71 protein-coding genes, 2 tRNA genes and 1 pseudogene (1 of these 74 only partly in view) are annotated in these 94685 nt (G+C 69.0%); 26 read left to right on the forward strand and 48 right to left on the reverse strand.

The genetic code is table 11. The features are described 5' to 3' along the window. Both KY572_RS12640 and KY572_RS12645 read right to left on the reverse strand, forming a co-directional pair. Nucleotides 1–983, reverse strand: partial view of a hypothetical protein gene (locus KY572_RS12640; RefSeq protein WP_224242832.1) — the 5' portion only. 31 nt of this gene lie to the left of the window's left edge; the window shows 983 of its 1014 coding nt (coding positions 1–983); the start codon lies at nt 981–983; its stop codon lies beyond the left edge, outside the window. Next, entirely contained in the window at nt 980–1864 is an 885-nt protein-coding gene (locus KY572_RS12645; RefSeq protein WP_224242833.1) for a sodium:calcium antiporter, read from the reverse strand. The genes KY572_RS12640 and KY572_RS12645 overlap by 4 nt, the downstream gene beginning before the upstream one ends. A gap of 417 nt (nt 1865–2281) precedes the next feature. Here KY572_RS12645 and KY572_RS12650 point away from each other — a divergent pair. Beyond that, nucleotides 2282–2355 (forward strand) — tRNA-Ile (locus KY572_RS12650). Nucleotides 2356–2503: 148 nt separating this feature from the next. Here KY572_RS12650 and KY572_RS12655 read toward each other — a convergent pair. From KY572_RS12655 to KY572_RS12675, 5 genes are all read right to left on the reverse strand, one after another. Further along, on the reverse strand, nt 2504–3700 hold the full coding sequence (locus tag KY572_RS12655; protein ID WP_224242834.1) for a glycoside hydrolase family 16 protein: 1197 nt from the start codon (nt 3698–3700) through the stop codon (nt 2504–2506). A gap of 133 nt (nt 3701–3833) precedes the next feature. Continuing rightward, the gene (locus tag KY572_RS12660) at nt 3834–5189 is read right to left on the reverse strand and encodes a GH1 family beta-glucosidase (RefSeq protein ID WP_224242835.1); all 1356 of its coding nucleotides are present in this window, start codon (nt 5187–5189) and stop codon (nt 3834–3836) included. A 77-nt stretch (nt 5190–5266) separates the two neighbouring features. Then, the gene (locus KY572_RS12665; protein ID WP_224242836.1) at nt 5267–6286 is read right to left on the reverse strand and encodes a LacI family DNA-binding transcriptional regulator; all 1020 of its coding nucleotides are present in this window, start codon (nt 6284–6286) and stop codon (nt 5267–5269) included. Nucleotides 6287–6387: 101 nt separating this feature from the next. Then, nucleotides 6388–6858 carry an FBP domain-containing protein gene (locus KY572_RS12670; protein WP_224242837.1) on the reverse strand — a complete coding sequence of 157 codons (471 nt, stop codon included), beginning with the start codon at nt 6856–6858 and terminating at the stop codon, nt 6388–6390. A gap of 87 nt (nt 6859–6945) precedes the next feature. Then, the gene (locus KY572_RS12675; RefSeq protein WP_224242838.1) at nt 6946–8127 is read right to left on the reverse strand and encodes an SRPBCC family protein; all 1182 of its coding nucleotides are present in this window, start codon (nt 8125–8127) and stop codon (nt 6946–6948) included. Between the two features lie 213 nt (nt 8128–8340). On the opposite strand from KY572_RS12675, the gene KY572_RS12680 reads away from it, so the two are divergent. Together KY572_RS12680 and KY572_RS12685 are read left to right on the forward strand one after the other, a co-directional pair. Further along, nucleotides 8341–8583 (forward strand): ribbon-helix-helix domain-containing protein, encoded by a 243-nt coding sequence (locus KY572_RS12680; RefSeq protein WP_224242839.1) that lies wholly within the window; start codon nt 8341–8343, stop codon nt 8581–8583. Continuing rightward, nucleotides 8580–8744 (forward strand): hypothetical protein, encoded by a 165-nt coding sequence (locus tag KY572_RS12685; protein ID WP_224242840.1) that lies wholly within the window; start codon nt 8580–8582, stop codon nt 8742–8744. Before KY572_RS12680 ends, KY572_RS12685 begins: the two co-directional genes overlap by 4 nt. Nucleotides 8745–8771: 27 nt before the next feature. On the opposite strand, the gene KY572_RS12690 is transcribed toward KY572_RS12685, so the two are convergent. The 3 genes from KY572_RS12690 to KY572_RS12700 are packed head-to-tail and all read right to left on the reverse strand — an operon-like array spanning nt 8772 to nt 10779. Then, nucleotides 8772–9830, reverse strand: a complete 1059-nt coding sequence (locus KY572_RS12690) for a lysylphosphatidylglycerol synthase transmembrane domain-containing protein (RefSeq protein ID WP_224242841.1) — start codon at nt 9828–9830, stop codon at nt 8772–8774. Between the two features lie 17 nt (nt 9831–9847). Beyond that, complete coding sequence (locus KY572_RS12695) at nt 9848–10579, reverse strand: tyrosine-protein phosphatase (RefSeq protein WP_224242842.1); 732 nt, start codon at nt 10577–10579, stop codon at nt 9848–9850. Then, complete coding sequence (locus tag KY572_RS12700) at nt 10576–10779, reverse strand: DNA gyrase inhibitor YacG (protein WP_224242843.1); 204 nt, start codon at nt 10777–10779, stop codon at nt 10576–10578. The genes KY572_RS12695 and KY572_RS12700 overlap by 4 nt, the downstream gene beginning before the upstream one ends. Nucleotides 10780–10991: 212 nt before the next feature. On the opposite strand from KY572_RS12700, the gene KY572_RS12705 reads away from it, so the two are divergent. The 6 genes from KY572_RS12705 to KY572_RS12730 all read left to right on the forward strand — a co-directional run bounded on the left by KY572_RS12705 (nt 10992) and on the right by KY572_RS12730 (nt 19892). Then, a complete protein-coding gene (locus tag KY572_RS12705) occupies nt 10992–13205 on the forward strand; it encodes a hypothetical protein (RefSeq protein WP_224242844.1) in 2214 nt (737 codons plus the stop codon). 29 nt (nt 13206–13234) lie between these two features. After that, nucleotides 13235–14662, forward strand: a complete 1428-nt coding sequence (locus KY572_RS12710) for a hypothetical protein (RefSeq protein ID WP_224242845.1) — start codon at nt 13235–13237, stop codon at nt 14660–14662. Then, nucleotides 14659–15486: a carboxypeptidase regulatory-like domain-containing protein gene (locus tag KY572_RS12715; protein ID WP_224242846.1), complete on the forward strand. Its 828-nt coding sequence runs from the start codon at nt 14659–14661 to the stop codon at nt 15484–15486. Before KY572_RS12710 ends, KY572_RS12715 begins: the two co-directional genes overlap by 4 nt. 3 nt (nt 15487–15489) lie before the next feature. Then, entirely contained in the window at nt 15490–17430 is a 1941-nt protein-coding gene (locus KY572_RS12720) for a hypothetical protein (RefSeq protein WP_224242847.1), read from the forward strand. A gap of 23 nt (nt 17431–17453) precedes the next feature. After that, nucleotides 17454–19199, forward strand: coding sequence for a protein kinase domain-containing protein (locus tag KY572_RS12725; protein WP_224242848.1), 1746 nt, complete (start codon nt 17454–17456; stop codon nt 19197–19199). Nucleotides 19200–19325: 126 nt separating this feature from the next. Further along, complete coding sequence (locus KY572_RS12730; RefSeq protein WP_224242906.1) at nt 19326–19892, forward strand: acyltransferase; 567 nt, start codon at nt 19326–19328, stop codon at nt 19890–19892. A 63-nt stretch (nt 19893–19955) separates the two neighbouring features. Here the strand turns inward: KY572_RS12730 and KY572_RS12735 are convergent, their stop codons facing one another. Together KY572_RS12735 and KY572_RS12740 are read right to left on the reverse strand one after the other, a co-directional pair. After that, a complete protein-coding gene (locus KY572_RS12735; RefSeq protein WP_224242849.1) occupies nt 19956–21320 on the reverse strand; it encodes a hypothetical protein in 1365 nt (454 codons plus the stop codon). 292 nt (nt 21321–21612) lie between these two features. Further along, nucleotides 21613–21924 (reverse strand): hypothetical protein, encoded by a 312-nt coding sequence (locus KY572_RS12740; RefSeq protein WP_224242850.1) that lies wholly within the window; start codon nt 21922–21924, stop codon nt 21613–21615. 222 nt (nt 21925–22146) lie between these two features. Here KY572_RS12740 and KY572_RS12745 point away from each other — a divergent pair, with 222 nt between their 5' ends. Genes KY572_RS12745 through KY572_RS12755 form a run of 3 tightly spaced genes read left to right on the forward strand, consistent with a single transcriptional unit; the run spans nt 22147 to nt 25216 of the window. Continuing rightward, the gene (locus tag KY572_RS12745; RefSeq protein WP_224242851.1) at nt 22147–23091 is read left to right on the forward strand and encodes a fatty acid desaturase family protein; all 945 of its coding nucleotides are present in this window, start codon (nt 22147–22149) and stop codon (nt 23089–23091) included. After that, nucleotides 23076–24203, forward strand: coding sequence for an ATP-grasp domain-containing protein (locus KY572_RS12750; protein ID WP_224242852.1), 1128 nt, complete (start codon nt 23076–23078; stop codon nt 24201–24203). Before KY572_RS12745 ends, KY572_RS12750 begins: the two co-directional genes overlap by 16 nt. Before the next feature lie 23 nt (nt 24204–24226). Next, the gene (locus KY572_RS12755; RefSeq protein ID WP_224242853.1) at nt 24227–25216 is read left to right on the forward strand and encodes an NAD(P)H-quinone oxidoreductase; all 990 of its coding nucleotides are present in this window, start codon (nt 24227–24229) and stop codon (nt 25214–25216) included. 15 nt (nt 25217–25231) lie between these two features. Here the strand turns inward: KY572_RS12755 and KY572_RS12760 are convergent, their stop codons facing one another. Next, nucleotides 25232–25699 carry an allene oxide cyclase family protein gene (locus KY572_RS12760; protein ID WP_224242854.1) on the reverse strand — a complete coding sequence of 156 codons (468 nt, stop codon included), beginning with the start codon at nt 25697–25699 and terminating at the stop codon, nt 25232–25234. Between the two features lie 125 nt (nt 25700–25824). Here KY572_RS12760 and KY572_RS12765 point away from each other — a divergent pair, with 125 nt between their 5' ends. Continuing rightward, nucleotides 25825–26862, forward strand: a complete 1038-nt coding sequence (locus tag KY572_RS12765; protein WP_224242855.1) for an agmatinase family protein — start codon at nt 25825–25827, stop codon at nt 26860–26862. An 88-nt stretch (nt 26863–26950) separates the two neighbouring features. Here the strand turns inward: KY572_RS12765 and KY572_RS12770 are convergent, their stop codons facing one another. After that, nucleotides 26951–27277: a sensor histidine kinase gene (locus KY572_RS12770; protein ID WP_224242856.1), complete on the reverse strand. Its 327-nt coding sequence runs from the start codon at nt 27275–27277 to the stop codon at nt 26951–26953. Nucleotides 27278–27584: 307 nt separating this feature from the next. After that, nucleotides 27585–28607, reverse strand: a complete 1023-nt coding sequence (locus tag KY572_RS12775) for an ATP-binding response regulator (protein ID WP_224242857.1) — start codon at nt 28605–28607, stop codon at nt 27585–27587. 168 nt (nt 28608–28775) lie between these two features. Between KY572_RS12775 and KY572_RS12780 the strand changes: the two genes are divergently transcribed. Both KY572_RS12780 and KY572_RS12785 read left to right on the forward strand, forming a co-directional pair. Then, nucleotides 28776–30107: a trypsin-like peptidase domain-containing protein gene (locus tag KY572_RS12780; protein ID WP_224242858.1), complete on the forward strand. Its 1332-nt coding sequence runs from the start codon at nt 28776–28778 to the stop codon at nt 30105–30107. 12 nt (nt 30108–30119) lie between these two features. Beyond that, nucleotides 30120–32108, forward strand: a complete 1989-nt coding sequence (locus KY572_RS12785) for a protein kinase domain-containing protein (protein WP_224242859.1) — start codon at nt 30120–30122, stop codon at nt 32106–32108. A 4-nt stretch (nt 32109–32112) separates the two neighbouring features. Here KY572_RS12785 and KY572_RS12790 read toward each other — a convergent pair whose 3' ends face one another. Both KY572_RS12790 and KY572_RS12795 read right to left on the reverse strand, forming a co-directional pair. Then, nucleotides 32113–33963 carry a GspE/PulE/PilB domain-containing protein gene (locus KY572_RS12790; RefSeq protein ID WP_224242860.1) on the reverse strand — a complete coding sequence of 617 codons (1851 nt, stop codon included), beginning with the start codon at nt 33961–33963 and terminating at the stop codon, nt 32113–32115. A gap of 63 nt (nt 33964–34026) precedes the next feature. Next, nucleotides 34027–34413, reverse strand: a complete 387-nt coding sequence (locus KY572_RS12795; protein WP_224242861.1) for a VOC family protein — start codon at nt 34411–34413, stop codon at nt 34027–34029. Nucleotides 34414–34441: 28 nt separating this feature from the next. Here KY572_RS12795 and KY572_RS12800 point away from each other — a divergent pair, with 28 nt between their 5' ends. Beyond that, a complete protein-coding gene (locus KY572_RS12800; RefSeq protein WP_224242862.1) occupies nt 34442–35974 on the forward strand; it encodes a response regulator in 1533 nt (510 codons plus the stop codon). 21 nt (nt 35975–35995) lie between these two features. Here the strand turns inward: KY572_RS12800 and KY572_RS12805 are convergent, their stop codons facing one another. From KY572_RS12805 to KY572_RS12830, 6 genes are all read right to left on the reverse strand, one after another. Next, the gene (locus KY572_RS12805; RefSeq protein WP_224242863.1) at nt 35996–39043 is read right to left on the reverse strand and encodes an MYXO-CTERM sorting domain-containing protein; all 3048 of its coding nucleotides are present in this window, start codon (nt 39041–39043) and stop codon (nt 35996–35998) included. Nucleotides 39044–39071: 28 nt separating this feature from the next. Then, the gene (locus KY572_RS12810; RefSeq protein ID WP_224242907.1) at nt 39072–42743 is read right to left on the reverse strand and encodes a flagellar motor protein; all 3672 of its coding nucleotides are present in this window, start codon (nt 42741–42743) and stop codon (nt 39072–39074) included. Between the two features lie 5 nt (nt 42744–42748). Continuing rightward, nucleotides 42749–44563, reverse strand: a complete 1815-nt coding sequence (locus KY572_RS12815) for a hypothetical protein (RefSeq protein WP_224242864.1) — start codon at nt 44561–44563, stop codon at nt 42749–42751. 200 nt (nt 44564–44763) lie between these two features. Then, the gene (locus KY572_RS12820; RefSeq protein ID WP_224242865.1) at nt 44764–45753 is read right to left on the reverse strand and encodes a FecR family protein; all 990 of its coding nucleotides are present in this window, start codon (nt 45751–45753) and stop codon (nt 44764–44766) included. A gap of 37 nt (nt 45754–45790) precedes the next feature. Beyond that, the gene (locus KY572_RS12825) at nt 45791–47629 is read right to left on the reverse strand and encodes a sensor histidine kinase (protein WP_224242866.1); all 1839 of its coding nucleotides are present in this window, start codon (nt 47627–47629) and stop codon (nt 45791–45793) included. Then, nucleotides 47626–50964: a response regulator gene (locus tag KY572_RS12830; protein WP_224242867.1), complete on the reverse strand. Its 3339-nt coding sequence runs from the start codon at nt 50962–50964 to the stop codon at nt 47626–47628. The genes KY572_RS12825 and KY572_RS12830 overlap by 4 nt, the downstream gene beginning before the upstream one ends. Nucleotides 50965–51171: 207 nt before the next feature. Between KY572_RS12830 and lexA the strand changes: the two genes are divergently transcribed. Continuing rightward, complete coding sequence (gene lexA / locus KY572_RS12835) at nt 51172–51834, forward strand: transcriptional repressor LexA (RefSeq protein ID WP_224242868.1); 663 nt, start codon at nt 51172–51174, stop codon at nt 51832–51834. An 8-nt stretch (nt 51835–51842) separates the two neighbouring features. On the opposite strand, the gene KY572_RS12840 is transcribed toward lexA, so the two are convergent. From KY572_RS12840 to eno, 5 genes are all read right to left on the reverse strand, one after another. Then, the gene (locus KY572_RS12840; protein ID WP_224242869.1) at nt 51843–52982 is read right to left on the reverse strand and encodes a tetratricopeptide repeat protein; all 1140 of its coding nucleotides are present in this window, start codon (nt 52980–52982) and stop codon (nt 51843–51845) included. A gap of 17 nt (nt 52983–52999) precedes the next feature. Next, nucleotides 53000–54181, reverse strand: coding sequence for a hypothetical protein (locus KY572_RS12845; protein ID WP_224242870.1), 1182 nt, complete (start codon nt 54179–54181; stop codon nt 53000–53002). Nucleotides 54182–54238: 57 nt separating this feature from the next. Continuing rightward, on the reverse strand, nt 54239–55024 hold the full coding sequence (locus tag KY572_RS12850; protein ID WP_407659953.1) for a LysM peptidoglycan-binding domain-containing M23 family metallopeptidase: 786 nt from the start codon (nt 55022–55024) through the stop codon (nt 54239–54241). 179 nt (nt 55025–55203) lie between these two features. After that, nucleotides 55204–55992 carry a 5'/3'-nucleotidase SurE gene (gene surE / locus KY572_RS12855; protein WP_224242871.1) on the reverse strand — a complete coding sequence of 263 codons (789 nt, stop codon included), beginning with the start codon at nt 55990–55992 and terminating at the stop codon, nt 55204–55206. Between the two features lie 6 nt (nt 55993–55998). Then, the gene (eno, locus tag KY572_RS12860; protein ID WP_224242872.1) at nt 55999–57294 is read right to left on the reverse strand and encodes a phosphopyruvate hydratase; all 1296 of its coding nucleotides are present in this window, start codon (nt 57292–57294) and stop codon (nt 55999–56001) included. 101 nt (nt 57295–57395) lie between these two features. Between eno and KY572_RS12865 the strand changes: the two genes are divergently transcribed. Further along, nucleotides 57396–58559, forward strand: coding sequence for an ADP-ribosylglycohydrolase family protein (locus tag KY572_RS12865; protein ID WP_224242873.1), 1164 nt, complete (start codon nt 57396–57398; stop codon nt 58557–58559). 102 nt (nt 58560–58661) lie between these two features. Here KY572_RS12865 and KY572_RS12870 read toward each other — a convergent pair whose 3' ends face one another. The 4 genes from KY572_RS12870 to KY572_RS12885 form a co-directional block, all read right to left on the reverse strand. Continuing rightward, nucleotides 58662–58838, reverse strand: coding sequence for a hypothetical protein (locus KY572_RS12870; protein WP_224242874.1), 177 nt, complete (start codon nt 58836–58838; stop codon nt 58662–58664). A gap of 377 nt (nt 58839–59215) precedes the next feature. Continuing rightward, the gene (locus tag KY572_RS12875; RefSeq protein ID WP_224242875.1) at nt 59216–59641 is read right to left on the reverse strand and encodes a type II toxin-antitoxin system RatA family toxin; all 426 of its coding nucleotides are present in this window, start codon (nt 59639–59641) and stop codon (nt 59216–59218) included. A 39-nt stretch (nt 59642–59680) separates the two neighbouring features. Continuing rightward, the gene (gene glpX, locus KY572_RS12880; RefSeq protein ID WP_224242876.1) at nt 59681–60646 is read right to left on the reverse strand and encodes a class II fructose-bisphosphatase; all 966 of its coding nucleotides are present in this window, start codon (nt 60644–60646) and stop codon (nt 59681–59683) included. Nucleotides 60647–60677: 31 nt separating this feature from the next. Next, nucleotides 60678–61079, reverse strand: coding sequence for an acyl-CoA thioesterase (locus tag KY572_RS12885; protein ID WP_224242877.1), 402 nt, complete (start codon nt 61077–61079; stop codon nt 60678–60680). Nucleotides 61080–61176: 97 nt separating this feature from the next. On the opposite strand from KY572_RS12885, the gene KY572_RS12890 reads away from it, so the two are divergent. After that, the gene (locus KY572_RS12890; RefSeq protein ID WP_224242878.1) at nt 61177–62805 is read left to right on the forward strand and encodes an alkaline phosphatase family protein; all 1629 of its coding nucleotides are present in this window, start codon (nt 61177–61179) and stop codon (nt 62803–62805) included. Between the two features lie 44 nt (nt 62806–62849). Here KY572_RS12890 and nadC read toward each other — a convergent pair whose 3' ends face one another. The 4 genes from nadC to KY572_RS12910 form a co-directional block, all read right to left on the reverse strand. Then, nucleotides 62850–63695 (reverse strand): carboxylating nicotinate-nucleotide diphosphorylase, encoded by an 846-nt coding sequence (gene nadC / locus KY572_RS12895; protein WP_224242909.1) that lies wholly within the window; start codon nt 63693–63695, stop codon nt 62850–62852. A gap of 47 nt (nt 63696–63742) precedes the next feature. Then, nucleotides 63743–67213 (reverse strand): valine--tRNA ligase, encoded by a 3471-nt coding sequence (locus KY572_RS12900; protein ID WP_224242879.1) that lies wholly within the window; start codon nt 67211–67213, stop codon nt 63743–63745. A 52-nt stretch (nt 67214–67265) separates the two neighbouring features. Continuing rightward, the gene (locus tag KY572_RS12905; RefSeq protein WP_224242880.1) at nt 67266–68594 is read right to left on the reverse strand and encodes a response regulator; all 1329 of its coding nucleotides are present in this window, start codon (nt 68592–68594) and stop codon (nt 67266–67268) included. A gap of 115 nt (nt 68595–68709) precedes the next feature. Next, complete coding sequence (locus KY572_RS12910) at nt 68710–69525, reverse strand: chemotaxis protein CheW (protein ID WP_224242881.1); 816 nt, start codon at nt 69523–69525, stop codon at nt 68710–68712. A 49-nt stretch (nt 69526–69574) separates the two neighbouring features. On the opposite strand from KY572_RS12910, the gene KY572_RS12915 reads away from it, so the two are divergent. Continuing rightward, nucleotides 69575–70936 (forward strand): GGDEF domain-containing response regulator, encoded by a 1362-nt coding sequence (locus tag KY572_RS12915; RefSeq protein WP_224242882.1) that lies wholly within the window; start codon nt 69575–69577, stop codon nt 70934–70936. 15 nt (nt 70937–70951) lie between these two features. Here KY572_RS12915 and KY572_RS12920 read toward each other — a convergent pair whose 3' ends face one another. After that, nucleotides 70952–71347: a demethoxyubiquinone hydroxylase family protein gene (locus tag KY572_RS12920; RefSeq protein ID WP_224242883.1), complete on the reverse strand. Its 396-nt coding sequence runs from the start codon at nt 71345–71347 to the stop codon at nt 70952–70954. A 130-nt stretch (nt 71348–71477) separates the two neighbouring features. On the opposite strand from KY572_RS12920, the gene sinK reads away from it, so the two are divergent. Next, nucleotides 71478–72995 (forward strand): hybrid histidine protein kinase/response regulator SinK, encoded by a 1518-nt coding sequence (gene sinK / locus KY572_RS12925; RefSeq protein WP_224242884.1) that lies wholly within the window; start codon nt 71478–71480, stop codon nt 72993–72995. Between the two features lie 91 nt (nt 72996–73086). Here the strand turns inward: sinK and groL are convergent, their stop codons facing one another. Together groL and KY572_RS12935 are read right to left on the reverse strand one after the other, a co-directional pair. After that, entirely contained in the window at nt 73087–74736 is a 1650-nt protein-coding gene (gene groL / locus KY572_RS12930; RefSeq protein ID WP_224242885.1) for a chaperonin GroEL, read from the reverse strand. Between the two features lie 144 nt (nt 74737–74880). Next, nucleotides 74881–75237 carry a response regulator gene (locus KY572_RS12935; protein WP_224242886.1) on the reverse strand — a complete coding sequence of 119 codons (357 nt, stop codon included), beginning with the start codon at nt 75235–75237 and terminating at the stop codon, nt 74881–74883. Between the two features lie 101 nt (nt 75238–75338). Here KY572_RS12935 and KY572_RS12940 point away from each other — a divergent pair, with 101 nt between their 5' ends. Both KY572_RS12940 and KY572_RS12945 read left to right on the forward strand, forming a co-directional pair. Next, on the forward strand, nt 75339–76412 hold the full coding sequence (locus KY572_RS12940; protein WP_224242910.1) for a metallopeptidase family protein: 1074 nt from the start codon (nt 75339–75341) through the stop codon (nt 76410–76412). A gap of 61 nt (nt 76413–76473) precedes the next feature. Then, nucleotides 76474–76572, forward strand: a tRNA-Sec gene (locus KY572_RS12945). A gap of 237 nt (nt 76573–76809) precedes the next feature. Here KY572_RS12945 and KY572_RS12950 read toward each other — a convergent pair. The 8 genes and pseudogenes from KY572_RS12950 to KY572_RS12985 all read right to left on the reverse strand — a co-directional run. Next, nucleotides 76810–77031: pseudogene (locus tag KY572_RS12950) on the reverse strand (transposase); the annotation flags it as partial. Between the two features lie 564 nt (nt 77032–77595). Then, nucleotides 77596–78849, reverse strand: a complete 1254-nt coding sequence (locus tag KY572_RS47755; RefSeq protein WP_224242888.1) for a HEPN domain-containing protein — start codon at nt 78847–78849, stop codon at nt 77596–77598. A gap of 254 nt (nt 78850–79103) precedes the next feature. Next, the gene (locus tag KY572_RS12960; protein ID WP_224242889.1) at nt 79104–80717 is read right to left on the reverse strand and encodes a TIGR04141 family sporadically distributed protein; all 1614 of its coding nucleotides are present in this window, start codon (nt 80715–80717) and stop codon (nt 79104–79106) included. Between the two features lie 156 nt (nt 80718–80873). Further along, nucleotides 80874–82505 carry a tetratricopeptide repeat protein gene (locus KY572_RS12965; protein ID WP_224242890.1) on the reverse strand — a complete coding sequence of 544 codons (1632 nt, stop codon included), beginning with the start codon at nt 82503–82505 and terminating at the stop codon, nt 80874–80876. A 242-nt stretch (nt 82506–82747) separates the two neighbouring features. After that, nucleotides 82748–83824, reverse strand: a complete 1077-nt coding sequence (locus KY572_RS12970; RefSeq protein ID WP_224242891.1) for a hypothetical protein — start codon at nt 83822–83824, stop codon at nt 82748–82750. Next, nucleotides 83821–84714 carry a hypothetical protein gene (locus KY572_RS12975; RefSeq protein ID WP_224242892.1) on the reverse strand — a complete coding sequence of 298 codons (894 nt, stop codon included), beginning with the start codon at nt 84712–84714 and terminating at the stop codon, nt 83821–83823. Before KY572_RS12975 ends, KY572_RS12970 begins: the two co-directional genes overlap by 4 nt. Continuing rightward, nucleotides 84711–85307 carry a hypothetical protein gene (locus tag KY572_RS12980; protein WP_224242893.1) on the reverse strand — a complete coding sequence of 199 codons (597 nt, stop codon included), beginning with the start codon at nt 85305–85307 and terminating at the stop codon, nt 84711–84713. The genes KY572_RS12975 and KY572_RS12980 overlap by 4 nt, the downstream gene beginning before the upstream one ends. A gap of 631 nt (nt 85308–85938) precedes the next feature. Continuing rightward, on the reverse strand, nt 85939–86481 hold the full coding sequence (locus KY572_RS12985) for a hypothetical protein (protein WP_224242894.1): 543 nt from the start codon (nt 86479–86481) through the stop codon (nt 85939–85941). Nucleotides 86482–86763: 282 nt separating this feature from the next. On the opposite strand from KY572_RS12985, the gene KY572_RS12990 reads away from it, so the two are divergent. From KY572_RS12990 to KY572_RS13000, 3 genes are all read left to right on the forward strand, one after another. Next, nucleotides 86764–91860, forward strand: a complete 5097-nt coding sequence (locus tag KY572_RS12990) for an ATP-binding protein (RefSeq protein ID WP_224242895.1) — start codon at nt 86764–86766, stop codon at nt 91858–91860. Further along, on the forward strand, nt 91857–93458 hold the full coding sequence (locus tag KY572_RS12995; RefSeq protein WP_224242896.1) for an ATP-binding protein: 1602 nt from the start codon (nt 91857–91859) through the stop codon (nt 93456–93458). Before KY572_RS12990 ends, KY572_RS12995 begins: the two co-directional genes overlap by 4 nt. A gap of 238 nt (nt 93459–93696) precedes the next feature. After that, entirely contained in the window at nt 93697–94194 is a 498-nt protein-coding gene (locus KY572_RS13000; RefSeq protein ID WP_224242897.1) for a transposase, read from the forward strand. 10 nt (nt 94195–94204) lie between these two features. On the opposite strand, the gene KY572_RS13005 is transcribed toward KY572_RS13000, so the two are convergent. After that, nucleotides 94205–94627 carry a transposase gene (locus KY572_RS13005; RefSeq protein ID WP_224242898.1) on the reverse strand — a complete coding sequence of 141 codons (423 nt, stop codon included), beginning with the start codon at nt 94625–94627 and terminating at the stop codon, nt 94205–94207. Between the last annotated feature and the right edge of the window lie 58 nt (nt 94628–94685).

Genomic DNA, 94685 nt, shown 5'->3' on the forward strand with positions numbered 1-94685 from the left:
AAGGCATCCTGGGCGCTGGCATCGCGGCCCCAGAGCACGCGCTGGTACCCCACGAGGAGCTGCACCTGCTTGCCGGCAATGAGTTCCACGCCAGCACCGAGGCGCACTTCAATGGTGGAGCCGTCCCTCGTCTCCAGGCCGTCCAGACGCGGCGGTCCCTGGTAGAGGCCGCTCGTCTCCAGCATCAGCGCGAGCGCTCCGCGCCAAAGGGGCCACTCCCCAGCAAGGCTCCAGGCAATGGCGTCACCGGCGGAGAGGGAGACCCCGCCCACCTGGGCTGGTAGCGGGTGGGTATAGAGCACCTGCATGTGCACGAGAATGGGGCGTAGGCCCCGGGTCATGTCCACTCCCAGCGTCAAATCGGTGCTTCCCGTCCCGCGCACATCGGTCTCCAGCAACTCCTCGCCCGCGCTGACGGCCCGTCCGGTGGGGAGTTTCACCATGCCCAGAAGCGTCAGCTCGGGCTGCCCCCCCGCTTTCTCGTGGAGGAGCACGGCTCGCCCGAAGAGGTGGGTATCCGCCAGGCCGGAAGACTCCGCCTCGCCCGAGCCCTCGCGCCGCCGCTGGTAGCGCCACTCCAGCTCCGTCCCGGCGGAGAACCGCTTCGCCAGCCCATATTCCAGGAAGAGGAGCAGGGCCGCATGGGATTGTGCCTCCTCGCGCTTCAGCGGCTGGTAGCTCCCGGTCTCGTCATATTCGCCGCGGATGGAGGCGAGGCGCAGCAGGGGCTGAGCCGTCAGCTTTCCCGGCGGGGTGATGAGCGCGGTATAGGCGACGAGTGGGCCCGAGGTGGTGGGGCGATACACCTCCTCTCGTGCGTCCTCGGGCGCGGTCTCCGCGCCGGAGTTGACGGTGGATTCCGAGACGCCCCCCGCCTGGGCGGTGACGGCCCGTGGAGTGGCACACGCTGGCGCGGCCAGCAGCGGAGGCGCCACGAGCGGCAGGAGGAGAAGAAGGCGCAGGGGGGGCCTGTGGTGGCTCATGGTGGCAGAAACATCAGGAGGACTGAGGCCACATAGACGATGAGCAGCAGCACGGACTCGAAGCCGATGTTTCCGGGGCCCCGCCGCTGCCGGCGCAGCAACCCGGCGATGACGATGGCCGTCATGAAGATGCCAGTCACCGATAGCAGCAACTGGTCCGGCCGGGCTGCGTGGTAGAGCGAGCCCTGGCGGTAGGCCACATCTCCCACCGCCAGGTTGAGCACATCGAAGGCGTTGCCCCCCAGCACTCCCGCCATGGCCAACGTCAGCGCGCCCCGACGGACAGCCGCGACGCTCGTCACCGTCTCGGGCAGGGCATTGACGATGCCCATGATGAGCGCTCCCACCAGCGCATCCGGCAGGCGGGTGTGGACGACGATGGACTCGGCGGCCTGAGCAATGGCCCACCCGGAAACGGACACGAGCCCGCCCATGAGCCCGAACTCGAGCAGCAGGCGGGGGGTGCTCCGCTGGCGCCACTTGCCCTGCTCCTCCGGCACGTCCTCCCGAGTCTCACGGGTCTTCCGCGGCACCCAGGGCGGCAGAGAGCGCAGCTCCCGCGCCAGCTTCATCCCGTAGCCATAGGCCGCCACGAGCAGGAGCGAGCCGGGATGGATGCGCCAGAGGGTCACGTCCGGGCTGAAGCTCAGCGCGACCGCGAGGCTGAGCAGGCAGATGAGGAGTACCCCGAAGAAGATGTTGGGCAGCGAGGCCGCGGCGAACAGGAGGGCTCCCAGGAGCGCTTCCCCCCAGCCCAGCCGGTCCGCGAGCACATCTCCCAGTATCGCGAGCCGGATGGACGTGAGGAGCGTGAGCACGGCGCACCCGGCGCCGAGGAGCAAGCCGCCGGAGAGCGGCCAGACATCCATCTGCTCGGACATGGAGCCTCCACGCCAGACGGGTAGGATCCGGCAGCCCGCGCGCCGCGGCAACCCTGGTCTTCCGCGCCACGGCGCCGCTGTCCACAAGTCGTCGGTGCTGCAGACCTACCGCTGACTCATGCCCGCGAGGAGGCATGGCGTGGGAGGACGATGGAGAACGTCCCGCCGTATCGAGGCGTACCCCGGGCGTCGTGCTGCACGTGGTGGACAGGGCCAGGAACAAGGCCGCAACGACCAGACGACGAGGATGACGCCATGAGTCCCGACCTGGCTGGTTCGAAGCGGACGTTGGCAGGTCGGCTGCTGCCGAGGGCGGCGAGCGTACTCCCGGGAGTAGGACGGCTCCGGCCCCGTGTTGCGCCTTGTCGTACCTCTTGCAGAGGCCCCTCAGGCCCGGTATAGGGGGCTGCACTTCACGGCCAGGTAGCTCATCTGGTTAGAGCGGCGGTCTCATAATCCGCAGGTAGTCGGTTCAAGTCCGACCCTGGCCACAAGCCCCGTCCCCGGTTCTTCCTGGGACGGGGCTTTTTTCGTTCCCCCTGCCCCGCAAACGCCAAGGCCGGAGGCCACTGAGTTCCCTCAGCAGCTCCCGGCCTCGGTGCTTCCCTCAGGCCCTGCAAGGGCCCCTCGGGCTTCCGCCTACTGCTTCTGCCACACCCTCACGTAGTCCACGTACATGTACAGCGGGAAGTCGGCCTGGTTGGGCTGCGCGTACCCCGTGAACTGACCGCTCAGGGCCAGGTTCAGGATGATGTAGAACGGCCGGTGGAACTCCTCCTTGTTCGCCGCCGTGATGTCCACCGTGTGCACCGGCGTCGGGTGCGACTCACGGTCCACGTACCAGCGGATCTGCGTCGGCTCCCACTCGATCGTATACAGGTGGAACTGCGTGACGTTGCCCACGTTGATGTTGCTGGGCTGCTCGTTGTTCAGCCCGTTGCCCCACGGGAACAGCCCCGTGCGCGAATCCCAGAACAGGTTCTGGAACGTGTTCGTCTCCGTGTTCCGGTGCTCCATGATGTCGATCTCGCCGCAGCTCGACCAGTTGGTCGCCATCACGTCGTAGTAGGACGTCGGCGCCGCGTAGTTGCTCGTGTAGCCGTCATCGCACGCCGTCCCCATCATCCAGAACGCCGGCCAGGTGCCGATGGCATTGGGCATCGCGATCCGCGCCTCGATGCGCCCGTACTTCCACGACTTCTTCCCCTTCGTCGTGATGCGCGCCGAGCGCTGGTACCAGTTGCGCCCCGCCACCACCAACGGCGTGTTCGTGTAGTCCGCACGAATCACCAGGTTGCCGTTCTGCTGGTACGCGTTCTCCGGCCGGTACCACTCCCACTCCCCGTTGCCCCACCCCACGAAGCTGCCCTGGTTGTAGCCGTTGCCCACGTGGTAGTTCCAGTTGGCAGAGCTGGGCTGGCCCGACCCGCTGAACGTGTCCTCCCACACCACCGTCCAGTTCCCCGTCCCGCCTCCTCCGCCGCCACTGCCTGTCATCGTGAACTGCGCCCACGCCGTGTCGATCGCGCCGCCGCTCGAGTTACCAATCGTGAAGAAGTAGCGGACCGTGGCGCCGCTCGGAATTCCCGTCACGCTGTAGGTGTGGTTCGTGCCGCTGGCCACCATCCGGTAGTTGAGCTGGCCCCCACCGTTGATCGTGTAGTGCAGATCCGCCCACGGAGCCCCGTTGACGTAGAACTGCACGCTCGACGCCGACGTGACGTTGTAGCCCGACGTCTGCGCCCGGGCCTCCGTCGTGAACATCACCGCCAGCGCTACCGCCAGCACCTGCGCCGCGAGCACTCCCCTGAAGCCGATTGAAGGACTTCCTCGCATCTCGATCTCCTTGGTCGAAGGAATACTGGAACGCCGTGTAATTCCAGTTTCCCCAGGAGCCAAGGATTTTGTGAAAGCCCATTCACGATTTTCAGGCCCTACCCCTGTACACCTCGGGGCAGAGCTGTTCGGTTCATGACAGCGCTTGCGTCACCGCGGCGTGGGGGGCCGTCTGGGAGCGCTGCGACTCGATGAAGGCCCGGTACCAGTACGCGCTGTCCTTCAGCACGCGCCGCTGGGTGCCGTAGTCCACGTACACCAGGCCGAACCGCTTCTGGTATCCCGACGCCCACTCGAAGTTGTCGAGGAAGCTCCAGGCGAAGTAGCCGCGGACATCCACTCCCTGGCTGCGCGCGGCGTTCATCGCCGCGAGGTGCTGCTCCAGGTACGCCACGCGCTGCACGTCATGCACCGCGCCCCCCTCCAGCCGGTCGACGAACGCGGCGCCATTCTCGGCGATGTAGATGGGGGGCAGGCGGTAGTCGCGCGCCAGCCGCACCAGCAGATCCGTCAACCCTTGCGGATAGATCTCCCACCCCATGTCCGTGAACCCCAGCTCGCCCGGAGGCGTCGCCGCGGGGTCCTCGGCATGGATGAAGTTGCGCATGTAGTAGTTGATGCCCAGGAAATCGAGCGGCTGCCGGATCAACGCCAAGTCCCCCGGCTCCACGTCGGGCGCGTCCTCCCCCAGGTGCTCGAGCACGTCCCGCGGGTAGCTGCCCTGGAACAGCGGGTCCATGTACCAGCGCAGCCCCAGGCCATCCTCCAGGCGCGCCTTCGCCCGGTCCGCCGCCACGGGGCGAGCCGGATAGCTGGGCGACAGGTTCAGGACGATGCCCAGCGGCACCCTCGGCACCAGCGTGCGCAGCGCCTGCACCGCCAGGCCGTGCGCCACCAGCAGGTGGTGTGACACCTGCATCGCCAGCTGCCTGTCTCGGAGGCCGGGAGCGAAGATGCCCTTCTCGTGCCCCAGCGTGGCCACCACCCAGGGCTCGTTGAAGGTGCAGAGGCTCTCCAGGCGGTCGCCCAGGCGACGCGCCACCACCTCCGCGAAGTCCACGAAGCGCAGGGCCGTGTCCCGCTGCCCCCACCCTCCCTCGTCCTGCAGCGCCTGCGGCAGATCCCAGTGGTAGAGCGTCAGGTGAGGCCGCAGGCCGCGCGCCAGGATGCCGTCCAGCAGCCGATCGTAGAAGTCGAGCCCCCTGGCGTTCGTGGGACTGCGCCCCGTGGGCTGAATCCGCGGCCACGCCACCGAGAAGCGGTAGGCGTTGACCCCCAGCGCCACCAGCAGATCGAGGTCCTCCTCCCACCGGTGGTAGTGGTCGCACGCCACCTCCCCCGTGTCGCCGCGGGCGATGGTGCCCGGCACCTGGCTGAAGGTGTCCCAGATCGACGGGCCACGCCCATCCTCGGAGACCGCACCTTCAATCTGATAGGCGCTGGTAGCGACGCCCCACTGGAACTCGTCGGGAAGCAGGCTGGAAGGCATCGTGACTCCTCGGAGCCTCGAGGGCTCACCGGAAGGATGTCACGTCCGCCGCCAGAACTGAAAGCGCTTTCGAGACCTCAGGGGCCGCGCCGCCGCATGGTCGACTCGCGGACGATGACCTGCAGGGGGATGGTGGGGATGGCGTAGTCCTGGCCGTGGATCAGCCCCAGCATCGCGTCGCCGGCGATCTTCCCCAGGTCGTACGCGGGCTGGCGCACGGTGGTGAGTGGCGGCGTGGTGTAGAGCGAGGAGGGCAGATCATCGAAGCCGATGATCGACATGTCCTCCGGCACGCGGATGCCCTTGCGGTACAGCGCGAGCCTGGCGCCGTAGGCCATCTGATCGTTGGCGACGAACAGCGCCGTGAAGTTCAGCCGCGTCTCCAGCAGCTGGTTCACCGCCAGCAGGCCGCTGGACTCGTGGAAGTCCCCCGTGGCGATCAGGCGCTCATCCACCGGCAGGCCGTGCTCCCTCAGCGCCCGGCGGTAGCCCTCCAGACGCTGCTGGGCATCGACGTTCGCCTCGGGCCCGGCGATATGGGCGATGCGCGTGTGGCCGAGCTCGATCAGGTGGCAGGTGGCCTCGTAGCCCGCCTGCTCGTTGTTGGCCTGGATGCTGACGACATTGGGGCCGTGCAGGTTGCGGCCGGTGATGACCAGCGGCAGGCGCGCCGCGTACTCCATCAGCGAGGCGTCGTCGATCATGCCCGTCAGCACGATGACCCCATCCACGCGGCGGGCCACCAGCAGCGACATGCACTCGACTTCCTTCTCCTTCTTCCAGTGGCCGCTCACGAACAGCGGCGCGTAGCCCGCCTTGGCCAGGCTGTCCTCGATGCCCTTGAGGGCCTCGTTGAAGAAGGGGCTGGCGATGTCCTGGGTGATCACCCCCACCGACATCGAGCTGCCGCGCGCCAGGCCCTGGGCCATCACGTTGGGGCGGTAGTTGAGGTCGGCGATGGCACGCTCCACGGCCTGACGCTTGCTGTCCCTCACACGAGCAGTGCCGTTGAGGATGCGCGACACCGTGCTGGGTGACACTCCGGCTCGACGGGCTACTTCCTCCAGTGTCACAGGGGCGTTACCGCGGCCATCCATGGGAGGACTCCTTAACACATCCTCCGCATGAGAGCGCTCTCAAAGCGGGCCGGCCGCGTGCGGGCCTGTCCGAAGGGGCAGCTCCTGGCTGACTGCTCGCCCTACGCCGCCGGTTGCGCCTCGATGCCCAGCGCCTCGTGGGCGAAGCGGAACATGCGCTCGCGCAGCTGCTCGAGCGCCTGGCGCGGCAGCCGGCCGGAGCGGTCCGCCGCGTCCTCCAGCTTCTCCTTGCAGCGCAGGTCCATGCACAGGCACACCCCCACGCGGCGCTTGCTGTTCACGTCCGTCGTCAGCAGGCCCACCTCGCTCGACGAGCCGGTGCTGTGGCACCAGTCGCAGATGCGCGAGCCCAGCCCGCTGTCCGAAGTGTCGCGACGGAAGATGATTCCAATGGGCTTGCGGCTGCCCGGCGCGGCGAACACCAGGTACACCCGCGCCCCCGAGGTCTCCGTCCACGCCAGGTAGTCGCGGACGAAGAGCGGGAAGGTGACGCCCTCGGGCATCTCAATGACCCGGCGGTCAGGCGAGCGGAAGGACTCGATGAGCGCCCGGTCGGTTTCGAGTCGGAACACGGCTGCTCCTTGGGAGAGGGACTGTCCCTAACAGCCAGCCCCTCCCGAATCCACCTCGGCTGGCGGGCTACCGAGCCCCTGCCCGGCTCAGTACACCCACGCCTCCACGCCGCGCCCCGGCACCAGCTCGTCGCGCTTCACGTGCTCGTGGCCCGTGGCCTTGCCCAGCTCCAGCAGCGACTTCAGCCGCAGCAGGTCGTCGTCCATCTGCTTCTTGGGGTCCGCCCCCAGCAGCTTGGCGAACGCGTGGCCGATGATGCCCGCCGGCGGGTTGTACGACAGCCGGATGTCCAGCCGCGTCCGCCCTCTTCCCGCATCCTCGAAGCGGATGGTGCCCTCGTTCTCCACCATCGCGCCCTCCACGCTCCGCCACGACAGCAGCCGCCCCGGCTCAATGCGGGTGGTGATCGCTTCCCACTCGAAGATGATCCCCGCGGGCCCTCGCACCCTCCAGTGAGAGCGGCCGTCCTGGGACATCCACACGTCCTCCACGTGGCTCATGAAGCGCGGGAAGTTGTGCATCGCCTGCCAGAAGGCGAACACCTCGTTCACCGGCGCGTTCACCGTGATGTCCTTCTGGAACGACAGCGCCATCCGCCCCGCCCCCACCCCCGTCAGGTGCTTCAGATCGAGGTTGGTCAGGCTCCGCAGCCCCAGCAGCAGCCCCGCGCCCGCCAGCGCCGGCCTCAGCACGCCGCGCCGGGACAGCCCGTAGCCGATCATCCCCAGCCCCCCCAGGCTCGCCAGGAAGCGGGCCGTCGGGGACCAGTGGTGCTGCAGCAGCTCCGGACGCTCTCCGGGCCGGCTCACTCCGCCTTGCAGGTCCGGGTGGTTGCCCGCCTGCGTGTGCGGCTCCAGATCGTCATCGATCTCCCGCACGCCCCGCACGCTCCGCACCCGCGCGAGCACCCGCTTCACCTCGCTGGCCAGGATGGTGCCCTCGAGTTCCACCTGCCCGTGCCGGCAGGCCACCCGGATGGCCCCGGGATGCGAACAGACACGGCCGAGCGCGGACCGCACGCGCGCCTCGAGCGTCACGTCGTCCACCTGTTCCTCCTGCAGCCGCCCCTGGAGCTTGAAGTAGAGCCCGCGCGCGCGGTGCTCCATGTCCCGCGCCACCACCTCGAGCGCGTCCGCCGCTCCGTAGAGCATGTGCCGGGCCTTCTCCCGGACATGGGCTCGACGCCCGCCGCCGCTGCGCGGATCCGCCCAGTACATCAGCCCCGCTCCGAGCCCCACGCCACCGAGTGCCCACCCTGCCCTGGTCATCGCTGGCCTCCTTTGTGTTCGCCCCCTCAACGTGAAGGCGACATCGTCCCCGAGCAGCAGCCGAGCGAGGAACGCCTCCAACGTCCGCCTCTCTCTCGCCGCCCGGCCGTCTGCCCTCCAGCCAACTGTTTTTTTGACGGGACGCCGGGTCGACCTCCTAATGCCACCCACAGGCCAGTAGCGGCCTGTAGCAGCTCGCCCAGGAGGCCCCTGATGCAGGATGGCAACATGAGCCCGCTGAGCGCCGACACCTCGTCGGCCGCTCCGCTCGATACCGGTGACCGCCGCGCCAGCCCCGAGGCCGAGGTCGTCTCCACCCACGTGCTCGTCGGCGAGGAGCAGGTGCAGAAGCTGCGCGAGCTGTCCCGGCGCACCCGCATCGCGCAGAGCGAGTACCTGCGCGAGGCCGTGGAGGATCTGCTCGCCAAGTACGGCCGCAACGGAGGCGAGCCGTGACGACCGCCTCCCCCACGGACACCCGCCACGTCCGCGAGGTGCTGCCGCTGGGGCTCATGCGCGATCTGCCCGGCATGAGCGCCGCGCTGCCTGCGCCGCCCGCCGAGCCGCCCTCGTCCATCAAGGCGGCCATCGTCCGCTGGCTCAACGCGGAGCTGTAGTCCCCGCCGCGGCGACGCGGCTCCGGCTCACGCCACCGGAGCCGAGGCCTCGCCCTCCTTGTCCAGCTTCGTGGCGATGTCCTTGAAGGACATGTGCCCGATGGACAAGAGGATGAGGCCGAAGCCGATCTGCTGCACCGTCTGGCACAGCCACACCACGTTGGCGTAGGCCAGCCCGCTGTTGTTCACCACCGCCGCGGGCAGGAAGAGGCTCAGCCCCACCTTCGTCGCCGCCTGGAAGGTGCCCATCATCCCGGGCGCCGCCGGGATCATCAGCCCCACCACCAGCACCGTCATCACCACGTAGGCCTGGAACAGCGACAGGCTCATGGGCTGGCACGCCGCGTCCGCGCCCACGCAGCCGAAGGCCCGCGACAGCAGCGCCATGCCCGCGCCGTTCAGGCCCCAGTACACCAGCGTGAGCAGGAAGAAGAAGGTGAGCTGCCTCGCGCTCGGCAGCTGGCGCATCGCGCCCACGAAGCCGTCCACGATGTCCGCCATCTTGTGGGCCACGCCCGGCAGGAAGCGCCCCACCGTGATGCGCACCAGGTTCACCGCGCGGTCATGCTGCCAGCGCGCGAAGAGCAGGAAGGCCAGCCCGCCGCCGAACACGGCGAACATCAGCGTGGAGCCCAGCTTCACGTAGCGGATCTCCGCCGTCTCCCCCGGGATGAAGAAGAGCAGCACCCGCAGCAGCGTGGCCACCAGCAGGCCGTCGGTGATGCGCTCCAGCACCACGGACGTCATCGCCGCGCTGCGCCGGATGGAGCTGCGCTGGGCGATCAGGAAGGGACGGGCGAACTCGCCCAGCCGGAACGGCAGCACCAGCAGCATCATGAAGCCGATGCCGGAGGCCTCGTTGAGCGGCCGGAACGGCACCCGCTCCATGCCCGACAGCAGGCATCCCCAGCGCAGCGTCCGGCAGATGTGGATGAGGGTGAGGATGCCCAGATAGGGCAGCACGTAGGAGTAGTCCGCGGAGCGCAGGCTGGCCCACTGAGACTGGACGTCCGTGTCCCGGAACGCCCACCACGTGAACAGGAGGGTGACCAGCAGGCTGGCCACGAGCTTGAGGGCACGCTTCACAGCGGGCGGGTATACCGTCAGTCCCCCTCGGACTCCAGTGTCTCCCCCGCCAGCAGACGTGCTGGGTTGCCTCGCATGAGGCGAGCGAAGGCCTGCTCCCCTGCCCTGGAGCGCAGCTCCGCGAGCGCCCGCCCTACCCAGTCCCTCGCCCCCACCGGCGCGTGCAGATCCGTGGCGCCCAGCGCGTACAGCCCGTCCTCCAGGAAGGCGCGCGCCAGCTTCCTCGCCGTCCCTCCGTAGCGCCCGGTGAGCGCGCCCACGTCGAGTTGCAGCAGCGCCCCGGAGCGCACCGCCTCCGCCGCGCGCCCCTTGCGCTCGAACTCCAGGCAGCGCTCGGGGTGCGCGAGCACGGGCGTCACGCCCTTGGTGCGGATGCGGAAGAGGATGTCCAGCAGCGGCGGCACCGGCGTCGTGTACGGCAGCTCCACCAGCACGTACCGGCCCGCGCCCAGCATCCGCGCCGCGGGCGTGCCCAGGCCGCGCAGGAAGGCGTCATCCAGCACGTTCTCCGCGTTGCGCCCCAGCGTCAGGGGGATCCGCTCCCGCTCCAGCGCGGCGCGCAGCTCGACGAGCCGGGACTCGATGACCTCTGGCGGCGCGTACTCGGGGCGCGCATGCGGGCTGGGCGCCACCGCCGAGAAGCCCAGGTCGACCAGCGCCCGCGCCATCTCCAGGCTGTCCTCCAGGGTCTTCGCCCCGTCGTCCACGCCCGGCAGCAAGTGGCAGTGCAGGTCGACCCAGCCGCTCACGCGTCGCTCCGCCGATCGGGATGCTCCGGCGGCAGCTCGTCCTCTCGCTCATCCGTCAGCCGCTCGGGCACGCGGTACTCCTCTCCCAGCCAGCGGCCGAGATCCACCGCCCGACAGCGGCGGGAGCAGAACGGGTACGAGACATTCTCGGCGCGCGGCGCCACGGGCTTCTGGCAGATGGGGCAAACGGAGTGCGACATGGTATCTCCTGGACTCATAAGCCCTGTGGTCGCCACGTTCCAGGGAGCGCAGCGGGCAGAGGCCCTGGTTTCCCACCAGGGCGGCAGAGGGATCTGTCACACCCACACCGTAATATTGCAACAGCCATGCAGCTCTCCCTACGATGGCAGCAGACCGACCCAGCTGCCCCCGCGCTGTTCGGCGAGTCCCGGAGCGAACGATGAACCAGGCAATGAGCCGTCGTCTCCGCCCTTGCGGTCTGCTGCTGCTCGTCCCCGTGCTGATGGCGAGCACGTCCCCGAGCCTGGCGGTGACGGGTCCGCCGCATCACCTGGCCATCGTGGGGCTGCCCCCCGAGCTCCTGTTGAACGCCTGCATCCCGCTGTCCGTGGAGGTCCATGACAGCAACGGCGCGGAGGTCAAACCGCTGGCTCCCGTCCAGGTCACCCTGAGCAGCACCCTGCTCGGGGGCACCTTCCACGAATCGAGCTCCTGCACCAGTCCGCCGATCACCGCCGTGCTCATCCCGACGGACAACTCTGGCCGGCTGTTGTGGTTCCGGGCGTCCGTGCTCGGAGCGGTGGCGCTCTCCGCTTCCGATGGGATGGGGGGACTGGATGATGCCGGCTCCGGGGTGCGCTCCGTGGTGGCGTCCCTCACCAGCCGGCTCGAGCTCTCCGGGGTGCCGCCGCTCGTGCAGGCCGGAGTTCCGATCACCGTCACCGTGACGGCGAAGAACGCCAACGGCATCGCCTCTGGCTACGCGGGCACCATCCACTTCACCTCCACAGCGCCTCGCAAGGTGCTCCCGCAGGACTACACCTTCAATCCGGCGCTGGACGGAGGCTCGAAGTCGTTCTCCGTCACGTTCCAGTCCACCGGCGCATGGGAGCTGAAGGTCGAGGACCTCCATGACATGGTGCTCCAGCACCAGCTTCCCAGCATCCCGGTGGCACCGGGCCCTGCCTTGCGCTTCGAGGTGGTCGTGCCCCCGCTCGTCACGGCCGGAGAGCAGTTCGAGGTCCGGGTCATCCCCCGAGACGCGGAAGGGAACGAGGCGTCCTTCGCCGGCCAGGTGAAGTTCTCGACGACGGTGCCCAAGTTCAAGCTCCCGGAGGACACGAGCTCCCACTATCAGTTCCCCACGGAGTTCAACGCCACGCTCTACAGCGCCAGCCCGACGCAGCAGACCATCACGGTGACCGATCTGTCTTCCGGCCAGGGCATCACGGGCAGTGGCCAGACCGTGGTCCAGCATGGCCCGCTGGCGAGGATCGCGGTGAAGACGTCTCCCAACCCGGTGCCCGCCTGCGGGCATGTGAAGATCGAGCTGGAAGCGCTGGACGCCTGGGACAATGTGCTGGTGGACGAGCCCATCACCGGAGTGTCGATCTGCAAGCCCCAGAGCCGCTCCGCAACCTTCGTCAGCACCACCCTCCAGACCTCGATCCCCTCCAGCTACTGCATCAGCGGCGTGCTCATGGGACGGGCAGAGGCGCTCTGGAAGAACTCGGAGGGTGAAGACGTCGAGTTCTCCCTCTCCTACGGCTCCAGCGGGAGGACGTCCTTCACGGTCGTCTGGGAGGAGGGACTGCCCAACCCCGCCACCTCGACCCTGAAGTTCTCCGAGAGCTCCGAGCCCCTGCCCGCGCTGCGCACGTACACGGGACAGCTCACGCTGGAGCTCGACCTGCGCGATGGGTGCGGCAAGCCGGTGGAGCTGGACTCGGGCCAGACCCTCACCTTTGCCTCCGACACGGCGCTCACCCTCTCCCAGCCTCCCGTCCAGGTGCAGCCCGGTCGGTGGACGGTCACCGCTCGGCTGCCGGAGTGCCCGGAGAACCCGTCGCAGTCCCTGGCCATCTGGCCGCTCATCGACAACGAGCCGCTGTACAGATCGACCAGCCAGCGCTTCGAGCGGCGCGTGCTGCCGCACTGCATCCCCCCCGCCGTGCAGATCGAGGTGCTCACTCCCAGCGAGCCCGTGAGCACGGAGCCCGGCGCCATGGTGGAGTTCGAGGTGAAGGTGTCGAACTCGGAAGACCCGCCCATCACCGATGGCCTGCTGATGGTGTCCGCCAATGGGCTGACGGTGCTCTCGGCCAGCCTCGACAACCAACCCCTCGCGGCCAAGGGAGAGGGGTTCGTGCTCCCGGAGCTGCGCAAGGACGCGCCCCAGACGGTGAGGCTCACCGCCCAGGTCTCCGTGACGTCCTCGAAAGAGGTGAAGGCCCACGTGTGGTGCGCCCACTCGGATGGCACCCTGCTCACCGAGAAGAAGAGCGTGGTCTTCAATCCGGGGGAGGTCGGGGTGGACGTCGGCTGTGGCTGCCACGCCGCCACGCTGCCAGGCCAGGTGTGGCCCTGGCTCGCCCTGCTCCTGGCGGCATCGCGCCCCTGGGAGCGTTTGCGTAGACTGCGGCGCAGCGAAAGGAACCACCTCTAGGCGCCATGTCGGCAGCGACTCTCACTCTCTTGGTCCTGACTCTGACGGGTCAGGCTGTCGCGCTGCGCTCCGACAAGCCCTTCGTCACCTCCGAGGACAGCGCGCAGGTCGAGGTCAGCGTGCTCGATGACTCGGGCCGCCCGCTGCGAGACGCGCAGGTGTCGCTCACCGTCAACATCGGCTCCCTCACTGAGCCCGTCCCCTCCCAGGACGGCACGTTCACCGCCACCTACAAGCCGCCCTCCCAGGAGGGCCCCCAGGTCGCCCTGCTCCATGCGACGGTGCGGCAGGGAGCACGGAGCTCCGGGGCCTGGCTCGCCCTGCCCGTCCATGGGTCCCACCGCCTGCGAGTCCAGGCTCCGCCTCGAGCGCGCGTGCGGGTGTCGATCGGCGCTGCCTCCTATGGGCCCGTGACGGCCTCGGCCAGCGGCGAGGCCCTGCTCCCCGTGAAGCTTCCCCCCGGCGCAGAGAGCGCGCAGGTGACGATCACCGACCGCGCGGGAAAGAGCCGCACGCAGACGGTGCCCCTGCCCGCGCCCAGGTTCGCTCGCGTCCAGCTCGTGGCGCTGGAGCCTCCCGTCCAGGGCAGGACCGTCCGGCTGCAGGGGTTCGTCGTGGATGACAGCGGCAACCCGGCCGTGGCCCTCCCTGCGCTCACCGTGAGCGCGGAGCAGGGCTCGCTGGGCCCCATCGAGCCGAAGGAGGGCGGCGTCTTCGAGCTCCCCTACACCGCCTCCACGAGCAGCTCGGCGCCGGTGACGATCTCCGCCTCACCGCTCGAAGAGGCCGAGCGCTCGGCCTCGCTCCAGGTCGAGCCGCTCCCGGCCGCTGCCGGCACGGCGACGGATCCGCGAGCGACGACCCAGGATCCCGCGGTGGCCTCCTCGGGAGCGACTACACCTGAGTCGCAGCGGATGCCGTGGCAGCGCACGCTCGGCGCCTTCTTTTTCGCGCACACCAACACCGCCGCGGCGAACGGGTTCGGGCTCCAGGCGCAGGGCGCGCTCCGGCTCGGCACGCTGCCGCTGGAGGGCCTGGCGCTGCTCGAGCTTCGAGGCAATGGGGACGTGAGTGAGACCATCGGCCGGGACGGGCCCAATCCGGTGACCAAGACGTTCAGCCTCGACGGCCTGGGCCTCCGGCTCGGCGCGCGCTGGAGCCACCCGTTCCTGGCTCGGGGCGTGCTCTTCGCGGATGCGAGCCTGGGCTTCCTGGCCATGGGCGGAGAGGTGCTCCTGAAAGACCTCCAGGAGAACGAGCGGAGGGAGGATGTCCGCTCGGTGGGGCCCTCCGCCTCCGTGGGCGGCGGCCTCGCGTGGCCCCTGGGTCCAGGCAGCCTGTGCGGCCAGCTCCACTGGGCCTACGCACCGGGACGCGGGCTCGTGAGCGGAAACCTGGGTGGGTTGTCGTTCGGCGTGGGCTATCAGCTCTCCTTCGGTGGGAGGACACGTCCATGAGCCGGTGCGCGATGGCGCTCCTGGTCGCGCTCCTGGGCGGCGTCGCCGTGGCGGCTCCTCCCTCGCCCGAGGCTTCCGGGACGGTGTGGATCACCCTGCGGCCGCAGAGCTCCCTTCCCTTGAAGAGCCCGCGCGTCCAGGTCGGCGGCAAGGACGCCGTCGCCTCGGGCGGAGCGTTCCGCGTGGACGGGCTCGCCTCCGGTCCGGTGGTCCTCACCGCCTCGGCCGAGGGCTATCAGCCCGTGGAGCGCAAGGTGCTCGTTCCCGCGGGAGGCCAGGCCAGCGTCTTCCTGCCGCTCGAGCGCATCCCTGGCCCTGGCACCGTGAAGGGGCGCGTCCTCCAAGAGCAGGGCCGTGAGGGGACGAAGGTCCCGCTCGCCGACGTCGAGGTGCAGCTCGGCGGCAAGGTGGTGGCCCGGAGCGATGCGGAGGGCGTGTTCGTGGTAGCCGAGGCCGGCCCTGGTCCCGTCACGCTCAAGCTCGCCGGCGCCGGAGTCCGTCCCCAGGAGGAGGTGGTGGTCGTCCCCTCCCACGGCGAGGCCTCCGTCGAGGTCGTCCTGCAGAAGGGCGAGGAGATCCGCGCCTGGATGCGAGGACGCGTGCGCTCCACCCAGGGCCGCCCCGTCGTGGCCACCCTGCGGATCGCGGAGGCTCGCATCAAGGCCCGCACCCGCCCGTCGGGAGACTTCGAGTTCCGCCTGCCCGCGGGCCGCTACCACGTGACCTTCGAGGCGCGAGGCTATGTCCCGCAGACGAAGGTCGTCGACGTGGCCGCCGGAGATCAGGCGCTGTTCTACGTGGATCTGTCGCCCCTGGAGAACTGAGCCGTGCGTGCCCTGTCCCTCACGCTCCCGCTGTTCCTGCTCCTCTGGGGATGCGAGGGGTGTGACCCGAAGCAGCCCGCCACGCCCGACGCCTCCGCGGTCGCGCAGCTGGCGACGCTCACCCAGCTCCAGGGCCAGGTGACGGTGCTGCGAGACGCGGCCTCCCGCCCGGCTCGCGCGGACGAGCCGCTCTACCCTGGCGAGACCGTGCAGACCGGGCCTGGGAGCTCGGCGCGCGTGCGGTACGTCAACGGCGCGGAGGTGGAGGTGGCCGAGAACAGCCGCTTCCGCGTGAACGGCGCTCCCGGTGCGCTCTCCCTCGAGCTGGAGGAGGGGCGGATCATCTCGAGCTCCGCCCAGGCCACCGGGGGCAGCGGGCTCACCATCACGGGCCGCTTCGGCCGGGCGGAGATGGTGACCGCCGCGGAGATGGTGTTCGACCTGCGCGAGAAGGATCCCAAGCTGACGCTCCAGTACGGAGAGATCCGCGTGATCGGCCCGGACGGACAGGCAGTCCCCGTCGTGGCGGGCGAGGAGCTCTCACTCTCGCTCAGCAAGCCCTCGCAGCCCCCCACGTCCGCGCCCGTCGTTGTCGCCGAGGAGATCGTCTTCACCCTCAAGCCCCAGGGCGGCAAGGCCCGCGTGCGGGGCGCGCAGGATGCCGCCTTCACTGACGTCTCCCCGGACCAGAGCCGCGAGCTCGGCCGCGGCGCGGCGTTCGAGATCCCCGCGAATGCCAGCGCGCGCCTGTCCTCCAGCGCGCTGAAGGTGAGCCTCTCCGGAGACACCGCCGGGACGATCACCGAGGCCTCCCGCCAGGGCGACCAGAGCGCCTACGCCCTGCAGCTCAGCCGCGGCAGGGCGCGGCTCCAGTTCGCCGCCGGCAAGCACTCCCTGAAGCTGACCGACGGCCGAGGCGAGGTCGAGCTCAAGGTCTCCGAGCAGAGCACGGTCTCCGTGAGCAATCCCCAGGCGGGCGCCACCCTGACGGTCCTCACCGGGAAGGCGGAGCTGGTCGCCGACGGGAAGACCACGGTCCTCGGGGCGGGCGAGGCAGTGCAGCGCTCCTCCGCGTCACCCCAGGCCGCGCGAGACGCAGCCCCCGCGCTGGTGCTTCCGCCCGATGCGAAGGCGGCGCGGGTGTTCACCGACGGGCTGCCAGGCGCGGGCATCCAGGTCCCCTCCTCTTCCGGAAGCCCGCTGCGGGTGGAGGTGGCGGATGAGCCCTCCTTCCGCGAGCCCCTGCTCGCCGGCCGCGTGGGCGAGGACTGGGTGCGCGTCGATCCACCCACCCGGGGAGAGCTCCACTGGCGCTTCCTCGGCGAGGACGGGAGCGTGCGCACGCAGGGCTCGGCCCGCTTCCAGCCAGATCGCGGCCGCTCCTCGCTGGCCGGCCAGAGTCCCAAGGCCGAGGTGCTCGAGACGGGCCTCAAGGCCACGGTGTACTTCCAGAGCGCGGTGCCCTCGCTGCGCTTCAGCTTCGAGCCCCGCTCCGGCGCGCGCTCCTACCAGCTGCGCATCTACCGGGCCTCGGACGTGAAGAAGCCGCTCCTCCAGCGGGTGACGAAGGAGAACCAGTACAACCTGGAGCCCGGCGCGCTCGGAGAGGGCAGCTACCTCTGGTACGTGGCGGCCCTGGGCCCGGGCGGCGACGAGCTCGCCGGTGGCCGCATGAACAAGCTCGACCTGGTGTACGACAATGAGCGCAGGGGGCTGGCCCTCAGCCGTCCCCGTCCCGGCGAGCGCCTGGGGCGCGGCGACGTGCCCGTGGAGGGTGTGGTCCCTCTGGGCTCCCGGCTCTTCGTCAACGGGAAGGCCGTGACACTGGATGGCAAGGGGCGCTTCTCCCAGCGTGTGCCCGCCACCCCCGTCCTGGTGTTCCGTCTCGTCTCGGGTCAAGGCGAGGCATACTGGGTCCGTACGCTCCGGAGCGACCGGCCATGACGTCCTCACCCGCGGTGGTTTCCATGACCCGCTCCCTCACGACACCCCGCCGCTTCGGCAAGTACATCCTCATCCGCAAGCTCGCCGAGGGCGGCATGGCGGAGATCTACCTCGCCAAGCAGATCGGCGCGGAGGGCTTCGAGCGGGACGTGGTGATCAAGTGCATGCTCGATCACATCACCCAGTATCGGGAGTTCGTCTCGATGTTCCTGGATGAGGCGCGGCTCGCGGCGCGGCTGCACCATCCGAACATCGTCCAGATCACCGACCTGGGTGTGGCCGACGATCGGTACTTCATCTGCATGGAGTACCTGGCCGGCGAGGACCTGGACGCGGTGATCGCCGCCTCCCACTACAAGGGGCAGGCCGTCCCCATCCCGATCGCCGCCCGCATCATGCTCTCGACGCTCGAGGGCCTGGAGTTCGCCCACAAGTACGAGGAAGAGGGCCAGCCCACGGGGCTCGTCCACCGCGACATCTCCCCGTCGAACATCTTCGTCACCTACCAGGGCACGGTGAAGGTGCTCGACTTCGGCATCGCCAAGGCCTCGTCGCGGATGACGCAGACGCAGCCCGGGCTGCTCAAGGGCAAGTGGGGCTACATGTCCCCGGAGCAGGCCCGGGGCGAGCCCATCGATGCCCGCAGCGATCTGTTCTCGCTGGGCGTCACCTTCCACGAGCTGCTCACCGCCCGCCGCGTCTTCGAGCGCGACACCGAGATCGGCGTGCTGCTGGCGCTGATGGACCAGCCCATCCCTCCGCCGAGCGCCCACCGCCCGGAGATCCCCCCGGAGCTCGATCGGATCGTCATGCGGGCGCTGGAGCGGCGCCGGGATGATCGCTACGCGAGCGCCTCCGAGATGCGGGCCGAGCTGGAGGAAGTGCTCCGGGGCACCTCGTCGATCCCGGGCATGTCCCAGCTCGCCCAGTACATGCAGGGGCTGTTCGGTGCGGCGGACGTGGAGCGGAAGACGAAGATCCCTCCCCTCTCCCAGCTCGGAGTCCACACCCTGCTCCAGCGGCAGGAGGATCCCGTCGGCTTCGAGAAGACGATGGTGCGGCCCTCGGATCCCGGTGGGATCCCCGCCGTCGCTCAGCAGGGAACCGGCGTCGTCTCCGCGGTCGCACCGGCCGCCCTCCATCCCGTCCCGCAGGTGCCCGCCGCGCCCGTGCCCGCGAGCCCTCCGCCCGCGCGCAGCGCCGGCCTGTCCATGGCCATCGGAGCGCTGGGAGCCGTGGCGCTGCTGGCGCTGGGCGGAGGCGCGGTCTGGTACTTCATGCCTCGGACGGAGCAGCCCGCTCCCGTCGTCATGGCGCCCCAGCCCGTGGCCCCTCCAGCTCCCGTGGCGGCGACACCTCCCGCGCCCACTCCACCCGCTCCCGCTCCCGCGCCCGCGCCTCCCGAGCCTCCGGCGCCCGTGGCGAGCCCCGAGAAGCCCCCCGAGCCGACGACGAAGGTGGAGTCACCGCCTGCCCGTCCTTCCCGGCTGACGGCCAAGGAGATCGCCGCCACGCTGCGCAAGCACTCGAGCAAGATGCTCGAGTGTGGCCAGCAGTTCCGCGCCGATGTCCCCAAGGGCCGCCAGGTGAAGCTCATGATGACGGTGAAGAACTCGGGCGAGGTGCGGGACGTCAGGGTGTCAGAGCCCGCAAACATCGCGCCAGCGCTGGCGAAGTGCCTGGAGGGCCGACTGAAGCAGGTCCGCTTCCCTCGCAACAACCATCAGCCCGAGCTGGTCATCGAGCAGCCGCTGCGGTTCAACGACTGACATGCGTCCGGGTGGAGTCCAACACGGGAAGTCCCTGGCATGTCGGCTTTGAGCCGAGTAAGTCACGACGCCGTGGATGACCTCGACGCCCTCCGTCGCGAGCAGCACAAGCAGCGGCTCTCCTGGATGCCGTGGCTCTACTTCTCGCTGAAGGCCCACCACCGTGAGTGGGCCGAGGAGTGGCAGCGCGAGGTGCAGGCGCGCTTCATGGAGCTGGAGACCGTCCAGATCGCCGAGGGCTGCTTCGTCTCGCCCCAGGCCCGCCTGTTCGCCGAGCCCGGACGCACGCTCGTCATCGGTCCCGGCTCAAGCATCGCGTCCGACGCCTTCGTCCATGGACCGATCGTCCTGGGGCGGGACGTGAGCATCAACGCGCGAGCCAGCCTGGACGGAGGCGCCGCGGGCATCCACATCGGAGACGGCACGCGCATCGCGACGGGTGCCACGCTCTACGCGTTCAACCACGGCCTGAACCCGGACCGGGAGCTGCGCGATCAGCCCGTGACGTCACGAGGCATCCGCGTGGGCGAGGACGTGTGGATCGGCGCCAACGCGGGGGTGACGGACGGCGTCACCATCGGGGCCCACGCCGTCATCGCCATGGGCGCGGTCGTCACGAAGGACGTCCCCGAGTGGGGCATCGTCGCGGGAGTGCCCGCGAGGCTCATCGGCGACCGGCGCGAGCGGCGCTGAAGACAACGGGGGCATGCCCCCCCGCGGGACATGCCCCCTTCACTGCTCACCTCGGCGAGCCGCTCACCAGCGGGCCGTGCTCGTGCGGTCCGTGGGGCTGGGGTTGCGGCAGAGCGGCAGCCCGGTGACCGTGAACGGAGTCGTCGCCGCGCCCAGCGCGTTGGCCACGGAGGCCTGGATGGAGAGCTCCGTCCCCCGCGGCAGGCACCGGGGAGCCGTCCACAGCGCCTGGCTCGTGGAGTTGTTCTTCTCGATCTCCTCGATGGTCCCCACATTCGCGGTCCAGGAGTACGCCAGCAGGCCACCCATCGGATCCTGGGCGCTCACCGTGAAGGTGACCTTGCCGCCGGGAGCCACCGTGCCCGAGGACTGGGAGCTCTGGCTGATCTGCGGCAGCCCTTCCGAAGCCACCTCGGGGCCCACGCACATGGGGAACTTGCGGGTGGTGCTCTCACCGGAGCTGGCCGTGGCGACCAGGGTCACGTCGCAGCGCGTGCACGCGGCCATGGGGCCCTGAGGACCAGGGATGAACATCGCCGAGGACTTCTCCGGCTCGCGCCAGCTGCCCTTGCACTGCGCCGACCACTTGTAGACGAGCGTGCTCGGATCCTCGTCCGCCACGATGGCGGAGACCGGCAGGGGCTGCCCCAGCATGAGCGTGGGGGGCACGGGGGCGGCCGAGACCACCTGCGGCGCATGGTTGAAGGAGACCATCGCGGGCAGGCCGTGCGAGTGCTCGACGGCCAGGGTGAAGCTGGCGGAGGTGGTGAGGCCCTCCGCGCCCGTGGCCGTGAAGGAGAAGGTGACGGGGCCCGGCTGGGCGGGAGCCACCCACGTGGTGGAGGCGCTCGTCGAAGCGGTCAGGCTGCCGGCCGAGGCCGTCCACTCGAAGGTGAGCGGACTGCCAGGCGTTCCACTGGTGACCGACGCCTGGAGCGAGAGGGTACCGCCCGGCTTCACCGCGTCCGCGGAGGAGAGGATGGCCGCGAGGCGCGGGCTCCTTGCGACGGCCGTGGGCTGGATGCTGCTCTTCTGCATCGCGAGCGCCGCCAGCGTCCGCTGGGTGTTCGAGAAGCCCAGGTCCGTGGCCCCGGCGGTGAAGATCACGTTGCCCTCGGCATCGACGGCCTCGGCGGACAGGGTGTTCCCCTTGCCGACGGGGAGCCCTTGAATCACGCCCTGCCACTGAGTGCCCATGCGGGTCAGCGTCTCGGTGCGCGCCGCCAGCTCGGGGCCGGACAGGGTGACCTTGATCCCGGCGACCTCCGTCGGCGGCTCGGTCTGCAGCAGCGAGGCGAGGATCTGCACGGAGCCATCGAGCCTGGGAAGGCCCGCGGGCGCCGCGCTGGAGGACTTGCGAACCATCAGGATCGCGACGACTCCCACCACGATGCCCAACATCACTTTGATCAGGATCGGCTTGCTCATAAGCGGCCCCCACGAGAGAGGGACGTGTCCCTGGAAGGGAGAGGCCGCCCGATGGGGCGCCTCATCACGTCCGAGCAGGGCCACTGCAACGTGGGGGCCAGCCTGGCGCCGCTCTCATCCCCAGGCACGAGGGGCTCGTCTGGTAGCTGGCGAGCGCAAACTCTGCGGCACGATGAGGCGATGCGGTCAGGACTTGCGTGTCGTCATGGGCGGGCCGCGCTGAGCATCAAAAAACACGGGCGCCGCTCCCCCCGCGGGAACGGCGCCCGGAACCGCCGTGGACTTCAGCGGCTCAGCAGTTGTCGGCGATCAGATCCAGACAGGCATCCACCGCGCGCTCGAGGGTGCAGTTGGTGAAGTGACAGGTCGCCCCGCCGCCATTCGGGTTGTTGCAGTAGTCGAGCACCACCCAGCACCCGGGAGCGACAGCCCCGCTGGCGTTCGGCTCCGCCTCACGGAAGGAGGCCACGCCCGTCTCACTCACCAGACCTTCCTGAACGGTGACAGGGTTCCCCTTCGGGTCCGTGGTGGTCACCGAGTTGTCCTCGACGCCACAGCCAGTGAGGGAGAGCGCCAGGGCCATACCGAACAGGATCTTCTTCATGAGGGAATGCTCCGTGTAGGCAAGGGTGAGCGACGGACTGCCTGACGCATCCAACGAAGGGATTCACGTCGTCCGCGCCGGCAGACACAGGTTAAATCTCACTATCCTGACTTACTGTCAATACGGAATTAGCCGTCATTGTCGGAATTGCGCTCTGCTCCGGTAATGGGGGTTTTCGTCCTGGCAAACCTGGAGCGTGAGGCTGGGAGATACTGGAGGGCCATGAGCAGCGCGCAGCGAGACTTCCGCCGCATCCCCCACCGCCTCAACACGCTCCTGACGCTCGGCATCGTCGCGGCGCTGGTGGGGCTGCTCTTCGTGGGGGCCCGCGTGGAGAGCGGCTGGGCCCTGGCGCTGTGCGTGGTGGCGTTCGCCCTGCTCTTCCAGACGCAGTTCGCCCTGCTCCACGAGGCCTCGCACCTGAAGCTGCATCCGGATCCGACGTGGAACCGCTGGCTGGGAGTGCTCTGCGGGCTGCTGTTCCCCATCTCCGCGTCGATGCTCTCCATCACCCACTGGAGCCATCACCTGAAGAACCGCAGCGATCAGGAGATGTTCGATCTGTACTACCCGCACCAGTCCCGGCTGGGCCGCACGATCGCCTGGTACCTGATGCTGGTGGGGTTCTGGTACTGGATCATCCCGCCCTTCCTGCTGCTGCTGCTGGTGGCGCCGGGGGTGTTCCGCCGCATGTCCGAGCGGCTCCACATCGCCGAGGCCATCTTCCGCCACGAGACGATCACCGTCGGCCGCATCCGCGCGGAGCTGCTCCTGTGCGTGCTGGCGATCAGCGGCGTGTGCGTGCTGTCCGGGCTGTCCGGGGCGAGGCTCGTGCTCTTCTATGCCGTGGCGGCGGCGATCTGGTCCGGCACCAACTACCTGGAGCACTCGTACTCACCGCGGGACGTGCTCTCGGGAGCCTTCAACCTGCAGGCGCCCTGGCCGTATGGCTGGCTCAACCTGCACCGCGAGCTGGACCTGAACCACCACCACTACCCGGACGTGTCGTGGATCCACCTGCCCGCGCTCTCGCCGCCGGGTGAGCAGCGCCGCTCCTACCTCCTCCACTATGCCCGGCAGTGGGCCACCGGTCCGATGCTCACCCACGAGCCCGGTCCGGAGCCGCTGAAGGACATTCCCCGCCAGTACCCGTGCGCCTCCTCCTGACCGGAGCCCGTGGCCTCCCCGCGCTCATCGCGGCGCGCCAGCTCCACCGAGCCGGCCACGACGTGCTCGTCTGCGACACCTTCCCGACTCACGCCACCCGGCACTCGCGCGAGATCGAGCGCTCGTTCCAGGTGCCCGCGCCGCGCTTCGAGGAGGAGGCGTTCATCCAGCGCCTGCTCGCGCTCATCGAGGAGCACCGGATCGATGTGCTGATGCCCACGGGCGAGGAGATCCTCTATGTGGCGCGGCATCGGGAGCGGCTGCGGGCGCGCTGCGAGGTGGTGGCGGATACGTTCGAGCAGCTCGCGGCCCTGCATGACAAATGGGCGTTCAACCAGCGTGTCGCGGCTCGGGGCCTGCCGGCGCCGAGGACGTGGCGGCTGGAGGGGCCCGGGCACCTGGAGGCGCTCCTGCGCGAGCACGCTCGGCTCATCGTCAAGCCCGCCTTCTCGCGCTTCGGGCAGAAGACGCGCCTGATGGAGGCGGGAGCGCCCCTCTCCGGACTCGACTGCTCGCGGACGCTGCTGGCGCAGCAGTTCATCGAGGGCACCGAGCTGTGCTCCTCCAGCATCGTCTGGGAGGGAGCGCTGCTGGCCCACGTCTGCTACCGACCGCGGTACCGGTTCCCGTCGGGGCCGGGCTACTACTACGAGCCGCTGGGTCATCCGGGCGTGCGCGAGTGGCTCCTGCGCTTTCTCGAGGGCACCCGGTTCACGGGCAGCCTCGGGTTCGACTTCATCCAGACGGCGGGCGGCGAGCTGTATGCGCTCGAGTGCAACCCCCGGATGACGAGCGGCTTCCTCCTGTTCCCGGAGGATGGGCGGCTGGGACGAGCGCTGCTCGGGCAGGCCATCGCCGAGCCCGACCTGGAGACCCCGGCGATGGTCGGGTTCCCCATGCTGGCCGGAGCGCTTCCACGCATCCGCTCGTGGAAGGAGCTGCGGGAGTGGTGGCGAGCGTTCGGCGCCGCACGGGATGCGCTCTGGAGACGGGAGGACCTCAAGCCTTTCTGGTATCAGCTCGCGGCGTTCCCCCACCTGCTCCAGCTCTCCCGGCGCCATGGACTGGCAATGGGCGAGGCGACGACGCATTACACGGAGTGGAACGGCTGAGCCCATCGAACGGCGAGGTTCCCATGCACGTCTTCCGCACCACCGGCACTGGCGGTCCCGAGGTCCTCTCCTTCGACGAGCGCCCGGATCTCACTCCTGGCCCCTCGGAGCTGCTCGTCCGCGTGCGCGCCACCGCCCTCAACCGGGCGGACCTGATCCAGCTCAAGGGGCAGTACGCCCCGCCGCCGGATGCGCCGCCGGACATCCCGGGCCTTGAGTACGCGGGCGAGGTGCTCGCGGTGGGCCCGAAGGTGCGGCGCTTCCGGCCCGGGGACCGGGTGATGGGGCTGGTCGGAGGTGGCGCGTGGGCCGAGCAGCTCACCGTCCACGAGCGCGAGGCCCTGCCCATGCCCGAGGGCATGGACTTCACGGACGCCGCCGCGCTGCCCGAGGTGTACCTCACCGCGTTCGACGCGCTGGTGCTCCAGGGAGGGATGCGGCCCGGAGAGACGGTGCTGGTGCATGCGGTGGCCAGCGGCGTGGGCTCGGCGGCGGCGCTGCTGTGCCGGGCCACGGGCGTGCGTGTGGTGGGAACGGGGCGCAACGCCACGAAGCTGGAGCGGGCGCACGAGTGGGGGGTGGAGCGCACGGTGCTCGTGGATGGCACGCCCCCGCGCTTCGCCGAGGCGGTGCGGGAGGCCACGGGCGGCCGAGGCGCGGACCTCGCGCTGGACCTGGTGGGCGGGGACTATGTCCCGGAGACGCTGGAGGCGCTCGCGCCCCAGGGCCGGGTGATGCTCGTGGGGCTGGTGGCGGGCAACAAGGCCCAGATCAACCTGGGTACCCTGCTGGTGAAGCGGCTGCGCATGACGGGCACGGTGCTGCGCAGCCGTGCACTGGAGGAGAAGATCGCCCTGGCCCAGGCGGCGGAGCGGCACCTGCTCCCGCTGTTCCGCTCGGGCGCCCTGAAGCCCGTCATCGACGCCGTGGTGCCCATGAAGGACATCCGCGGCGCGCTCACGCGGATGGCCAGCAACGAGACGGTGGGAAAGGTCGTCCTGCGCTGGGACTGAGCCAGGGGCCCCGGCTCAAGGGTCCAGCAGGACCTGATAGATGAAGTCGAACTCCGTGCCCTGCGGGTTCCGGAACTCGAGCTGCATCTGCCCACGGGCGCCGTTGAACGCCTTCGTGCCGCCCGTGATGGCCAGCGTGGAGCCCTTCGCATCGTAGAAGGGCCCCTCCACCGTGAGCTGTCCCTCCTCGAGGAAGGTCGTCCAGAAGCACTCGTAGGCCTGCCCCACCACTACGCGGATGCAGTAGCCCTGGTTGGTCCCCACCTGCCGCGTGTTGCCCTCGTCGAACACCGGGTTGGCGAACGTCAGGATGTCCCCCACCGAGTCTCCCGCGGGCGCGTTGTCCGTGGTCGCATCCGTGTCCGCGTGCTCGACGACGCGGATCGTCCGGATGACGGGCGCCGGCTCCTCGTCGTCTCCGCAGCCCACCAGCGCCGCGCCCAGCACGAGCCCGACTCCAATCCGCTTCAGCACCTCTCGCATGTGGCTTCCCCCTCTGCTGCCCGCTCCGCGCGGGGCGGCCACTGTAGCAACTCGGCGGTTGCTCGTCCGAGCGCTCAGCGAAGGCCCTTGCCTCACACGCCCGGGTCCATATCCTGCGCCGCGCCATGGCTACCCACTTCGATCCCAGCGCTGCCGCCTCCCCCGACTCCGGCATCTTCGGCCTGCCCCACTCGCCCGAGGAGGCCCACGTCGTCATCGTCCCCGTCCCCTTCGAGGCCACCACCAGCTATGGCGGCGGCACCTCCGAGGGCCCCGGCGCTGTCCTCCACGCCAGCCGCCAGGTGGACCTCTTCGACGTGGAGACCGGTCGCGTCTACGAGCGCGGCATCGCCATGCTCCCCGAGTCCGAGGACCTGCGAGCCTGGAACACCCGCGCCAAGGAGCGCGCCCAGCTCGTCATCGAGGCCGGTGGCGTCCACCCCGGCCAGCCCGAGCTCCAGGCCGCCGCCGATGAGGTCAACGCGCTCTGCCAGAAGATGAATGACGTCGTCTACCGCACCACGAAGCACTGGCTCGACCAGGGCAAGCGCGTGGGCGCCGTGGGCGGAGACCACTCCATCTCCTACGGCATCATCCAGGCCCATGCCGAGAAGTACCCCGGCCTCGGCGTCCTCCACCTCGACGCGCACGCCGACCTGCGCAACGCCTACGAGGGCTTCACCTGGTCCCACGCCTCCATCATGTACAACGTGGTGCAGCGGCTGCCCGGCGTGAAGTCGCTCGTCCAGGTGGCCATCCGCGACATGAGCGAGGAGGAGCATCAGCTCATCCAGAACTCCACCGGCCGCGTCCGCGCCTACTTCGACTCCACGCTCCAGCAGAAGCACTTCGACGGCGTGCCCTGGAACCGGCAGGTGGATGAGATCGTCTCCGACCTCCCCGAGCACGTGTACCTGTCCTTCGACATCGATGGGCTGGATCCCGTCCTCTGCCCGCACACCGGCACGCCCGTGCCCGGCGGCCTCTCCTTCCCGCAGGCCACCGCCCTCATCTCCGGCGTCGTCCGCTCCGGGCGCACCATTGTCGGCTTCGATCTGACAGAGGTCGCCCCCGACCCCGATGGCGGCGAGTGGGATGGCAACGTGGGCGCCCGGCTGCTCTACAAGATGATCGGCTGGATGCTGAAGTCCCAGCGCGCCTGAGAGGTACCCGGGTCGGGCCAGAGCGCCAGCAACTGGTATGCTTGTCATACCAGTTCGCAACCAGTCCGGCCGACAGGCGGGGGCCGGCCTACGAGGCTCCGTCCTTCGCCTTCACGAAGGGGCGCGAGTCCAGCGGGAGCTCCAGGGTGGAGGTCGTCCCCGCTCCCGCCGAGCTGATGACGTAGATGTGGCCTCCGTGCGCCTCGGCCATGCTCCTCACCGTCATCAGGCCGATTCCCCACCCGTGCTGCCCGCTCTGCTCGGCGGCCATGCTGCGGTGATACGGGCGGAAGAGCGCCTCCACATCCAAGGCCGGGAGTGGCTCGCCCTGATTGTGGACTGATTGCCATCCACCTCGCCCTGGGCGTCGCGAGTCGCATGCGTCCGGGATGCCCTGCGAGACGAACTCGGGCATCGCCTCACGCGCGGGCAGGCCCGGGTGTCACGGCCGAACAGCCGCAAGCTCGCCGCGCTCGTGAACTCGATGACGTGATCGGGCCCGCGGTAGATGGTGACGAAGGCAGGCGCCTGCCGGAAGAGCGCTTGAAGCCTGCTGCGCTAAGACTCCGCCTCCTCCCGACGGCCCGTCTCCCTTGCCAGCGCGACTTCCAGCTCACCAATCCGATCGTTCAGCCTCTTGCGCTCGTCTTCCTCGATGTTCCCCACGCCTTCATCCTCGTTGTCACCTCCAGCATCGGAGGCCTTCGACGCGAAGCGGCGAGCTACTGTCGCGGTAGCAGCAAGCTGAAGGTCGAGCCCTTCTCCAGTCGGGACTCCACCGACAGCGCGCCACCGTGCAGGCGCGCCAGCTCCGAGGCGATGTACAGCCCCAGCCCCGTCCCTCCATCCGTCTGCCGCGCCTGGAATGGCGTGAAGAGGCGCGGCAGCTCCTGGTCCGAGAATCCCGGGCCCTCGTCCCTCACCCGCACCGTCACCAGCGACTGGGAGGACGTCAGCTCCACGCGCACCTCGCCGCGCCCCTTCCCGTGGTGGACGGCGTTGGCCAGCAGCGCGTCGAACACCTGCCGGATGCGCTCGGGATCGAAGCGCAGCTCGACGGGCGCCCCGGGCACCGCCAGCCGGATGGGCACCTCCGGCGCCAGCGACTGCCAGGACTCCACCACCTGGCGCAGGTGCGGCGAGAGATCCTCCGCCACCGGCTGCAGCGCCACGCTCCCCGCCGCCAGCCTCGCCGCGTCCTGGAGGCTCCGCGTGAGGAACTCCATGGAGCGCAGCTGCGCCCCCAGCACGTCCAGCGTCTGCCGGTCCACCGCCGGAGCCGACTGCAGCCGCTGGAGCTGCTCGCGCGCCGTCGCCAGCGGCCCCTGGAGCGTCTGCGACACCCAGTGGCCCAGCGCCTCCACCGGCGAGGCGTCCGGCGCCGGGCTCTTCTCCGGCGTCTTCTCGAGCGACTGACGGATGAGCGACTCGAAGTCGGTGATCTCGAACGGCTTGTGCAGGAAGGCCGAGGCCTCCGGGGCCCCCTGAGGCAGCACCGCGCTCAGGAGGATCACCGGCACATCCTTGAGGATCTCATCGCTCCGCAGCCGGCGGCACAGCTCCACGCCGCTCAGCCGAGGCATCACGTGGTCCGTCACCACCAGGTGCGGCCGCCGGGACCGAGCCAGCCCCAGCGCCTCCTCACCATCCCGCGCCTGGAGCACGTCGTGCCCCAGATCCTCGACGACCTGGCTCAGAACCTCGAGCACCGCAGGCTCATCGTCCGCCACCAGGACGAGACTCATTCCGCTACTCCTCAGAGGTCAGCGTGCGGGACTCCCACCCACCGCTGACCGACCTCTTGATCTATTAAAGGGCCACACATCGCTTCCAGCCGGGCGGGGAATGCTGCGTGGTTCCCGACAGTCCTGGCGTCGCTCGGTCGACACACCTGTGTCATAGGGAGGTAAGGAATGAGGGCCGCAGGTATGAAATGGTGGTTTCTGACGGGGCTGCTGCTGGCCTCCAGCGTCCAGGCGGACCTGGCGCGCCGCCGGGACGCCATCGTGGAGGTGGTCCAGAAGGTGTCTCCGGCCGTCGTCTATATCGGCACGGAGCAGGAGGTGGAGTCGCGCTTCCGCCGCGGCGGGCGCTCCTTCCTGGAGGACTTCTTCGGCGGCGGCCAGCAGGAGCGACGGCGGGTGCAGGGGCTCGGCAGCGGCGTCATCGTCGACGCGGCCGGCACCATCCTCACCAATGATCACGTCATCCGCGGCGCCTCCGCCATCCACGTCGTGCTCGCGGATGGACGCACGCTGGAGGCCGAGGTGCTCGGCAGCGACTCCACGAATGATCTGGCGGTGCTGCGGGTGAGCTCCAAGGAGCCGCTGCCCACCGCGAAGCTGGGCACGAGCGGCGATCTGATGATCGGCGAGACGGTGATCGCCATCGGCAGCCCGTTCGGTCTGTCCAAGACGGTGACGGCGGGCGTGGTGTCAGCCACCGGCCGCACGTTCCGCGCCGAGGATGGCACGGTCTACAACGACTTCGTCCAGACGGACGCGGCCATCAACCCCGGCAACTCGGGCGGCCCGCTGCTCAACGTGGACGGAGAGATCATCGGCATCAACACGGCCATCTTCGCCAGCGCCCAGGGCATCGGCTTCGCCATCCCCGCGGACAAGGTGCGGCGCATCGTCGAGGAGCTCACGCGCTTCGGGAAGGTCCGCCCCGCATGGGTGGGCATCGACGCGGTGGATCTGCCCAGCCACATCGCCGCGCAGCTCGGGTGGGATCGCTCGTACGGCGCCCTGGTGGCCGGCGTGGAGCCCGGCAGCCCGGCCGAGCAGGCGGGGGTCCGCCGGGGCGACGTGGTGGCCGAGATGGGCGGCTCCCGCATCTCGGACGCGGACGACTTCGACACCCGCGTGCGCGGCTATCCCGCGCGCTCCGCCTTCCCGCTCGTCCTCTTCCGGGAGGGGGGCCTGCGCACACTCCAGGTCACTCCGGTCGAGTTCCCTCCCCGACTCGTCGAGTCCCTGGCCTGGGAGCGACTAGGACTCAGAGTGAAGGAGGCCCGGGGCGCCATGGCCATCTCGGGCGTACGGCCTGGCTCGGCGGCGCAGGAGATCGGCCTGGAGCCGGGGGACGTCATCCTGAAGGTAAACAACCAGCCAGTCGCCAACTCGGATGCCTTCCGGGAGGCCCTTCTGACGGCGAGACGGGGACGTAGCGTATTGTTGCTCGTCCGCCGAGGCCGGTACGGGTACCACATCACCCTCCCGTTCCAGGGCCAACGCCTCTAGCATGATCACCACATGAGTCAGGTCCGTTATCAGCCGCTTGGCCCTCTACTGTCGGGTGAGGGTTCGCGAGCCTTCCTGGGGCTCGCGCTCGAGGAGGGTGCTCCGCCTCGTCCCGTGGTGCTCATCTGGGCGCCCCAGGAAGTCGCCCAGGACGCGGACCTGACGGAGCGGCTGCGTCGAGAGACCGACCGCGCGGTCGTCTTCGACCACCCCAACATCCTGCGCGTGCACGGACTCGTCACCCTGGAGCAGGGCCTGGCGCGCGTCACCGAGTATGCCGACGGCGAGACGCTGCGCCGGATCATGGAGGTGACGCCGCGGATTCCTCCTCCGCTCGCCGCGAAGATCGTCGCGGACGCGGCCATGGGCATCCACTACGCGCACATGGCCGGCAATGACGACGGCTCGCCGCTGGTGCATGGCGACGTCCGCCCGGAGACGCTGATCATCTCCTACACGGGCGTGTGCAAGGTGACGGGCTATGGCGCGCTGGGTGTCGCGCCGCGTGAGCGCGGTGGCCGCCGCGTGCGCAACCGGCGCAAGTACAGCGCGCCCGAGCAGCTGCTCGGTGGCCGCGACGCCGTCAACATCCAGACGGACGTGTTCCTGCTGGGGCTCACGCTGTACGAGCTCCTCACCGGGAAGATTCCCTTCAAGGACGCGAAGGACGCGGACACCGCCACGCTCACCGAGGCGCTCCCGCCGCTGCCGCTGACCATCCCGCGGAAGATCGACGCGGTGGTGCACAAGGCCACCGCCAAGCGCGCCAACGAGCGCTACCCCACCGCCCTCGCCATGCGCGAGGCCATCGTCGAGGCGATGGGCGGGGATCTGCCTCAGCAGGACGTCCTCACGACGTTCATGAACCGGCTCTTCCCGTCGTCCGACGAGGCTCGCTCGGCGCGCAACCGGGTCCTCGACTTCGGGATCGCCGAGGCGCTCAAGCAGGCGAAGGGCGCGAAGCCCGTGACGGGCAGCACCCCTACCGTGGCGCCCGCGGCTCCGGCACCCGCCGCGAAGGCGCCCGCCCCGGCTCCGAGCCCAGCGGTGGCCCGCCCCGCGGTGCCAGGTCCAGCGCTTCCCACGGCTCCGGCTCCGGCGCTGAGTCCGGCGGCCGTCAGCCCTGCGGCTCCGGCGCCCACTCCGAGTCCGGCGGCTGTCAGCCCGGCGGCCCCCGCGCCTGCTCCCAGCCCGGCCTCCGTCAGCCCCGCCGCTCCGACTCCGGCTCCGAGCCCGTCCTCCGTCAGCCCCGCGGCTTCAGCGGGACCGCCCGCGCCCGCCCCCCTGCCTCCGGCCGCCGCGGCTCCGGTGCCGGTGCCTCCCGCCGCTCCCGCGCCCGCGCGTCGCTCCCGCCTCCCGCTGGTGCTGGCCTCGCTGGTCCTGGTCTCCGCGGGTGCAGCCGTCGTGGTGTCGCGTGACAAGCTGCCGTCGAACCTCGCGGCCGTCGAGGAGCTGCTGGGCCTGACCACCACCCTCTCCATCTCGCCCCTGTCCCCCAACGATCCGCTGGCGCTCGCCGATGCGGGGGTGGGCACGGAGGACGCCGGAACCGCGGATGCCGGCGTGGATGGCGGAGTGGACGCAGGCGTCGAGCTCGAGCTGATCGTCGACCCGCGCGTGGACGCGCTGCTGCCCGACGGCGGAGTGCTCGGGCGCACGCCGCTGACGGTGCCCCTGCCTCCGGGCCGCTACCTGCTCTCCCTGAGCAACCCGGCGCTGGGCATCAACACCTCGCGCGTGGTGAACGTGAACCCCATGGGTCGCACCACCGCCCGCTTCTACCTGAACAAGGGCTACGTCAACGTGCGCGCGCCCGAGGGCGGCATCGTCCAGGTCGACGGCCGCAACGTGGGCACCGCTCCCATCGACGAGCTGGATCTCTACGAGGGCCAGCACCGCCTCGTCGTCACCGTGGACGGGGCGCGCTGGCAGAAGGTCTTCACGCTGGACCCCAGCCAGCGCGTCACCTTCACGGTCGACTTCGAGGACACCGAGGAGTAACGGCTCAGGCGCTCTTGCGGCGCCGGAACATCTCCTCGTACGAGCGGGCCACGCTCTGGGCGAGGATGAGCAGCTCGCCCACATCCGGCGTCGTGAGCTGCTCCGGGCCGTTGTCCAGGTACAGCAGGTGGACGACCTTGCCGCGCACCAGCAGCGGCAGGATCACCGCCGTCTTCGGGAAGGGCGGCTCGGGCCGCTTGTCCGCTCCGAGCAGGCGATAGAAGACGTTCATCGCCGTGTCCCGACGGACCGGGCCGATGTAGTGCGAGCGGGTGTCCCGCACCAGCCGGAACGTGTTCTGCTCCCGCAGCGCCACGCCGATGCGGCGGACCGCGGCGTCGCGGACACCCCGGCCCATTCCGTGCCAGCCCGTCACCAGGCTGCCCTGGACGGACAGCAGCAGGCACCGCCGCCACTTGCCCACCGCGTAGCGCAGCACCGTGGTCGCCACGTCCTCGCGGTCCAGGCTCTTGGCGAGCTGCGCCTGGGCCTCGGCGAAGGAGTACGGCTTGGGAGCCGGCTGGCGCGTCGAGGCGGCTCCGGGACGCCTGGTGGCGGCCTTTCCAGGCGCGGCGGCGGGCTTCGCGGCGGCCACCGGGGCGCTGACCGGCGCCTGCCTCGGAGCAGCCACGGGCGGCACGGAGGGCGCCACGGGCGGCACGACCGGAGCCACGGGGGGCAGCGCGGCCCACGGCTGGGCGGGTTGCGACGCGCCCTCGTCCGAGGGGACGGGGATGAAGCCCGAGGAGGGCCGGGCCGCGGGGGGTGGCTCCACGGGCACGGGAATGAACGGAATCGTGGGAATCGACCGGGGCGTCCCGGCGGAGGGCCGGGCCGGAGCCACGGGGGGCGCAGCCACGGGCGGCGCAGCCACGGGCGGCTCGGCCACGGGCGGCAGGGAGTAGTCGGGGACGGGAGGCGCGCTCGCGAAGGGCTGCTCCGGCTCCGGGACGCGGGGTGCGTCCGGCAGCGGCCACATCGGCAATGTCGGCCGCTCGACCGGCGGGGCAGCCGGCGCATCCGGCAGCGTCCACATCGGGATCGTCGGTCGCTCGACCGGCGGGGCGGCCGGAGCTGCCGGCAGTGTCCACATCGGGATCGTCGGCCGCTCGGGAGGCTGGGGAGCCTGGGGCAGCGGGACGTACACCTCCCCGGGCGGCTCCTCCTCCACCACCTCACCGGTGATGACCTCCTCCTCCTCGGCGGCGGCGGCGATCTCCTCGCCGGTGATGACCTCTTCCTCCTCCTCCAGCAGCTCGTTGATGAGCTCCGAGCGTGCGCCACCGGTGAGGGCCTGGGCGTAGACGGACTGGAACTCCTCCTCGCTGATGAGCTCCGAGCCCTTCGCCTGCTTCGTCAGGCGGCCCGTGGGATCGTGGCGCTCCGGGGCGGGCTTCGGCCGCTCGACGGCCTTCATGTCGATGGCGCGCAGCGGCCGGAACGCCTTGCAGTAGCGGCGCAGGAGCTGGTTCATCCGGAACTCGGGGATGATGACCGGCACCACCCGCTTGCCCGTCGCGAACGCCACCGCGTCCAGCGTCGGGTAGTCCCGCGGGTTGATGACCGCCACGCTCAACCGCGTCGCGTCCACCCGCATCGGCAGGTAGTCCTTGTCGTCCGCGTCGTTGAGGTCCACCAGCTGCAGCGCCTGGGGGTCCGGGGTCAGCTCGCCCGAGGCGTGGGCGCACCCGTGGAGCTGGCCGAGCATGCGGGCCAGGTCCTTCTCGGTAATCATCCCGAGCTCCAGGAGGTTCGTCCCCAGCCGCCCGCCCTGGACGACCTGCGTCTCCAGGGCCTCCTCGAGCGCCTGGGGCGAGATGAGCTTCTCCTGAATGAGCAGTTCCCCGAGGCGCATGTCGCCGCTTGATACCCAGCGGGATCGCCTTTCGCAAGGCGGCCCCCGCATTGATGCGCCGGGTCAGTCCTCCGGATGGTGGCTGAGCGCCACCCGGTTGCCCTCCGGGTCCCGGACATAGAAGGTCCACCGCGTCTCATTCTCCAGGGGTATCCCCGCCCGGGTGAACACCTCCACCGCCGCCGCCCGGGAGGCCTTGGGGATGCGGAAGGCCAGCAGCAGCAGCCCCGGGCGCTCGTGGCGGAAGGGGGCCTGCTCGGGCTCGCCCCCCGCCGCCTCGACGGCCAGGAAGCCCCCTCCGGGAACCCCTACCCAGATGCTCCTCAGGGAGCCATCCGGGCGGTGATGTCGGGTCAGCTCGGGAAAGCCAAGCAGGTCGCGGTAGAAAGCGGTCACCCGCTCCACGTCCCGCGCCTGGATGGCAACGTGGTGGAAGCCCTGAACGTCCATGACGTGAATGCTATGGTGGCTCGCCCCCATGGCGCGACTGCTCATCGTCGAAGACAACCTGGAACTCGCCTCGCTGATGGTCGCGGCGGCGCATAGCCGTGGCCATACCGCCCAGGCCGCACACTCGGGCGAGGAGGCGCTGGCACTGCTGCGCCCCAGGGCCTTCGACGCGGCCGTGGTGGACCTGCTCCTGCCCGACATGCGAGGCACCGAGCTGCTCACCGCCCTGGTACCCCACGGCATACCGGCCATCGCCATCAGCGGGGTGTACAAGGGGGACAAGCTCGCCCGGGAGGCGACCACCGTCTACGGGGCCCGGGACTTCTTCGGCAAGCCCTTCGAACTGGACGCCCTCCTGGACGCGCTCGAGCAGAAGTGCGGGCTGCCCCGCCTCACGCCCCCTCCCCCGCCGCCTCCCGAGGCCCAGGAGGACGAGGAGGCCATGCTCGAGCTGCTGGAGCTGCTCCCCTCGGACGAGGTGCCCGAAGAGGAGGCGAAGGAGGAGAAGAAGGAGCAGAAGAAGCCGCTACCGGAAGACGAGGAGGTGACGACCCCCGTCGCCACGGCGCTCTCGGCGGCGGACCTGGCCGAGCTCGCCTCCGAGCCCGTCGTGGCCTCCTCCGAGTCGCTCATGGGGCTGGCCGATCTGGCCGAGGCGGCCGCCACGCCCCCGCCCGAGGGCGAGAGTCAGGCCCCCCAGGGGCCGGCCGAGCCCGAGATCTTCCTGCCCTTCGGCGAGCGGGAGAAGGTGTGGACGAAGGAGGCCTCGCAGGAGCCCCCTGCCCCGCCCCGCGAGCGGCGCCGCGCCCTGCCGGAGTGGACGCTGGAGGGGGAGATCAAGGAGGCCACCATCCCCCGGCTCCTCAACGCGTACTACGAGGCGCGCCACCACGGGGAGCTCAAGCTCAAGCAGGGCCAGATCCTCAAGGTGGTCTACTTCGAGGCTGGCCAGCCGGTGTACGCCGCGTCCAACCTGTCCAACGAGCGCTTCGCCCGCTTCTGCGCCCGCAAGGGGCTGCTGACGGAGAGCGATCTGCAGGCGGTGGCGGCGCTCACGAAGGAGGAAGGCGCCCGCACCGGTGACGCGATGATCCGCCTGGGCCTGCTCACCCCGGAGAAGCGCCGCGCGCTCGTCGAGGAGCAGGTGAAGGAGATCATCTGGTCCACCTTCTCCTGGACGTCCGGAGGCTACGGCTTCAGCCCCATGCGGCTGCAGCGCGCGGGGCTGGTGAAGCTGGCCATCTTCCCCGGCGATCTCATCCTGGAGGGCGTGCTCAAGCTGGAGACGCTGGTGGCGCTGCGCCAGAAGATGCCGCGCACGCGCCGGCTGTCCCCCACGGCCGCTCCGCCCTACGGCCTGCACGAGCTGAAGCTGGCGGGCCCCCAGGCGCTGCTGCTGGCGTACGCGGATGGCTCGAAGACGGTGGACGATCTGCTCACGCTCACGGACCTCTCGGAGCGCGAGACGCTCGCCACGCTGCGGGGCCTGGAGCTGATGGGCATCCTCCAGGAGCGGCGCGAGGAGTCCAACAACAAGCGCCGCATCACCTTCGGGCTCTGAGCCAGGCTCGGAGCCTGAGGCTCAGCGCGCGCGCCGACGACGCAGCACGGCGGACAGCCCCGCCAGCGCGAGCGCCGCGAACCCCGAGCCGCCGCCCTGGCATCCACACCCCTCGGACACGGGCACCTGCAGCGGCTGCGAGACGGGGACGCCTCGCACGAAGGACTGGCCCTCGAACTTCGCCGAGCCGAGCAGCCGCGGGCGCACCAGGTACGTGAGCCGGCCCGCGGCGTTGCCCTCCAGCACGAGCCTCTTCGCCGTGAGCCACTCCCCCTCCACCGAGGCCTCCACGGGGGCGTCGTTGAAGCGCGCGCTGCCGGGGATGTAGTCCGCCCCCTGGAGGTGCTCCATGTGGTCCACCTCGCGCACCCCGCACGCCGTCAGGTTGAGCAGCTCGACGGACACGCCGATGAGATCGGTGTCGGTGCCCACGGCGTTCTCGATGCTGCGCTCCACCGAGACGAAGGGCTCCGCGGTGATGGCGACGCCATGGTCCACCGATGTCTGAAGCTGGCCGGTGCTCGCGGTGACGCGCATCACCACTTCCTGGCCGATGAGCTCCCCGAACTCCGCGTCCTTCGTGGTGATGTCGATGCTCGGGCCGGTGAAGGAGCGCTGGAGCAGCTCGGGCCCGTCCACCTGCGTCCAGGAGAGGGCCACGTCCTGGCACGGCGCCGGGGGCAGCCGCTGCACCAGGGTGCCGCTGGCCGCCTGGCCACAGGTGGCCACCACGCGAGGAGCCTCGAGCGGCGCCAGCCTCACATCGACGGGCGGAACGATCACCTCGCCCTGGACGACCGCCACTGGCGCGGACTGGAGCGGCGAGCCGCTGATCAGCTCGGCCGCCAGGCTGTAGCGCTGTCCTCCGCACACGGGGACGATCGGCAGCTGCCAGGGCGCCTGCGGGGGGAAGTTGCCCTGGATGACGGTGCCATCCTCGTGCGTCAGGGTGATGCGCACCATCACGCCACCGCGCTCCTCGATGCAGTTGACGTTGCCCACCGTGGTCACCCCGGAGACGAACTCCGGAGTGACGAGGTCGGTGGAGACCTGCAGCGTCGCGTTCTCGAGCGGAGTCCAGGCCGGATCCACGTTCACGTCGACCACGGAGGACTCTCCTGGGATGCCGGAGCCATCGCGCGTGAAGTGCCGCACGGCGAGCTTCAGCTGGGCGGCGGCGCACGCCTGGGTCTCGACGCGGAGCTCGGGGGTGACGGCCCTGGTGCCCGTGACGACCGTGCCCTGCTGGGTCTTCAGCTGGACGCCGGGGGGAAGCGACGCTCCGTCCGCGATGTCCCACACCGTGTCGACGCCCGGGAAGCCCACCACCGCGGGCTGGTCGCATGGATGAACGGGAGTGTCCGGCGTCAGCACCGCGCTGCCCTGCGTGGCGTCACCCGCCTTGAGGTTCACCACCCTGGGCGTCAGGAAGGGGGCCAGGGGCTTGCCCCAGGGCCGCACCTGGACGGTGAAGTCCCTGGGCATCGACTCGAGGTTGCCCTGATCGACCGCCTCGACGCGGTAGACGTAGCTGGCGCCATCGCGCTCGCAGAGGTAGTCCGGCGTACGGAAGACGGCGGTGCTCCCCCCGTTGTGCTGGAGCTCCGGAGCGCCCGTGGTCAGCGCTCTCCACTGGAAGCGGGTGGGCGTGCAGGACGGCGCCACCGGGTAGGTCGCCAGGAGGGTCTCGGCTGGCCCCCCGGCCTGCGCGACGGTGTTGGCGGGGCTGACCACCGGCGCCTCCATCCGGCGGGTGTGCTTCACCAGGAACGGCACGGAGACGATCTGATCATGACCCTGGAAGCCATCGGAGGCCGCGACGGTGACGGGAGCCTCGATGTCCTCGCAGACGGCGTTGGCCGTCAGCCGCAGGTCCACGCCGCCAGGCACCTCGGTCTGGGTGAGGCTCAGCGCGGGCGTGGGGCTGCCGGAGACCACCACCCGGACCGCGTCCCCGTCCGGATCCGACGCGCGGATGGTGAACAGGCGGTTCATCGTGCCTTCGGGCAGCGTCGTCCCGGTGTCCAGGGTGAGCTCGGGCGGAGAGACGTTGGAGTAGATGAGGAGGTTGTCCGGGGAGTCCTTGTTCTGGGCGATGACGCAGAACCTCGCGCCCTGGCAGCTCACGTAGCGCGGGATGTTCACCGAGGTGGGGAACGTCGGGTTGATCCGCCACTGGAGCCCGATCTCCTGGGGCTGCCCGGCCGGCACGGCGCTCAGCAGCGAGGCCACTCCGCCGTGCTGGACCGTCACCATCCCGAAGCCGTCCCCGTAGATGCTGCCCGCGCCCGTGTTCACGTCCACGCCCGTGACGTTGCCTGGGGGTGTCGGCAGCGGCAGGCTCACGAACGAAGGCTGGGTGCCGTTCACCAGCGGCCCCCGATGGAGCCCGCCGGCTCGGGAGAACAGGGCGATGGGAGTGGTCCCCTCGCCCGGGAAGAGATCGATCGCCTGCACCGCGTTGGGAGGAGTCGGGCTGTCCGGAAGGGCGTAGGTCGACTTCTTGGCTCCGTCGACGAACCAGTGGAAGTCCAGCTGTGACATCCAATCGATCACGACGAGGGCGTGCTCGGAGCCACCCTGGCGCAGCACGCCCAGGGCCATGGGTGTGCCCTCGAGAGAGACCCCGCTCTCGCTCCATGGCCTGTTCTGGAAGCCGTTGCTCCCCGCGGAGAAGTAGACCTTCGGCTCGCCCGGTGCGTTGCCGACGCGCCCCAAGGCGTAGGCGGCTCCGGAGCCCGTGATCTGGACACGATTCACACCGCTGGGCACACCATCGACGATGGGAAGGTGGTTGGCGCCGCACCCCTGGCTTCTGACGCTGTTGGAGCTCCAGTAGGAGATGAAGCAGTTCGCGCTCGAGAGGAAGGTCCCCGCGGAGGTGGCGCTGACGGGCGGCGGGTATTGGTCCACGATCTGGTCTGCCTGGAACAGAAAAGCGCCCGCGTTCGTGGATACGGAGTACACCTCCGGCCCCCAGACCCGCACGTCATTGGGAACGCCGGTCACTCCCCTCACGCGCCATTCCGCGTGCGCCGCCGACATCGTGGCCAGCAGCAGGCCGGCCATGACGGCCAGCCGCAGCCCTGGGGCCCGGCTAATAGGCCATCTCCGCGCGTAGGTAGAGCCGGTTCGACTCATCCGTCGTCTCTCCAGACAGCCCCAGGCCGCTGAAACCCAAGAGCGTATAGCCTGCGGCGAACCTCATCCCTTCGTCCACCCGATACCCCACCTCGCCCCGCAGCGAGCTGAGGGACTCTCCCTCGCGGGCCGACGTCCGGCGTGCGACCTCCACCGCTGTTTCCAGACCCCCGACCACCCTCACCGAGGGCCGCAGCGAGCCCGTCCACACCCAGGTTCCCCCGCTGCCCAGGCCCGAGCGTCCCATGTGCACCCCGGCCGCCACCGCGAGCCGATCTCCCAGGCGGACCGCGGGCAGCAGCGAGAGGACCTGACGGCCCCGATCGCCAAACGCCCGCCGCTCCCCCGGCAGCAGCTCGCGCGTCACACTGTAGCGCGCCACGAGGAGGAACGGGTCCGGCCGCCAGGCGACACTCGTCGAGCCCTCGAGCAACCGCTCCTCCAGCTGCTCGGCGTTCACGGTGTGCGCGAAGTTCACGCGCCCGGAGATGCTCAGGTCCTTTCGCAGCACGGCCTCGGTGGCCAGCGTCACCACCGCCTGCCGCCGGTCCACGGGCGTCGGGTCGCCGCGCAGCGGCACCCCGCTCTCGCGCCGCACCTCCGCCCGGGCGCTCACCCGCAGGCGCTCCAGCACGAGCTGACCGAACACTCCGCCGCTGTCGCGCTTCAGCGAGGACAGCAGCTCCAGCGGGTTGCGCACACCGCGCTCATAGCGCCCGCCCACCTCCACCCCATCGAAGGGGGCCCACCGGAAGCCCACCGCGCGCCCCAGGCGCACCGCGTTCGCGTCGTGCACGACGGCTTCCTCGGTGAAGACGGTCGTCACGCCGTCCACGGCGATGCGAGCGCCCATCATCGCGCGGCCCGCGCCGAAGTCCGGCCCGTCCACGTCCACCGAGTAGCCGCCGTAGTACGTCTCCGGCCCGCGGCGCATGGCCACGTTCGCCCAGACGCGGGGGCCCAGCTCAGGGCCCCAGCCGCCCCGGAGGCCCACGGTGGAGTCCTTGCTCAGTCGCACGTCCGCGCCCACCGAGCTGAACGAGTCGTTCACCCGACCCGGACCATCACCGCGCTGCACGAGCGCCTGACGGTGCCCCGCCAGGAAGGTCCATCGGTCGAGGGTCCAGCTGCCCTGGAGCTCCGCCGAAGTCCTCCCGCCGCCGAGCGCGGGCCCCTCCCCCGCCACCACGGGGGCGCGCAGCCAGACATCCCTCAGCGACAGGCGAGCGCGCCAGTCCGTGTCCCCATACGAGGCCCCCAGCCCCAGCGTGCGCGCGGCGATGGAGTCCGGAGCGAACGGATCGCGAGGATCCGCCGAGCGGCGATCATCCACCACCAGGGAGAGCCCGACGCTTCCCACCTCCTGCGAGGCGCTCAGGGAGAGCTGCCGGAAGAATGCGGCCTCCGTGTGCGCGCTGTCGGAGAAGCCCTGCTCCCGCCAGCGGAAGGCCGCGTCCACCGAGCCATGCCTGAAGGGCTCGCCATGGAAGCGCACGCCCAGCGCGTTGCCCTCGGAGCCAGAGCCCACGGTGGGCCGCAGGAACGAGAGCCCGCCGTCATCGGAGAGGCCGAAGCGCTGCGTGCCAATGGCCACCCCGGTGCTGCGCGCCACCTCGGCCTCCCAGGAGAACCTGTGCAGCTTGCCTTGCGCCCGTCCGGTGATGAGCTGGTAGGGGAGCAGCTCTCCCCGGCCCTCGCGCACCCCGGAGAGCACCAGCCGCGTGTGTGACCACTCCGCCCAGGCCTCGCCCCCCACCGCGTCCTGCTCGCCCGCGAGCTCGACCACGGCGTAGTCGGCGATCAGGACGGGCTCCGGCGCTCCGGTCAGCGCGTCTCCGTGGAGATCGGGCTCCGGCTTCGCCGGCAGCTCGTGGGCATGGAAGGTCCCAGCCACGAAGGACAGGGGCCGGGCCAGGAGGATGCGTCCCGCGAGGTAGTCGATCTCGTAGTCCTGCCCTCGCACCAGGCGCTGCGTGCCCATCGGCAGCCCCGTGAGCGCGTCTCGCACCTCGATGCGCAACGACTCGGAGCCCTCCGCGATGGAGGAGGCGCCCAGGAAGTAGAGCATGCCTCCGGTGGCGCGCAGCTCCTCGTGAGCGGACCTCGTGGACACGCCTCGAACCGGATCGGTGAGGCCACCGGCGAACGCGTTCACGCCCACGCGGACGGGAGTGGACTGCGCATCGGTGCCGGAAGGGAGGGCGTCGTTGAGCCACCACTGTCCGAAGTGGGTTCTCTGACGCTGCGTGTACACCTCCGCGAAGGGGCCGAAGAGCGGCCGGAAGTAGCGGCCGATCTCCCCCTCTCCCAGGCGGGCCCGGTACGTCCCCAGGCCCACGCGCCCGTACTGCTCGTGCTGGGCCTCCAGACGCAGGCGTCCCTGCGCCGGGTTGGGTGTCAGGGTGATGGAGTCGTCCCCCCACTCGTCGATGGCGCGCTCCGGATCCAGGTTCCGCTCGAAGCGCTCGGGCAGGCGGGGACGGAACCAGGACAGCGCGTTCTCATGTCGCAAGGTCCGCAGATCCGTGTCGCGCAGATCCACCTCGCCGACGAGTCGGAACCGCCCCAGCTTCGTCTCGCCGTGGGCCGCGCCCCGCCCGCGGAGCTGGAAGGCTCCCTCTTCGAGAGAGAGCACGCCCTCCAGATCCAGCAACCCCACCATGAGGGGCCGATCCTCGGCGAGGATCTCCAGATCGTGCTGCACTCCGCTGGACTCGGGCGTGGGCTTCAGCCGCACGGACACCCGGTTGAGCCCCGACTCGAGCCTGATGGGCACATCGATCATGCCCTGGGGACCCACCTTCACCACCCGGTCGCTCAGCTCCACCTCCGTCTGCTCCGGAGCCTCCACCCGCAGCATGGACGGGCCGCTGGGAACCGACTGCCCGCGCTCGCTCGGCAAGCGCACCACGCCCACGAGCTCGGGCTCGCGAGGAGCAATCAGCCAGCTCCCCTGCCGCTGCATCGCGTCGATCCGCTGGAGGAGGAAGCGCGCCACCCCGTTGGAGGACGTCACGATGACGGGGATGAGGTGCGTTCCGCGCCACAGCCTCACGGTGGCCCGATAGCTCCCCTCGGCAGTCACCTGGGTCTCGACGTCCTTCACCTGGACAGAATCTCCCGGCCTGGCCTGTCCCGTGACGGTGAAGGCGACCCACTCGCCGCGCAGCTCCGCCTGGGGAGGGACCTGCGCGGGCGCGAGCGCCGCTTCCGGCCTGGGCCCCACGGGGATGCGGACCGCGAAGTCCTGGAGCACGACGGCGCCCCAGGGCACCTCCACGGTGACGGCCTCAGGGCTCACCTGGCCACGAGACGGCAGCGTGCGGGTATCCACGCGCAGGCGGTGGCGGCCCGGGCGCAGGTGCAGTCCCCCCGTGGCGTCCGGCGTCCGCGAGTCCATGCCCGTGAGGTGGTAGCGCCCCTGCGCATCCGTGCGCACCTCGATCCCCGTGGCGAAGACGATCCTCACGTTCTGGATGCCCGGCTCCTGGGGTCCGCAGCGCCCGTCCCCGTCCTGGTCCTCGCACACCCGGCCGACGAGGGTCGCCGCCAGGCTGGGCGCGTCCTCCAAGGCCTGCTGGGCCCGGACCGCTCCCGGAAGGAGCACGACCGCGAGGATGCAAGCCACCCGACTCAAGGCCGCACCTCGGCGACCGCCGTCACCCCGGTCCGCACGTCCGTCACGGACACGCTCGAGCTCCCGGGCCCCGCGCCCGCGAGCGTGAAGCGGGTGCGCCCATCACGCGTCTCCACCGCCTCCTGGCGCCCCGAGGAGAGGGCCACGTGGACCGGGCGCTCCGGAATCACCTTCCCCTGGAGATCCTCGACCCAGTACGTCACCCGAGCGCCCTCCACCTGGAGCCGGACGTTCACGGGTACGAAGGGAAGGATCTGGAGCTCCTCGCTCACCGGAGCCGGCACCAGCGGCGGATCCAGCGGGTAGAGCAGGCTCGGACCCAGCACGTGGACGACCTTGCTCAGCCCGGGCCAGTTGCCGTGAATCACCTCGAGCCTCGGCAGGCCGCTGAAGCCGCTCAGGGCGACCGTTCCATCCGCGCCCGTGACTTCGGCCTTGCCGTTGATCTTCAGGGGCTGCCTGGCAACGGGCAGGCCCGCCAGATCCGACACGCCCACATAGGGCTGCTGCTCCCTCAGCCAGAGGGAGATCCGCGCGGGCTCGGTCCCCAACGGACCGAACGCGGAGGCGGTCACCCGCACCTGCTCGTGGAACGGCTCCCTGGCCGAGGGACCGTTCTTGTAGGGGTCCTTGTCGGCGGGCAGCGTCCAGGTGGTGCGGAAGACGCCCGGGCGCTCCTCGCGCGGCGGAGAGTCCCCCGTCACGGAGACCTGGGCACCGGGCCTCGGCTTGCCGAAGGCATCCTCCGCCGTCACGGTCACTCCCACCGTGGCGCCCGAGTGGATCTGCGGCTCATCCAGTGCCACGGAGACCTTCGCCACGGGCCCCTGGACGAGCTGCAGCGACAGCTCCTCCCGCGAGCTCGCGCCGCCCTGGGGCCAGGTCGCCAGGATCGGATCGGGCTCGGAGGGCAGCACCTGGGGCGCCGTGTAGATCCACTCGAGCAGCCCGCCCTCCGCGCGCACGGGGCCCGTCAGCGCGCCGTAGCGAGCCTTCGCCGTCACGCGCGCGTCCGGCTTGGGCCGCCCCAGCGGATCGCTCGCCGCGCACAGCAGCCGCGCCCGGGAGCCCCCACCGGCCGGGAGCCGGGTCGGGTTGAGCACGCACGCCAGGCCGTCCGTGGGCGGAAGCCCCAGGTTGATGGGCTTGCGCTCGACGTTGCCCGCCTGGTCCACCACCCTCGTCTGTCCGAAGGGGAAGCCAGGAGCCACGACGACCGGCAGGCGGAAGCTGCCGTCACGGCCCGACTGCACGGGGCCGTACGTCTGCCCGGCGATGGTGATGGAGATCTGCGAGTCCGGCTCCGTCTCGCCCGGCAGCTCCACCGCCGCCGCCAGCGGAACGAGCATCTTCCCGTACGCGCCGTAGATGGACTGGGGATGCGGCCACGCGGAGAGCGCCACGAGGATGGCCACCTCCGGGTAGCTCGTGGTGGGCAGCACGTAGCGAGCGCGGTACGTCCCCGGCCCGGTGCGCGCCAGGTCCGCCACGCGGCCGACGTTGGTGCGCACCACGGGCGGCGCCCCCGAGTCATCCGGCGTCCCATCCGGCCGCAGCAGCCGCACGGTGAGTGCGGCCTCCTTGTCCCGCCCCTTCACGGGCTCGGGAGGCTCCAGCGCCAGCGTCACCCGGGCGGCCGGCGGCCCCACGGCATAGCGGGCCTCGGCCTGCAGCTCGCCGGACCGGGCCCTCAGCACCACCGTCCGGGCACCGGGCTGGGGGACGATGACGAAGGTGCTCAGCGGAGGCTGGGGCGCGCCCGCACGCACCTCCGCGCCCTCGGCGGAAAGCGTGGGAGCCTCGAGCGCCACGGGTGCACCCGAAGCACCGCGGCGCACGAGCGCAACGGAAAAGCTCTCCGGCGGCACGGCTTCGGAAGGCCCTAGGACCTCGAGCGTATCCGCCAGCGCTGCCAGGGGGAGCAGCAGAAGCAGGATGGGAGCGAGCCGGTTCAGATCGTCTCTGACTCTACAAGGCTCTCCAGCTTCCCCGAAACCTTATCGCAGCCAACCTACTCCGGACCTTGAGCGGGTGTTCCCTGACCCCCTGAGTTCTCCCAGGGTGGCGTGATCTTCAGCTTCGGGGGCTTGGTGTCGACGTGGAACTTCTGGCTCGCCTCCTCGGCGTTGCCGCCGACCGAGGAGACCTTGAGCTTCACCTCGTTCTCCCCTTCTTTCAGGGAGACGGTGCGGGTGAAGGTGCCGTCCTTCTTGGGAGAGAAGGCCTGGCCGGCGATCTCCAGGCGGCTGCCGGGCTCGGCCTCGCCCTGGACGGTGATCTCGCGCTTGTTCTGGCGCCCGGCCGGCCACTGCACCTTGCGCAGCAGGCTGGTGGGGATCTGCGTCGGCTCGGAGGGGCCGGCGGTGCCCGGGCGCACCACGGACTGCTGCCCGGCGCGGACGATGACCACCTTGCCATTGCCGAGGAACGACACCTCGCCCTGGCGGGTGCCGACGGCCACGGTGCCCGCGCCGTCGTTGGTCATGGTGAAGGTACCCTCGGTGGAGCGCGCCACCGCGTCACTGCCGGCGGCCTTCACCTCGATCATGTGCAGCTTGCCCGGGCGGACCGTGGTCGTCGCCATACCGCTCTCGAGCAGGATGCGGGACACCTCGGACGACAGCTCCTGCACCGACACCTCGGTGCCGGGGTCCATGTTGATCACCACGGACTCGCCGCCGATGAGCACGGCGTACGAACCGTCCTTCGTGCGCACCGCATCCGACGGGTGGAGGGACTCGCCGGGCTTCGCCGACTCCCAGTTGCCGCCCTCGCGCCGCACCTCGACGGTGCCGGACACCTCGCTGATCTCCATCTTCACCGGCTTGTCCGGGAGCTTCTCCTCGACGGGAGGCGCGACCACCACCGGCGGAGGCGGAGCGGGAGGCGGCGGCGGCGGTGGGCGCAGGAACAGCCAGTACCCCAGCGGCAGAGCCGCCAGGATCAGGACCAGCCCGATGATGAAGGGCGCCTGGCGCCGAGAGGGTGACGTTCCAGACATCGGTTCCATCAAGGCTACCGCACAACCGACCGCCGGCTCACGCCTTCACCATCAAGACGGTGAAGCACGATCCCTTGCCTACCTCGCTCTTCAGCTCGATCGTCCCGCCCGCCTCGCTGACGATGCGGTAGGCCACCGAGAGCCCGAGCCCCACATTGGACCACACGTCCTTGGTGGTGAAGAAGGGCTCGAAGACGCGGTGGCGGTGCTCGGGGAGGATGCCCTTGCCGGTGTCCTCGACTTCGAGGAAGCCGCGGCCCTCGCGCTCACCCGTCCGGAGGGTGAGCACCTTGGTGGACGTCTTGAGCATGGCGGTGCGCGCGTTGGACACCAGGGCCAGCAGCACCTGCGAGGCGTGGCCGGGGTCGGTCATCACTCGCACCGGGGGTGAGGACAGCTCCAGCTTGAGGGTGATGCCCTCGGTCTTCATCTGGTGCTCGGTGAGGCTGAGCGCCTCGCGGACGACGGCGTTGAGGTCCACCGAGCGCAGATCCGCGCGGGCGCGCTGCTGGGAGAAGCGCAGCAGGTTCTGGGTGATCTCCTTGCAGCGCTTGGCGCTCTGCTCGATCTTCCGCAGCGTCTCGAGGTCCTCGTCCGTCTCGCCGCGGCTCATGAGCATGAGCTGGACGTAGCCGAGGATGCCGGCCAGGGGGTTGTTGAGCTCGTGGGCCACGCCGGCGCCGAGCTGCCCCACGGCGGCCAGCTTCTGCGCCTCGAGCAGCTGGGCCTGGGCGGCCTTCAGCTCCGCCATGGCCTCGTCCACCTTGGCGCGCAGATCGTCGTTCCAGCGCATGAGCCGGGAGCGGGCCTGCTCCAGCTCGGCGCCCATCTGGTTGAAGGTGGAGGCCAGGGCGCTGATCTCGTCATACCCGTCCAGCGTCACGCGCCGGTCGAGCTCGCCGCGCCGGAACGCCTCCACGGCGGAGGCCACGAGCGACAGCCGCGAGGTGATGCGGCGGGTGAAGAGCGCGCCCAGGGCCAGCAGCACCGCGAGGGACGCGCCGATGGACACCAGCACCGTGTGCCGCATGACGCTCACGGGCGCCAGCGCCGTCGCCTCATCCACCGCCACCACCACGTCGAAGTCCAGCTTCTGCGGGAGCCTGGCGGCGCTCACCCGGAGCGGCGGGTCGCCCACGCGGAAGCTGCGCACCGCCTCGCTGGCCTCGGCGGCCACCTGTGCCTGGAGGGCAGCCTCCAGCATCCCGAGCCGCCGCTGCGGATCGGAGCTGGCCAGGATGCGCCCGCCGCGGTCGACCAGATCGATGCGCTCGCGGGTGTCCTGGGCCTTGCGGGCCAGCAGCTCCTCCAGATCCTTGAAGACGATCTCGGCCAGCACGAAGGAGGCGCCCTCGCCCGAGCCCAGCTTGATGGCCACGGCGACCGCGGCCCTGCCGCTGCGGGAGTGGGTGTAGACCTGCCCCAGCGCCGCCTCGCCCTTCTCGCCGCGCCGCAGCGGCTGGACGGGCACGGCCCGGGCGAGGATCTCCGCGGAGGCGGGATCGAAGCTGGGGTGTCCCGCCTCCTCTCGAGGATAGAAGACGGGCTCGCCCATGGGGCGGCCGGAGGCATCCAGCTGCATCACCGCGCTCACGGCGGTGGACTGGCGGAAGACGAGCGCCAGCGCGCCGCGAGCCTCGCTCTCGTCCAGGTTCTCCCAGGGGATGGACTCGGCCGTCAGGGCCATGGCGTCCACCGTCTTCATGAGCGTGCTGGCCACGCTCTCGGCCATGGCGGAGGCCAGGGTGCGCTGCTCGGCGTCGATGCGCTCGGCCAGCTCGGCCTCGGCGCTCGACAGGAGCAGGAAGCCGACGATGGCCAGCGGCAGCACGGTGGCCGCCAGCATGAAGAGGATGAGCTGCTGGTAGAGCCTCATCCGGTGATGGTCCGGCTCTCCCGCTCGCGATCACTGCGCAGGTAGACGGACCCCTGGATGGCCTTTGCCCGCTTCTTCATGTCCGCCGCGCGCCGTGCCAGCTCGGCATGGTCGTGCGTCACCCCGTCGCTCATCACCGCGACGATGGACACGCTCATGATGGGGAACTTCCGCTTCTCGCCGAACCGGTCCTCCGCTTCGATGTGGCCCCGCTCGCGATCCTGCCTGTCGTAGTAGAGCGGGATGATGCGATCGAACGCCTCGATGGCCCGCTGACAGATGCGGTCCACGGACTCGGGCGCGGTGATGAAGACGAAGTCGTCCCCGGCCACGTGCCCCAGGAAGTCCCCGGCCGTGCCCTCCTGCGCGAAGATCTCCCGGAGCAGATCTCCCGTCTGGCGCACGACGCCGTCGGCCTTCGCGAAGCCGTAGTAGTCGTTGTAGGCCTTGAGGTTGTCCAGGTCCAGGTAGCAGAAGGCGAAGGGCCGGCGCGCCATGAGCCGGCGCTGCACCTCGCGCTCGATGGCGTTGGAGCCCGGCAGCTGCGTGGTGGGCGAGGCGCTGAGCTCCTGCTCCTTGCGGCGCAGCACGCTCTCCACCCGGGCGCCCAGCTCCAGCGCGTCGAAGGGCTTGGTGATGTAGTCGTCCCCGCCCAGCTTGAGCGCGCGGATCTTCGAGGCCGTCTCGGCGCGGGCCGACAGGAAGATGACGGAGATGTGGCCGCTGGCGCGCTCGGCCTTGATCTCCTCGATGAAGACGAAGCCGTCGCCGTCGGGCAGGCCCACGTCCAGGAGGATGACGTCCGGCCGGCGCTCGCGCAGGGAGCGGCGGGCCTCGTCCAGCGAGCCCACCACGGCGACCTCGAAGCCGAGGCTGGCGAGCACCTCGCTGCAGATGCCGCCAATCTTCGGATCGTCGTCCACCACCAGCACGCGCCCGTGTTGCTGGCCGGTGCGGCCGCGCACCAGCGAGTCCACGGTGGCCAAAAGCTTGTCCACCATGAGCGGGCGCAGCAGGAAGGCGTCCGCGCCCGAGCGGAACGCGCGCTGGCGCTCGTCGAAGGAGGAGTTGAGCAGCAGCGGCGTGCGGCGGGTGTCCGGATCGTGCCGGAGGATCTCCGCCAGGCGCAGGCCGTCCACGTCCGGCAGGCGCACCGCGACGAGGATGGCGTCCGGGTGGTGGCGTCGGGCCGCGCTGATGCCCTCCTCCGCCGAGCCGGCGATGCGCACGTCATAGCCTCGGCCCAGCAGCAGGCCCTTGATGACGTAGGCCAGCTCCAGCTCGCCGTCGATGACGAGCACCCGGCCGCGCGTCTCGGGCTTGCGGGCCATGGCGGCGGCGGCGGAGAGCTCGGCGGCCTCGGGCTTGAGCAGCTCCTGGGGCGGCTCGGTGGGCAGCACGGTGACGAAGCGCACGCCCTGGGAGCTCGGCTCGCACCAGATGCGGCCGCCGTGGGCCTCGATGATGTGGCGGCAGATGGCCAGCCCCAGGCCGGTGCCGCGCACGGTGCGGTTGGACGGGGTGCGCGCCTGCTCGAACCGGTCGAAGATGCGCTCCAGGTTCTCCTCGGCGATGGGCTCGCCGCTGTTCCAGCACGTGAGCGCCACGAAGCCCGGCAGCGCGGAGGTGGCGCGCAGCTCCAGCGTCACCTCGCCGCCCTCGGGGGTGAACTTCACGGCGTTGGTGAGCAGGTTGTTGAGCACCTGGCTGACGCGGTTGGGGTCGGCCAGCACGCGCAAGCCGTGCTGCGGCAGCGCGGTGGACACCCTCACCTTGCGCTCCTGGAAGGCTGGCCCGTACTTCTCCACGGTGCGGCGCACCAGCTCGTCCAGGTACGTCAGCTCGAAGTTCATCCGCAGCCGGCCCTTGGCGAACTTCGCCAGGTCCAGCAGATCGTCCACGAGCGAGTTGAGCTTCTCGGTGGAGTCCCTGGCCATGGCCAGGTAGCGCTGCTGCTTCTCGTTGATGGGCCCGGCCAGGACGTTGAGCACCAGATCCAGGGCGCCGGAGATGGAGGTGAGCGGGGTGCGCAGCTCGTGGCTCACCATGGAGACGAACTCGTCCTTGCGCTCCTCGAGCACCTTCTGCTCGGTGACGTCGCGCAGCACCACGCACACGCCGCGCACGGTGCCGCGCGCGTCGTTGACGGGCGTGACGGTGCACTGGATGTGGCGCTCGAACAGCTCCACCTCCTCCTTGAGCACCTGCGAGCCGCTGTACTCCCAGCCGCGGATGAGCTCGGAGGGCTCGAAGCCCAGGCGCTCCTCCAGCATCCGCCCGGTGAGGCTGGCCACCTCCTCGCCCAGCCGCAGCAGGCGCCGGGCCGCGGGGTTGATGACGACGATGGCGTCCTGCTCGTCGGTGAGCAGCACGCCGTCCGCCATGGACTCGACCATGCGCTCGATGCGGCGGCGGGCCTCTTCCTCCACCGCGCGCAGGGACTGGATGGCGTCCGCCGTCTGGTTGGCCAGCGTGTCCAGCAGCACGCCGTCGTCCTCGCTGAACGCCTGGGCGCTCTGGGAGAACAGGGACAGCATGCCCACGGGCTTGCCGCCGGCCACCAGGGACACGGTGAGCTGGCTGGGGTAGACGGCCGGCGCGCTGGCGTCCTGGGTGATGGTGCCGGTGACGCGCGTGGTGAGCCGGTCCTCGGGCAGCAGCTGGCCGGAGCTGCGGCGGTAGGCGCCGAGCATGGACTCCTTGACGCCCAGCAGGGCCTTCTCGCCCACCGTGCCCATGCACCGCAGGCGCAGGATGGCGCTGCGCGCGTCATCCGGGGCGATCAGGGCGGCGCCGCAGTCGTACGGCAGCACGCGCGCCACCGCGCTGAGCACGCGGTCGATGATGGCCTCGTAGCTGGGCGGATCCGAGGCGCTGGCGCGGCTCACCTCGTAGAGGACGAAGAGGGCCTCCACGCGCTGGTTGAGCTGGCGCAGCAGCCGCTCCTTGTCGCGCCGCAGCTGCGTGTACTCCACCGCGTTCTTCACGGTGATGAGCAGATCGTTCACATCCCAGGGCTTGGTGATGTAGCGGTACACCTGCCCCTGGTTGATGGCGGCGATGATGTCTTCGGGGTCCGTGTAGCCGGTCAGCAGCAGGGCGGTGATGTCGATGCCCTCGGCGCGCGCGGCGGTGACGAGCTCGATGCCCGTCATCTCCGGCATCCGCTGGTCCGTGATGAGGACGTCCACCGTCTGGGTCCTCAGGATGGACAGCGCCTCCTGACCTGAGGTGGCGGTGAGGACGCGGTACTGCCGCTGGAACATCCGGACGAGGATGTCCAGAACGTCCGCTTCGTCATCGACGAGAAGCAGGGTGTGTCGGAGTTCGGACAAGACGGTGGAAATTGTACGCTCAGATCACCCCGGAACCTCAAGTTATCTCACGGTTCCTTGGATAACGGGAGGAGACCCGGACGGTCGGATCGCCTGCCTGCCCGAAAGCGTTGACTCTACACGCCTGTTCAGGGACCATGGATACTGAAAGCCTGTTGCCCTGAGGGGGAAGCTTGCCTTCCCCCTGTCCGAGGGAGGGAGCGTGGCATGGAAGAGTTGACGGAGCGCCAGCGCGAGATTCTGACCTTCATCGTGAAGGAGACGGAGGCGCGGGGATTCCCGCCCACGATCCGCGAGATTGGCGAGCAGATGGACATCCGCTCGACCAACGGCGTGAACGACCACCTGAAGGCCCTGGAGCGCAAGGGGTACCTGAACCGGGGCGAGCAGCAGAGCCGCTCGCTGGTGCCGACCAAGCGAGCGCGGATGCTGCTGGGGCTGGGGGCGAAGAAGGACTCGGGGCTGGTGGATGTGCCCATCCTGGGCAAGGTGGCGGCGGGTGCGCCGGCGCTGGCCCAGGAGAACATGGAGGACTCGGTCAAGATTGACAGCTTCCTCATCGGAGGCGCGGGCCGCGAGGTGTTCGCGCTGCGGGTGAAGGGGCAGTCGATGATCGAGGACGGCATCCACGACGGGGACTACCTGTTCGTGCGGAAGACGCCGGCGGCGCAGCCGGGAGACATCGTCGTGGCGCTCATCGAGGATGAGGCGACGGTGAAGCGGTACTACCCGGAGGGTGAGCGCATCCGGTTCCAGCCGGCCAACGCCACCATGTCGCCCATCTACGTGAGCAAGGCGGACTTCCGCTCGACGATGCTGCTGGGGATCGTCGTGGGCGTGTACCGGAAGCTGCCCGGCGGACGGGCCTGAGACTCAGCTCACGGGCAGGCGGAGACGCCGCCCGCGTCGTTGCCCACCACCCGGCCGCACGCGGCCTTGACGGTGGCCTCGTCCTTCAGCTCTCGCGCCAGCCGCGCGGTGCGGAGCTGGAGGTCCGCGCTCCTGGCGTTGTCCGGCTCCGAGGCGAGGTTGCTGAGGATCTTCAGCGCGTCCGCCTTGCGCCCGAAGGTGACGAGCAGCTCCGACAGCTCGAGCAGCTCGCGCACGTCCGAGCCCGACACACTCTCGAAGGCCTTGCCCAGCTCCTCCTCGGCGGCCTTGCGGTCCTGCTGGGCCAGGTGAAGCTGGGCAATGGCCACGTGGACGATGGCGCGGTCCTTCACCTTCAGTGACTCCTGGAAGGCGGCCAGCGCATCCGCCCGCTTCCCCTGGCTGGCGTAGATCCGCCCGACGAGCTCCCAGAGGGACGGATCCTTGGGCGACTTGCCCGCCGCCTCGCGGTAGGAGGCCGCGGCCTCGTCCATCTTCCCGGCGCGCACCAGCTCGTCACCCAGGGCGGTGAGCACCTCGGGGGCCCGGACGCCCTGCCCCGCGAACTTCCGCAGCAGCTCGAGCGCCTCGGCGTGCCGGTCCTGCTGCTGGAGGATCTCCGCCGCGCGGATCACGAAATCGGGCTTGAGCTTGTCCGGACTGGCCTGGGCCGCGAGCGTGAAGTGGCGGAGGGCCTCGTCCTTCTCGCCGCGCTTCAGGTGGATCTCCCCGAGCTGCTCCAGGGCGTTGAAGTCATTGGGGTAAAGGCCGATGGCCTTGCGCAGGGAGGACAGCGCCTCCTCCGTCTTTCCCGTCTGCGCCTGGATGAAGCCGACGCGGCTCCACGTCGTGGAGCGCTTGGGCTCGAGCACCAGCGCCGTCTGGAACTCGGCGAGGGCCTCGTTGAGCTTGCCCATGGAGAGGTAGACCTCGCCCACGGCGGCGGGCAGGCGCGGATCGTTCGGGAGGATCTGCTTCATCTCGCTGAACGAGGCGAGCGCCGCCTCGAAGTCCCCGTGGAGGTACTCGGTGGTGCCCTTGATGTAGAGCCCCTCGGCGCGATCCTTGGGATCGATCTTGGGCGTGTCGTCACAGGCAGCGGCGACGAGCAGGGCAAGCAGCGAGAGGGCGCGCAGGCGCGAGGGCATGAAGGGGGCTCCGGACTTCAGAAGTGATACGCGACGCCGGCGGTGAGATCGAGATTGATCCCATCTCCGAGCCCGCCGTCCGTCAGGCCGAGCGTGGCCTGGGCCAGGTTGGTGCCAGCCTCGAGGTGAAAGCCCACCCGGCCCGCGATGAGGTACTCGGCGCCGAAGAAGCCCATGACGGTGGGCAGCGCGCCCGTGGAGCGGAAGATGCCGAACTGCCCGAAGGACAGCTGCACCCCGAGCCCCAGGCCCCAGTACGGCCGCAGGGAGTGCTCCAGGCGGTAGTAGTGCCGGGCGCCCAGCACGCTCGGCAGCACCCGGAGGCTCCCCTTCTGGCCCTCCTCCGTGCTGCGAACGAAGGAGAAGCCAATCTGGAGGAAGCCCACCCACTCCGGGTGGAAGGCATAGCCCACCTCCAGATCGCCACCGGGGTTCAGCGCCGCCAGGTTGGAGATGAAGCTGTTGTTGATGCGCAGCCCCAGCACCAGGCCACTGCCCGGCGTCTCCCGCGCGCTGCCCAGGAGCGGGCGGGCCGCGGCGGTCTTCCCCTCGGGAGCCAGCTCGACGAGCAGCTGCTCACCGACGGCCTCGGTGATCCGCAGAAGGTCCTCGCTGCTGGAGGCCTCGGCGCGGGGCCGGGCCAGGCCGCGCCCGGTGAAGGTGTCCAGCAGGCTGACGGTGAGCAGGTAGGTGCCACCGAACTGGTCCAGGCGTCCGGTGACCACGTAGCGGGCGCCCACCGCGTTGGACAGCTCCTCCAGACACGTGCCCGAGGAGCACGGCCCCGAACCCAGCAACTGCCGCTGGCGCTCGGTGCTGAGCATGGTCTCGATGTCCCGCTGCGTCAGGACCTTGAGCCTGGGAGACTCGGCCAGCCGGCTCGCGATGAGCGCGGCGATGGCGGGCGCGGACTCCTGGGCCGCCTTGTTGGACTCGAGCGAGAGCACCGCCACGGTGGGGATGGCCGAGGACTTGTCCGGCTTCGCGGTGGCAGGGGCCGGAGCAGCAGCCTCCTCGCCAGGCGCGGGCGCAGGCGCGGGCGCGGCGGCCGGAGGCGCGGGCTGAGCCTCGGCGGGAGCAGCGGGCTCGGAGGAGCTGGGCGGCGAGGAAGACGAATCATCGGCGGGAGCTGGCGTCTGGGCGCGCGCACCCGTCGAGAGCAGCAACGTGACGAGAAACAGGGAGAGAAGGCGCTTCACCGGCGACACTCTAGGAGAATCGGCGCCTGAGGCCATCCCCCTCCCCGCCTGCCTGCCTCACGAGGCTGGGAGGGGCCCCAGGTAGTCGGCCGGGTCCACGGGCTTGCCGTCCACGCGGACCTCGAAGTGCAGGTGGGGCCCCGAGGTGCGCCCGGACTCTCCCACCGTGGCGATGACCTGGGAGCGACGCACCGTCTGCCCCGTCTTCACGCGCAGATCCCGGTTGTGGGCGTACAGGGTGATGAGCCCATTCGTGTGCTGGACGATGACGATGAGCCCGTAGCCGCGCTGCTCGCCCGCGTAGAGGACGGTGCCCTCCTGGGCCGTCTTGACCGGAGTCCCCGCGGGTGCCGCCAGGTCGATGCCGTCATGAGGCTCCCGGCCCTTCTTGCCGAAGCGGCCGTACAGCACGCCTCGAAGCGGCCAGTCGAGCATCCCCTTGGTCGCCGGCTCGGGACGTGAGGCGGCCTTCCCGGGGCGCGAGCTCGTGGGACGGCTCGACACGCGAGGTCGCGGAGGCATCTCCACCCGGCCCGCCACGGCAGGAGCCCCCGCGCCTCCCGTCGCCGGCCGGCTGGCCTCACCGCTGGTGGAAGGAGCCGCCGCCACGTCCCACTCCAGATGCGGCTCGGAAGGTTCCAGCTCGGGCTCCACGGTGGGGATGAGCAACTCCTGGCCCACGGAGAGGCTGCGCGGGTCCTTGATGCCATTGGCCGCCTGCAGCTCCTCCACGGTGATGCCGTACTTGCGAGCGATGCGGAACACCGTCTCGCCGGGAGCCACCTTGTGTCGGACCGAGACGAGCTCCGGCTCGGGGTGCCCAGCCCTCAGCGAGATGGGCAGCGCCGCGGCGCCCCCGGAAGCAGCAGGAGCCGAAGGCTTGGACGCCGAGACCTCCGAGGGCGAGGGAGGCGCCTCCCGCCCTTCTGGACGGGAGGCAGCCCTGGAGCTGGCGCACCCGGTGGCGCCGAGAACGAGGAGGAGCGCCAGGACCGCTCGACTGACGCGCCGCCCCGCCAACCTCACCCACCCGACTCGACGCGCCGGAAGCCCTCGAGCGTCCAGCTCGCCACATCGGCCATCCGGCCAGAGTCCGTCAGATCGAAGTGCAGCGGCGTCACCGACACGCGCTTGTCGAGGTGGACGGCGTTGCAGTCGCTGCCAGGGATGTCCTCGTGCTCGTACTCGCTGCCCCCGATCCAGTAGTACTTCCGGCCACGGGGGTCGACGTTCTCCACCACGGAGTACCCGTACGAGTGCCGCCCCAGCCGGGTGACGACGTAGCCATCCGGCTCCACGCCGCCGGGGATGTTCACGTTGAGGAGCATCCTCGGAGGCAGGGGCCGGGCGAGCGCGGCGGCCACGAGCGAGCGGGCGAACCGCGCCGCCGGCTTGAAGTCGAACGGCGCGGAGGACGCGAGGCTGAAGGCGATGGCGGGCACCCCGAGCAGGGCTCCCTCCATGGCCGCGGCCACCGTCCCCGAGTAGGTGACGTCATCCGCCAGGTTCGCGCCGTGGTTGATCCCAGAGACCATGATCTGGGGGCGATCATCCTTGAGGAGGTGGTTGATCGCCAGATAAGCGCTGTCGGTGGGGGTACCATCCACCGCGAACCAGCGCTCGCGGATCTCCTTGATGCGCAGGGGGCGGTGCAGGGAGATGGCGTGCGAGGCCGCGCTCTGCTCGCGGTCCGGAGCCACCACCCACACCTCCCCCAGCGGGCTGACGGCTTCCACGAGGGCCTGGAGGCCCTCGGAGAAGTACCCGTCATCATTGGAGACCAGGATGCGAGGACGTCGTGTCGAAGTCACCGCGCCTCACTTCGCCTGGGTGCCCTTGATGGCCGTGCGGCCCGCGTAGCGCGCGCCCGCGCCCAGCTCCTGCTCGATGCGCAGCAGCTGGTTGTACTTGGCCACGCGGTCCGAGCGCGACGCCGAGCCCGTCTTGATCTGCCCGCAGTCGAGCGCCACCGCCAGGTCGGCGATGGTGGTGTCCTCCGTCTCGCCCGAGCGGTGGCTCATGATGGAGGTGTACCCGGCGCGGTGCGCCATGCGCACGGCGTCGAAGGTCTCCGTCAGCGAGCCGATCTGGTTCACCTTCACCAGGATGGAGTTCGCGGTGCTGGTCTGGATGCCGCGGCTGAGGCGCTCCACGTTGGTGACGAACAGATCGTCCCCCACCAGCTGGATCTTCCCGCCCAGCGTCTCGGTGATCTTCCGCCAGCCCTCCCAGTCGTCCTCGGCCATGCCGTCCTCGATGGAGACGATGGGGTAGCGCTCGCACAGGCCGCGGTAGTAGTCGATGATGCCGGCCGAGTCGTACTCCTTGCCCTCGCCCTTGAGCTTGTACTTCTTGCTGGCCTTGTCGAAGAACTCGCTCGCGGCCACATCCAGCGCCAGGTAGATCTGCTCGCCCGCCTTGAAGCCGGCCGCGCTGATGGCCTCCATGATGAGCTTGAGGGCCTCCTCGTTGGCCGGCAGGTCCGGGGCGTAGCCGCCCTCGTCGCCCACGCCGGTGGCGAACTTGCGGCTCTTGAGGATCTTCTTCAGCGCGTGGAACACCTCGGCGCCCCAGCGCACGCCCTCGGCGAAGGAGGAGGCGCCGGCGGGCACCACCATGAACTCCTGCACGTCCACGCGGGTGTCCGCGTGCGCGCCGCCGTTGAGGATGTTCATCAGCGGCACCGGCAGGGTGCGCGCCTGCAGGCCGCCCACGTAGCGGTAGAGCGGCAGGCCAAAGGCCTCGGCCGCGGCGCGCGCGGTGGCCATGGACACGGCGAGGATGGCGTTGGCGCCCAGCTTGCCCTTGTTGGGAGTGCCGTCCAGCTCCCGCATGCGCATGTCCACGGACACCTGGTCGGTGGCGTCCATGCCCATGAGCTCGGGGGCGATCGTCTCCATGACGTTCGCCACGGCCTTCTTCACACCCTTGCCCAGGTAACGGTTCTTGTCCCCGTCCCGCAGCTCGAGCACCTCGTGCTCGCCGGTGGAGGCGCCGGAGGGCACGGCCGCACGGCCACGGGCCCCACCGGACAGATGGACCTCGGCCTCCACGGTGGGGTTGCCACGGGAGTCGAGCACTTCACGCGCCAGGACTTGAGCGATCTCGGTCATGGCGCCGGGTTCTAGAGGACGCTCCCCACGCTCGCAAGCTTGCACACCGTTCTCGCTGCTACAGTGTCCACCTGTGAAGCCCCTCCCCCTCCCCATCCGCCATGCCCCCGCCGCCACGCCGTAAAGGTCCCCAGGGGCCCGATCCCTTCCCCGCCCTGCGCAGCCGGGGTGCCCTGCTCGGCCTGGCCATCGGAGATGCGCTGGGCGCGCCGCTGCGCGGCCGCAACCTCATTGCCCCGCTGTTCCCACAGCTGGCGGACGGAATGCGTCGCGCGCCCACCGCCAGCATCATCAAGCCCCGGCTGCCCAAGGTGGAGGAGGCGCCAATGGAGCTGCAGGAGTTCCCGGAGGAGGGCATCCCCGAGAATGTCCCCCTGGAGCCCCCCGTCCTGGAGCTGCGCAAGGGCCAGGTGACGGACGAGACCCATATGGCCTGCTGCCTGGCGGCCAGCCTGCGCGAGGTGAAGAGCTACAGCGCGGCGGATGCCGCCCGCCGCTACCGCGCCTGGAAGGCCCACTCCTTCGACATGAGCGAGTACCTCCGCGAGGTGCTGGACGAGATGGACTCCGGCATGGCGGTGCTCGGCGCCGGGCGCCGCGTCTGGCTGCGCACCTACCGCCGCTCGTGCACCAACGGGAGCCTGGCCCGCACGGCCCCCATCGGCGTCTACTTCGCCAAGGATGACACGGCCCGGATTCAGGCCTCCTTCGAGGACTCCGCCCTCACCCACTACGATCCGCGCTGCCAGCTCGCCTGCGTGGCCCTCAACGCGGCCATCGCCAAGGCCATCACCGGCGGCGCGACGCTGGAGCCCAAGGAGCTCATCACCGCGGCGCAGACCGGGCTCTCCGTGGGCGCCCCGCTCCTCGCCCGCTCGCTTGGTGATCTCATCGAGGAGATAACGTTCGCCAAGACGCTCCTCATGGCGGACCTGGAGGCGGCCCAGCAGCCGGACCCCATGCTCTACGGGCCCGAGCTCCACCTGCACCGCCAGTACGGGCACGTGCGCACCGCCTTCCGGCTCGCCTTCTGGGAGCTGCTGCACGCCCCCAGCTTCGAGGCCGGGCTCATCGATGTGGTGAATCGCGGCGGTGATGCGGATGCCCACGGCGCCATCACCGGCGCGCTGCTGGGCGCATTCCACGGCGAGGAGGCCATCCCCGCCGATTGGAAACGCACGGTTCTGGAATCCATGAGCACGGTCCGCGGGCCGCTGTGGAACCTCTACCACCCGCGACACCTGCTCACGCTGGTGCAGGCCTAGGCGGGCGGCCCACCAGAAAGCACGAAGCCCGCGAGAGGCAGTCCCCAGGGGGACACGCCTTCCGCGGGCTCATGGCCACGCCGAGACCGGTGAGACTCGGCCTCAGAGGTCGATGACAACGACGCCGCGCTGCGGCTTCTCGTCGTCGTCCGTCTCCGTGCTGCGACGGTGGGGACGATCCGGAGGGACCGGCAGCGGCAGCTCCACCGCGGGGCGCTCGCGATCCTCGCGACTGCGCTCGCGGCGCTTGATCTCTTCGATGATGAAGGCGTCCAGCATGGGTTCGCTCTCCCTCAGCCTACATACCCCGGTGTACGCCCGCCACCCCAACCCCGTTACAGGCCTTGTCCCCTTTAGATGCAAGTTAAGGTCCCCCGTTCCGCTGGGAGTACAGCCCTTGCTGACTGGCCCGCTGCTCGTTCACCGCCCGACATCGAAGCCACACCCCTGTGTGCCAGGAATGTCATGGTTGGCATCCGACCCACCGCCACTGGGTACGTTGATTCTAATGCAGTCGTGGCGGCCCGCAAGCCGTCCAACCTGCACCCATGGGCATGGCCATCCCGCCGCGCAACCCCGCTAGAACAGGGGCCGAGCGTCCGCCTGCCCCAGGTGAGTCCAGGCTCCGGCGCGGATGACGCAGTGAGCCATGGGGATCAGGTCGTCTCCGCCCGCTTCTTGAAGGCCTCGAGCATCTTGGGGAGGTTGCCCTCCACGAGGGTGTTGACGATCGTCTTGGGGACCAGGGCTCCGAGCGCCATCTCGACGGTGTAGGTGGCCTTGGTCTTCCCCTCGCCGGCGGGCTCGAGCACCCAGCTGCCCTTGTTGTCCTTCATGAACTCGCCCTCCACGAAGGTCCAGGACACGCGGTGGGGCCGCTCCTCCTTGGAGCGGATGGTGTACTTGACGGTCTTGATGACGTCGACCTTGTAGTGGACGTTGACCTCGTTGCCCTGTCGGTTGGAGGTGCGGATCTCCTTCACCTCGGAGAGGAACTCCGCGTACTTCTCGTACTGGATGATGGTGTCGAACACCTTCTCCACGGGGGCGTTGATGACGATCGAGCGGGTAGCGCCAGGCATGGTGTGACTCTCCGAAGCGAGTAGCAGGCAGTCGAGCCGTTAGAGAATGTACCCCGGCTTCTTGTCGAACTTGTGGACGGATTGCACGAAGCGGACGGTGCCCGTCTTGCTGCGCATGACGACCGAGTGCGTCTCGCAGCCGCCGCCGAAGAAGCGCACACCCCTGAGGAAGTCGCCGGAGGTGACGCCGGTGGCGGCGAACATCACCTCGCCCCGGGCCAGCTCCTCGGCCGTGTAGATCTTGCTGATGTCGGTGATGCCCATCTTCCTGGCGCGATCGATCTCGCCCTGGTTGCGCGGCACCAGCCGGCCCTGCATGTCGCCGCCCACGCAGCGCACGGCCGCCGCGGAGATGACGCCCTCGGGCGCGCCGCCGATGCCCATGAGCACGTCCACGCCCGTCTCCTCGAAGCAGGTGGAGATGGCGCCGGCCACGTCCCCGTCCTCGATGAGGCGGATGCGCGCGCCCGCGGCCCGCACCTCCTTGATGAGGTCCACGTGCCGCTCGCGGTCGAGGATGACGACGGTCAGGTCCTCCACGTAGACCTTCTGCTTCTCCGCGATGGCGCGCAGGTTCTCCGTGGGGGTGCGCCGCAGATCGATGGCGCCCCGGGCGCGGGGGCCCACCGCCAGCTTCTCCATATAGGTGTCCGGGGCGTTGAGCAGGCAGCCCTTGCCGGCCATGGCGACGACGGAGATGGCGCCGGGGCGGCCATAGGCGGCCAGGTTGGTGCCCTCCAGGGGATCCAGGGCGATGTCCACCTCGGGGACGCCCTCGGAGCGGCGGCCCACCTTCTCGCCGATGTAGAGCATGGGGGCCTCGTCACGCTCGCCCTCGCCGATGACGACGGTGCCGTCGATGTAGAGCGCGTCGAAGGCGCGGCGCATGGCGTCCACGGCGGCCTGATCCGACTCGTTCTTGGTGCCGCGGCCCATCAGACGGGCGGAGGCGATGGCCGCCATCTCGGTGACGCGCACGGCCTCCATTGCCAGGTTGCGATCCATGTGGGGACTCCTTGGGAAGCAGGTGGAACCTTCAGGGGGACTGCTCGAGCATGCGGACGAACGCGTCCGGGAAACGCTTGGGCTTGCCGTCCCGCCCCACGCAGGCGTGGAGCGTACGGCCGGTGCACAGCACGGTGGTGGGCTCCGACTCGCGCACCACCTCGTAGGTGAAGAGGATGGAGACGCGGCGAAGTTCGCTCACCGTGGGGCGGATGAGGAGCACGTCGTCGTAGTGCGCGGGGGACTTGTACTGGCAGGAGGCCTCGACGATGGGGAGCATGTAGCCCTCGCGCTCCATGTCGCGGTAGCTGCCGCCGCGGAGGCGGAAGTACTCCATGCGGGAGAACTCGAAATAGCGGAAGTAGTTGGCGTGATAGACGACGCCCATCTGGTCGGTGTCGCCGTAGATGACTCGGAGCCGCGCTTCCACCATGCGGGCGCGGACCGTAACAGGGCGGCGGGGGGTGTCCAAGACGCTGAGGTGTCCAGTTGGTTGCTTCTGACCATCTGGCGGCGAAGATGCCCCTTCTATGGTGCGCCCTCTCGCCCTGGCCCTGGTCCTTGCCGCCCTCCCCGCGCTCGCGAAGCCGCCGCGGCTCACCCTGTTCATCACCGTGGACGCGCTGGGGTCGGACCTGCTGCTGCGTACCCGCCCGAAGTTCAAGAGCGGGATGCGTCAACTGCTCGACGGAGGAGCCTTCTTCCCCAACGGCCGCTACGACTACGCCAAGCCGCGCACGGCGCCGGGGCACACCACCCTCATCACGGGCGCGGACCCCTGGCGGCACGGCATCGTCGACAACCGGGTCGTGGACCGGAGCACGGGGGCCCCCGCGAGCGTCTTCAAGGACGAGGCGCACCCGGTGCTGGAGGTGCCCCTGTCCGTGGCCACGGGAGGGGACACCAGCCCGCTCAACCTGATGGCGGAGACGCTGGGGGACCGGCTGCGGATGACCTCGCGAGCGCGGGGCAAGGTGGTGGCGCTTTCAGGCAAGGGGCGGTCGGCCATCGCGCTCGGGGGCCGGCTGGGGCAGGCGTACTGGTTCAACGAGACGGTGGGGAAGTACGTGACCGGCACCTGGTACACGAAGGAGTTCCCCACGTGGCTGAAGGACTTCAACGCGCGCGGGCTGGCGGACAAGTACTTCTCGCAGCAATGGACGCTGCTGCTGCCCAGGACCGAGTACCTGGGCGAGGACGATCGCTCGTACGAGGAAGAAGGGCCCGGGCTGGGCCGGGTCTTCCCCCACCCGCTCAACGGTGGGCTGCAGGCGCCTGGGCCTCGCTCGTACTCGGCGCTGGCGGCCTCGGCGTTCTCGAATGACCTGCTCGTGCAGGTGGCGAAGGCGGCGCTGGAGGGAGAGGCCCTGGGCAAGGACGAGGTGCCGGACATCCTCGCGGTGAGCTTCAGCGGCACGGACCTCGTCTTCCACGCCTATGGCCCCTACTCCTGGGAGATGCAGGACACGCTGTATCGGCTGGACCGGGCGGTGGGCGAGCTCGTCACCGCCGCGGAGCGGGCCGCGGGAGGCCGTGCCAACCTGCTCATCGTGCTGACGGCGGACCATGGAGGCGCGGCGGTGCCCGAGCACTGGGCCTCCGAGGGTGTCCCCGCCCGGCGGTTGAACCCGAAGGAGCTGGCGCAGGGGCTCACGCAGGAGCTGCGGACCCGCTTTCCGCAGACGGACATCACGGCCATCCAGGAGGAGTCGGACCTCTACCTGATCGGGAAGGCCCTGGACGATCCCAAGCTGGATGGAGCGGCGGTGCGACGGGCCGCGGCGGCCTGGCTCGCGAAGCAGCCCGGCATCGCGACGGCGGTGGCGAGGGATGACCTCCACACCGCGCCGGACGTGGCGGGGCTCCTGGCGCCGGTGCGCCGGGGCTACTACCCGGGGCGCAGCGGGGACGTGCTCATCGTGCCGCAGCCGTTCCAGGTGATCAGCAGCATGCCGGCCGGCACCAACCATGGGACGCCGTACAGCTACGATCAGCAGATCCCGATCGTCTTCGCGGGCAAGGGAGTGAAGCCCGGGACGTACCTGCACGCCATCAACGCCATGGACGTGGCGCCCACGCTCGCTGCGATGATGGAGATGGGAGCCCCTGCCTCGGCGGAAGGCCAGCCTCGGACCGAGTTCTTCAGCAACGGCCGTTAACACCCCGGGACATCATCCCGGGGCGCAGGGGGCTGCCCCGACGCTCAGCCCCGGCGCTTGCGGCTGGCCTTGGCGCCCTTGGAGCTTCGAGTCGTGGCGATCTCCAGCGACAGGTCCATGGCCCGCGCCGAGTGCGTCAGCGAGCCCATGGAGACGAAGTCCACGCCCAGCTTGGCCAGGCGCGGGAGCCGCTCCAGGGCGACGCCGCCAGAGACCTCGAGCGGCACGCGGCCAGCGGTGATCTCCACCGCCTTGCGGATCTGCTCGTCATCCATGTTGTCGAGCATCACCACGTCCGCGCCGCCCTCGATGGCCTCGACGAGCTGCTCGAGGTTGGTGACCTCGATCTCGATCTTCACCAGTCGCGGGGCATTCGCCTGGGCGCGGCGCAGGGCCTCCCGGATGGAGCCGCCGACCGCCGCGATGTGGTTGTCCTTGATGAGGATCCCATCGAAGAGGCCAAAGCGGTGGTTGGAGGCGCCACCGAGCCGGACGGCCTCCTTGGACAGGCCACGCATGCCTGGAGCTGTCTTGCGCGTGTCGAGCACCTGGAGCTTGGAGCCACGCACGGCCGTCCGGGCCTGCTGGGAGAGCGTGGCGATCCCGGACATGCGCTGCACGATGTTGAGCGCGGTGCGCTCTGCGGCGAGCAGCGAGCGCAGCCGGCCGGAGACCTTGGCCGCCACGGCCTTGGGCTTGAGCTCCGTGCCATCACGCTGGAGGTGCTCGACCTTCACCTCGGGGTCCACGTAGTGGAACACCCGGGTGAACGCCTCGAGCCCCGCGAGGACCAGCTGCTCCTTGGCCACCAGCTCTCCGGAGCCCAGCGCGTCGGGAGGCACCAGGGCGTTGGAGGTCACATCCCCCGCAGCCCCAAGGTCTTCGTCCATCGCGAGCTCGATGAGGCGGTCGAGGTAGTCCTTCAAGTCCTGTCTCCTTAACGCCGAGCCTTCTTGGCGGCGGCCTTCTTCGCCGGGGCCTTCCTGGCAACGGCCTTCTTCGCCGGAGCCTTCCTGCCCGGAGCCTTCTTGGCCGGAGCCTTCTTGGCCGGAGCCTTCTTGGCCGGAGCCTTCTTGGCCGGGGCCTTCTTGGCGGCAGCCTTCTTGGCCGGGGCCTTCTTGGCAGCGGCCTTCTTGGCCGGAGCCTTGGTCGCGGCAGCCTTCTTCGCCGGAGCCTTCGGCGCGCTCTTCGTCGCAGCGGCCTTCTTCGCGGGGGCCGCCTTCTTGGCCGGGGCCTTCTTGGCGGCGGCCTTCTTCGCCGGAGCCTTCTCGGCGGCAGGGCTGCCTTCCTCACCCTGCTTGGCCTGCTCGAACTCGCGCTTCGCGTCGTCCACGAGCCCCATGCTCATGTACGCGACGCCCAGGTCCTCATGGTCCTTGGCGGTCAGCCCTTCCTTGGTGCTCTCACGAAGCTTGTTGAGCGCGTCGGTGATCTGCGGGTTCACGATGTCGGAACCCTCCTCGAGCTCGCTCTTCAGCTCCTTGCTGAGGTCCACGGCGCCCTCCGCTGGGGAAGAAGGCGGGGCCACCTTCACCTGTCCCGTCTGGGGGTTGGCGAGCGTGTCCTCTGCTTCCGGCTGCGTCTCCTGGTTCTCGGGCATGGGGGCCTCCGGGGCCAAACGATCGAGGTTTTCCTGCAGTTTCGCCTTGCGGGCCTTCAGCTCCTCGACCCGGGCCCGGTCCTTCTCCACCACATCCGGCGGGGCCTTGGCGACGAAGTTCGGGTTCTCCAGCTTGCGCAGCACGCCGGCCAGCTCCTGGTCCGCCCGAGCCAGCTCCTTGCCCAGACGGTCGCGCTCGGCGTCCACGTCGATGAGCCCGGCCAGCGGCACGTAGATCTCCAGCTCCGAGCCCACGTAGGCGGCGGCCTGCGGAGGCTTGCGCCCGGGCGGCTCCACGCGCATGTCGGACAGGCCGGCCAGCGGCATCAGGTAGCCGCGGCACCGCTCGATGGTGGCGCGCAGGGCGGAGTTGGTGCTCTGCACGTGCGCCACCAGCTTCACCGAGGGCGGCAGGTTGCTCTCGCCGCGGATGGCGCGGATGCCCTCGATGGCGGCCACCACGGGCGCCATCTCCGTCTCGGCCGCGAAGTCCGCCAGCCGCGAGTCCGGCTCCGGATACGGCGAGATCATGATCGAGTCCGCCGTGCGGTGGATGGGCAGCTTCTGCCAGATCTCCTCGGTGATGAACGGCATGAACGGGTGCAGCAGCCGCAGGATGCGCTCCAGGCAGAACACGAGCACCGCGCGGGTGTTGTCCTTGGAGCGCTCGTCGTCTCCGTAGAGCGAGCCCTTGGACAGCTCGATGTACCAGTCACAGAACTCGGACCAGAGGAACTGGTACAGCGTGGAGGCGGCGTCGGAGAAGGCGTAGGTCTCCAGCGCCAGGCGCGTGTCCACGATGGCGCGCTGCAGCCGGGCGAGGATCCACCGGTCCGCCAGCGTCAGCTCGCGCTCCCTGATGGGGCGCGTGTCCAGGCGGAAGCCGCCCAGGTTCATCAGCACGAAGCGGCTGGCGTTCCACAGCTTGTTGCCGAAGGCCTTGTAGCCGGCGACGCGATCCATCGACAGCTTGATGTCGCGGCCCTGCTGGGTGAGCGAGGCCAGCGTGAAGCGCAGCGCGTCCGCGCCGAACGCCGGCATCCCCTGGGGGAACTTGTTGCGCAGCGTGGGCGGGAGCTTGTCCGCCGGAGCGCCCAGGATGATGTCGAGGGGATCGATGACGTTCCCCTTCGTCTTCGACATCTTCTCGCCCTTCTCGTCGCGCACCATCGCGTGCAGGTAGACGGTGCGGAAGGGCACGTCGCCCATGAAGTGCAGGCCCATCATCATCATCCGGGCGACCCAGAAGAAGATGATGTCGTGGCCCGTCTCCATGACGGACGTCGGGTAGAAGGTCTTCAGCTCGGCGGTCTGCTCCGGCCAGCCGAGCGTGGAGAAAGGCCAGAGCGCGGAGCTGAACCACGTGTCCAGCACGTCCGGGTCCTGCGTGAAGTTCGTGCCGTTGCACTTGGGGCAGTGCGCCGGCTGCTGGCGCGCCACGATGGGCTCGGCCCGGGAGAAGTCCACGCCGCCCACGCGCACCGTCGGCGCGTCGATGGGCAGGTCCGTGTCATCCCCCACCCGCGGGCTGCACGCCGTGCAGTAGTAGGCGGGGATCTGGTGTCCCCACCAGAGCTGGCGGCTGATGCACCAGTCGTGGATGTTGTTCATCCACTGGAAGAACGTGTTCGTCCACGTCTCGGGGACGAACTTCGTGCGGCCCTGCTCCACCGCCTCGATGGCTGGCCGGGCCAGCGGCTCGATCTTCACGAACCACTGCGGAGACAGCCGCGGCTCCACCACCGTGCGGCACCGCTGACAGTGGCCCACGGAGAGGTTGTGCGGCTCCTCCTTCTCCATCAGCCCCTGGAGCGACAGCTCCTCGAGGACCTTCTTGCGCGCCTCGTAGCGCTCCAGCCCCGCGTAGGAGCCGGCCTCCTTGTTGGTGCGCGCGTTGTCATCGAAGATCGAGATCATCGGCAGGTTGTGCCGGAGCCCCGTCTGGTAGTCGTTGAAGTCGTGCGCGGGCGTCACCTTCACCACGCCGGTGCCGAACTCCATGTTCACCAGCTCGGCGTCCGCGACGATGGGGATCTCGCGGCCCACCAGCGGCAGCACCACCGTGCCTCCGGCCAGTCCCTTGTAGCGCTCGTCATCCGGGTGGATGGCCACGGCGGTGTCGCCGAGCATCGTCTCCGGGCGCGTGGTGGCGACGACGAGGGCCCGGTCGGTGCCCTTCACGGGGTAGCGCAGGTGCCAGAGCGAGCCCTTCTGCTCCTCGTGGTCGACCTCCAGATCGCTGAGCGCCGTGTGGCACGAGGGGCACCAGTTGATGAGCTTCTGGGCCCGGTAGATGAGCCCTTCCTCGTGCAGCCGGACGAACACCTCGCGCACCGCGGCCGAGGACTTCTCGTCCATGGTGAAGCGCTCGCGGTCCCAGTCCAGCGAGGCGCCCAGGTACTTGTGCTGCTCGCCGATGCGCTTGCCGTAGGTGTCCTTCCACTCCCAGACTCGCTTGAGGAACTCCGGACGGCCCAGATCGTGACGGCTCTTCTTCTCCGTCTTCTTCAGCTCCTTCTCCACCACCATCTGCGTGGCGATGCCGGCGTGGTCCGTGCCGGGCATCCAGAGCGCGTTGTAGCCGCTCATCCGCTTCCAGCGGATGAGGGTGTCCTCGATGGTGGCGGTCAGCGCGTGCCCCAGGTGCAGGCTGCCCGTCACGTTGGGCGGCGGCAGCACGATGCTGAAGGGCGGCTTGTCGGACGAGGACTCGGCGTGGAAGTACTTCTGCTCCAGCCAGAACTTCGACCAGCGGCTCTCGACCTCGGTGGGTTCGTAGGCCTTGGACAGCTCGATTGTGTCGGTCATCGCGGGGGGCCGGCCCGCGGGCCGGCATCAGATCAGGGTAGGCAACTCAAACTCAGTGCTGCGTCTCTCGGTCCTTGATCAGCCGATCCAGCTCCTCACGGATGATGGTCTCGGCGAGCTGCGGTACTACCTCCCAGGCGATCTTCTCGATGACTTCACGCGAAGCCTTCGAGAGCGCCTCTCGCAGCAGGGCCTCTCCGCCATCCGCGGCCACGGGCCGACGGCCCGCGGGGGCCTGCGCCGGGGCGCCAACGTCGAGGGAGATCTCCTCGGCGCCGCCCGGCTCGGGCAGGGAGTCCTCGATCGAGATGGAAGCCTCGGGCTGTCGCGGCTGCGGCCCACCCTGAGGCGCGGGCGCTCCAAGGCCGAACGGATCGCGGCCACGCGGCACGGGCTGAGCTCCCGCGGGAGCGGACGGCAGCCCCGCGCCACCCGGCGGACGCGGAATCCCACCGGGCATGCCCGGCGCGGGCGGCCCACCAGGCCCCGGCGGACGCGCCATGCCCGGCCCCGGAGGCATCCCCGGCCCCGGAGGACGCGCACCCGGCGGCGCACCTGGACCCGGCGGCATTCCCGGTCCCGGAGGACGCGGAACGGCCCCCGGAGGCACTCCAGGCCCCGGCGGACGCGCCATGCCCGGTCCCGGAGGCATCCCCGGCCCGGGAGGACGCGCACCCGGAGGCACGCCCGGCCCCGGCGGCATCCCCGGTCCCGGAGGACGCGGAGCGCCCGGCCCCGGCGGCATGCCCGGCCCCGGAGGACGCGCCATGCCCGGCCCCGGCGGCATCCCGGGTCCCGGCGGCATGCCCGGCCCAGGGGGACGAGCGCCCGGCGGCATGCCCGGCCCCGGCGGCATCCCCGGCCCCGGAGGACGCGGAACGCCCGCGGGCCCCGGAGGACGAGGCCCACCGGCGGCGGCGGGAGGAGCCTGAGGACCGGGCGGCCGCGGCGCGGGGGCGGCGGCAGCCTGCGGAGTCACCTGCGTGGCGGCCGAGGCGGGCATGGTGTTCGACTTCTGCCCCACCATGGCCTTCACCTTGTCGAGCAGCACCTGGCTCTCGAAGGGCTTGGTGATGTGGTCATCCGCGCGGGCGGCGCGGGCGCGGTTCTCGTCGAAGGCCTCGAAGGTTCCGGCCAGCAGCAGCACGGGGATGTGCTGGGTGTTCGGATCGCTCTTGAGCGCCTCGCACACCTCGTACCCGCTCTTGCCGGGCATCATCACATCGGCCAGCACCACATCCGGGCGCAGCTCACGGCAGCGGGCGATCGCATCCAACCCGTTGTCCACCGCGGTCACCTGGAAGTCCTCGGTCGCGAAGATCATCGTGATGACCTTGCGGATGGTGAGGGAGTCGTCGGCGACCAGCAGATTCTTCGGCATCGGCGTCGGGCCTCGGGGGCATCAACCCCCAGAATTCGTTGGGAAAACAGGGCGTCTGGAGACGGCGGACACCCGGTGTCAATCCGGGCAGCTTAGGGTTTGCGCTCCGGGGCAATCAAGAAAACATGTGCTGCAGATCCATGAAGAGCACGGGGCCGGGCAGTCCTGGCGCCGTGAACTCCCCGCGCTCGCTCGTCGGCTCGAAGCGCGGCAGCACGCCGAGCACTCGGGTGGCACACAGCCCCACGTTCTGACCGGCCATCTCCGTGAGGACGAAGAAGGCCTCCACCTGGGCCGAGGCGCCCAGCATCGCCGGCACCGAGAAGATGGGCCAGAGCACCTGGGCATGGGGGAAGACGCCAGCCACCGCCCCGCTCTGGACAGGTAACATACTGAACGCTTCACCCCGAGTGACGACCTGGGACACCAGGCCCAGCGGCAGCCCGAACAGGCGCCCCTGGGACTCGAAGACGAGGGCTCGCTCCGGCGGGCTGTCGAGCAGCTGGACGGGCCGGCTCGGAGACGCCGGGTTTCGCGGGACACCGCGCTGCGGCAGGGACTCGGCGATGAGCTCCAGGTAGAGCCGCTCCTTGTGGAGGATGGCGCCCCGGCTGAGCGGAGCGAGCGTCTCTCCGAGCCCCGCGGGCAGCAGGAAGAACGGGGTGCGCGCCACGTCCGCTACCTCGACGACCGAGCGGACGCGCACCGCGAGCGTGGGGCTCACGTCCAGCACCACCACCATGCCCGTCCCGCTCTCGGGCGGCCCGCCGAGCAGGACGGACAGATCCTTCACCTCGAGCATGCCTCGCAGGCTGGTGCCGTCACTGCCCGGCAGGGCCACCTCCATGACGGAAGTCGCCTCGATGGCGTAGCGCGTCTCACCCGCCTCGACGAGCAGACACAGCCGCCGTCCGCTTTCGAAAGGAGCCACGGGCCGGAGGCTAGCAGCGTCCCGGCCATTGATGGTAAGTCGCGAATCGATGGCGCGGATCCTCCTCGTCGATGACGAAAAGATGGCGCGGACCCTCTACGGGGACTACCTGCGCGCGTCCGGGCACACCGTCACGGCGGTCTGCAGGTTCGAGGAGGTCCGCGAGGCCCTCGAGTCCGCGGAGTATGACGCCGTGGTGACGGACCTCATCCTCCCCGGTGCCGACGGCATGGAGGTGCTCCGCTATACGAAGGAGCGCTACCCGGGCATCGAGGTGGTGGTGATCACCGGCCTGGACAAGGTGGACCCGGCCGTGCGCGCCATCAAGAGCGGCGCGGCCGAGTACCTGGTGAAGCCCGTGGCGCCCGAGGCGCTCCAGCACGCCATCCGCCGCGCCCTCACCACGAGGGATCTGCTGCAGGAGAACGCGTCCCTGCGCCAGTACGTCTCCCTGCTGGAGATGGGGCAGCGCATCGCCACCACGCTGGATCGCGACCGGCTGGCCATCGCCGTCTCGAGCGCGCTCGAGGCGCAGACGTGGGCCGGCGGGGTGATCCTGCTGCTGCGTGACGGAGGCCCCCTGCGGCTCCACGGCTCCGCGGGCCTGGAGCCGGAGCTGGTGTCCAAGCTCGAGCCCCTGCTCTCCGCCCAGCTGCAGGGCGTGCGCGCCCCCCGGACGCTGGAGGGGCTGCCGGTCGATCATACGCACGTGCTCACCTTCCCCGCGAGCGACGGGGAGCTGCTACTGGGGCAGATCGTCCTCTTCTTCTCCGACGCGCCTCCGGACAACCTGACGGAGGTGGCCAGCTACCTGTCGCGGCACTACGCGCTGGCGCTGCGCAACCTGGGGCGCTTCGCGGAGGTGGAGGATCTGGCCTACATGGACGATCTCACCCACCTCTACAACATGCGCTACCTGCACCTGGCGCTGGACCGCGAGGTGAAGAACGCGCAGCAGACGGAGGGCACCTTCAGCCTGCTCTTCATGGACCTGGACCACTTCAAGGCCGTGAACGACACGCACGGCCACCTGGTGGGCTCCCGGCTGCTCGTGGAGGTGGGGCGCGTGCTCAAGGGCTGCGTGCGCGAGCGGGACATCGTCGTGCGCTACGGCGGCGACGAGTACGTGGTGCTGCTGCGCAACACCGACTCGGGCGGGGCGCTCAAGGTGGCCGAGCGCATCCGGCGCACCATGGAGAACCACCACTTCGTGCCGCGCGAGGGCATCTCCATCACCCTGACCACCTGCGTGGGCGTGGCCAGCTTCCCCGAGCACGCGCGGGACAAGGGCTCGCTGCTGGACATGGCCGATCGCGCCATGTACCGGGGAAAGCGCGGCACCCGCAACGTCATCTACATGGCGGCGATGGACCTGGAGGCCACGCCCGCCGAGCGCAAGGTGGCGGGCTAGCCTCTCCGCCGGACCTCAGCGCCGCAGGGTGCCCACGGTGAGCTGCTTGGGCAGCGGCGGCTCCTGCTCAGCGCCACCCTCTGCTCCGCCCTCACCCACGGCCTCCACCGCCTCGTGCGGGGCGCCCGAGACGATGAGCTGGTACTTCCTGGAGGCCTCGCGATCGTGCTGGGCCTGCGCGGGATCCAGCCGGGCGATGAGCTGCCAGAAGAGCGCGGCATGCTCGCGCTCCTCGTCCATGACATGCTGGAGGATGGCCTTGGCCTCCGCGTTGTCCGTCGCTTCGATGTGCGCGGCGTAGAGGTTGATGGCGTCCAGCTCCGCCTCGATGTTCAGCCGGATGGACCGGGCCAGCTCGGAGTCGGAGAGCTTGCGGGGCACCAGCGAGTGGAACGGGTTGGTCTGCGGCATGTCGGTCTCCGGGGACCCGGCCAGGGGGCTCGGGTAGGGCCAGAAGCATCCGCAGGGTCCGGCCTCCGGTCAACGGATTCCGCGTCCTGTGCGTTGCGCAAGAACACAGGCTCCGCCATGCTCCTGGGGCATGGAGACTCCCGCCCCGCTCGCTCACCTCCTGCAGGCCCTGGAGGTCGGTGACCTGGCCGCAGCGAAGGCCGCGGCCGTGGCACTCCAGCGCTCGGGGCCGGGCGCCACCCAGCTCGCGGCCGAAGTCCTGCACGAGCTGCGCCAGCCACTGCTGGGAGTGAAGGCCTACGCCCAGCTACTGGCCGAGGAGACGGGGCCGGTGGGCCCGCTGAAGCTGCTGCTGGCGCAGGTGGAGCGGATGGAGCAGATCATCTCCGACTTCGTCCGCCTCTCCAGCGACCGGGCCGCGCCCCAGCAGCGCATGCCCCTGGCCACCGCCGTGTGGGCCGCGGCCAAGCTCTTCGCCCTGAACTCGGACTCCTCGCGCATCTCCCTGGAGGTGCTGGCCCCGGAGAACATCATCGTCCAGGGCAACGCGCGGCTGCTGGAGCAGCTCACCCTCAACCTGCTCAACAACGCGCGCGACGCGATGACGGGCCGGGGCCGCATCAAGTTGATGCTCACCCAGGAGGGCTCTGCGCCGGTGATGTACGTGGCGGACTGGGGCCCGGGCATCCCCCGGGAGATGCGGGACAAGATCTTCGAGCCCTACGTCTCCACCAGCAAGCGAGGCACGGGCCTGGGCCTGGCGGTGTGCCGGCGCATCGCCCAGGAGCACCGCGCGGAGATCAGCCTGGCGCCCACGGACTCGTTGCCGGACCAGCCGCCGCCCTCCACCGTCTTCCGAGTCGCCTTCCCTTCCATCGCGCCGGAGGTGCCCACCCAGCGCAAGCGGGTGCTCATCGTCGATGACGAGAGCATCATCCGCATGGTCTTCCGGGACCTGATGAGCAAGGAGTGCGAAGTCATCGAGGCGGGCACGGCCGAGGAGGCGCTCGAGTTCCTGCGCACCCAGCAGGTGGACCTCATCGTCACCGACAAGAACCTGCCGGGGCTGTCGGGGCTGGCGCTGGCGCAGCAGGCGCGGACGATGAACCCACAGGCCCGCATCCTGCTGATGACGGGCTACCCCTCGCTGGGCACCACGCAGGAGGCGCTGGAGCTGGGGGTGATGGACTACCTGCTCAAGCCCTTCGACGACATCCGTCAGGTGCGCGCGCTGATCCGCGCGGCGCTCGCGGCGCCCCCGCTGCAGCCCCGGGCCGCCACCAACAAGCGAGTGGACGTCATCGACGACAACCCCACCTCCTCGCGCATCGTCACCGAGGCGCTGGGGCGGCTGGGGCTGGAGCCGCGCCTCATCTCCACCACGGAGGTGGTGGCCATGGAGCCGCCCATGGCGGTGCTCGTGAGCTGGGACTTCACGCCGGCCTATGGCCGCAAGGCGCTGGAACTGGGCAAGGCGATGGCTCAGGGGGCGCCCTTCATCGTCCTGGTGGAGCACCTCACCATGGAGACGACGCTGGACTCGCTGCGCGCTGGAGCCATCGCCTGCCTGCCGCGGCTGCTCTTCGACGCGCCCGCGCTCAGCCGCGAGCTGTCCCGGGCGCTGAAGCTGAGCACCACCAACGCCTGAAAAAGCAGAGCCCCGGGGCCTCTCGCGAGGCAACCCGGGGCCCGCCGAGGACGGCCCGAGCTCAGGCCGTCCAGGGACCGCTACACGCGGCTCAGTAATCCATGTCGTCGCCGCCGTAGTCCGGCATGCCACCGCCGGCGCCAGCGCCGCCGCCCTTGGCCTTCTTCTTCGGCTTGTCGGCCACCATGGCCTCGGTGGTCAGCAGCAGCGAGGCGACGGAGGCCGCGTTCTGCAGCGCGGTGCGCTCCACCTTCGTCGGGTCGATGACGCCGGCCTTCTCCAGGTCCTCGTAGACCTCGGTGCGGGCGTTGAAGCCGAACGCGCCGGTGCCCTCCTTGACCTTGTTGATGACCACGGCGCCCTCGAGGCCCGCGTTGGAAGCGATCTTCCACAGCGGCTGGGTGAGGGCCTTCTTGATGATCTCCACGCCGAAGTCCTGCTCGCCGCCCAGCTTCATCTTCTCCAGGGCGCCCAGGGTGCGCAGGTAGGCCACGCCGCCGCCGGGGACGATGCCCTCCTCGACGGCCGCGCGGGTGGCGTGCAGCGCGTCCTCCACGCGAGCCTTCTTCTCCTTCATCTCGGTCTCGGTGGCGGCGCCCACGTTGATGACGGCCACGCCGCCCACGAGCTTGGCCAGCCGCTCCTGGAGCTTCTCGCGATCGTAGTCGCTGGTGACGGTCTCGATCTGCGAGCGGATGAGCTTGATGCGGCCCTCGATGTCGGCCTTCTTGCCGGCGCCGTCCACGATGGTGGAGTTGTCCTTGTCCACCGTGATGCGCTTGGCGCGGCCCAGATCATTGAGCGTGAGGGCCTCGTACTTGCGGCCCAGCTCCTCGCTGACCACCATGCCGCCGGTGAGGGTGGCGATGTCCTTGAGCATCTCCTTGCGGCGGTCGCCGAAGCCGGGGGCCTTCACGGCGGCCACGTTCAGCACGCCGCGGATCTTGTTCACCACCAGGGTGGCCAGGGCCTCGCCCTCGATCTCGTCGGCGATGATGAGCAGGGGCTTCCCGGAGCGGGCCACCTGCTCGAGGATGGGGATCATGTCCTGCATCGACGAGACCTTCTTCTCGCTGATGAGGATGTAGGGGTCGTCCAGGACGACTTCCATGCGCTCGCGGTTCGTCACGAAGTACGGAGAGACGTAGCCGCGGTCGAACTGCATGCCCTCCACCACGTCGAGGGTGGTCTCCAGGCCCTTGGCCTCCTCGACGGTGATGACGCCCTCCTTGCCCACCTTCTCCATGGCGTCGGCGATGATGTTGCCGATGGTCTCATCCCCGTTGGCGGAGATGGTGCCCACCTGGGCGATGGCCTTCTTGTCGGCGGTGGGCTTGGAGAGCTTCTTCAGCTCGGCCACGACGACCTCGACGGCCTTGTCGATGCCGCGCTTGAGGTCCATGGGGTTGTGGCCGGCGGCGACCAGCTTGAGGCCCTCCTCATAGATGGCGCGGGCGAGCACCGTGGCGGTGGTGGTGCCGTCGCCGGCCTTGTCGGAGGTCTTGCTGGCAACCTCCTTCACCATCTGGGCGCCCATGTTCTCGAACTTGTTCTCGAGATCGATCTCCTTGGCGACGGTGACGCCGTCCTTGGTGACCGTGGGGGAGCCGAAGCTCTTCTCGATGACCACGTTGCGGCCCTTGGGCCCCAGCGTGACGGCCACCGCATCGGACAGGATCCGTACGCCGCGCAGAATGGCCTCGCGGGCGGACTGGTGGAAGAAGATCTCCTTCGCTGCCATCGTAACCTCCTGGAACTACTGGGGAATGGAATTTTCGGGCGTTAGCACTCGGCCCTGGCGAGCGCCAAAATAAGGGTCAGGGCGGGGTTGTCAACACGGAACGTGTCAGGTGTGCCCGGGAGGACGGCTGGAGGGTCGGCGAGCCTACTCGGCGAAGCGCACGAGGTTGAGCAGTTGGCCCATGTCCACGGGCTTCTGGAGGGTCATCGCCACGCCCTTGCGCATGCCCCTGTCGGTGATGGAGTCATCCACCGAGGCGGTGATGAGGAGCACGGGGATGGACTGGAAGCGGGGGTCCGCCTTGAGCATCTCGGTGAAGCGGATGCCGTCCAGGTGGGGCATGAGGTAGTCGGTGATGATGAGCTCGATGCGCTCACGCTCCAAGACGTCGAGGGCCTGGAGGGCATCTCCAGCCGAGTAGACCGTGAATCCATGCCCCTCCAGGAAGTGGGAGAGGCTGGAGCACAGATTCAGGTCATCATCGACGACGAGGATGTTCACAGGGGTGCACCAGGCGTGTCCGCGCCAGGGAGGAAGCGAAGGTAACAACCGCCCTCCGCGTTGACAACGCACTGTGAGGCCTGGATATGAGGCCGTTCATGATGGGGAAGCGGACGGCGAAGCGCACGGGCCCGGGAGACATGGAGGCGCGGCTGGGGCAGGTGGCGCGTGCCTTCGAGTCAGAGGAGTTCGAGGCCGCGCTGGAGCAGGTGGACGCGCTGCTGGCGGAGGCGCCGGGGCTCCCGGAGGCGCTGCATTACCGCGCCGCGGCACTGGCGGAGCTGGGTCAGCACGAGGAAGCCGCGCAGGCCTATCACCGCGCGCTGAAGGCAAAGCCGGAGGACCTGGAGGTTCTCCTGGGAGCGGCGGATTTCCTCATCTGTCGGATGGGCGAGGACCGGGAGGCGGTGGAGGACGGACTCACGCTGTGTGTGCGAGGCCGGAAGCTGGCTGAGCGCGTGGACGATGTGGAGTTGGTGTACGAGTTCCTGCTCCTGGAGGGCATGGGGCTGAACCAGGTGGGCGAGAGCGAGCGAGCACTCGCCAGCCTGGAGGCAGCGCTGGAGCACATGCCGCGCTCGGTGGACGCGCTGGTGGAGCGAGGGATCGCGCTGTTCGAGCTGTGCCGCTTCAGGGAGGCACAGACGGCGTTCGAGCGGGTGTTGAAGGACGCGCCGGACGAGGCGTGGGCGCACCACTACCTGGGGCTGATGGCGGAGCGGCGCGGGGACATGAAGGAGGCGAAGAAGCGCTTCGGGAAGGCGCAGACGCTGATGCCGGAGGAGTTCCCGCCGCCGGTGGAGCTGTCCGAGGAGGAGTTCGACGGGGCGCTGGAGGCGGCGGTGAAGGCGCTGCCGGAGCACGTGAAGGGCTACCTGGAGAACGCCACGGTTTCGGTGGAGGACATTCCGTCGGACGAGGATCTCACGGGCCAGTCCCCTCCCCTGTCGCCGTGCATCCTGGGAGTGTTCCGAGGCACGCCGGTGGGCGAGCGCAGCGTGACGAATGCATACGATCACTTCCCGGCGGCGATCGTGCTGTACCAGAAGAACCTGGAGCGCTTCGCGAGGACGCGGGAGGAGCTCATCGAGCAGATCGGCATCACCGTGATGCACGAGGTGGGGCACTTGGTGGGGCTCGACGAGGATGACTTGTGGGAGCGCGGGCTGGACTGAGGCACAGGCAGCAAGAGCGCCGTTGACGACATCCGGTCGACGGGGCGGTAGATTCGAAGATGGTAGGGCCTCCGGATCTGGTGGCCGGCCCGGTCTTCAAAACCGGTGAGGGGCCGTGAGAGCGGTCCCTGGTGAGTTCGATTCTCATGCCCTACCGCCACCTTTTTCCCTCTGAAATCGGACGTTTGCGGTTCGTCCTCGGTGTGGACTGAATCGTCCGGACGGGTGCGCAGGCGTTCAGTCGGTTACGCCCCTTTTACGTCCCTAGGGCTCCACGGCTTCGGGCACATGCATCTGTTTCGAGAGCGTGCTGCTGAGCAACCGCGCTGAACACCTACCCCAAGAACATGACGTAGACCCGCTGCTCAACGTGGGTCACTTCTCGTCGATGGTCACCGTTCCATCGCCGGAGAGAGAGAAGCTGATACTCGTCGTCTTGCCTGGCTTGGGCACTCTGAGCCTGCCCCGAGTCTGCCTGCTTCACCCAGAGCCTCAGGGCTGACTCGGTCAAGTCCAGGTCCTTGGCTACCTGGGGCAGCGACTTCGTCCCCTCTCTCACCAGCCGGACTGCCTCCGCCCTGAACTCGGGCGTGAAACTCCGCCTCTTCCTTCGTTCCATGGGACACATCCTCTCGTGTTTCGACTCATCTGGGGTGTCCACAAAATCGGGGCAGGCTCAGAGTGCCTGTTGGGAGGGGTAGCGCTCGTCGATGAGCCTGCGCAAGATGAACTCGACCGCGCGAATCCGCATACTCGCGCCGCGCTCGGTGAGCTCGGAAACGAGGGGCATCTCTACCTCGACCTCGGGGAACTTCTGGGCAAGCTGCTGTACTCTAGCTAGCAGCCGCAGGAGTGCCAACTAGGCGGTTCGGTCATCCTGCGCGCTCCCGGGCAGGGCCCGTTTCCGGCGGATGGCCTCATGCAGGGCCTCATCTAGCCGGGTGAAGGTGTCCGCATCGAGCTGCAGCTTCTCTAGGAGAACGACGAGGATGTGCCGCTGCTTCGCGCGCGTGAGCTCGAGTGAGACGTCGGTGAGCGCTGCGGTGGGGGGAGTTCGATTTGCGCGCGCGTGAAGAGGCGTGACAAGGCGCGCACCGCAGCCTGACTGACATCTTCGAGAGAAGACATGGTCCACTCATAATACGTCCAGGCACAGGTGGGCACTGCGTCGGTCACGGATGACTCAGGGCTTCTTGCGTACCGCCGCCCCACTGCCCAATCGCCTCGGCGTCGCCTTGGGCCGCTTCGCGTGCATCGGGTTGGAGGGCTTCACTCCCCATTTGAGGTCACTGAAGAGCTTGCGGTGATCCTCATCACTCTGAAGATTGCGCTCCTTCACCCAGGCCCACAGGGAGTTTGCAACCCAGGCCGTGCGTCGGACAACGTCCCTGACGAATTGAAAGTCGTCCAAGAGGCTAGAGGCCCTGCCATGCGCCACGGCACTCCGCCCCTCATAGATCTTCTTCATGAAGTAGTCATAAGCTTGCTTGCGCTCGTCTGGGTTGGAGTGCAGCAAGGCGTATCTCTCACCGAGGATCGCTCCGGGCCCTCCCCCGCTCTCCCCGAGAAGGGCTTCCAAGGCAATGCCTAGAGCCAGGATCGACTCATGCTCGCTCGATGACCAGTAAGCCCTGGCGTACCACTTCGCAGAGATCCGAAATCTCCTGGCGATAGGCCCTTGATCCGACATTACCGCCACGATGTTGGCCCGCCGCTCATCGTCCTGGAGAAGATCCTCCAGCGGCCATGGATCTTCTCCGTACCAGTAGTGCCGAGTTCCACCGGGCACACGTGACTGGATGTAGATGGAGGCGGCGAGCTCATTCAGGACAGGCTTGCAGGTCTTGCCAATGCTCTCAAGGGCATGTCGGTCTACTCGAAGCCCTCTGATTCCTGGGCGGAAGACATCTCCCCGCAGGCTGTAGAGCCCCCGAGACTCCAAATTGGGCTCGAACAGCAGGGACAGCTCGACGAGGTCTTCGAATACGGTCTCAGCGACTTTGTGGGCTCGTTCTCCTGCTGAAGGCACCACGACCGCTATGACGACGGGTGGCTCCCGCGAGGCATCCATCTCTGCAAGAGCGCTCTTTTCCCACCACCAGACACCGGCCTCCGCAAGAGAGACAGGGGAGCCATAGACGCCCTCCAGCGCAGTCATCCACTCACGACCCAGGCGTCCTAGCACAGCCTGACCGACGACCAAGGGGGGCCCCTTCCAGCCCACGTGGGAGACTGGGAACACGACGACCGTCGGTCCAGGGAGAGTCAGGCGCTCAAGTCGCTTCCCCAGCGCGTCTCGGACGAGTTGCTCATCAGCATCCATGGGGAGCGTCGCGACCATGGAAGCGACGACTCCCCAGACCTCCTTTTCGTCCCAGAGCGCCCGAAAAGAGGCCTGCTTGAGGAAGCTCTCGACGGCTGACTCAATTGCCTCCACGCCTCTTCGTGCGAAACGGACGACCCGCTTATCGTCGAATGGAATAACTGCCTGCGCTGAGTAGCGATGCGCTTGAGAGCACCAGCCGTAGACCCAAGGCTTCTCGCGCCCATATGGTTCTAGCGCTCTCTCGACCGCTGCACGCCAAAGGAGTTCGGCGGGAGTCTGCTCCTTCTGCTTCCCCATCATTGCCTCCCACAACTGCGGCTGGACGCAGTATGGAATGCGCTATACCAATTTCCGTCACCGTCGGCCTAGGCGGCCACAGGCGTCCGCCGCTTCTGCTCGTCGATGTGGCAGATGCCCACCTTGAACCCCAGCAACTCCAGCCGCTCCGCCGCGATGGTGAGGTTCAACAAGCTGAAGAACGGGAGTGACAGCGGCCACTGCGCCTGAGTGGCCCCCGTGATGATGGCGAAGATGATCTCGAACTCGCCCGGGACCGGCTTCACCAACGGATCTCCCAGCAACTGGGCGAGCGAGGGCCGCGCGCGCTTAACTCGCTCCTTCAGCGCCTTGCGGAACCCCGCGTCCTTCAGGAACACCTCCGCCGAGATTAGCCCCTGAGAGAAGAGATGGCTCAGGGTGGAGGAGCGCGTCTTGCGCTTGACGTGGATAAACTGTCGCTCGCTCGAGAAGAGGTCGCACGCCTCGACGCGGGTACGAGCCCCCGTGCACTGGATGAGCTTCTCGTCCAACAGCGCCAACGACCTGGAAGCCTGGCTGGCGAGCAGGTTGTACGCACCCTCCTTCTGGTTGGCGCGGGCGGTGGGGAGGCTCGGCATGTCCCGGGCGAGCCGCGCCGCCTTCTTCTCGATGTCGGTGACGAACAGCTTCTCGATGCGGAACCACTGGCCGCTGGACAGGACGTACAGCGCGTCCTCCAGGTCGAGTTCGAGCACGAGGCAGTTGTAGAACGGCCACCGCTCCACTTCGCGCGATGACTCGTCATAGACGGCCCGGATTGCGTAGCGCTTCAGGTCGTCGACGGTCAGCGTCAGGTCCGCTAGGCGCACCTGCTCGGAGGCGGCAATGGCGTGGAGGCACTCCTCAAGCTCCATGTCCGGGTGCATGTCCTGGCCCCGCTCGCCAGGGTAGTGGAACCCGGCCACCTCCTCCCACCCTACCATGTCGGGAGGCGCGAGATGGGCCTTCTCGAGCTTGCCGTCCTTCAAGAGCTGCAGCATCCGCTCGTTCAGGCGGTTCACCTGCGCGGAGTCCCGAATCGCCTGGATGTTGTCCACCCAGGGGAACGTCGTCAGGTAGTCCTGGCTCTCGAAAGCCTGCAGCAGCCGAGCGCACTTCTTCGGCAGGTTGGCGAAGGAGATGGTGCCGTTCAGGACCAGCGCGTCCTTGCCGGTGAAACGCTTCGCCAGCTCCAGATCACGAGGCTCGCCGGTGAAGGCACGCAGCAGATCGCGGGTGACGTCGACGCTGAAGGCGTCCAGCGAGGAGCCTCGGCTCACCTGGCGCCGGGTGTGAACGGTCAGCTCCTCGAAGGTGCGCAGGTCCACGCTGCGCAGCCGGGCCGGATCAGCCGTGTTCAGCGTCACCTTGAGGCCGAAGTCCAGCTCGAATGTCTCTGGCTTGAGCAGGTGCCGCCCCTGGCCGAAGGTCACGGCGAAGAGCCGGGAGCTGGACTGGATAAACAGCACGCCCGCCGGAACGCCCCCCGTAAGCGGCGGCAGCGGAGTGGAGGTGCCCTCCCGCAGGAAGTCGAACCACCGCGGCTCGTGCTCCACGGCGGGCGCCAGATAGAGGTGGCCCGCGTTGCCGAGCACGGGCACCGGGTGCTGGATGAGCGTGGCGGGTGACTTCAGCGCCTCCTCGGGCGTCTTGAAGCTCTTGCGCAAGAGCAAGAAGGTCAAGTTTCGCGTCTTCCCATTCCGCTTGATGCGTCCGGCTGGCATCCGAGCCCCTGGCGTCATGGGGCCCAACAGAAGTGGTCCCCGGTCCGTCCCTGAAGACGTCGAGCCTCTGGAGGCTCTGACAGGACCTGCCAGGGCCTTCTCACGGCAAGAATTCTAGTACTGCTCAGCGTCGAGCAGCGCCTTGATGGCCAGGAGGAGCGCGTGCGGATCTGTCGCCTGCTGGATGCGCTCCAGGTAGGGTGCGAAGAAACGCCGGGCACTGTCGAACGGGGGCACCCAACGCAGTCCCTCCTCCAACCACTGCCGAGCGAGCACGGGATCCCCTTGGCGCTCCAGTTCGCTCAAGGCGGCCTCCACCGAAACCAGCCCTCGGTGCCAAGCAAAGAGCGGATGCCCCTGCCGGATACCTCCCAAGGCAGCCCTCCGGACCTCATCCCGCTCCACGCGGCCTGGAAGCCGGCGGAGCCGCACCGCACCCCGCACACGCTCAAGCCCGATCCGGGGCCAGTCGAGAAGGCTCTCGGACACCGGCGAGGCTTGGAGCTGCTGTTCCAACCGCTCCCATGGAGCTGAACCACCCTCCCCGCGCAGAGCTCGGAGTTCGCCATTCCAGAGCGCGTAGTCCAGGAAGGCCCGGTTCAGAGACTGCGCCCCCGAAACGTGCGCATTCTTCTCGGCGTTGTGCCGCGTTCCCAGCGCATGCTCCTCACGGGCCTCCTTCAACCGGCCTGCCCTCATCAGCGCGTCGACGACGTAGGTGTGGTTCCGGCCGCAGCCGACGTCCTGGTTTTCATCGTAATGGTCACGCGCCCGGCGCAGTTGGCTCAGTCCCTCCTCCGGACGGCCCTGGCAGGAGAGAATCTGCCCCCGGGTGCTCTCCACGTTCACGAACTCGTCCGAGTTGCGGTCGCCCCCTGACTTTAGGGCGGTGGCGAGTTCCTGGAGCCCCTCCTCGAACTGGTACGTATCCCGATAGAAGACCGCCAAGTGATTGTGGATGACCAGCACATCATCGTGGCGCAATCGGGGGTTTTCGACCAGTGCCGCCGCCGCCTGCAGACACCTGTGAGCCTGCTCGATCTCATTGATATGGGTCCAGCAAGCTCCGGCCCGTGCCAGAGCTCTGCTTCGTACAGAGGGAATCTGCTCGGGCCAGTTCGCGAATCTCTCGAAACGATCCGCGAGTTGGGCCCATCCTCCAAACCCCATCAGATAGTCCTGCTCCAGGCGCTGGGCGACCGCTTTGATGTCCTGGCTCCGCACGCGGCGTTGCGCCGGATCATTCCAGTCATCGCCGAAGGCAGCCCGCAGGGCCTGCGGCGCCTCCTCCACCAGGAGCACACTCCTGCTGGGAGAGAGCTCTTCCGCGTTCGCACGAGGCCCGACGAGAAGGGCCCCCGCAGCCTCCACCTCCTGTACCTTGCTCGCGACCTCCTGCACCTTCCGAAGTGCCATTCCTTGGCTGGGACGACCCAGGACGCCCGTGAAGACCTGCCCCGTTCGAACGGCTCGCCCCGAGAGCAGAGACCACGTCGCGATGAGCGCCGCCAACCCAAGCGATCTCCCCTCTACGGTCAGCGAGCCATCCAACGGCGCCCCATCGATCTGTCCCACCTGGAAATGGAACGATCTCCGGGGATCGCGAACATCGAACAGCTCGTAGAGGGATAGCGCCATCGCAGCCCCGTCATAGAGGCCATCCACGGCGTCGCTTCGCAGCCCCGCAGGAGTTGGAGGCATCGGATCCCGGTCGACGTCGACCAGGGCCACCTCGACGAGGACCAAGGCGGCCTCGCCGGGTTCCGCCAGAGCAATGGCCCCCAAAGCTTGGCCGGGCGGTACCGGCGTCAGCTCAAGCGCTGGAGGTACCAGTGCCCGGAGGCGGACCTCCAGCGCCTCCGAAGCCCAGACCGGCCAGCGCCAGGAGAGCCGTGACTCGAGCCGGTGACGAAAGAAGGGTGAGCCCGGAGACTTCTCGCACTCCTCGATGGCTCGCTCGACCGAAGCGCGGAGTGGCGCGCAATGAATCATGCGTGCGGGTCATCCAACCGAAAGCGTTGAATCTCTCCGTTACAGCGGACCTCCACTTCACCCGCTCGCGTCTCCGCAGCCAGAAGTCTCTTCTCGGACCATGTATGCTCCACCGCAGTGCCGAGGAAGCCATCTCCTTCTCGTGGAGAGACCCGGTACAAGAAGAGCACCCAGCCACCCGCCCTCTTCTGCGCAAAGAGCTGGCTGCCATCCGAGAACGAGAAGATCTCATCCTCGGCTCCCGGATCCTCGTAGCGCGCCTGAAGCTGGTCCTGAGCTGCCGCAGCTCTCCGCTCCCTGGGCCGCGCGGCATGGGCACCGTTGCGCAGCATTCGAAAGACAGAAAGTGGCACGATGGCAGGAGCCTCGAAGATCTCGAGGTCGGCCAGGATGGCGTCATACCGTTCGCGAAGTTTCGGATCGACCTTCAGGGCCAGAGCCACCCGACGCTCCAGACTCTCGTCAACGGTTCCGAGCGCCACCTGGGTCAGGTCGTCTTCGGAGAGCGGCTCGCTGAAGGCGAAGGTCGCGTTCATGCTCGGGTCAACCTCAACTGAGTCAGGCACCCAATTCCAGCCAGAGTCCGGGAGCAGACTCGCGGCCAGGGTCTCTTCCTTGAGCCAGCTCACGGCCTCCAACGCCTCGGGATGTGCTTGAAGAAAGGCATCGAGTTCAGTCAGGCGTCTCCTCACCTCTCGCGCCAGCTCTTCCCACTGCACCGCCTCCAGCGCTCGAGCCCTTATCCAGCAATGATCCCGAGCATTGAGCACTGAAGCAATCGCTCGCTCCGCAGCATTTACCGGATAACCGCTCCCACTCAGGTAAGCTCGCGCCTCATCAAACCGTGCGCGCAAGCGTTCAGTGCCCGGATACAACACGGCATCCACCAACTGACTCACCACAAACCGGCGCAAGCTCTCGTCCGCCTCCACATCCCCTCCGCCACTCAGAGCGTGATTGCCGCGGGCTAGCAGCGCTGCCGCGAGTCCTTCTCTCTCCAGCTCGGAAGGACTCTCCATCAACCCGGAGAAGATCTGCTTCCACTCCATACTTCCTTGGTTCGTCGCACTCACCTCAAGACCCCCCAAGCTAACGGCGAGTGAACCTTCATCCCCCCAGAGACCGCTTGGGTATCATTCACAATCCGGATCCAACGGCTCTTCAGCGTCTTCGGTCCCAGCGTGGACTCACCCGTGACCAAGGCTGAAAAGGCCGTACAGACCGAGAGAGCCTGGCACTCCCCTTTGGCAATCACGGTCGTGCCTGCATCATCCAGGAAATGCATGACAGTGTTCTGCTCAGTCCCGAGATGGACATGCCTGGCATGTTTAATAAAGCCCGTGGCACGCACCACCTCACAAGACAGTTCCATGTAACGCTCACGCAAAGGGGCCAGCAAACGGATGCACTCTGCTCGCGCCGAGCGAGAGAGCCCCGCATGGAGAGCAATGGGCCGCTCGAAATCCGGGTCGGCGTCTTCCGCAAGGCGTTTCCACGCGACGCAGTTCAGCTTCTCCAGCCGAGCCAGGATGTCTTCACGGGCAATCGGTATCTGAAGCAGGTTCGACCAGCGGGCCACGGCCTCCGCCCCACCTCCCCCGACTCCGAGCACATGCTTGATCAAATGAAGATCCACGTTCTGGATCCACGTAAAGCCTCTCAATACCCAGACAGGCTCATCCCTGTCCGGCGTGATCTCGAAGCGCCGGGAGAGATCCAGCAACCGCGAGCGCGCATCGAACCACTCGGCGCGGCGAACATGCTCACACAGAGCCACCAACAACGTCTCTCTGACACGCCCAGACCAGAAAGAGAAGTCGACGTCCTTGAAAGGATTCACCTGACCCGCGAGGACCCTGGCCTCGGAGCCATGCTCGTCCTCGAAGTGGGCCACCGGCGTGGCCGGGGTGAGGGATTTGTGAGTGATTGCCTCGGGGGCAAGACCGATGAATCGCACCTTCATGTCTTCCTCCGCTTCAGCGGTTCGGCCAGCATCTTGGCGAGGTTCTCGAGGACTTCCCTCACATCCGCGTCTTTGACCTGCGTCTGCGCGTACTGCGCCCCCACCATCAACGCCCTGCCCCCTCGCTTCACCCACTGCGAGACGCGGTCCTGGATCTGCTTCCGCGTCCCTGACTCTCCCAGGGAGACCCCCACATCGAGGGTCGGCTCCTGGTGCCATCTCACCCGCTCGAACGTATGCAGCTGCTTGTTTAACTCCGGCAGGGTGAGCCCCACCTGTAAATGCCGTGCCTGCTCGAAGTACGGCCTGGGCGCCTGCTCCCGGATGATCTGGCGGATGCCCTGCCTAGCCGCCTCCAGTGCGCGCATGCGGGCCTCCCGTCCCAGGTGCTTCTCGGGAGGCTCCTCCGGGGCCTCCTCCGGAAGCTCCTCGACCAGTTCCAGTTGAGGCCGCCGCTGCTTCTGGCGGACCCAGTCCTGGAACCGGCTCTCCCGAACGCTCCGGACCCAGTTGAACGTCTCCGCAGCCCCCCGCTCTGGATCCCGGTTGTCCAGCCCCTTACACTTGGGCAGCCAGCGGCAGACCTCGGACACGATATGGTTGGCGAGTTCCTCCGCGTCTCGCAACTCCAGGCGATGTCGGCCCACTAACCACATGTGCACCCAAGGAAAAAGCAGCTTATACAAGGTTGCCTGCGCTTCCCAGCATTGAGGCTGGTCGCGGAAGTACCTCAGCGCCTCCCAGAGCCGCCGGACGATCTGGGCGGCGGGTGGACAACCTTGCGCGTTGCCTCCCCCACTCGTGGAATCAGGGTTCAGGGGTGCGCCTCCTTCCAAGGGCAGCCGTGTACGCTACCACTCTGGTTCAGCCATGGCTTCTTCCGGGAGAGAAGACTCCACTTCACCGGACATCTGACCCAGCCTGGCTGGCCCCCGGACAGGTCGCCTTGCCGGTCCGCTCTGACAGAAGGGGTGTTGGCGGCCGTCGGTACATGGCGGGTCTTCTCCCACTTCACCTAGAGTCGGGAGCTACGGCCCCCCGGAGGCAACCCGGGGCGGCTGGAAGGAGCATGCGAGCATGAGCGGGAGCAGGTCGGGCAACCCTCCTCGAAGTCCCAGTGGCCCCAAGCGAGGGGCCCTGCCCCCGATGCCCCCCCTGTTCACCTTGGTGGACAAGCACGCTCCGTCCCCCCTGCAGGAGCCGCTCAGTTCCTCCTTCGCTCCGCTAAAGCCAGATGGCCCGCTCCCCCCCTGGGTCACGGCGCAATTCGTCACCCTGGTGTACCGGCATGCCCAGTTGTGGCCTGCTCGCGTCCTGCGGTCCGTGAGCATTACGCCCGGGCCGGACACGGACCTGTCGCTTCGTCAGCATCTGGATGATGCGGCGTTCCGCGAGAAGCTCAACTCCATCAAGGTGCAGAACCAAAAGGGTCAGCCCCGCTCCGCTGCCTTTCATGAAGTGCTCTACAGCTATCTCAAGAAGGTCCGGGGCGCCGCCCTCCATCAGTCCGTCATCCGGCATGCAGAGATCCAGGACCCGGTTACCAAATACAAGCTCTTCCTCGACCCTGCAAAGTTTCGCGAGGAGATCAATCGCTTCCAGCCCAAACAGGGTCCCGTCCTTATCAAGCCCCAAAGCCAAGAAGAAACCCTGGCGCTGTATGTCCTTGCCTTTGGCCTCCTCCAGCCTGAGAGCGCCGCGAACTTCGTCCAATCCCTGCTCCAGCTGGGAAGCAGCTTCGCGGAGCTGTTCGCGGTGCAATTCCATTCCGCTCCTGCCTCGCCAGCTCCCGCCATTACCGACGACCCTACCCCGCAGACGGTAGTCCTGGACGCCACTCCCTCCGCGTCTGTCTTGACAGCCCCGGCTGCCCCACCGGCCGCTGTCGTGCCGGTCTCACCTGCCGAGACAGTCTCCACGGCCCCGGCTCCCGCTGAGATGGGCTCGCCGGCGGAGCAGTCCCCCACCGGAAAGCCTGTGGGTCCCCTGGCGACGGCTCCCCAGGAGGAGGAGCCTCCCGTTCCTTACCGCCCTGCGCCCGGCGCGGGGATGCCCGTTCCCAAGCCTGAGCGAACGGATGACGAGCACTGGCAGGTGATCGAGTCCTGCGCCTCGGAGCTGCTGACCGCGTATGAGGATCTCCGCCAGTGCTCCGAGTTGTACGATCAGCTCCGTCGGCAACAAGAAGAGCACTACACCGCCATGGACGAGGAGGGCATCCAGGCGGCCCAGGCGCAGATCACCCAGCTCATCCCCAGGCGCCGCGCCGCGGGCGAGCGGGTGAAGACCGCCTGCGATGGGCTCGACGAGCAGCTCCTGCGGCTGCGCAAGGTCCTCGAGTCGGAAGGTGCCGCCTCGCCGGGTGAGCTGCTAAACCAGCTTCAGGGGCTCTCGGGTCAGGCCCGGACGTCCCAGAGCGTGGACGTGGCGCATGCGCTTCGGCGGTGCGCCTCCGACGTGCGCCGGGAACTCCGTGAGGCGCGCGGCCAGGCGCTGCGAGACCTGGAGGCCCAGGTCAGGGAGACCTGTGACCAGCTCGCGGCGCTCGGGGAGCCGGCCACCGAGACCCTATCGTTCCTCGAAGCGCGGCCCTACCTAGACCGGCCCCTGGATCACGCCCAGAACCGGCTGAGGAACGAGCTGGCACTGCTGAAGAGCCGCATCGCCGAGCGCGAGCAGCAGCTCGCGGCCCAGTCCCTGGAGTCCCTCGAGCAGCAGCTCACCACCGGCAAGGACACCACGGCCGAGGAGCTGGAGAACCTCGCGAAGCTGCTGGAGCAGGCGGCCGAGATGGAGGACCGGTCCCGGCTCGTGGAGCTGGGGCGGCAGCTTGCCCAGAGCATCGCCGTGGCCCAGCTTCCGTTCAACACGGCCTTCGGGCTCTGGCGCCACGTCGTGCGCTGCTTCTGGGAGGGCACCTCCGCAGCCTCCCGGCTCGAGTCCGTCGTCGACTCGCTTCCGCCTCCGTCGTCCGCGAGCCCTCAGGACCTGCTCGCCAAGGTTCAGTTGCTGCTCATCGATGCGCGCCTCGCGGAGGAGGAACCCTCAGAGTTCTGGCCCGTCCTTGAGAAGCTGAGGGCCCACGAGCAGCCCGCCTGGGCACAGGCCTTCTTCACCCTGCTTTGGAAGGCCCCTTCCCCCGCCGCCCTGGCCCGCTGGTGGCTGCTCTTCCCCAAGGCGAGCGTCGACCCGGCCCAGGTGGAGAAGGTTGCCGCTGCGCTTCCAGAGGTGGAGGCCTATGCGGTGCGCTGCTGGGCCGCAGAGCGGGTCCCCCACACGGTGCGCCTCGGCCTCCATCCGCTGCTGCCCCGCTGGCTGCGACGCTGGAAAGGGTGTCCATCGCCCCAGGTGGTCCGCCAAGCGTTCGAGTTCGCGGAGGTGGGTCACGATCCCGCCGCCGATGCACTGCTGGCCGTCCTTTCGGTCCTGACCGATGAGACCTCCTTGCTCTACCAGGGGGTGCTGGATCGGCTCCGGGCCGACGGCTTCGAGACTCTCGCGGAGCACCTGGAGACCTACCTCCTGACCAACAGGACCGAGCTCGCCAGCCTCTTGGAGCGCCACCGTCAAAGACGCGAGGCCACTGCGCTTCTGGACTCGATTGGGGATCAACGCAACCCAGGGGGTGGGCCCGCTTTCGAGGCCTGGAGCTCGTCCATCCTGCCCCAGCTCAATGCCCTGCGGATGCATCTCAGTCAACCCACGCACCGGGCGGACGCCGAGAGAGAGCTGGCCAGTCTCAAGCCCAAGCGTGTCCTGGATCTCGCCTGCGCTGAGGTCGACATCCCGGGCGTCAACCCGAAGGCGGAGGTAAAGATCACCGAGTGGATCGAGACTTATAAGCGCTACCTGCCCATCGCGACCCGGCCCCCGGTGGATCTGCCGGCCAGCTTCCTATCACCGAACCTCGACGCCGGCATGATGCGAGACACGGACCGGCTGGCACGCCTGGGACAGCTGGGCACGATCGCCTGCGAGTACCTGGGGCCGCTGCTGGAGGAGCCCACGCAGGTACTCACGGCGGTGGAGGGGCCCTCCTTCGAAGAGGAGGCCCGGAAGATTTTCGGAGAGGAAGTGAGCAGGCCCATGCTCCGGTGGCGCTTCCAGCTCTCCACAGGCCCAGACTGGCCTGCCCGCGCGGGTGAAGATGTCCTGGAGGAACTCGCGGGCCTGCTCAAGCCCCGGGAAGTCGCTGCGCGCTACCTCGCGCAGCGCAGATTGGATCTTGCCGAGCAGCTGAGCACTCTCCTCGGCCCTGCGGACCGGGAGGCGGTGAATGCCGAGGTTCAGGCCGCGCTCAAGCAGGCCCGCGAGGACACCGAGGCAGTGCTGCAGAGCCTGCTGCGAGAACCCCTTGAGCAGGCCCTGCGCGAGGGCGCCCAGGACGATGCAGCGCTGGGCCAGCGGATGCGGACGCTGCTGGACCAGACCTCCCAACTCCTCCAGGCCTTGCCGGGCCTGCCTGTATCCCAGGCGGAAGAGACCTCCTCCCAGTTGCTGGAAGAGACTGATGCCGCGATCAAGGATTGGGAGGCGTTCACCAAGAAACGGCGCCAGGAGATCCACGAGCCACTCCGGCGCGCCCTGGATTCCTTCCTCCATGGCAAGCCCGTGGAGGGCGGTTCCATCCTGGCGCAGGCCCTGGAGGCGGCGCTCGCGAACAACCTGTCGGAGGCTCGCCGCTCCATCTCCCTGCTGTCTCTGCCGAAGGACCACCCGCTCCGCGCCAACCTCTCCTTCCGTCAGCCGGTCTCCCCATCCGTCCGCGCCCAGCGCATCCGGCCCGCCCAGCCCGTGGAGCCCGGCGCCCTCAGCCGCTTCACACGGCAGAGCTGGGATCGGGCGGAGGTCCCGCCCGGCTTCAGCCCTGTGAGCCTGCTTTCCGCCGGGTTGATGCAGCCCCACGAGTGGCAATTGGCGCTGCTACGCAGCGCGAAGAAGCGGTACGCCGACAAGGGCGAGTGGCGCCCGCTCCTGGCGCGCTGGGCCCTGGAGGAGGGGTTGGCCCAGGCCCGGGATCGCGGCTTCGGCAGGGCCTGGGAGTACGCACGGGACGCGACGCTGCTGCTCGCGAGCGAGCCGGACTCCGAGGATACGCGCTGGACCATGGACGAGGTGCTGTCGCTGTGGCTCGCTGCCCGGCTCGAGGGCAGCCACCTAGCGCGAGCGCGCGAGCCCCTGTCCTGGAGCGAGCTGCGCAACCACCTCCAGATCGCCTTCCTCGTGCGCTGTTTCGTGGAGTACCGCGGGCTGGACGTGTTGAGCGAGGTCGCCGTCGAGGTGAGTGGCATCGGGGGCTTGGCGCTCTCCCGCTTGCTGGCGCCGATCGGTGAGAACGAGCACCACCTGCGGGGGCTGCTGCTGCGAGAGGTCATCCGCGGAGGCACCTCTCTCAGCCACGCCCGCCTCGTGGTGATCGTGGACCTGTTTCTGCCGTGGCTCTCTTCCGAGCGCGCGGCTCGGCTCGAGGAGCTCCTCTCCCAGTGGAGCGGGGCGGGGCTGCTTCACTCCAGCGAGGAGCGCTTGCCCCAGACAGTCCGGTTCCTGCAGGAGGCGGGCGTTCCCCCCGAGCTCCGCTCCCGCTTCGAGGAGGCCTTCCACCAACGCATGCTCAGCCAACGCACGCAGCCCGCTGACACCCGGTTCTCCTGCAACCTGACCACCTCCCTCATCTACCTCTCCTCGGCGGAGGAGTCCCCGGAGGGCATCCAGCTCGTGGCTGACGTGGCGTACCGCGGAGGCCTGGAGAACGCTCCCGACCTGAAGCTGGCCATCAGCCTGGAGCACCCCACCCTGACTGTCGAGTCCGTGCACAAGATCCAGGAGGTGGGACTGCTGCGCCCCGACGATGTGAAGGACATCGTCTTCCCCGTGGTCTCGCTACCAGGCAACGCCCGGGGCGCGGAGGCCTCGAACGCCCTGGTGACCCTCCTGCTCTACCGGGAGGACGCCCGCGGCAAGAGCGAGCAGATCTCCCGCCGCAAGTTCTCGGTGAACGTCGCGGCGAGCTATCCCCATCAGGACGCACCCACGCCCTACATTACCGGCAAGTGCATCAACGAGCTCTCCATGTTCAAGGGGCGCAACAAGGAAGTGGAGGAAATCCTCGACAAGCTCCATGGCGAGCACGTGGACAACTTCGTCCTCATCTATGGCATGCGCCGCATCGGCAAGTCGTCACTGCTCCAGAGGCTGAGCCTCGATGCCCGCTTCCGGAAGTATTACGAGATGGTGCACCTGGACCTTGAGCTGCACCTCAAGTCGGATGACACGCCCGCCACCCTGCTGCAGAAATTTGCCAGCCACATCCGCGAGGAGATTGCCGATCCGCAGGCCCGCGCGCTGGACGCGACGCTCCGGAATGAGGATTGCTACAAGGGCTTCCACAAGTACTTGGAGGGGATCAGCAAGGTGCTCGCGCCCAAGAAGCGGCTGCTGCTGCTCTTCGACGAGTTTCAGATGCTGTTCGTCAAAGAGTACCAGGCGCGCTACGAGGATCTGATCAAGACGCTGCGCCACTGGATCCAGTACCTGACGGTGGGCTTTGTGGTGGCGGGCACCTATGAGCTGAAGAGCGCCACGCTAGGTCCCGGCCAGCGGCTCTTCCAGCTCGGGCTCCCGGTGGAGCTCAAGGCCCTAGACGAGAAGGCGGCGCGCGAGCTGATCCGGGATCCCGTAGCCAACTACTTCCATGTCACCGGCCCCGCCGCCCAGCTCATCCTCGAGGAGACGGACCGGCTGCCCAACCTCATCCAGATCGTCTGTCACCAGCTCTTCCTGCACATGCGCGAACGGCAACAGACGGTGGCCACCCACCGGGACGTGCTCGACGTGCTCCAAGCCGTCTCCCGGAGCGATGAGCATTTTTCCTTCCTGCTCAACCCCGCAGGCGCCGAGCCGCTGCGCAAGGTGGTGATCCGGGCGCTCGCCGAGCTGGGCGTGGACGAGAAGCGCGGCACGACCGAGGAGATCCGGGATCACCTGCAGAGCCACGGCTATGGCAAGGCCCTGGATGGACAGGCCCTGGATGAGTGTCTGCAGTGGCTGAGCGAGCACAACCTCACGTTCAACTGGAAGGGGGAGCTCCGCTTGCGCCCGGCCCTGCTAGCCCGGCATGTCCTTCAGCGCAAGGAGTACCAGCTATGAACGAGAGTTCCCTCGCGCAGCCCTTCGCCTGCCGGACCGCGCTGCCGCCGGGTGCCCCTTCCTTCGCGGGCCACCGGCGACTGAAGAAGTTGCTGGCGACGTTAGGCGGCGTGCAGACCAACTCCGTCTCCGTCGTCGGGCCCCGCCAGAGTGGCCGCTCCAGCTTGCTCCAGCAGCTGTCGTACCCGCCGAACCTGCAGCTGGCGCTCAAGGATGCCGTCATCGTCCAGGCCAGCTTCCGCGACCACCGCGGCGAGCCCCAGGGCGCCATCCGGTATCTCATCAACCAGGTGGCGGAAGCCCTCGATGCGAGGGGACTTCCCCCCCAGTCCGTCCGGGGCGCCGAGTCGATGGTCGACGCAGTGAAGCAGGCGCTGCTGGTATTCCCCGGGCGGCTCATCATCGTCATCGACGACTTCGAGGCAGTGGGCTCGGACCTGCAGCGTGATCACCAGAGCGATCTGCGGCAGGCCGTCTACAACCAGACGCGCGCGGGCTACGTGGTGGCCAGCCGCCTACCCCTCACGCAGTGCCTGCAGGAGTGGAACGATGACATGAGCGACTTCGCGCCCATCCTGACGACGATCCCCGGCCTGCTCGCGCCGCTGAACCGCCGGGAGATCCAGGAGCTGGTGCAGAAGGCGCTCGGGCTTCCCCCCGAGTCTGCGCAACCGGAGCTCATCGCGCGCTTCGTCCACGAGCGGGTGGGAGGGTTCTGCCTCTGGGTCCACCAAGTGCTCGGCATCCTGTTCCTCGAGGAGCTCCTCGGCTCCCGGGAGCTGGAACAGAGTGAGTTGAAGCGGGAGGAGATCGACGCGCTGATCCTCCAGGGGCTCCAGCAGGATTGGAGCAGTGCGTATCGCCGCCTGTCTCCCGAAGCCCGGGACGTCCTGGGGCAGCCAGGGGAGGCTTCGGATTGGACCTTGGAAGAGCTCCAGGTGGCGGGCTGGTCCGCCCCCGACTTGAGGAATGGGTTCAAGCCGGCCGGGCTGCTGCTGGATCGATGGCTGCGAGAGCGCCGCTGGGAGCGCGACCCGCCCCTGACAGCCCGCAGGGAGTCAGAGGATCTCTACGAGCAGCTCGTGAGTGCCGTGGGCGAGCTGAACACACGCAACCAACGCTTGCGGCACAGGCCCAAGGAACTCGTCATCCGTCCGGACGTCTTCTACACCGCTCAAGATCTTCCCTTCCTACGCAGGAAGGTGACGAGTCCCGAGAACTTCGGGCGGTTCGTCCTGTCGCTCGCGCGCCTGCTCTACGATGGGACCGGCGGGGCCACCGAGAAGAAGAAGCTCCCCCCTGCCTGCTACGAGAACCCGGACTGTATCGTCCGGCAGGTGATGACCCTGCGAAACACTTGGGTCCACCTGGGGCACCCCGATGAACAGGTCCACGAGCGAAACCAGGAGTCCGCGACCGCCATCTACCAGCGCTATATCGGGACCCTGGATCCGCGGACTCCCGACGAGTTCGGACGCCTAGCGGACGCCCTGCTGCAGGAGACCATTCGCTTCATCGGGGCGCTCACCCAGGTGTGCCCGTTCGCCGAGGGACTGAAGATCGAGCCGCTCCTCCTCAAGGGCACAGCCCTCCCCTGACAGGAGGGCGACGGCTTTACTGCATCTATAAGTAAGAAGGAGCAGACTCCGCGACAGGATGGGGTCGGCCTGCTGCGCAGGACGTTCGCACTGGACGTCCTCGCCTATACCGGGTGTGGAGACAGGCGCCGGGTGTTGGCGTACATGACAGTGCCGTCATCGGCCGTCCCTAGGAGCTTGTCGGAGAACCTGGTGGGTAGTGCTTCCCCCGTAGGACGCGGTGTGGTTGAAAGGGGTCATGAGCCGATGCCCGACGATGCCCCCTGCCGAGCAGAGCCCGCTGTTGGAAGTGCCCGCCCGCCAGAAGCCTGCGGGAGCTGAGGAAGGAAGCGGTGGGGCCGGGCGCTTCGAGTCCCCGAGGCCGTTGCGTGCCTGGCAGCCGGAGCAGGGGCAATTGCTGCCGCAGTACACGCGAGAAGCGCTGGGAGAGGAGCACCTGGCGTGCTTCTTCGCGGATTTGGTTCGGGTGCTGGACTTCAGCCCCATCCTCAAGGGGTACACGAAAGAATGCGGCCAGCCGCCCTACCACCCGGTGATGATGACGCTGCTGTTGATGTACGCGTACGCGCGGGGAGTCACGAGCAGCCGAGAGATAGAGCGGCGGTGCGAGACGGACCTAGCCTTCCGCTATCTGGCGGGAGGAGAGCGGCCGGACCACGACACGCTGTGCACCTTCCGGGTGAGGCACCTGGCAGCGTTCGGAGCGCTGTTCGTCGACACGCTGAGAGGGTGTTGAGGCAAGGCAGTCAGGCAAGGCGGCCCAGCATCAGTCGGATCATCCCCAGGTAGACGAACGCTTCGCAGGAATCCTCCTTCCGCTCGTAGTCCTTGCTCAGGCGGCGCTCTCGGCTCAGCCACGCCAGCGTCCGCTCCACGATCCAGCGCTTGGGTTGGACGACGAACCCTCGGTCCTGGTCCGAACGCTTCACGATCTCCACCTCGATGCCGGTCTGCTGAGCGATGCGCTCGACCCGAGGCCCTTCATAGGCGCTGTCAGCCCACGTCTTCTTCAGCAGAGGGAACTGCTCGCTGGCCAGCGGCAACACGGCACCCGTCGCATCCCGAGCCTGAACATCGGCCGTCGTTATCCACGCCACCAGCAGCAGGCCCAGGGTATCCACCAGGATGTGCCGCTTGCGGCCCTTCACCTTCGTGAAGAAGAAGGGCATGAAGCAGCCCTGGTGTCTGGCCACCAGCCTGAGTGGGGCGAGCGCCGCTCAGGTGGTG

It is taken from the genome of Hyalangium gracile (assembly GCF_020103725.1).
Taxonomy (GTDB): Bacteria; Myxococcota; Myxococcia; order Myxococcales; family Myxococcaceae; genus Hyalangium; species Hyalangium gracile.

Bases quoted from the DNA above. Each gene is read 5' to 3' on its own strand.
- KY572_RS12885 (WP_224242877.1), bottom strand. From the start codon at position 61,079: ATGGTGGAAGCGCGGCTCCGAGTCATCTACGGCGACACCGACCAGATG.
- KY572_RS12775 (WP_224242857.1), bottom strand. From the start codon at position 28,607: ATGAGTCTCGTCCTGGTGGCGGACGATGAGCCTGCGGTGCTCGAGGTT.
- KY572_RS12805 (WP_224242863.1), bottom strand. From the start codon at position 39,043: ATGGCCGGCCTGCTGCTGGCCACGATGTCGGCGGCGCACGCGGAATGG.
- KY572_RS12875 (WP_224242875.1), bottom strand. From the start codon at position 59,641: ATGCCTGGCGCTACCCGCTCGATCGTCATCAACGCCCCCGTGGAGAAG.
- KY572_RS12790 (WP_224242860.1), bottom strand. From the start codon at position 33,963: ATGCGCCTCGGGGAACTGCTCATTCAGGAGAAGCTCATCTCGCCCCAG.
- KY572_RS12715 (WP_224242846.1), top strand. From the start codon at position 14,659: ATGAGCCGGTGCGCGATGGCGCTCCTGGTCGCGCTCCTGGGCGGCGTC.
- KY572_RS12915 (WP_224242882.1), top strand. From the start codon at position 69,575: ATGGCGCGGATCCTCCTCGTCGATGACGAAAAGATGGCGCGGACCCTC.
- KY572_RS12645 (WP_224242833.1), bottom strand. From the start codon at position 1,864: ATGTCCGAGCAGATGGATGTCTGGCCGCTCTCCGGCGGCTTGCTCCTC.
- KY572_RS12890 (WP_224242878.1), top strand. From the start codon at position 61,177: ATGGTGCGCCCTCTCGCCCTGGCCCTGGTCCTTGCCGCCCTCCCCGCG.
- lexA (WP_224242868.1), top strand. From the start codon at position 51,172: ATGGAAGAGTTGACGGAGCGCCAGCGCGAGATTCTGACCTTCATCGTG.
- KY572_RS13000 (WP_224242897.1), top strand. From the start codon at position 93,697: ATGAGCCGATGCCCGACGATGCCCCCTGCCGAGCAGAGCCCGCTGTTG.
- nadC (WP_224242909.1), bottom strand. From the start codon at position 63,695: ATGGACGAAGACCTTGGGGCTGCGGGGGATGTGACCTCCAACGCCCTG.
- KY572_RS12725 (WP_224242848.1), top strand. From the start codon at position 17,454: ATGACCCGCTCCCTCACGACACCCCGCCGCTTCGGCAAGTACATCCTC.
- KY572_RS12785 (WP_224242859.1), top strand. From the start codon at position 30,120: ATGAGTCAGGTCCGTTATCAGCCGCTTGGCCCTCTACTGTCGGGTGAG.
- KY572_RS12755 (WP_224242853.1), top strand. From the start codon at position 24,227: ATGCACGTCTTCCGCACCACCGGCACTGGCGGTCCCGAGGTCCTCTCC.
- KY572_RS12680 (WP_224242839.1), top strand. From the start codon at position 8,341: ATGCAGGATGGCAACATGAGCCCGCTGAGCGCCGACACCTCGTCGGCC.
- KY572_RS12905 (WP_224242880.1), bottom strand. From the start codon at position 68,594: ATGCCGAAGAATCTGCTGGTCGCCGACGACTCCCTCACCATCCGCAAG.
- KY572_RS12655 (WP_224242834.1), bottom strand. From the start codon at position 3,700: ATGCGAGGAAGTCCTTCAATCGGCTTCAGGGGAGTGCTCGCGGCGCAG.
- KY572_RS13005 (WP_224242898.1), bottom strand. From the start codon at position 94,627: ATGCCCTTCTTCTTCACGAAGGTGAAGGGCCGCAAGCGGCACATCCTG.
- KY572_RS12665 (WP_224242836.1), bottom strand. From the start codon at position 6,286: ATGGATGGCCGCGGTAACGCCCCTGTGACACTGGAGGAAGTAGCCCGT.
- KY572_RS12920 (WP_224242883.1), bottom strand. From the start codon at position 71,347: ATGCCGCAGACCAACCCGTTCCACTCGCTGGTGCCCCGCAAGCTCTCC.
- KY572_RS12740 (WP_224242850.1), bottom strand. From the start codon at position 21,924: ATGAAGAAGATCCTGTTCGGTATGGCCCTGGCGCTCTCCCTCACTGGC.
- KY572_RS12660 (WP_224242835.1), bottom strand. From the start codon at position 5,189: ATGCCTTCCAGCCTGCTTCCCGACGAGTTCCAGTGGGGCGTCGCTACC.
- KY572_RS12795 (WP_224242861.1), bottom strand. From the start codon at position 34,413: ATGGACGTTCAGGGCTTCCACCACGTTGCCATCCAGGCGCGGGACGTG.
- KY572_RS12730 (WP_224242906.1), top strand. From the start codon at position 19,326: ATGCCGTGGCTCTACTTCTCGCTGAAGGCCCACCACCGTGAGTGGGCC.
- KY572_RS12765 (WP_224242855.1), top strand. From the start codon at position 25,825: ATGGCTACCCACTTCGATCCCAGCGCTGCCGCCTCCCCCGACTCCGGC.
- KY572_RS12975 (WP_224242892.1), bottom strand. From the start codon at position 84,714: ATGAAGGTGCGATTCATCGGTCTTGCCCCCGAGGCAATCACTCACAAA.
- KY572_RS12820 (WP_224242865.1), bottom strand. From the start codon at position 45,753: ATGTCTGGAACGTCACCCTCTCGGCGCCAGGCGCCCTTCATCATCGGG.
- KY572_RS12700 (WP_224242843.1), bottom strand. From the start codon at position 10,779: ATGTCGCACTCCGTTTGCCCCATCTGCCAGAAGCCCGTGGCGCCGCGC.
- KY572_RS12705 (WP_224242844.1), top strand. From the start codon at position 10,992: ATGAGCCGTCGTCTCCGCCCTTGCGGTCTGCTGCTGCTCGTCCCCGTG.
- KY572_RS12745 (WP_224242851.1), top strand. From the start codon at position 22,147: ATGAGCAGCGCGCAGCGAGACTTCCGCCGCATCCCCCACCGCCTCAAC.
- KY572_RS12900 (WP_224242879.1), bottom strand. From the start codon at position 67,213: ATGACCGACACAATCGAGCTGTCCAAGGCCTACGAACCCACCGAGGTC.
- KY572_RS12870 (WP_224242874.1), bottom strand. From the start codon at position 58,838: ATGCTGGACGCCTTCATCATCGAAGAGATCAAGCGCCGCGAGCGCAGT.
- groL (WP_224242885.1), bottom strand. From the start codon at position 74,736: ATGGCAGCGAAGGAGATCTTCTTCCACCAGTCCGCCCGCGAGGCCATT.
- KY572_RS12800 (WP_224242862.1), top strand. From the start codon at position 34,442: ATGGCGCGACTGCTCATCGTCGAAGACAACCTGGAACTCGCCTCGCTG.
- glpX (WP_224242876.1), bottom strand. From the start codon at position 60,646: ATGGATCGCAACCTGGCAATGGAGGCCGTGCGCGTCACCGAGATGGCG.
- KY572_RS12780 (WP_224242858.1), top strand. From the start codon at position 28,776: ATGAGGGCCGCAGGTATGAAATGGTGGTTTCTGACGGGGCTGCTGCTG.
- KY572_RS12995 (WP_224242896.1), top strand. From the start codon at position 91,857: ATGAACGAGAGTTCCCTCGCGCAGCCCTTCGCCTGCCGGACCGCGCTG.
- KY572_RS12770 (WP_224242856.1), bottom strand. From the start codon at position 27,277: ATGCCCGAGTTCGTCTCGCAGGGCATCCCGGACGCATGCGACTCGCGA.
- KY572_RS12990 (WP_224242895.1), top strand. From the start codon at position 86,764: ATGCCCGTTCCCAAGCCTGAGCGAACGGATGACGAGCACTGGCAGGTG.
- eno (WP_224242872.1), bottom strand. From the start codon at position 57,294: ATGACCGAGATCGCTCAAGTCCTGGCGCGTGAAGTGCTCGACTCCCGT.
- KY572_RS12865 (WP_224242873.1), top strand. From the start codon at position 57,396: ATGCCCCCGCCGCCACGCCGTAAAGGTCCCCAGGGGCCCGATCCCTTC.
- KY572_RS12940 (WP_224242910.1), top strand. From the start codon at position 75,339: ATGGGGAAGCGGACGGCGAAGCGCACGGGCCCGGGAGACATGGAGGCG.
- KY572_RS12840 (WP_224242869.1), bottom strand. From the start codon at position 52,982: ATGCCCTCGCGCCTGCGCGCCCTCTCGCTGCTTGCCCTGCTCGTCGCC.
- KY572_RS12985 (WP_224242894.1), bottom strand. From the start codon at position 86,481: ATGGAATTGCACCGCGAACAGCTCCGCGAAGCTGCTTCCCAGCTGGAG.
- KY572_RS12675 (WP_224242838.1), bottom strand. From the start codon at position 8,127: ATGACCAGGGCAGGGTGGGCACTCGGTGGCGTGGGGCTCGGAGCGGGG.
- KY572_RS12735 (WP_224242849.1), bottom strand. From the start codon at position 21,320: ATGAGCAAGCCGATCCTGATCAAAGTGATGTTGGGCATCGTGGTGGGA.
- sinK (WP_224242884.1), top strand. From the start codon at position 71,478: ATGGAGACTCCCGCCCCGCTCGCTCACCTCCTGCAGGCCCTGGAGGTC.
- KY572_RS12825 (WP_224242866.1), bottom strand. From the start codon at position 47,629: ATGAGGCTCTACCAGCAGCTCATCCTCTTCATGCTGGCGGCCACCGTG.
- KY572_RS12760 (WP_224242854.1), bottom strand. From the start codon at position 25,699: ATGCGAGAGGTGCTGAAGCGGATTGGAGTCGGGCTCGTGCTGGGCGCG.